The following is a 98,175-nucleotide window of genomic DNA, read 5'->3' on the forward strand; positions in this document are numbered from 1 at the left end:
GGAGCCCTGACGAGCACGCTGCGGTGACGGGCGAGGCACGAGCCGGTCACCGCGAGTGCGAGGAAGGGCGACCATCAGACACGAGCCCTGACGAGCACGCTGCGGTGACGGGCGAGGCACGAGCCGGTCACTGCGAGTGCGAGGAAGGGCGACCATCAGACACGAGCCCTGACGAGCACGCTGCGGTGACGGGCGAGGCACGAGCCGGTCACCGCGAGTGCGAGGAAGGGCGACCATCAGACACGAGCCCTGACCGCCGAGAGCGGTCGATTATGCCGAGAGCGGTCGTTCAAACATCCGCTCTTGACTGGATCGACCGCTCTCGGCGAGGGGTGGTCAGCGGCGCAGTGTCGGCATCCCGAGCGTGACCGGTCCGCCGCTCGGTGCGGCACCGTGCTCGTGCGGGTCGGCGTGCCCTTCCCGGACGTCCCAGGCGTCGCCGGCACGGGTGCGGCGCAACCGGTAGGCCCCGCCGGTCAGGGCCGAGTCGGCCACCAGGTGGTGCGGCGCGCCGTGGGTGACCTCGACGGTCACCATGTCCCCGGGCCGAGGCCGCTCGGCTTCCGGGAGGTCCGGCGGGAGCGCGACGTGGACGAGGCGATTGTCGGCGGCCCGGCCGGAGATGCGCTGCGTGGCGCCGTCCTTGCGCCCCTCCCCCTCGGCGACCAACACGTCGACGGTGCGGCCGACCTGGGCCTCGTTCTCCTCGGTCGAGATGCGCTGCTGCAACTCGACGAGGCGCTGGTAACGCTCGGCGACGACGTCGGCGGGCACCTGGGGCAGGTCCGCCGCGGGAGTCCCGGGACGGGGCGAGTACTGGAACGTGAAGGCGGAGGAGAACCGGGAGGCCTCGACCACCTCGAGGGTCTGGACGAAGTCCTCCTCCGTCTCGCCGGGAAAGCCCACGATGATGTCGGTGGTCAGGGCGGCGTCCGGGATGGCGGAGCGGACCTTGTCGATGATGCCGAGGAACTTCCTGCGGCGGTAGGACCTCCGCATCGCCCGCAGCACCGCGTCGGAGCCGGACTGCAGGGGCATGTGCAAGCTCGGCATGACGTTCTCGGTCTCGGCCATGGCAGCGATGACGTCATCGGTGAACGCGGCCGGGTGTGGTGAGGTGAACCGGACGCGCTCCAACCCGTCGATCTCGCCGCACGCGCGCAGCAGCTTCGCGAAGGCGCCGCGGTCACCGAAGGAGACGCCGTAACTGTTGACGTTCTGCCCGAGCAGCGTGACCTCGACGACGCCCTGGGCGACGACGGCCTCGATCTCGGCCAGCACGTCACCCGGGCGGCGGTCCCGTTCCTTGCCGCGCAGATGCGGCACGATGCAGAACGTGCACGTGTTGTTGCAGCCGACCGAGATCGACACCCACGCGGCGTAGGAGGACTCGCGGCGGGTCGGTAGCGTCGAGGGGAAGACCTTGAGCGACTCCTCGATCTCGACCTCAGCGGACTGGTTGTGCCGGGCACGGTCGAGCAGCGCGGGCAGGACGTCGAGGTTGTGGGTGCCGAGGACCACGTCGACCCAGGGCGCCTTCTCGACGATGCCCCGGCGCATCTGCTGGGCGAGGCAGCCTCCGACGGCGATCTGCATGCCGGGCCGTTCGCGCTTGACGGCGGCGAGTTGGCCGAGGTTGCCGAACAGGCGAGTCGCGGCGTTCTCGCGCACGGAACAGGTGTTGATGATGACGACGTCGGCACCGCCGTCGCCGGCGTCTGTCGCCCGGGCAGCGGCCTCGGGGACCGCCTCGACCGGACGATAACCCCGCTCGTCGAGCAGTCCTGCCAGGCGTTCCGAGTCGTGCACGTTCATCTGGCAGCCCAGCGTGCGCACGAGATACGTGCGTGGAACTGCGTCGGTGCCCGAGGGCTTCGCGGGGGCCGGTGCGGTGGTGGACATCGCGACGATTCTACGTTTTCACCGCTGGCCGAGACGGCTGCCGCCCGGAGGTTTGTGTCCACTCTGTTACCGCCGGTGACGGCTCGGGAAACACTGGCACGTTAGGTTGACCCCCATGAGCGAACCGGAGAACGTCGGACCGGCGCAGGCGCCGATCGGTGAGACGGCGACGCCCACCGGTGAACCACTCGTGGTGCTCGAGCGCGTCAACAAGTACTTCGGCTCCCTGCACGTGCTGCAGGACATCGACCTGTCGGTGGCCCGCGGCGAGGTCGTCGTGGTCATCGGACCGTCCGGGTCGGGAAAGTCGACGCTGTGCCGCGCCATCAACCGGCTCGAACCGATCGACTCGGGGCGGATCACCGTCGACGGCGCCGAACTGCCGGAGGAGGGTAAGGAACTCGCCAGGCTGCGTGCCGAGGTGGGCATGGTCTTCCAGCAGTTCAACCTCTTCGCCCACAAGTCGATCCTCGAGAACGTGACGCTGGGCCCGATCAAGGTCAACGGCGTGCGCACCGCAGAGGCGAAGGACCAGGCCATGGCGCTGCTCGAGCGGGTCGGCGTCGCCAATCAGGCCGAGAAGTACCCGGCCCAGCTCTCCGGCGGCCAGCAGCAGCGCGTGGCGATCGCCCGTGCCCTGGCGATGCAGCCCAAGGTCATGCTGTTCGACGAGCCGACCTCGGCGCTCGACCCGGAGATGATCACCGAGGTGCTGGACGTGATGACCTCGCTCGCACGCGAGGGCATGACGATGATCGTCGTCACCCACGAGATGGGCTTCGCCCGGCGTGCGGCGAATCGCGTCGTGTTCATGGACGACGGTCAGATCGTCGAGGAGAGCACGCCCGAGGAGTTCTTCACCAAACCGAGGTCGTCGCGGGCCCAGGACTTCCTGTCCAAGTTGTTGACGCACTGAGACAGTCGGGAACGATCGCCCCGCACGGGGCCACTTCGAAGGAGATGACATGCGAGGTATACGCAGAGCAGGGGCGGCCCTGACGATTGCGGGCGCGCTCGCGCTGGCCGGGTGCTCGGCCGGCGAGCCCGGTGAGTCCGACGGTGGTGACGGTGCTGCCGAGGAGAACGGCGACGGTGGTGACGGCGGGGGCGACGGCCTGACCGTCGGCATCAAGTTCGACCAGCCGGGTCTGGGCCTGCAGGAGGGCTCGGACTACACCGGCATGGACGTCGATGTCGCGGAGTACGTGGCCGAACAGCTCGGGGTCGACCCGGGGAACATCGAGTTCGTCGAAGCCGTCTCCGCCCAGCGCGAGACCATGCTCATGAACGAGCAGGTCGACATGATCGTGGCGACCTACTCGATCACCGATGAGCGCGACGCGCAGGTCGACTTCGCAGGCCCGTATTTCGTCGCCGGGCAGGATCTCCTGGTGAACGCGGACGACAACGAGATCACCGGGCCGGACGCGCTGGACGGCAAGGTGCTCTGCTCGGTCGAGGGCTCGACCTCTGCCGAGCGCATCCGGGACGAGTACTCCGAGGGCGTCGAGCTCTACCCCGCGTCGGGCTACTCCGAGTGTGTCGAGCTGCTCAGCTCGGGCACCGTCGATGCGGTGACCACGGACGACGCCATCCTCGCCGGGTACGCCGCCCAGGACTCCTACGAGGGGCAGTTCAAGGTGGTCGGCAACCCGTTCTCGGAGGAGAACTACGGTGTCGGACTGCCGCCCGGCTCGGACATGTGCCAGGACGTCACCGACGCCCTGACCCAGATGATCGACGACGGCACGTGGGATGACATGGTCGCGGAACACTTCGGGGACGACTACACCCCGAACCCGGACCTCAACCCGCCGTCGCCCGAGTCCTGCGGCTGAGCCACATACTCGGTCACGCCCGGGGACGCCATGCCGGCGTTCCCGGGCGCCGCCGGCCCGGCCGATGTCTCACCATCGGCCCGGCGCACCCGAAGGAGACGTGAGTGGGCCTCTTCTCGGACATTGCCGAGCTCTTCGGACAGTTCGACGTGCTCGGCGCGTTCTGGATGAACATCAAACTGACGTTCTGGGCCGCGGTCATCGCGCTGGTCGTCGGGACGATCCTCGCGGTCATGCGAGTCTCCCCCGCGCCGAGCCTGCAGTGGGCGGGAGCGGCCTACGTCAACATCGTGCGGAACACGCCGCTGACCCTGATCATCTACGCGTGCTCCCTCGGGCTGTGGGGACAGCTGCAGGTGGTGCTCGTCCGGAACGAGGCCGGTCGGGTCTCCATCGAGCAGAACACGTTTTGGCTCGCTGTGCTGGGTCTCGCCGCCTACACCGCCGCGTTCGTGTGCGAGTCCCTCCGGTCGGGTGTGAACACGGTGCCCGTCGGACAGGCCGAGGCGGCTCGTGCGATCGGTCTCGGCTTCGGCCAATCGATGCGGATGGTCATCCTCCCGCAGGCCTTCCGGGGAGCGATCGCACCGCTCGGCAACACACTGATCGCCCTGACGAAGAACAGCACGGTCGCCCAGGCCGCGGGCGTGGTCCAGGCGGCGTCAGTCATGCGGCAAATGATCGAGTTCCGGCCGGACATCATCGTCGCGATCTTCTTCATCATCGCTCTCGGCTTCGTCGTCATCGTCCTGCCGATCGGCCTGATCACCACCACGCTCTCCCGTCGACTGGGGGTCGCCCGATGAGCTCCGTCCTCTTCGACGCACCCGGGCCGCGCGCGCGCCGCCGGATCCGCATCCTCAACGTCGTCGGTGCGCTCGTCGTCCTCGGGGTCCTCGCCTGGGTCGTGGTCGGCCTCGCGCGCCAGGAGCAGTTCACCGCGGACAAGTGGCTGCCGTTCGTCCGGCCGGGCGAGGAGAACATCTGGACCGACTATCTGCTCCTCGGGCTGTGGAACACTCTCCGCGCGGCGGCGGTCTCCATCATCACCTCGCTCGTGTTCGGGCTCGCGTTCGGGCTGGGGCGACTGTCCAATCTCGCCCCGGTGCGGTGGATCTGCGGGATCGTGGTCGAGTTCTTCCGCTCGGTGCCCGTGCTGATCATGATGATCTTCTTCTGGTTGCTCTTCGCGACCAGCGTGCCGTTCGTGCCGTCGGGCGAGTCACCGTTCCTGGCTGTGGTGTGCGGGTTGACCCTGTACAACGGCTCCGTCATCGCCGAGCTCGTCCGTTCAGGCGTGCACAACCTGCCCAAGGGGCAACGTGAGGCGGCGTTGGCGATCGGGCTGACGCACGGACGGAGCCGGCGCATCATCGAACTCCCGCAGGCGCTGATCTCCATGATGCCGTCGTTGGTCAGTCAGCTCGTCGTCATCCTCAAGGACACGGCACTCGGCGCGATCATCACCTACAGCGAGCTGCTGCGGTCGGCGCAGATCTCGGCGACGTTCTTCCAGAATTTCATCCCGGCACTGCTCGTCGTCGCGGTCGTCTACATCATCGTGAACTTCCTGCTCACCACGCTCGCCGGGCGGCTGGCGCGACGGCTCGACCGGCGCACCGCCGGTGGCGCTCGTACCGCCGGGACGATCCCGGGCGCCGCTCCCGACCTGCACAGTGCCTCGGTGCCGGACGCAGGCCCGGGCCGGTAGGCCACCGACCTGACGAGGCGCCCCCGACCCTCGGACACGCCACGCTCAGACGTCGTCGGGCAGCTCCGCCCCGGCCGACATCTCCTCGCCCTCCTCGGCCAGCACCTCGTCGACGACACGCATGGCCACGCCGGCGCCGAATCCCTTGCGTGCGAGCATGCCCGCCATCCGTCGCCGGCGGACCTGAGCGTCGAGGGTCCGGGTGGACCTGGCCTTCTTCTCCACGAGCCGGCGTGCTGCCTGGTACTCGTCGTCGCCGTCGACCTGCTCCAGCGCCACCTCGGCGACTTCCGGAGAGATGCCCTTGCGGCGCAACTCCTCGGCGAGCGCCCGGCGAGCCAGACCACGCTCCGAGTGGCGGGTCCGGACGAGCATCTCGGCGTAGGCGACATCATCGATCAGCCCGACCTCGGTGAACCGGTCGAGGACCCGGGTGGCGACGTCGTCCGGCACGTCTCGGCGTGCCAGGGCCTCCTCGAGCTGGGCGCGGCTTCGCGGGGCCGCGTTCAACTGATTGAGCGCGATGGTTCGGGCCACGTCCTCGGGGTCGGGCTCGGCGTCCTGCGCCGCGACTGCGTCCCCGGGTGGCTCCGAGCCCGGCCGACGGCGCTGCCGCCGCCGGCCGGACGCGGGTTGCCAGGTCATGTCAGAAGTCGACCGGGACCTCGGCCGGGCGCCCGTTCTGTGCGGCGGCGCCGTCCTCGGCCTCGTCCTCCTCCGCGTTCTGCCCGATGCCGAGGCGGGTGAGGATCTTCTGCTCGATCTCGATGGCAAGTTCCGGGTTGTCCTTGAGGAACTGGCGGGCCTTCTCCTTGCCCTGACCGAGCTGATCCCCCTCGTAGGTGAACCAGGCCCCGGACTTGCGCACGATGCCGTTCTCCACACCGAGGTCGATGAGACCGCCCTCACGCGAGATGCCCTGGCCGTAGAGGATGTCGAACTCGGCCTGCTTGAAGGGCGGAGCCATCTTGTTCTTGACGACCTTGACGCGGGTGCGGTTCCCGACCGAGTCGGACCCCTCCTTGAGGGTCTCGATCCGGCGGACGTCCAGGCGGACCGAGGCGTAGAACTTCAGCGCCTTACCACCGGAGGTGGTCTCCGGAGAACCGAAGAACACGCCGACCTTCTCGCGGAGCTGGTTGATGAAGATGGCGGTGGTCCCGGCGGAGGAGAGCGCGCCGGTGATCTTCCGCAGCGCCTGGGACATCAGCCGGGCCTGGAGACCGACGTGGGAATCACCCATCTCCCCCTCGATCTCCGCCTTGGGGACGAGAGCGGCAACCGAGTCGATGACGACGATGTCGAGCGCACCGGAGCGGATCAGCATGTCCATGATCTCCAGTGCCTGCTCACCGGTGTCCGGCTGGGACACCAGCAGGGCGTCGATGTCCACCCCGAGCTTCTTGGCGTACTCCGGGTCCAAGGCGTGCTCGGCGTCGATGAAGGCGGCGATACCGCCGTTGCGCTGCGCGTTGGCCACCGCGTGCAGCGCCACGGTCGTCTTACCGGAGGACTCCGGCCCGTAGACCTCGACCACACGCCCACGCGGCAGACCACCGACACCGAGGGCCACGTCGAGGGCGACCGCGCCGGTCGGGATCACCTGGACCTTGGGGCGAGCGGAGTCGTCGCCCAGACGCATGATCGAGCCCTTGCCGAACTGACGATCGATCTGGCTCAGGGCGGCCTCGAGGGCCTTGCTGCGGTCGGCAACAGGAACGGACATGTCGATTCACCTCTCGACTGGGGCCTCGGGACCCCTCGGGGACGGACAGGGCTGGTCTCTCGGCAGGGCCCGCCCTCTCCGGACGGCTACCTGCAGGTGACGCTATGCCCGACCACTGACATCCGCCCGGATCGGCCGCGTCCCTGTGGACGCGGTGTCACCGACGTCGTCACCTGTGGACGACCCTACGACGAACGCGTGTTCGATCCCGAACGCGACACGCCGGATCAGCGCTTCCGGTTCCTCGGGTCGACGCGATGGTGCCACCGGGCGGTCTCGTCCAAATCCAGCTCGTTGCACACCGCGTTCCAGACCGTGCGCGGCGGCACGCCCGCCTCGAGCGCCTCGCGGGCCGTCCGGTTCCCGGCTCCCGGAAGAACGAGATCCGCCGCGAGCGACCTGCCGTAGGCCTCGCCGAGAACCTCGTCGACGACGTGCCAGAACTCCGAATGCTTCACCCGGCCAGCCTGCCACGCGCGCACGACCACGCGGGCCGTGCCGTCTCCCGCCCCGCACCTGTCGGAGGCCGGCGGCACAATGGCCGGGTGGTGCCGTTCCCTGGTGAGTTCTCAGCCGCGACCCGGGCGTGGTTCACCGACGCCTTCGCCGAACCCACGGCGGCCCAGACGGGGGCGTGGCACGCCGTCGCCTCCGGGGAGCACGCCCTGGTCGTCGCACCCACCGGATCGGGCAAAACGCTCGCGGCGTTCCTGTGGGCGGTGGACCAGATGCTCACCGGTGAGGTCCCCGAGCCGGAGCGCCGGTGCCGCGTGGTGTACGTCTCCCCGCTCAAGGCGTTGGCGGCCGACGTCGAGCGGAACCTGCGTTCCCCGCTCGTCGGTATCGGACAGGCGGCCCAGCGCCTCGGCACCGCCGTCAACGACGTCCGCGTGGGCGTGCGCACCGGCGACACCCCGGCCGGCGAGCGCCGCCGGATGGCGACCCATCCGCCGGACATCCTCATCACGACGCCGGAGTCCCTGTATCTCGTGCTCACGTCCGGGGCGCGCGAGAGCCTGCAGGGCGTGAGCACCGTCATCGTCGACGAGGTCCACGCCGTGGCGGGTACCAAGCGCGGCGCCCACCTCGCCGTCAGTCTGGAACGGCTCGACGCCCTGCTGCCCGAGCCCGCCCAGCGCATCGGTCTGTCCGCCACGGTGCGTCCCCCCTCGGCGGTGGCCACCTTCCTCGCCGGGCACCGTCGACATGACGACGGCGGACGGCACGTGCGGATCGTGCAGCCGCCCTCGGCCAAGCAGCTGCAGGTCGACGTCGTGGTCCCGGTCGAGGACCTGACGGACCCGACCGCCACACCGCTGCGCTCGGCCGGCCGCCGGGGGGCCGACCCGGCCGAGGAGGGGCCGGACCTGTCGGGGGACGCCGCCGGGGCGGTGCCGGACGACGGCCCTCGGCAGCCCTCGGTCTGGCCGCACCTGACCGAACGACTCGTCGACCTCATCGAACAGCACCGCTCGACGATCGTGTTCACCAACGGCCGTCGCACCGCCGAGCGTCTCACCGCCCGGGTCAACGAGGAGTGGCAAGCCCGGCGGGACGAGATCGCCGGGGCCGACCTCGCCGCGCGCACGGGGGCCGCCTGGGCGGCGGAGGTCCCGGCCCAGTCGGGCACCGCGCTGGGCGTCGCCGAGGACGAGGCGGTGGCCCGCGCGCACCACGGTTCGATGAGCCGCGAGGAGCGTGTGCGGACCGAGTCGGCGTTGAAGGCCGGCACCTTGCGCGCCGTGATCGCCACCTCCTCGCTGGAGCTGGGCATCGACATGGGCGCCGTGGATCTCGTGGTCCAGGTCGGCGCACCGCCGTCGGTGGCCGCCGCCCTGCAACGCATCGGGCGAGCCGGACATCAGGTGGGGGCCGTCTCCCACGGAGTGGTGCTGCCGACCCACCGTGGGGACTTGCTGCCGTCGGCGGTCGCCGCGGCCAGGGCACGGGACGGGCTCATCGAGGAGATCCACGCGCCGTCGAATCCTCTCGACGTCCTGGCGCAGCAGATCGTGGCCATGCTTGCCGTCGAGGACCTCCACGTCGACGACGTCGCGGCGCTGGTCCGCCGCGCCGCGCCGTACGTCACGCTCGGCGAACGGTCCCTGACCGCCGTGCTCGACATGCTCGCCGGACGCTACCCGAGCGAGGACTTCGCCGAGCTGCGACCCCGCATCATCTGGGACCGCACGACCGGGATGCTCTCCGCGCGGCCCGGCGCGCTCCGGCTGGCCACCACCTCGGGCGGCACCATCCCCGACCGGGGCCTGTACGGCGTGTTCCTCGCCGGCGGACCGACGACGGCGGACTCCTCCCCCGACGGTGAGCAGGCGCTGCAGGCGGCCCGCACCGGTGCCGTCACCGCCGCCGCACGCTCGCGTGGCGGACGGCGCGTCGGCGAGCTGGACGAGGAGATGGTCTACGAGTCCCGCGTCGGCGACACCTTCACCCTTGGCACCTCCACCTGGCGCATCGAGGAGATCACGCCGGACCGGGTGCTGGTCAGCCCGGCACCGGGCCAACCCGGGCGACTCCCCTTCTGGAAGGGCGAGAACCCGGGCCGCCCGGTGGAGCTGGGCCGCGCGCTCGGAGCGCGGACCCGCGAACTTCTCGCCCGCATCGATCAAGCCGACGAGGCGAGTCAGGACGCCGCCGACAGCGCCACGGATCTGCTGCACGCCAGCGGCCTGGACGACTGGGCTGCCGCGAACCTCATCGGGTACCTGCAGGCCCAACGCGAAGCCACCGGCCGCCTGCCCGACGACCGCACGATCGTGCTCGAGCGTTTCCGCGACGAACTCGGCGACTGGCGGGTGGTCATCCACTCCCCGTTCGGGGCGCCGGTGCACGCACCGTGGGCGATGGTGCTCGGCGCCCGGCTACGCGAGGCCACCGGCATGGACGTGCAGGCCGCACCGAGCGACGACGGCATCGTCCTGCGATTGCCCGACACGGGCGAGGACGCGAGTCCGCTGGATCCCGCCTCGATCGTGCTCGATCCTGCCGAGGTCAACGACCTCGTCGTGGCCGCGTTGTCGGGGTCGGCGCACTTCGCGGCACGGTTCCGTGAGGCTGCCGCGCGCTCGCTCCTACTGCCACGGCGGCGCCCGGACCGCCGTCAGCCGCTCTGGCAGCAGCGTCATCGGAGCGCGCAGCTGCTCTCGGTCGCCTCGGCTCATCCGGATTTCCCGGTGGTGCTGGAGGCGGTGCGGGAGTGTCTCCAGGACGACTTCGACGTACCGGCGCTCGTCGACCTCATGACGGCTGTCGCGCGACGCGAGGTGCGCCTCGTCGAGGTGACGACGTCGGCGCCGTCACCGTACGCGCGCTCCTTGCTGATGGGCTACGTCGCCCATTTCCTCTACGACGACGACGCCCCGCTCGCCGAACGCCGCGCAGCCGCCCTGGCCCTGGATCCCGCGTTGCTGGCCGAGCTCGTCGGCTCCGACCTGGGTGACCTGGCCGACCTGCTCGATCCGGAGGCGGTGGCCGAGGTGGCCGCAGCCGTCGGCCTGCGCACCGAGGTCACGCGCGCCAAGGACGCCGAAGGGGTCGTGGATCTGGTGCGCCGCCTGGGCCCGGTCACGGCCACCGACGTCGCCGAGCGTGTCACCGAGCCGGCACGCGTGGACGGCTGGCTCGAGGAGCTCGCGGCCGCTCGGCGCCTGCTGTCCGTACGAGTCGCCGGCGAGACACAGTGGGCGGTCTACGAGGACGCGGCACGGCTGCGGGACGCCCTCGGGACCGCCCTGCCGCCGGGTCTGCCGGAGGCCGTGCTCGAGCCGGTCGCGGACCCGCTGGGTGACCTGCTCCGTCGCCACGCTCGCACCCACGGACCGTTCACCGCGCCGCAGGTGGCGGAGCGGTTCGGGGTCGCGGTGGGGGCCGTGCACGCGGGACTGGCCGAGCTCGTCCGCACCGGCATTCTCGTCGAGGGGCGCCTGGACCCGTCCGGTTCCGCCGACGTCGTCGACTACTGCGACGCCGAGGTGATGCGCCGGATCCGGCGCCGGTCCCTGTCCCGGCTGCGCAGCGAGGTCGAGCCGGTGCCTGCGCGCACGCTGGGTGTCTTCGCGCCACGGTGGCAGCACGTGGCCGCGGCCGGCAGCCGGCCCGAGCTGCACGGGACCGACGGCCTGCTCACGGTGGTCGACCAGCTCGCCGGAGCCCTGGTGCCCGCCTCGGCACTGGAGTCGCTGGTGCTGCCGGCGCGGGTCCGCGACTACCACCCCGGGATGCTGGACGAGCTGACCGCGTCCGGCGAGGTGATCTGGGCCGGCGGCGGTGCGCTGCCGGGGGTGGACGGGCTCGTCACGCTCCTCCCGGTGGACGCCGTCGAGGACCTCGCTCCCCGGGCGCAGGAGGCTGACGCCACGCCGCTGCACGACCACCTGCTCTCGGTTCTCGCCTCCGGCGGTGGACGGTTCTTCCGTGATCTCGTGCCGTCGGAGGCGGTCGGCGGCGACGGCCGGGGCCACGGCGAGCGCCCCGAGGAGGTGCTCGAGGCGCTGTGGGATCTCGTGTGGGCGGGACGGGTCACGAACGACACGCTGGCGCCGGTCCGGGCTCGACTGGGCGGCGGCAGGCCGGCGCACGCGACGAAGGCGCCGGCGGCACGGCCACGCGCAGTGCGGTCGGGGTTGCGGCGCGGCTCGCTGAGCCGGGCGGGCCTCGCCGCTGCCGGCGCTCGCCCGGTCTCGACCGTCAACCTGCCGGCGGCCGCCGGGCGGTGGTCGCTACTCCCCGGGCCGCCGGTCGAGCCGAATCAGACCGCCCGGACCGAGCGTGTGGCCGCGAGGACGGCGGCACTGCTGGAACGGCACGGGGTGCTGGTACGCGGGGCGGCAGGTCTCGAGGACGTCGGTTTCGGCGACGCCTATCAGGTGCTGCGGCGGCTGGAGGAATCCGGCCAGGTCCGGCGCGGGTACCTCGTCGAGGGACTCGGCGCCGCTCAGTTCGCCCTGCCCGACGTGGTGGACCGACTGCGTTCGGACGCCGCCGCATCGGCAGCGCGCCGTGAGAACGCCGCCGAGCCGCGTGTCCATGTCCTCGCGGCGACCGATCCGGCGAATCCGTACGGTGCGGCGCTCGCCTGGCCACCGGCCGGGCCTGATCGGGGCGGCGGCGACGGGCACCGGCCGGGACGCAAAGCCGGCGCCGTCGTCGTGCTGACCGACGGTGAACTCGCGCTGTACATCGAACGTGGCGGCCGGAGCTTGCTGTCGTTCACCAACGACGCCGCCATCCTGACGGCCGCCACCCGCGCGCTCGCCGAGATCGCGACCTCCGGGACGCTCGGGTCGCTGACGCTCCGCCGCATCGACGGCGTACCGGCGCTGCAGCATGACGGCCCGCTGGCCGGTGCCCTGCGGGACGCCGGGTTCGGGCCCACGCCGCAGGGGCTGCGGTTGCGCGGCGCGTCGCTCGCCGGCCGGTGATGCGCACCGCACGCGAGCGACGGAGCGTTCGGCCGGGTGGTCGACGGCCATGACGAGACGGCGGTCGATCGATACGGACTCTTGGCGTCTGCAACCAGATGTGGTTCGTTGGACACGCAGGCCCACATCCGACAGGAACACCGAGAAGGAGGACAGAGATGGGACATCGGAGGATGAGCTTCGGTCTGTGGGCGATCGCGCTGGCCGCGGGACTGACCGCCGCGGTGCCGGGAACGGCCTCGGCCGACGAACCGGCCGAGACGGCCGCTCAGCCCACGGCGCAGGGGTGCGGGAAGGTCATCACGCAACCCGGCGCGGGCGAAACCCGGTACTGGTGGCACAACTGCAGAGACGGGTACGGAGGCGACTACGTCGAGGTCGACATCATCTGGCTGCCGGACAAGTACTACTGCGTCCCACCCGGCCAGACGTGGAACATGGGCAGCTCCTGGGCGATGGGGCCACAACTCGGCAACGTCCGCGACGTCTCATTGGTGAAGACGGACTGCCCGTACTGAGCCCCGCGGGCCGAGTCTCGGCAGCCCGGTCGCCACCCCCCGGGCGCGGCGACCTCACCTGCCCGCGGTGCCGTCTACCCTGCCCGGGTGAGAACCGTTGCGGTGAAGAACCTCGTCCTCGGCACACCGGGCGCGCCACCGGCCGTGATCGTTCCCGTGTTCGCCGGCGAGCTCGCCGAGATCCTCGCGCAGGCGGCCGCGCTGCCGGCCGGCGTCGACGTCGTCGAGTGGCGGGTCGACCACCTGAACGGGCACGAGGACCACGAGAGGGTGCGCGCGGCCGCCCGCGAGATCGCCGAGGCGCTTCCCGGTCTCCCGCTGCTCGCCACCGTGCGTACCCGTCCCGAGGGTGGGCGCGCGACGATGAGCGACCGCGACTACGTCGACCTCATCGCGACCCTCGCGGCGACCGAGGGCGTGGACATGGTCGATGTCGAGCACGCCCGGTCCCGAGCCGTGCAGGCGGTCACTGCGGCACACGCCGGGGGCGCAGCGGTGGTCGTCTCGATGCACGAGCTCGGCGACACACCGTCCGCGGCGATGATGCGCGCGCGGCTACGGGCGATGGCCGAGGCCGGGGGCGACATCGTCAAACTCGCGGTGACCCCGCACGAGGAGTCCGACGTGCTGGCCCTGCTGGAGGCGACGAGCCGGTGGCGGCGCGAGGCGGAGGTTCCTGCGATCACGATGGCGATGGGGCGCCTGGGCGTGGTGACGCGGCTGGTCGGCCATCTCTTCGGCTCGGCCGCCACGTTCGCCGCGGTGGGCCGCGAGTCGGCGCCGGGTCAGCCCGACCTCGCCGACCTGCGCGGCGTGCTCGACGCCGTCGCTCGGGTGACCGAGGGCTGACGTGCCCGAGGGTGACATCGTCGTGCGGGTCGCTCGCCGCCTCGACGCCGCGCTCGCCGGTCAACGGCTCACCCGCGCCGAGCTGCGGTGGCCGGATCTCGGCGGCACGGACCTCACCGGTGCCGTCGTGGTCGGGCACGGCACCTACGGAAAGCATCTGCTCACCCGGCTCGAGGACGGCCGCACCCTGCACACGCACCTGCGGATGGAAGGCCGCTGGCGGTTGATCCGCACCGCGGACATCTCGAGCGGCCGGAACCGCGCCGACCGTTCGCCCTACGTCCGTGCGATCCTCGGCACCGACCGGTGGACAGCGCTCGGGTTCGACCTGGGGATGATGGACCTGCTGGCGACCGAGGCCGAATCCCGGATTCTCGGCCACCTCGGCCCGGACGTCCTGGCGGCCTCCCTCGACGCCGACGCGGCGGCGGCACGGATCCTCGCCCAGGAGACCCGGCCGATCGCCGAAGCGCTGCTGGACCAGACGGTGCTCGCCGGTCTCGGCACGATCTACACGGCCGAGACGCTGTGGGCTCACCGGATCTGGCCGTGGGCGCCGTCGTCATCCGTGGGGGAGCTCGCGCCAGAACTCGTCCTGACCGCGCGCCGGCTCATGCAACGCTCGGCCGACGCTCGCACCCCGACCGCAACCGGGGACGAACGTCGCACGTCGAACGTCCATGACCGAGAGCGCCGGCCGTGCCCGCGGTGCGGAACGCCGGTGCGCCGCGCCATGGCCGGACCCGCGCCGCGGGAGCGTCAGATCTTCTTCTGCCCGGCGTGCCAGTCACCCGGCTGAGGCTCGGGCAGCCGGACCCGGCAGTCCGATCGGACCGGGCACGAGACCTCACGACGACGAGCGCCGCGAGCCGGCTGGCTCGCGGCGCTCGTGTTCGGCCGGTACGTGCGCGGTCAGCCGACCGGCGTGAGCAGGTCGGGCTCGCGGCGCAGCAGCTCGTCCGGAACGGTGTCGGGCACGTGCACGCCCTCGATGACCGCAACCCGGTCCGAGACGGCGCGCAGCACGAAGCTGAGGGGGATGTTGAGGGCCTCGCAGATGGAGGCGAGGAGCTCGGACGAGGCTTCCTTCTGGCCGCGCTCGACCTCGCTCAGGTAGCCCAGCGAGACCCGTGCCGCAGACGAGACCTCACGCAGGGTCCGGCCCTGACGCTGGCGAGCCTCGCGGAGCACGTCTCCGATCTCACGGCGGAGCGAAATCATCGTGCTGCCCTCCTCCCCGGCCCGGTTGGGCGCTGTCGTCCTACCGTACCCCGGACGCGGGGTCTGCCGCGGCGTGGATCGCACGGTCGGACGTCCTTGAGGGCGGCGCAGAGTGATCTCTTCGCCGCTGTCGATGTACCTGGTCGTGATCATCACTGTGGTCAACGCGATGGCGCGGCGGGATGTTCCCGTCGCACCGCGAGTTGGCTCACGTCAGGAGGACGTCGCCGACAAGGGCGAGCGCGACGGCGACCACGGCGGCTCGGATGTGCGGTCGCGTCCCGGCCAACCGCAGGGGCCGCACTGCGGTGCGGTCGGGCCCGAGCGCAGCGACATAGGCCGTCCCGGCCGGCCGCCCGTCCGCGGGTCCCGGCCCGGCGACGCCGGTGGTGGCGAGGGCGTAGTCGCTGCCGAGGAGCCGGCCCGCTCCCGCGGCCATCTGCCGTGCCACCTCCGGATGGACCGGCCCGCAGCGCGCGAGCAGGTCGGCGTCGACGTCGAGCAGTCCCGACTTCAGGTCGGTGGCGTAGGCGACGAGGCCGCCGCGCAGGACGGCCGAGGCACCGGGCACCGCCACCAGCGCCGCCGTGAGGGAACCGCCGGTGAGCGACTCGGCGACGGCGAGGCTGCCACCGCGGGCGCTCAGGTCCGCGACGACGCGGGTGGCCGCCGGATTCACGACTCCTCGTCGCCCGCCGCCGGCCGGGAGGTGGAGTCGTGACGGGCGCGGGCCGAGATCTGGACCGCCTTGACGACGTAGTCGACGCCGGTGATGACGGTCACGGCGACCGCGGCGAGCATGATGCCGAACGCGACGATCGCAATCGCGTCGGCCACGGCTCCGGGGACGAGATCCGCCCATGGCACGAGCAGCATGAGCAGGAACGTGATCTGGAGCACGGTCTTGGTCTTGCCGCCACTGCTCGCGGCCATGATCGCGCCTCGGCGTTTCATCACCTCGCGCAGTGCGGTGATCCCGAGCTCACGGACGATGATGACCACGGTCGCCCACCACGGCAGCAACCCGTCGATCGAGAGAAGCAGGAGCGCCGAGATGACCAGGGCCTTGTCGGCGATCGGGTCCGCGAGCTTGCCGAAGTCGGTGACCAGCCCGCGCCGCCGGGCGATGGTGCCGTCGAGCTTGTCGGTCAGCGCCGCCACCGCGAACACGCCGGTGGCCACGAGCCGCGTGGTGGTGGTCCCCTGCAGGAACAGCAGGACGAAGACCGGCACGAGCACGATGCGGACCATCGTCAGGATGTTGGCGATGTTCCACAGCGGGACCGGCCGGTCGCCGGCACCGGCGGGTTGGGTCATCACGCCCCCACCCTAGAGCCCGCCCGCGACAGCTGCGGCCAGGTCGGTGTGAGGGTCGGCACGCCGTAGTCTGACGGGCATGGCATCCGGTACCCGCCATGCGCGCGGCTCGCGGCGGGGGCCTCGGATCCCCGCCGCCGTCATCCTCCTCACCGTGGCGGCGCTGGTCGCTGCCGTCGTCGGGCTGAACCTGGGGCGTGAGCCGCTCGCCCGCAGCGCCGAGGGACCGACCGCGGCGGAGCCGACCACACGGCCGGGCTCGGAGCCGACCACTGAAGCCCCCTCATCCCCGCCGCAGGGGTCCGAGGACGAGGACGTGGAGCTGACCATCCTGTCGGCGGGCGACGTCCTGCCGCACGAGTCGGTCAACCGCGCCGCCGAGACGGCTCAGGGCTGGGACTTCGTCCCGCTGATGTCGTCCACGCGCGCGTGGACCGCCGGTGCCGACCTCGCGCTGTGCAGCCTCGAGGTACCAATCCGCCCACCCGGTGAACAGGTCAGCGCCTACCCGGTCTTCGGGGCACCGGAGGAGCTCATCGGTTCGTTGCAGGAACTCGGTTGGGACGGGTGCACCACCGCAACGAACCACTCGATGGACCGCGGGGCGGCCGGCGTGACGCACACACTGGACCTGCTCGACGAGGCCGGCATGGGCCATGTCGGGACGGCGCGGACGCCGGCCGAGGCGGAGCAGCCCCAGCTGTACCGGTTGGAGCGCGAGAGCCGGGAGGTCACCGTCGCCCACCTCGCCGCGACCACGTCGGACAACGGCTTGCCCGCACCGGCGAACCAGCCGTGGATGGTCACCTCCGCCGACACCGGCGCCCTGATCGAGCAGGCCCGGCGCGCAAGGGACGACGGTGCCGATCTCGTCGTCGTCTCGATGCACTGGGGCACCGAGTACGTCGACTCCCCGATCGAGGAACAGACCAGGATCGCGTCGGCCCTGGCCGAAAGCGGCCAGGTGGACCTGATCTTCGGCAATCACTCGCACACGCCCCAGCCCCTCGAGCGACTCCCCGGGGGGCCGGACGGCGAGGGCATGTGGGTGGCCTGGTCGATGGGCAACTTCATCTCCAACCAGGACGCGCTGTGCTGCCGCATGGAGACGGGCACCGGGATCATGGCGACGGCCACGGTGACCGTCCCGTCGGACGGCGAGCCGCGGGTAACCGGCCTGGAGTGGGCGCCGGTCACCGTGGACCGGGAAGGCGGTCAGCGCATCCACCCGCTGCTCGACCTCATGAACGGCGAGCGTCCGGACGGATTGACGCTGGACGAAGCCACGCTGCAGCGTCGGTGGGACGGCGTGGTGGCTGTCATGGGCGAGGACCGGCTGCGGCGTCAGCCGCCCGAGAGCACCGGTCCGGGGCCCGAGGTGCTGCCGCGGGAGCGGTGACCCCTCAGCGCCCGGTCAGTGCCCAGGCGTCCTCACCGTCGTCGTCCTCGTCGTCGTACACGGTTCCCGCCGGCGGCAGGTGTCCGTCCACACCGTCGGCGTACGGGTCCTCGCCGCCGCCGGCGGAGGCGTACCCGTCCGGCTCGTCCGCGACCTCCTGGTCGTACGGCATGTCCGCGCCGTCCGCAGGCGGCGGGTCGTCACCGCGGATCCGGGCCAGCGTGGCCGCCAGGTCGTCCGGCTGGACGAGCACGTCGCGCGCCTTCGACCCCTCGGACGGGCCGACCACCTCGCGCGACTCCAGCAGGTCCATGAGTCGTCCCGCCTTGGCGAAGCCCACTCGGAGCTTGCGCTGCAGCATCGAGGTGGAGCCGAACTGGGTGGTGACGACTAGCTCGGCCGCCTGCAGCAGCAGGTCGAGGTCATCGCCGATGTCCTCGTCGATCTGCTTCTTCTGCTGCGGCTGGATGACGTCCTCGCGGTAGACCGGCTGCAGCTGCTCCTTGACGTGGCTGACGACCGCGTGGATCTCCGACTCGGTGACCCACGCGCCCTGCACACGCATCGGCTTGGCCGATCCCATGGGCAGGAAGAGCGCGTCACCCTGTCCGATGAGCTTCTCCGCGCCGGGCTGGTCGAGCACGACCCGGGAGTCGGCGAGCGAGGACGTGGCGAAGGCCAGCCGCGAGGGCACATTCGCCTTGATCAGACCGGTGACGACGTCGACCGAGGGGCGCTGCGTGGCCAGGACCAGGTGGATGCCGGCTGCCCGGGCGAGCTGAGTGATGCGCTGAATGGACGCCTCGACGTCACGCGGGGCGACCATCATCAGGTCGGCGAGCTCGTCGACGATCACCAGCAGGTACGGATACGGCGCGATCTTCCGCTCGCTTCCCGCCGGCGGGCGCACCTTGCCGGCCCGGACGGCGGCGTTGAAGTCGTCGATGTGCTTGAAGCCGAAGGTGGACAGATCGTCGTAGCGCGCGTCCATCTCCCGCACCACCCACTCGAGCGCCTCGGCGGCCTTCTTGGGGTTGGTGATGATCGGGGTGATGAGGTGCGGGATGCCCTCATAGATGGACAGCTCGACGCGTTTGGGGTCGACCAGCACCATGCGCACCTCCTCGGGGGTGGCGCGCATCATGATCGAGGTGATCAGCGAGTTGACGAAGCTCGACTTACCGGCACCGGTGGCGCCCGCGACCAGGAGGTGGGGCATCTTCGCCATGTTGGCGATGACGTAGCCACCTTCGACGTCCTTGCCCACTCCCATGACGAGCGGGTGCTCGGTGCGTCGCGCCGCGCCCGAACGCAGCACGTCACCGAGGACGACCGTCTCGCGGTCCGAGTTCGGGATCTCGACGCCGATGGCCGACTTGCCCGGGATCGGCGAGAGGATGCGCACGTCGGCGCTGGCGACGGCGTAGGCGATGTTCTTGCTCAGCGCGGTGATGCGCTCGACCTTCACGCCGGGGCCGAGCTCGAGCTCGTACCGCGTCACCGTCGGCCCACGGGAGAACCCGGTGACCGTGGCGTTGACGGAGAAGTCGGTGAGCACCTGCGTGAGGGATTCGACCACGCGGTCGTTGGCGGCCGAGCGCGCCTTGTGCGGGGCGCCGTGGACGAGGACCTCGTCCGAGGGAAGGGTGTACACGACATCCGGCGCCAGCTCCAGCTGCTCCGCCCGCGCCGGCAGCGGCTGAGTGGGCGGGGGCGTCAGCTCGGACTTGTCCTGCTGCGCCTGGTCACCGGCCGAGTCGGCGGTCGAGGCCGTCGCGCCCGTACCAGCAGAGCCGGCGGAGGCACCCTTGCGGCCCTTCCGCTTGCTGCCCGGCGTCGCCGCCTCGTCGGCCGGGACGAGCTCGGCGGCCCTGGCGAACGCCTCGTCGCCGGTGTACTCGCCCGGCACGACCGGTTCGCCACCGTCCGCTCGCGCCTTGTCCGCCTTCTTTCGACGGCGTGGCGACGGCGGCCGGTGGCTGCCGTCGGCCGCCACGACCTCGGTGGCCGCGGTGTCGGCGGCGCCGGCCTCCCCGCCCGACCGTCCGAGCAGCCAGTCGACGCCCGCACGCAGGCGCCCGGGGACCGCCGCGACCGGGGTCGCTGTGACGACGAGGAGGCCGAACAGGCCGATCAGCACAAGGATGGGGACGGCCCCCCATTCGCTGAGCAGGATCGTCAGCGGCGCTCCGAAGACCCAGCCCAGAAGGCCCCCGGCGCGCTCGAGCGCGGCGAAGTCCGCGCCCGGATCGGGCAGGCCGGAGGCGATGTGGACGAGGCCGCACACCGCGGCGATGATCGCGGTGCCGCCGACCGCGACGCGGACGTCGGCCTGCGCCCGTTCGGGATGGCGCATCACCCGCACGGCCATGACCAGCAGGACGAAGGGCAGCAGCACACCGAGCACACCGACCACACCGGCCGCCACGTGGTGGATGACGGTCCCTGCGGCTCCGGAGAGGCCGAACCACTCGCGCAGGGCGATGACGATCGCCAGGCCGAGCAGGAAGAAGCCGATACCGTCACGTCGCAGCGCCGGTGCCGCGGACTCGGTGTCCTTGGCGCTGTTGCCGAGGCGTGCGATGCCACCCACCAGGTGCGCTCCTGTCATCCAGATGCTCGAGACCATGCGCACCGGCAGCGAGGACCGCTTCGGGCGCGACGATGCCGTCGACCGCCCGCCGCCACGCGTGCGAGGAGTGCTGCGCGCGCCCTTCTTGCGCGTGCCGCCGCTCCGGGAGCTGCGTGTCGTCGAGGCCGACCGTCCGGGGGAAGTCGTACGGGTAGCCATGACACTCCCAACGTAGCGGCGGCACGCCGATTCGGCACGCACCGGCGCGCCGGGCCGCGACGGTCAGGACGTCAGGAGCCCGATACCGAGCGTGAGAAGGCCCGCGATGAGGAAGGCGGCGCCGATCCCCAGCAGCACGACGAGCCGGTTCGGTCCGGTCCGGTCGCGCCCGAGCGCGGAGAGGAAGAAGCCCGCGGGCATGACGATGGCGGCCACCAGGACGCCCGTGCGGGCCAGCCACTGCCAGGCGCCGGTGAGCGTGGTGGCTTCGGTCAGCAGCAGGCAGACCAGCCCGAGGACGATGAAGACGCCGGCGTGGGCGTGGCCGGCACGGAAGAAGGCCGCCTGGAACGGCGTGGCCGGTACGACGCCGCGCACCACCTTCGTGAGGAAGTAGCCGCCGGTCGTCACGGTCGTGGCGGCAAGGATCGCGAGGCCGGCGGTCACCCGGGCGGCGTCGGAGAGTTCGAGCATGGAGACCTCCTCGAGCACATTTTCTAACACCGTTAGCTAACAGCGTGAGAGAACATGGCGCAAGCGGTTTACGATGCGAGCGTGCCCCGACCTCGAACGCATGACGACGCCGTGCGGATACGACTGCTCGAGGCCGCGTCGACCGCAGTGGCCGACGGTGGTGCCGCCGCGCTCTCGCTGCGTGGTGTCGCCGCCGCCGCCGACACCACGACGGCCGCGGTCTACACGCTCTTCGGCAGTCGCGAGGCCCTCCTGGAGGCGACCGTCACCGAGGGATTCCGGCGGTTCGGCGCGCATCTCGACGCCGTCCCGCGCACGGCCGACCCGGGTGCTGACCTCCTCGCGCTCGGCGTCGCCTACCGGGACAACGCACTCGAGAACCCGCACTTCTACCGCGTCATGTTCAGCCCGGACACCACCGGCGCGGGCTCGGCCGAGACCGAACTACGTCCTGCCGGAGTGCACAACCCGACCTTCGCCGTCCTGCGCGACGCCGTCGCCCGGGCCACCGGATGGCCCGAGCCGGAGGCCGAGGCGGGCGCAGTCCAGCTGTGGGCATTCGCCCACGGCCTGGTGAGCCTGGAGCTGGCCGGACTGTTGCCCGGCGAACCGTCCGAACGGCGAGCCCACTACGTCTCCGCGTTGCGCACCGCCCGGCTGTCGGAGGTGCCGCACCGGACGGAATAGCACCCCTGCGTCGTCATCAGGCCTCCACCCCACGGTCGGCCCTCCTCAACTCCGCCTCGGCAGGAGACTCGTCCCTCGCTCCTCCCTCGGCTGCGTCGTCGTCAGGCCTCTACGACGGTCGGGATGATCATCGGGCTGCGGCGCAACCGCTTCGCCGCCCAGCGCCCGACCACCCGCCGCATGGCCTGCTGCATCTGGTGGGTGTCGGCGTTGCCCCGTCCGACCACCTCGTTGAGGGCCGAGGTGACGTCCGGGAGGATCGCGTCGAAGACCTTGTCGTCCTCGGCCATCCCCCGCGCCTGGATGTGCGGCCCGGTGATGACCCGCCCGGACGAGGCGTCGACGACGGCAAAGATCGCGATGAAGCCCTCCTCACCGAGGATGCGTCGATCCTTGAGCTCGGCATCGGTGATCTCACCGACCGAGGAGCCGTCCACATAGACGTATCCGCACGGCACCGCCCCCGCGATCCGCGCCCGGCCGTCGACGAGATCCACCGCGACGCCGTCCTCGGCGAGGACGACGCGCTCGGCCGGGACGCCGGTCTGCACGGCCAGTGCCCCGTTCGCCACGAGATGGCGGATCTCGCCGTGCACCGGCATGACGTTGCCCGGACGCAGGATGTTGTAGACGTACAACAGCTCCCCGGCCGAGGCATGACCGGAGACGTGCACCCGGGCATTGCCCTGGTGGACGACCTTGGCGCCCAGCCGCATGAGGCCGTTGATGACGCGGAAGACCGAGTTCTCGTTCCCCGGGATGAGCGAGGAGGCGAAGATCACCGTGTCGCCGGGCCCGACCGAGACCCGGTGGTCCCGGTTCGCGATCCGGCTCAGCGCGGCCATCGGCTCACCCTGTGAGCCGGTGGCCATGAGCACGGTCTCCGACGGCGGGTGGTCAGCGATCGACTTGACGTCGATCAGGGTGCCCGGCGGGACGTTGAGATAACCGAGGTCCGCGGCGATACCCATGTTCCGGATCATCGACCGGCCCACCAGCGCCACCTTGCGCTCATGCAGTGCTGCGGCGTCGAGGACCTGCTGGACACGGTGCACGTGCGAGGCGAAGGACGCCACCACGATCTGCCCCTCGGCCTGGGCGAAGACGTTGTCCAGCACCGGGCCGATGTCGCGCTCGTGCGCCGTGAAGCCTGGCACCTCGGCGTTGGTGGAGTCCACGAGGGCCAGGTCCACGCCCTCCTCACCGAGGCGCGCGAAGGCCCGCAGGTCGGTGATCCGACCGTCGAGCGGCAGCTGGTCCATCTTGAAATCGCCGGTGTGCAGCACGGTGCCGGCCGGGGTCCGGATCACCACGGCGAGTCCGTCCGGGATGGAGTGGTTCACGGCGACGAACTCGAGGCCGAAGGGCCCGAGCTGCTCGGACTGACCTTCGCGTACGGCGAGCGTCACCGGTGTGATCCGGTGTTCCTTGAGCTTCGCCTCGATGAAGGCCAGGGTCAGCTGGCTGCCCAGGATGGGGATGTCCGGACGGCGGCGCAGCAGGTAGGGCACGCCGCCGATGTGGTCCTCGTGCCCATGGGTGAGCACGACGGCCTCGATGTCGTCGAGACGCTCCTCGAGGTAGTCGAAGTCCGGAAGGATGAGATCGACACCGGGTTGGTGGTCCTCCGGGAACAGCACGCCGCAGTCGACGATGAGCAGGCGGCCCGCATACTCGAAGACCGTCATGTTGCGGCCCACCTCGCCGAGTCCGCCGAGCGGGACGACGCGGAGTCCACCCTCCGGCACGGGAGGGGGCGGGGTCAGTTCAGGATGCGGGTGACTCACGCGACCATCTTGCCAGGCCGACGTCGCACCGAAACTCTTTCGAAAGCTCGCGCTACCGGCCACGGCACTTTTCCGCCGCCATCGTGTCAGACTCACGCTTGACAGACCGATCAGCGCAGACCGGGAGCTTCATCATGAGCAGAAAGTTTCGGACAGTGGCTGCCGTCACCGGGGCGGCCGCCGTCGCCCTCGCCGGCTGCAGCGGCAGCGGGGACGCCGAAGGTGCCGACGGCGGTGGCGGCGGCGGAGGTGGTGACGTCCAGCTCACCTGGTGGCACAACTCGAACAACGAGCCGGGCCGGGGTTACTACGAGCAGGTCGCTGCCGACTTCGAGGCCGAAAACCCGGGCGTCACGATCTCGATCGAGGCCCTGGAGCACGAGGACATGCTCACCCGCCTGGACGCCGCCTTCCAGACCGGTGACCAGCCGGACATCTTCATGGAGCGCGGCGGCGGAGAGCTCGCCGACCACGTCGAGGCGGGTCTGGTCATGGACATCACCGACGCGGCGTCGGAGACCATCGAGACCCTTGGGCCCTCGATCGCGGCCGGCCAGGTCGAGGACCAGGTGTACGCGCTGCCGTTCTCACTCGGCGTCGTCGGCTTTTGGTACAACACCTCACTCTTCGAGGAGGCGGGCATCTCCGACCCACCGGAGACCATGGACGACCTCTACGCGGCGGTCGACAGCCTCAAGGACGCGGGGATCGAGCCGATCTCCGTCGGGGCGGGCGATCTGTGGCCGGCAGCGCACTACTGGTACTACTTCGTCATCCGCGAGTGCTCGCAGGAGACACTGGACCAGGCGGCCACCGAGATGGACCTCTCCGACGAGTGCTTCACCCGAGCCGGTGAGGACCTCGAGGAGCTCATCGCCGCCGAGCCGTTCAACGAGGGATTCCTCGCCACCCCGTCCCAGTCCGGCCCGACCAGTGCCTCCGGTCTGCTCGCGACCGGCCAGGTGGCCATGGAGCTCGCCGGCCACTGGGAGCCGGGCGTCATGCAGGGGCTGACCGACGACGGCGAGGGCCTGGGCGAGGACACCGGTTGGTTCCCCTTCCCGGCGGTCGACGGAGCCGAAGGAGATCAGGAGGCGCAGATGGGTGGCGGTGACGCGTGGGCGTGCTCGGCGGACGCGCCGCCGGAGTGCGTCGACTTCATCGAGTACCTGCTCTCGGACGAGGTCCAGCAGGGCTTCGCGGAGAACGACATGGGGTTGCCGACCAACCCCGCGGCGAACGACTCGGTCTCCGATCCCGCGCTCGCCGAGCTGCTGCAGGTCCGCGACAGTGCTCCGTACGTCCAGCTCTACCTGGACACCCAGTTCGGGGAGAACGTCGGCGGAGCGATGAACGACGAGATCGGCCGCCTGTTCGCCGGGCAGTCGGACCCGCAGGCCATCGTCGACGCCACCCAGGCGGCTGCCGACCGGGAGAACTAGTGGCGGCAGCAACCACCGTCCGCGGCGGGGCGCGCACCGGTGCGCCCCGCCGCGTGCCACGTCCCGTGCGCCCGCAGTGGCGCACGCGCGCGGAGATCGCCTTCTTCATCACGCCGGCGCTGGTGCTGTTCGCGCTGTTCGTCGTCGTTCCGGTGATCCAGGCGGCGCGGTACTCGGTCTTCGCCTGGAACGGGCTCGGCCCGCTGGAGAACTTCGTCGGGTTCGAGAACTACACCCGTGCCCTGGGCGATCCCGTCTTCATCAGCGCGATCAGCCACAACCTCACGATCGTGGTGCTCTCGATCCTCATCCAGTTGCCGCTGGGGCTGTTGATCGCCCTCCTGCTCAACCGGGACCTGTGGGGCCGCACGGCGATGCGGGTGATCATCTTCATCCCCTACGTGCTGGCCGAGGTGGTCGCCGGCGTCGTGTGGGCGATGCTGCTGCAGCCGCGCGGACCGGTCAACGCGATCCTCGAGGCCGTCGGGCTGGGTGAGGCCACGCAGCTCTGGCTGGCCGATCCGGGCATCGTCATGGTCACCGTGATGGTGGTCCTGACCTGGAAGTACCTGGGCCTGGCGATCATCCTGTTCCTCGCCGGCCTGCAGGGTGTCCCGGAAGACCTCTATGAGGCGGCTCAGCTCGACGGCGCGTCCTGGTGGCAGGTTCAGCGCAAGATCACCGTCCCGCTGCTCGGTCCCACCATCCGCACCTGGGGCTTCCTGTCGATGATCGGCTCGCTCCAGCTCTTCGACATGGTGTGGATCCTCACCGGCGGCGGCCCGGCCGACTCCTCGATCACCATGGCGATCTACATGATCCAGCAGGGCACCGAACGCAGCCTGTACGGGTACGCCTCGGCCGTGGCGGTGATCCTGTTCGGCATCTCCTTCGTGCTCGCGGTGCTCTACCAGGTCTTCGTGCTGCGCCGCGACACCCGCGACGTCGTTCCCGACAAGCCGAGGAGGCGGCGATGAACCGGCGCCGTACCACCTTCCGCGGAGGCAGCCCGCTGGTCTACGCCGTCGCAGTGCTCGTGCTCGCGGTGACCGTGGGCCCGGTCCTCTACGCCGTCATGGGAGGCTTCCGGTCCAACGAGCAGCTCGCCTCCGACCCGGTCGGCCTGCCGGACCCGTGGGTCCTGTCCAACTACGCGGACGTCCTGGCGTCCGCAGCGTTCTGGAACTACACGTTCAACTCGGTGATGGTCGCCGTCATCACCACGGCCGTCGTCGTCGTGTTCGGCGTGATGGCCGCGTACCCGTTGGCGCGCTACCGGTTCCGCGGGCGCGAGCAGCTCTACCTCGTGTTCGTCCTCGGCCTGCTCTTTCCGCTCACGGTGGCGATCATCCCGCTGTTCCTCATGGTGCGTGACCTGGGACTGACGAACACCTGGTGGGGAGTGGCTCTGCCACAAGCCGCCTTCGCGTTACCGATGACCATCGTCATCCTGCGGCCGTTCCTGCAGGCGCTGCCGGTCGAGCTCGAGGAGGCCGCCCAGCTCGACGGCGCCTCCCGGATCGGGTTCTTCTGGCGGGTGTTGATCCCGCTGTCCGGGCCGGGCATGGTCACCGTCGGCGTGCTGGCGTTCGTGACGTCCTGGAACGCGTACCTGCTTCCGCTGCTGATGCTGCAGGGCGGGATGCGCACGCTGCCGCTCGGCGTCGCCGACTTCTCCACGCAGTACTCGGCGGACACGGCCGGCGTGCTCGCGTTCACCTCACTGGCGATGATCCCCGCGTTGGTGTTCTTCCTGGCGATGGAGAAACGGATCGTCAGCGGGTTGCAGGGGGCCGTCAAAGGCTGAAGGCCGCCACGACCTGCTCGGCGACGGAGGGGCAGCCTACCGCCCGGCGCCGAGCAGTCCGTGCTCGCGGAGCACGGACTCCAGCTGGGCAACGTCCGCCTCCGGTGCCTGGACCAACGGCAGGCGCACCGCCGGTGAGGGGATGACGCCCTGCAGGTGCAGGGCGGCCTTGGCCATGACGGCACCCTGTCCGCCGCCCATGATCGCCCCGACGACGGGCCGCATCCGGGCAGCGACGGTCCGGGCGCCCGGGAGGTCGCCGGCGTCGACCTCCCGGACCATCTCGGCGTAGGCACCGGCGGCGACATGCCCGACGACGGAGACGACGCCGGACGCACCGTGGGCGAGCCAGTCGAAGTTGAGCGCATCGTCGCCGGAGTAGTACTCCAGGCCGGTACGAGCCATCCGCTCGAACCCGGCGGGCACGTTGCCGGTGGCGTCCTTGACCGCGAGGATCCGGGGATGTTCGGCGAGGCGGTCGAGCGTCTCGTCCGCGAACGCGACGCCGGTGCGGCCGGGGATGTCGTACAGCATCACCGGCAGGTCGACGGCGTCGGCCACCGTGACGACGTGCTGGTAGACCCCCTCCTGCGACGGGCGGTTGTAGTAGGGAGAGACGACGAGCAGACCGCGCGCACCGGAGCGTTCGGCGCCCTGGGCGATGCGCACGGCGTGCGCGGTGTCGTTCGAGCCGGCGCCGCCGATGATCATCGCCCGGTCCCCCACAGCGTCGACGACGGCACGCATGACGGCGTCCTTCTCGGGCTGGTGGGTGGTCGGCGACTCACCGGTGGTGCCGTGGACGACGAGCGCGTCGCAGCCGTCGTCGACCAGCTTGACGGCGACGGCGACGGCGGCGTCGATGTCGACGGTGTCGTCGTCGCGGAACGGGGTCACCATCGCCGTGGCGACGGAACCGAAGGTGCGCGACGGCAGGCGCGGGCTCGAGGACATATCCGCACGGTAGTCCCGGATGTGCCTCGAGGGCACTCCCGACAGCCCGGCGAGACGTCTCGGGCCCGTAGCCTGGTGGGGATGAGCCCTTCCCATGCCGGTCAGGCGGCGGCAGATGTGTCGGTACGCCCCGCATTGCCGGAGGACGCCACGACCCTGGGAGCGGTGCACGCCCGCACCCTGCGGGCGACGTTGGCCGCCGGCGTCGGTCGTGATCTCGGGCCACAGGTCGCGGCCATGATCGACCCGGCCGCGCTGGCGGACCAGTGGTCGCGTGCCATCACCGCTCCCCCCTCGCCGCGGCACCGGGTCCTGACCGCCGTCGACGGGGCGCGGATCGTCGGGTTCGCCGCGTTCGCTCCGGCAGAGGTGCCGGTGGAGGTTCGCGGTCCGGACCGTACGGACGACGCCGCCGACGCCGCCGACAGCTCCGGCGAAACCGATACCGACACCGCCGACCAGGCCGGCCCCACCGCGCTCGCCACGGCCGAGCCGGGTGAGGTGGCCGAGCTGCTCGCGCTGGAGGTCCCGGCGGCCGAAGGGCGCCGCGGCCACGGGTCGCGGCTGCTCGCCGCGTGCGCCGACCTGCTGCGCGAGCAGGGCGCCGCCCGGCTCCAGACCTGGGTGGTGCGCGAGGACGAGGTCCGGACCCGCTTCCTCGCCCAGGCGGGCTTCGCCCCTGCCGGCGTCCGGCGCACCCTCGACGTGGCGGGTGAGGACGTCACCGAGGTGTGCTGGTACGCCGAGCTCTGAGCCTCACTCCTCCTCGCCGTCGGCCTCGTGCTGCGCAGTCCCGCGCCTGGCCGGCTCCTGCCCCTGACCGGTTCCGGTCGCCCGCGGCCGGACCGCGCCGCCGTCGCCGCCCGGGCCGCCCGACTGCGGGGACGGCCGGGACATCGGGACCGTGCCCGTCTTGGTCAGCAGTGCCGCCTGCTCGGGTGTGCCGCCGGCTTCCTCCACGCGGCGCTGCGCCTCCTCCGGCGGGAGCGCCCGCTTCCACCGGCGGGTGCGGACCGGCGGGCGTTCGCCCGCGTCCTCCTTGAGCGCCCGGAGCACGCTGTACATCATGAAGTAGCCGAGGGCGAAGAACGGCAGTCCGACGACGATGATCACCTGTTGCAGGGCGGTCAGGCCGCCCTCGCCGGTCGCTCCGAGCAGGGTGGCGGCGACGACGCCCACGCACAGGCCCCAGAACACCCGCTGGCGGGTGGGCGCCCGTTCTTCGTGCCCGTTGCTGATCATGTCCATGACCAGGGCGCTGGAGTCGACCGAGGTGGTGAAGAAGATGATGACGACGCCGATCGCCACGACGGAGATCGCCGTCGTCCACGGGAAGTTCTCGAGGAAGACGAACAGGGCGCCGGGGACGTCCTCCTGCTCGACCACGGGACCGACGAGGGTGCCGGGCGCGCCACGCTCGATGTCGAATGCCGCCCAGCCGAAGATGCCGAACCACAGGACGGAGAAGGACACCGGGATCGCGAGCACGCCGATGACAAACTGCCGGATCGAGCGGCCGCGGGAGATGCGGGCGATGAAGATGCCGACGAACGGGGACCACGAGATCGTCCAGGCCCAGTAGAAGACCGTGAACCGGTTCTGCCAGCCGCTGTCGTTGATCGTGTCGTTCCAGAACGCCAGGTCCGGCAGCATCTGCAGGTAGTGCCCGACGGACTCGATGGTGCCCTTGAGCAGGAAGAGCGTCGGACCGGTGACGAGCACGAAGCACAGCAGGGCGACGGCGACGATGATGTTGAAGTTCGACAGCCGTTTGATGCCGCGGTCCAACCCCACGGCCACCGAGACGAGCGCGACGGCGGTGACGACGGCGATGAGCAGGACCTGGACGGTGCGGTTCTCGGGGATGCCCCCGAGCCGGGCCAGGCCGCCGTTGATCTGTAGGGTGCCCAGACCGACCGAGACGGCCACGCCGAACATGGTGCCGACGACGGCGACCGTGTCGATGGTGGCGCCGAGGGGCCCGTGGATCCGGTCGCCGAGGATCGGGTGGAAGACGGAGCTGACCCGGGGCGGCAGGTTCCGCTTGTACATGAAGTACGCGAAGGCCAGGGCCGGCAGCGAGAAGATCGTCCAGGTGTGCAGGCCGAAGTGGTAGAACGTGAAGCCCATCGCCTCGCGGATCGCGGCGGCCGAGCCGGGCTCGACGTCCTGCATCGGCGGCTGCGCGAAGTGGCTGATCGGTTCCGCGACCCCCCAGAACATGAGGATCGTACCGATGCCGGCGGCGAAGAGCATGGCGAACCAGGCGGCGTTCGAGTGCTCGGGTTCCTCCTCCTCCGGCCCCAGCCGGACCCGGCCGAACCGACTGACCGCCAGGCCGACGAGGAAGACGAGGAACGTCGTGACCCCGAGCACGTAGAACCAGCCGAGGTTGGTCATCAGCCAGCTCGACGCGGCCTCGAAGACGCGGTCGACGATCGAGGTGAAGGCCACCGTGGTGACGACGAAGACGACGATGACGGCGGCCGCCCCGAAGAAGATGGGCGGGCTGGTGCGCAGGCCAAGTCGATCGTGCACCCGATTGATGAGGTCCACGTGATCCCCCGGTTCGGCGTCAGGACTTGCCGGAGCTTAACCGTGGGCCTCGACGTCCGCAGCACGGCGCGCGGCGTTCGGCCGCGGAAGGCACCTACAGGTCGAGCATCTGGTCGAGGCCGACCGTCAGGCCTGGTCGGCGCGCCACTTCCCGGACCGCGAGCAGCACGCCCGGCATGAAGCTGACCCGGTCGAAGGAGTCGGTGCGGATGGTGAGTTGCTCGCCGGGGTTGCCGAGCAGGATCTCCTCGTGGGCGACCAACCCGCGCAGCCGCACGGCGTGCACGTGGACGCCGTCGACCACCGCGCCGCGGGCACCGTCGATCTGGGTCTCGGTGGCGTCCGGGACGTCTCCCCGTCCGGCGTCCCGGCGTGCCCCGGCGATGTGACGCGCCGTGGCGAGCGCCGTTCCGGACGGGGCGTCGACCTTGTTCGGGTGGTGCAGCTCGACCACCTCGGCCGACTCGAAGTAGCGGGCCGCCTGGGCGGCGAACCGCATGGCCAGCACGGCGGAGAGGGCGAAGTTCGGCGCGATGACGACGCCGAGGCCGTCGCTACGCTCGGCGTTGAGCCGCTCGACGTGGTCGCGCACGCGGCCGAGGGACTCCTCGGTCCAACCCGTGGTGCCGACGACGGCGTGCAGCCCGGCGTCCAGGAGGGCATGCACGTTGTCCTCAACCGCCGCCGGGACCGTGAAGTCCACGCCGACGCTCGCCCCCACCGCCGCCAACCCGGCGACGTCGTCCTCCGCGTCGACCCGCGCGACGAGCTCCAGGTCGTCGGCGGCCTCGACCGCCTCACACACCGTCGATCCCATTCGGCCCGCGGCACCGACCACCGCCACTCCGATCGCACTCACGACCGGCACTGTACCGAGGGCGGATAGCCTCGTCGTCATCGAGTCCGTGGTCCGGGCGCGGGCCCGGGAGAGGAATGACATGACCGAGGCCGGCAACGACGGACCGACCGAGTCGCTCGTCGAGACCGCGCACGGACCGGCGCGGGTGTATCTGACGGCGCCCGCGACAGGCTCGGGCCTCCTCGTCCTCGGGCACGGCGCGGGCGGCGGCGTGACCGCAAAGGATCTACAGGCAACCGCCCAGGTCGCGACCGGCCTCGATCTGGCCGTCGCGCTCGTCGAGCAGCCCTACCGGGTGGCCGGGCGCCGCTCCCCCGCGCCGGCCAAGCAGCTCGACGCGGCATGGACGGCCGTGCTGACGCATCTGCGGTCCGGACGGCCGGACGGCCCGCTGATCGCCGGAGGCCGGTCGTCGGGCGCGCGGGTGGCGTGCCGCACGGCCACCGACGTCGATGCCGCGGCGGTGCTGTGCCTGGCGTTCCCGCTCCGGCCGCCGGGGCGGACGAAGGCCGGGGAGCCCAAGCCGTCACGGATCGGCGAGCTCGACGGCGCAGGGGTGCCGACTCTGGTGGTCCAAGGCGAGTCGGACCCGTTCGGCATGCCGCCGCACGCACCTGGCCGGCACGTGGTCCGACTCCGTGGCAACCACTCCCTGAGCTCGGACATGCCTGGCCTGCGCGCGGCGGTCGAGGAATGGTTGCGTGGCGTGGTCGCCGGATGAGGAGGTCTCAGCCCAGCAGGCGCGCGGCGACGTCGTCCTCGAACGGCCCGACGACGACGAGCGAGCGGGGGGCGGCCGCCAGCTCGGCGGCCAGCTCGCGGACCTGCTCCGCCGTGACCTCGGAGATCCGCGCGATCAGCTCGTCGAGTCCGACGAACTCGCCGTGCACGATCTCCGCGCGTCCGAGCCGGGACATCCGGGAGCCGTTGTCCTCCAGGCCGAGCACCATGTTGCCGCGGAGCTGGCCGATCCCGCGCTCGAGCTCGTCCTGGGTAATGCCACGGTCGGCCAGGCGCTGCCACTCCTGGCCGAGCAGCTCGGTGACGGCCTCGACATTGCCCGGTGCGCACCCGGCGTACAGCCCGAAGGTGCCCGCCTCGGCGTAGGAGGAGGCGAACGCATAGGTCGCGTAGGCCAGCCCCCGCTTCTCCCGGACCTCCTGGAACAGGCGGGAACTCATCCCGCCGCCGAGGATGGTGGTCAGCACGGACAGGGTGAAGCGCCGCTCGTCGCCGGCGGTGATGCTCGGTCCGCCGAGCAGGACGTTGGCCTGCTCGGTGCGCCGCGTGATCGTCATGGCCCGGCCGGTCGAGGGCAGCAACGCCGCGTCGGCGCCACCCGCCCCGTTGCCCCGCCGGGCTGCCGGAACGGCGGCCTCGTCGAGCTGCCAGCCCCCGCGGCGGACGGCGTCGAGGACCCGGCCGCACAGCGCGTCGTGGTCGACGCTGCCCGCGGCGGTGACGACCAGCTCCGCGGGCACGTAGGTCCGGCCGTAGTGGTCCAGGACGGCGCTGCGCGGGACGGCTCGGATCGTCTCAGGTGTGCCACCGATGGGGCGGCCGAGCGGGTGCTCGCCGAGGACGGCGAGGGCGAAGCGCTCGTGCGCGACGTCCATCGGGTCGTCGTCGTTCATGGCGAGCTCTTCGAGGATCACCCCGCGCTCGGTCTCGAGCTCGGCGGCGTCGAGCCGGGCGGAGGTCACCATGTCGAGAATGACCTCGGCGGCCATGGGAACGTCGACGTCGAGCACTCGCGCGTAGTACGCCGTGTGCTCCTTGCCGGTGGCGGCGTTCGCCTCACCCCCGACGGCGTCGAACGCCTCGGCGATGTCGAGCGCCGAGCGGGAGGGGGTGCCCTTGAACAGCAGGTGCTCGAGGAAGTGCGTCGAGCCGTGGTGCCCGTCGGACTCGTCGCGCGAGCCGACCGCGACCCACGCCCCGACCGCCGTCGAGCGCTGGCCGGGCATCTCCTCGGTGAGCACCCGGATCCCGCCGGGCAGGACGGAGCGCCGGATGACGCTGCCGTCCTGCTCGGCGGTCAGCTGGGTGCCGGGGGCCCCGGAAGGGCCGAGGACGAGCGGCTGAGGCATCCTCAGGCGTCGGTCTCCGCGGCGTCGCCGCCGTCGGAGGCGTCCCCGCCGCGGCGCGTGCGCGTGCGCTGGCGACGGCGGCGGCCACCCTCGCGGCGGGCCTCGCCGTCGGAGCCGTCCTCCGGCGAGTGGCCGGCCGGAGCGGACTCGCCGTCCGCCGAGGCCCCGGACTCCTCGTCCTCGACGACTGCGTGCAGCGAGAGCTTGCCGCGCTGGTCGATCTCGGCGAGCTCGACCTGGACCTTGTCGCCGACGTTCAGCACGTCCTCGACCGAGTCGACGCGCTTGCCACCGACGAGGCGGCGGATCTGCGAGATGTGCAGCAGGCCGTCCTTGCCCGGAGTGAGGGAGACGAAGGCACCGAAGGAGGTCGTCTTGACGACCGTGCCGACGAACCGTTCCCCGACCTCCGGCATCTGCGGGTTCGCGATGGCGTTGATCGCCTGGCGGGCCGCCTCGGCCGACGGGCCGTCGGTGGCGCCGATGTAGACGGTGCCGTCGTCCTCGATGGTGATGTCGGCGCCGGTGTCCTCCTGGATCTGGTTGATCATCTTGCCCTTGGGGCCGATGACCTCACCGATCTTGTCCACCGGCACGTGCACGGTCAGCACGCGGGGCGCCGTCGGAGCCATCTCGTCCGGGGCGTCGATGGCCTCGTTCATCACGTCGAGGATGTACAGGCGCGCATCGCGGGCCTGGGTGAGCGCCGCGGCGAGCACCGAGGCGGGGATCCCGTCGAGCTTGGTGTCGAGCTGGATGGCGGTGACGAACTCGCGGGTGCCCGCAACCTTGAAGTCCATGTCGCCGAAGGCGTCCTCGGCGCCGAGGATGTCGGTCAGCGCCGCGTAGCGGGTCTCGCCCTCGACCTCGTCCGACATCAGACCCATCGCGATACCTGCCACCGGCGCGCGCAGCGGCACACCGGCGTTGAGCATGGCGAGGGTGGAGGCGCACACCGATCCCATCGAGGTCGATCCGTTGGACCCGAGGGCCTCGGAAACCTGCCGGATGGCGTACGGGAACTCCTCGCGCGTGGGCAGCACCGGAACGAGCGCGCGCTCGGCGAGCGCACCGTGCCCGATCTCGCGGCGCTTGGGCGATCCCACGCGGCCGGTCTCACCGGTGGAGTACGGCGGGAAGTTGTAGTTGTGCATGTACCGCTTGCGGGTGACCGGGCTGAGCGTGTCGAGCTGCTGCTCCATGCGCAGCATGTTCAGCGTGGTCACGCCCAGGATCTGGGTCTCGCCGCGCTCGAACAGCGCCGAACCGTGCACCCGCGGGAGCACCTCGACCTCGGCCGAGAGGGTGCGGATGTCCTTCAGCCCGCGGCCGTCGATCCGCACGCCGTCGGTCAGCACGCGGCGGCGGATGGCGTCCTTGGTGACTGAGCGGTAGGCAGCGGCGAGCTCCTTCTCACGCTCACCGAACCGGTCACCGAGCGCCTCGAGCATGCGGTTCTTGATCTCGTCGAGCTTGCTCTCGCGCTCCTGCTTGCCGACGATCTGGATGGCGTCGGCGAGTTCGCCACGCACCTGCTCCTCGACGGCGGCGTAGGCGTCGTCGGCGTAGTCCGGGAACAGGGGGAACTCCGCCGTCGGCTTGGCGGTCGCGGCGGCCAGCTCGGACTGTGCCTCGCACAGGGCCCGGATGAAGGGCTTGGCGGCCTCGAGTCCCTCGGCCACGACCTCCTCGGTCGGCGCCCCCGCGCCCTGCTCCTTGATGAGCGTCCAGGCGTTGTCGGTGGCCTCGGCCTCGACCATCATGATCGCCACGTCGTCACCGACGATGCGACCGGCCACGACCATCGAGAAGACGGCGTTCTCCAGTTCGCTGTAGCGCGGGAACGCGACCCAGTGGCCGTCGATCAGCGCCAGGCGGGTACCGCCGATCGGGCCGGAGAAGGGCAGCCCGGAGATCTGCGTGGAGATCGAGGCGGCGTTGATCGCGACGACGTCGTAGGCGTCGTCGGGGTGCACGGCGAGGATGGTCTCGACGAGCTGGACCTCATTGCGCAGGCCCTTGACGAACGACGGCCGCAGCGGCCGGTCGATGAGTCGGCAGGCGAGGATGGCCTCGGTCGAGGGTCGGCCCTCGCGGCGGAAGAACGAGCCGGGGATCTTGCCGGCGGCGTACTGGCGCTCCTCGACGTCGACGGTGAGCGGGAAGAAGTCGAACTGCTCTTTGGGGTGCTTACCCACCGAGGTGGCGGACAGCACCATCGTCTCGTCGTCGAGATAGGCGACGGCGGAGCCGGCGGCCTGACGGGCCAGACGGCCCGTCTCGAAACGGACGGTGCGGGTGCCGAACTTGCCGTTGTCGATGACGGCTTCGGCGGACGTGATCTCGGGACCCTCCACGGGTACTCCTTACTTCTCGACCCGCCCGGCGGTCGACGGCCTTCGATCGAGGCCCACGGACAGCACTGCGTTCCGGAGGCCACTACCGAGGACCGGACGTACCTGACGAGCGGGGTGGTGGTTCGGTTGTTGAGTTGTCGAGTTGGTCGTTCACGGGTGGCGCCGGAGGGCGCCCCCGCATGCACGACCGGCCCGGACGGAAGAGTCCGGGCCGGTCGATGGCATCAGCGGCGCAGGCCGAGCCGGGCGATGAGGCTGCGGTAACGCTCGATGTCCTCCTCGGCGAGGTGCGAGAGGAGACGCTTACGCTTACCGATGAGCAGCATCAGGCCGCGGCGCGAGTGGTGGTCGTGCGCGTGCGTCTTGAAGTGCTCGGTGAGGTCCGAGATTCGGCGCGTGAGCAGCGCCACCTGGACCTCCGGCGAACCGGTGTCACCCTCGTGGGTGGCGTACTCGCTGATGATGGACTGCTTGACGTCGGCATCGAGGGCCATACGGGTTCTCCTGAGGTCGTTGCACGGAGCGCCGGGGCCTGTTCTCCCGGGCATGCGTCAGCCGTGGCCGGCTTCAACGGCAGCATTCAGACTATCAGCCGCGTCCGGCAGCGGGGATCCCCGGCAGGTCCACGGCGGAGCGGTGTTCGCCACATCACTGCGGCGGTCCTCGGTCAGGGCTGGACCGGCACGGCCGGCCGGGCCGGCGCGGGCACGTCGAGGACCTGTGCCACGGTGGCGACGTCCTGGGCCATCTGGTCGAGCAGGGCCGGCACCCCGTCGAAGGTCACCTGCCCCCGCAGCCGCCGGAGGAGTTCGACCACGACCTCCTCGTCGTACAGGTCGAGGTCCGTGCGGCCGAGCACGTATGCCTCGACGGTGCGCTCGAGCCCCTGGAACGTCGGATTGGTGCCGACGGAGACGGCGGCGGGAAGCCGCTTGGAGGTGCCGTCGTCAGGCAGGTGGTCGGGGCGGATCAGCCAGCCGGCGTAGATGCCGTCGGCCGGGACGACGCCGAGGTCGTCGGCGCGCAGGTTCGCCGTCGGGTATCCGAGCGCCCGCCCGCGATGGGCACCGTGGACGACGACGCCGCGCACCCGGTGCGGGCGGCCGAGCACGCGAGCAGCTCCGGCCACGTCACCGGCCGACAGGAGCTCGCGGACCCAGGTCGAGGACCAGCGCCGGCCCGTCTCGGGGTCGGCGATGTCCTCGATGATCTCGACCGCGAAGCCAAGATGGCGTCCGAGCTCGGCCATCGTGTCCTTGTCGCCGGCGTTGTCCTTGCCGAAGCGCACGTCCTCCCCCACGATCACCGTGCGGGCGTGCAGCAGGTCGACGAGGTGCTCACGGACGAACTGCTCGGGCCCGGCCTGGGCGAAGTCGAGCGAGTACGGCAGGACGAGGACCGCGTCCAGCCCGCTGGCCTCGAGCCGCTCGAGCCGGTCGGTCAGCGAGGCGATGAGCGTGAAGTCGCTCTCGGGCCGGTGCACCGTGGCCGGATGTGGGTCGAAGGTGATAGCGACCGACGTCAGAGAGGCGGTCTCGGCCTCGTTGACCGTGGCGGCGAGGACGACCTGGTGCCCGCGGTGGACGCCGTCGAACACGCCGAGGGTCGCAGCGGTCGGGCCGAGGTCGGCCGGGACCTCAGCGGCACCCCACCACACCTGCACTGAAGCCTCCTGGGGAACTGCCGGGCACGGGTTCTTCGAGCCTAACGCCGATGACGGGTGGGAAAGTCCCGCCGTGGTCACTGTCACGGCATCGTCCGGTCGCGCCTCGTCGGGCTCGCCGCGGTCAGCCCGTCAGCCCGTCAGCCGACGAGAATGCCGGCGAGGGCCGCGGACATGAGGTTGCCGAGGGTACCTCCGGCCACGGCGCGGATGCCGAGCTTGGCGATGACGCCACGCTGCTCGGGCGCGAGCCGCCCGAGTCCGCCGAGCAGGATGGCCAACGAGCCGAGGTTGGCGAAGCCCGTCAGAGCGAAGGTGACGATCGCCTGGGTCTTGGCGGTGAACTCCTCCGCGCGCGGCGCGAAGTCGGAGAAGGCCACGAACTCGTTGAGGATGACCTTCTGGCCGAGGAAGCTGCCGGCCTCGACCGCTTCGCTGACCGGGACACCGACGGCGGCCATGACCGGGGCGAAGACGTACCCGATGAGCTGCTCGACGGACAGGTCCCCGTGCCCGAAGAGCCCGCCGACGGCACCGAGGATGAGGTTGGCCAGGGCGATGAGGGACACGAAAGCCAGCAGCATGGCTCCGACGTTCAGGGCCAGGTCCAGACCGTCCGAGGCACCACGAGAGGCCGCGTCGATGACATTGACCGGGCGCTTGTCGGCCTCCTTCTCCGCCGTGGCCGGCCGTGGCTGGGTGCCCGGACGCTCCCCGCCGGCACGGTCGACCAGCTCGTCCCGGGCGAGACTGCTGTTCCCGCGCCTGGCGCCGCGCCGGAACGAGGCCGCGAGCCGAGCGGCGAAGCCGTCCCGTTCCGCTGCGTCGCCGTCGTCGGTCCGCTCCTCACCGGCTGCGGCACCGGTGCTGCCGCGCGGCGCGGTACTGGGGGCACCGGCCTCGTCCGCACCGTCGGCGGTGGTCCCGAGATCGGTGAGGGCTCCGGCAGGAACGATGATCTTCGCGATCATGAGGCCGGCCGGCGCGGCCATGAAGCTGGCGGCGATGAGGTAGTCCAGGTTGGCGCCCATGAGGGAGTACCCCGCCAGCACCGAGCCGGCCACCGTGGTCAGTCCGCCGCACATGACAGCGAAGATCTCCGACGGCGTCATGGTCTTCAGGTAGGGCCGGATCACCAGCGGCGCCTCGGTCTGACCCACGAAGATGTTCGCCGCGGCGTTCATCGACTCCGGGCTCGTGGTGCCCAGCGCCTTGGCCAGTCCCCCGCCGATCCAGCGGGTGACGGCCTGCAGGATGCCGAGGTAGTAGAGCACGGCGGTCAACGAGGCGAAGAAGACGATGACCGGCAGAACCTGGAACGCGAAGACCGAGCCGTCCTCGGGCAGCACGCCCCCGAAGAGGAAGTCGATGCCGGCCGCCGACGCGTCGATGACCGCCTGGACGCCGCGCGAGACGGCGGTCAGGATCCGCTGACCGAGTGGCACGTAGAGCACCAGCACACCGAAGACGACCTGGATGGCGAGGGCGAGCAGCACGGTGCGCGGCCGGATGCGGCGCCGGTCCATGGACAGCAGCCAGGCGATGAGCAGGATGAGCGCCATTCCGCCCATCCCCCACAGGACGTCGAGCACGACCCCTCCCCTCGGTCGGCGCGCGGCGGCGCGCCTCGGGCAGGGTGGCACAGGGCGCCGGGGACGGGCGAGCCGGGCCGGCGGCGAGTCCGCGGGCGACGCCCCTCAGGCGGGGTCGAGGACGAGCGCAGGTCGCGCCTTGTCACGCTCGTCCCGTAGCAGCGCGACGACGTGACCGTCGGGTGCGAGCGCGGCGACGACGGCGTCGTGGCCGCTGAGTGCGAGGGGTCTGCCGACGCGCAGCGCGCGGGTCTCGTCCGCGTCGAGCTCGCGGGTCGCGAAGGCGGCGCGCGCGACCTGCGTGAGGGACGTCACGGGAAGGCCGCCGGGCGCGTTCGAGGCGGTGTCCGCCTCGACGGCCGCGGCCAGGTCCTCGAGCGTGCGTGCCTCATCGAGCCCGAACGGTCCGACGCGGGTGCGCCGCAGGGCGGTCAGGTGGCCGCCGGTGCCCAGCGCCTCCCCCAGATCCCGGGCCAGGGCGCGCACGTAGGTGCCGGAGGAGCAGGAGACGAGCACCTCGAGATCGAGGACCGTGGTGTCCTCGACCTGGCGGACCACCGGCGAGTCCGTCAGCTCGAACCGGTGGACGGTGATCGGGCGGGCGTCGAGCTCGATGTCCTGACCGGCGCGGACGCGCGCATAAGACCGCCGGCCGTCGATCTTGACGGCCGAGACGGCGGACGGGACCTGCTCGATGGGACCCCGCAGGGCGGCCATGGCGTCCTCGAGCCGCGCGGTGTCCGGGGCGCAGTCCGTGCTGAGCAGACCGGCGATGCCGGGCGCGGCGGTGACCTCGCCCTCGGCGTCGTCGGTGACGGTGCGCTGGCCGAGTCGCACCGTGGCCGTGTACTCCTTGTCGGCGCCGACGAGATAGGTCAGCAGCCGGGTGGCGCGGCCGACGCCGAGGACGAGCACGCCGGTGGCCATCGGGTCGAGAGTGCCGGCGTGGCCGACCTTCTTCGTGGCCGCGAGGCGGCGTGTACGGGCGACGACGTCGTGGCTGGTCCAGCCCTGCGGCTTGTCCACGATCACCAGCCCGTCGGCGGCCGTGATCGCGCCGCGTGGGACGGTCGTCACCGCTCGCCGTCGGTGGCGTCCTCGGCGTCGAGCTCATCGAGCTCGTCCGCCGGCCGCTTGTAGGGGTCCGCGTCTCCGGCGTAACTGGCGCCGGACGCGCGAGCGGCGAGTTCCGAGTCGCGCTCCTTGGCGGTCCGCAGAGCGTCCTCGAGGCTGGCGGCCGTCTCCGGCAGCGCGTCGGGGACGAACTCGAGCGTCGGGGTCAGGCGCACGCCGGTCTGCCGGCCCACCTCGGACCGGATCAGTCCCTTGGCGGACTCGAGCGCGGCGCCCGAGGCCGCCCGCTCCTCGTCGCTGCCGTAGACGGTGTAGAAGACCGTGGCGTGCTGCAGGTCGCCGGTCACCCGCACGTCGGTGACGGTGACGAACCCGAGCCTGGGGTCCTTGATCCGGGTGTCGAGCATGCGCGCGACGACCTGCTGGATTCGCTCGGCCAACCGCCGAGCCCGCGGTGCATCAGCCATGTCCTTCTCCTTGCTTCATGCTCACCGTAGTCGCGGGCGGCGGCGAGGCGCCGCCAGGCGTCCGCTCCGCGACTCCGGGCCCTGGGGGCCCTGCGTCGCTCCGTGCCAGACCCACCAGCCTGTCGCGACACTCTCGCCCCCGCCCGCTTGGGCTCGGTTGTGATGCGATCGACGGGTCCCAGGGAGGCCCCGTCGGAGTGTCGCGGGGCTGGTTGGGCCTGGCCGTCCGAGCGAGGAACGAGCGAGGACTGGACGTCCCGCGACGTCCGACGGGGCCTCCCAGAAGGTGACAACTCAGTCGCGGGGCTTCTCCCGCATCTCGAAGGTCTCGATCATGTCGCCCTCCGCGATGTCGATGCCCTTGCCGAGGCCGATACCGCACTCGAAGCCCTCGCGGACCTCGGTGACGTCGTCCTTCTCGCGGCGCAGCGACTCGATGGTGAGCTTCTCCTCGACCACGACGCCGTCGCGCACCAGGCGGGCCTGGGCATTGCGGCGGATGGTCCCGGACCGCACGATCGAACCGGCGATGTTGCCGACCTTGGAGGAGCGGAAGATCTGGCGGATCTCCGCCGAACCCAGCTGGACCTCCTCGTACTCCGGCTTGAGCATGCCCTTGAGCGCGCTCTCCACGTCGTCGATCGCGTCGTAGATGACCGAGTAGTACTTGAGCTCGACACCCTCGCGGTCGGCCATCTCGGCGACCCGCTCGGCGGGACGCACGTTGAAGCCGATGATGATCGCGTTGTCGACGGTGGCGAGGTTGACGTCGTTCTGCGTGATCGCACCGACTCCGCGGTGGATGATCCGCAGCGCGACCTCGTCGCCCACGTCGACCTTGAGCAGCGCGTCCTCGAGCGCCTCGACGGCACCGGAGACATCGCCCTTGAGGATGAGGTTGAGGTTCTCGACCTTGCCCTCTTCCAGAGCCTGGGTGAAGTCCTCGAGGCTGACCCGCTTGCGCCGCTTGGCCAGCGTGGCGGCACGCTCGGCGGCCTCCCGCTTGTCGGCGATCTGCCGGGCGGTGCGGTCGTCGGGCGCGACGAGGAAGTTGTCACCGGCTCGCGGCACCGACTGCAGGCCGAGCACCTGGACCGGACGGGCCGGCCCGGCCTCCTGCACCGTCTCGCCGTGCTCGTCGAACATGGCGCGCACGCGGCCGTGAGCGGTGCCGGCGACGATCGCGTCGCCGACGCGCAGCGTGCCGGACTGGACCAGCACCGTCGCGACGGCGCCGCGCCCCTTGTCGAGGTTCGCCTCGATCGCAACGCCGCGGGCGTCCTTGTCGGGGTTCGCCTTGAGGTCCAGGGCCGCGTCCGCGGTGAGCAGGACGGCCTCGAGGAGGTCGTCGATGCCCATGCGCTGGAGCGCGGAGACGTCGACGAACATAGTCTCGCCGCCGTACTCCTCGGCCACGAGGTTGTACTCGGTCAGCTGCTGGCGCACCTTCGCCGGGTTCGCCCCGTCGACGTCCACCTTGTTGACCGCCACGACAATCGGCACATTGGCCGCCTGGGCGTGGTTGATCGCCTCCACCGTCTGCGGCATGACGCCGTCGTCCGCGGCCACCACGAGGATCGCGATGTCCGTGACGTCGGCACCACGGGCACGCATGGCGGTGAACGCCTCGTGGCCTGGGGTGTCGATGAAGGTGACGGCGCGCTCGTCGCCCTCGTGCTCGGTGGTGACCTGGTAGGCGCCGATGTGCTGGGTGATGCCGCCGTGCTCGCCTGCGACCACGTCCGTGGAGCGGATCGCGTCGAGCAGCTTGGTCTTACCGTGGTCGACGTGACCCATGACGGTCACCACCGGCGACCGTGCCTCGAGGTCCTCGTCGGACTCGCCCGCCTCCTCGGCGGCAAGGTCGATGTCGAAGCTCTCCAGCAGCTCGCGGTCCTCGTCCTCGGGCGAGACGATCTTGACGACGTAGCCGAGTTCGGCCCCGAGCGCCTGGAAGGTCTCCTCGTCCAGGGACTGGGTCGCCGTCGCCATCTCACCGAGGTGGAACAGCACGGTGACCAGCGAGGCCGGGTTGGCGTCGATCCGCTCGGCGAAGTCCGCCAACGAGGCGCCGGCACGGATGCGCACCTCGGTGCTGCCGTCGCCACGCGGGACCTGGACGCCGCCGATCGACGGCGCGGACTGCTGCTCGAACTCCTGCCGCTTCGCCCGCTTCGACTTCCGGCCACGGGTCGGACGGCCGCCGGGCCGCCCGAAGGCGCCCTGGGTGCCACCGCGTCCCCCGCGGCCGCCACGCGGCGGACCGCCGCCGGGACGGCCTCCGCCGAAGCCACCGCCGCCACCGGGACCGCCACCGCCGGGCCGGCCGCGCCGGTCACCGCGGGAGGGCGCGGCACCTGGGCGGCCGACGGCGCTCTGGCCGGGCATCATGTTCGGGCTGGGACGCTGACCCCCCGGCTTGGGTCCGGGCCGCGGGCCGGCGGACTGGCCGCCGCGCTGGCCGCCGCCGGGACGGGTACCCGCCCCACCGGAGCCACCAGGCCGCGGCATGCCCTGCGACGTGGCGTAGGGGTTGTTCCCCGGACGCGGAGCGCCCGGCTTGCCACCGGAGCGCCCGCCGGAGCCACCGGGCCGCGGCATGCCCTGCGACGTGGCGTAGGGGTTGTTGCCCGGACGCGGAGCGCCGGGCTTCGGGGCCTTGGGACCCGGCTTGGGTCCGGGCTTCGGGGCCGGCTTCGCCGAGGCGGCGGGGGCCTCGGCGCCGTCCTGACCCGCAGCGTCGGCTGCCGGCTGCTCGGGGGCAGCCGGCTGCGCCGCGGCCCCGTCCTGGTCCGGCGACTCGGGCTGACGCTCGGCCGGCGCAGGGTCAGCCGGCGCCGCCTCGGCCGGGGCGGCGGTCGCCTCAGCCTGCTGCTCGCCGGCGGGGGCCTCAGGTGCCGGTGCGGACGGCTTCGGGCCCGGCTTGCGCGGGGCAGGCTTCTTCGGCGCTTCCTTCTTCTGGTCGTTCTTCTGGCCGTCCTCGGCCGGCTGCGCGGGGAACTTCTCCCGCAGCCGCCGGATGACGGGGGCTTCAATGGTCGACGACGCCGACTTCACGAACTCGCCCTGCTCCCGCAGGGTGGCAAGCACTGTCTTGCTGTCGACGCCGAGCTCCTTCGCGAGCTCGTGGACGCGGACCTTTGCCACAACTCTCCTGTCTCGGCCCATCCCGAGACAGGACAGGCCGTGCTAGTGCTGGCAGCTCATCGCTGGGTACTCATCGGGTGCCCATCGGCTTCCAACCCGCTTTCTTCGTCGATGACAATCCGGCGGACGGGCGTCCGTCAGATGTGCTGAGTGAACCATTCCTCGACGTCCTCGGTCCCGATCGGGCCCCGAGCCCGCAGGGCCCGGCCGATCGTGCGACGACGCAAGGCGAGGTTCAGGCAGTCCCGGCTCGGGTGGAGCCAGGCACCCCGCCCCGGAGCGCACCGGCCGGGATCGACCACCGCACGAGTGGCGGTGGCGTCCAGCACCAGGCGGACCAAGGCGGCCCTCGGAGCACGTGTCCGGCACCCTGCGCAGGTCCTCACCGGCCCGGTGGGCGTGGTTGTGTCGCTGCGTGAGATCATGGATTCCGGGCGCGTGCCCAGCGACCACTCTACCCCTGCGCGCCGGCGGTGTGTTCCCCCGGCTCGGTGCGCACCCCTGTGACGTCGGACGCGCTGGCCGTGTGCGGCGCGTCGTCGGGTCCCTCGGTGTCGGCGTGGATGTCGATGCGCCACCCGGTCAGCCGCGCGGCGAGGCGTGCGTTCTGCCCCTCCTTGCCGATGGCCAGGGACAGCTGGAAGTCCGGGACGACGACGCGCGCGGCCTTGCCTTCCAGGTCGAGGATCTCGACGCTGGAGACCTTCGCCGGGGACAGCGCGTTCGCCACGAACGTCGCGGGGTCGTCGGAGTGATCGACGATGTCGATCTTCTCCCCGGCCAACTCGGCCATCACGGCGCGGACCCGCTGTCCCATCGGGCCGATGCAGGAGCCTTTCGCGTTCAGGCCGGGCACGGACGCGCGGACGGCCATCTTGGTGCGGTGGCCGGCCTCACGCGCCAGCGCGACGATCTCGACGGTACCATCCGCGACCTCGGGCACCTCGAGCTCGAACAGCTTCTTGACGAGGTTCGGGTGGGTCCGGGACAGGGTGACCGAGGGCCCCTTCGGCCCACGGCTGACCTCGACCACATAGGCACGCAGCCGGTCGCCGTGCGCGTACCGCTCGGTGGGCACCTGTTCGTGCGGCGGCAGCACGGCCTCCAGGTCACCGATGTCGACGAGCACCACCCGCGGGTCGCGACCCTGCTGGACGATGCCGGAGATGATCTCGCCGGTCTTGTCCCGGTAGTTGCCCATGACCTGCTCGTCCTCGGCGTCCCGCAGGCGCTGGACGATGACCGAGCGGGCGGTGGCCGTCGCGATCCGTCCGAACCCGGACGGGGTGTCGTCGAACTCGCCGACCTCGTTGCCCTCCTCGTCCACCTCGGCGGCGTAGACCGTGACGCGGCCGGTGCGGCGGTCGAGCTCGACGCGAGCCTTCTCCACCGCGCCGGGCGTGCGCTGGTAGGCGAGGAGCAAAGCGTCCTCAATGGCGTGGACGAGGACGTCCAGGCTGATGCCCCGCTCGCTCTCGATGAGGCGGAGGGCCGTCATGTCAATGTCCATGGCTCCTCAGGCCCCCTCGGGTCGGTTCAGCTCGGGCTCCACGTTCGCCTTCGCGAGCCGGTCGTAGCCCACTTCCTCGGTGGCGCCGCCGACGTCCAGGACCACCCCGGTCTCGCCGGCCTCGCGCAGCCGGCCGGTCAGCCCGCGCCCGTCCACGGTCGTGACCTTGAGCAGGTGCCCGACGGCACGACGGAAGTGACGCGGCTCACGCAGCGGCCGGTCCGCACCCGGTGTCGACACCTCGAGGGTGTAGGCCCCTTCGACGAGGTCGACGTCGTCGAGAACCGCCGAGATCGCGCGGGAGACGTCGCCGAGACGGTCGGAGTCGACTCCGCCGGGACCGTCCGGCAGGTCGACGACCACGCGCACCACCTTACGGCGGCCGGCCGTGGCCACGGTGACGTCCTCGAGCAGCAGCCCGGCGTCGTCGACGACCGGGCCGACGGCGCCACGCAGGCGGTCGGTGAGGTCGGTGGGACGGGCGCTGCTCATGGGTGTGTCACTCCTTCTCGGTGGTCAGGGGCTGACTCTACCGACCCCGGCGGCGGCTTCGCGCACGTCGTGCGGCCGTGCCGGGTGCCCGGCGTGGCAGGATCGTCGTCGATGTCCGCCGACACCCAGCGCCACCCCGACCGGCACCGCTCCAGCCGCGCCCTGCTGGGGATCGCGACCACCGTGCTGGCGCTGAGCGGTTGCGGTCTCCGCCTCGACACACCACCGCCGCAGGCGCCCACGCCCGACGAGGCGGAGAGCCTGCGCCAGGACGCCGCCGCAGCGACCGCGCGACTGCTGGGGACGACGGAGCGGACCGACGGGGCCGGACCGGCCTCCGAGGTGCTCACCCGGATCACGCGCGACGCCGAGGCGCAGCTCGCGGCACTCGGCGGCGTCTGGCAGGCGTGGCCCGACGGCGCTCCCGAGGGGGTCACACCGCCGGAACCGGCGGCGACCGCCCCGGCCGAGGATCCGGATGTCACGGATGTCCTCGACCTCCTCACCGCGAGCGCCGCGGACGCACGCGAGGCGGCTACGACGGCACCGACGGCGGATCTCGCCGCGCTGCTGGGATCGGTCGCCATCGCGCGTGGCGAGGCCGCGCAGGACCTCGCCGAGGTGGCGGACGCCGAACCGCCGGAGTCGGAGGCGGCGCCCCTGACGCTGCGGGTGCTGCGCCAGCGTGGGGTGGATGGACCGACGGTCCAGGTGCTCGACCAGGCGCGATTCGCCTACGAGACGGTGGCGGCACGGACCACCGGGAGCTCGCGTGAGGACGCCGAGGACCGCGCCCGCGAGCTGCAGAGCCTCGTCGACGGCGCGATTCGGCTCGGCGCGCCCGACTCCCGGCTGGAGGCGTACCAGTTGCCCGGGCCGGACGAGGAGGCTGGGCTGAGCGCGAACCAGGCCGCCGCCGTCCGGGCGGAGACCCTCCTCGCCGAGCACTGGCTGTTCAGCCTGGGCCGGGCGGAGAGCGACGTCCGGTCCGGCTTGCTCGCAGCGGCCGCCGACTCGGTGGACCGCATCGAGCTGTGGGGCGCCGCACTGCCGGCGCTGCCGGGCCTGCCGCCGGAGTCGTGACCGGCTAGGCCGTCTCGAGTCCGTCGTCGACCAGCTCGCGGATGCGGGCCACGGCCAGGTCGGGCGCAATCTCCTCGCGCTCGCCGGTGCGGCGATTGCGGACCTCGACGACGCCGTCGGCCAGCCCGCGGCCGACCACGAGGCCGAGCGGGACACCGATGAGCTCGGCGTCGGCGAACTTGACCCCGGCGCTGACCTTGGCGCGATCGTCGTAGAGCACCTCGACCCCGGCGGCCTCCAGCTCGCGCGCGACCCGCTCCGCGGTGGCGAAGATCTCCTCCCCTTTGCCGGCCGCCATGACGTGCACATGAGCGGGGGCGACGTTCATCGGCCAGATAAGACCCTTGTCGTCGTGGTTGCCCTCCGCGATCGCAGCCACGGCGCGGGTGATGCCGATGCCGTACGACCCCATGGTGACCACGACCGACTTGCCGTTCTCGTCCAGGACGCGCAGGTCGAGGGCCTCGGCGTACTTGCGGCCGAGCGCGAAGACGTGGCCCATCTCGATGCCGCGGGCGGTCTGCAGGACGCCGTCGCCGTTGGGGCACGGGTCGCCGGGCCAGACCTCGGCCACCTCGAGCGTGCCGTCACCGGTGAAGTCGCGGCCGGCGACGAGGTCGAGCACATGCTTGCCGGTCTCATCCGCACCGGTGACCCACCGGGTGCCCTCGACCACGCGCGGGTCGAGGAGGTAACGGATACCGGCGGGCTTGTCCTCTCCCAGGCTACCCGGACCGATGTAGCCCTTGGCGAGCGCGGTGTGGGCGGCGAAGTCCTCGTCGGCGAAGGGGGTGAACGTCGCCGGGTAGAACGCCGCTTCCATGCGCTTGGGATCCACCTCGCGGTCGCCGGGGACGGCGACGGCGACGGGTTCGGTGGTGCCGTCGGGGTAGGTGAGCCGGAACAGCACGTTCTTCAGCGTGTCCCCGGCGTGCCACTGCCGGTCCTCGCGTGGGAAGTGCTCGTTGAGGTGGTCGACGAGGGACTCGATGGTCGGGGTGGCGGGCGTGTCCTCGACGTGCGCGGCGGGGGCGTCGTCGTAGGGCACCGGGTCCGGGACAGCCGCGCGGGCGGCCTCGACGTTTGCGGCGTACCCGCACGCGGCGCACTCGACGTAGGTGTCCTCGCCGATCTCGGACTTGGCGAGGAACTCCTCCGACTTGGACCCACCCATGGCGCCGGAGTGTGCGGAGACGATGACGTACTCGAATCCGAGTCGGTCGAAGATGCGCTGGTACGCCGCGCGCTGGCGGGCGTAGCTCGCGTCGAGTCCGGCGTCGTCGACGTCGAAGGAGTAGGCGTCCTTCATGATGAACTCGCGGCCCCGCAGCAGCCCGGCGCGGGGGCGTGCCTCGTCGCGGTACTTGGTCTGGATCTGGTACAGCGCCAGCGGCAGGTCCTTGTAGCTGCTGTACAGGTCCTTGACGAGGAGGGCGAACATCTCCTCGTGCGTCGGGGCGAGGAGGTAGTCGGCCTCCTTGCGGTCCTTGAGCCGGAACAGGGAGTCCCCGTACTCGGTCCAGCGACCGGTCGCCTCGTACGGTTCCTTGGGCAGCAGTGCCGGGAAGTGGACCTCCTGCCCGCCGATGGCGTCCATCTCCTCGCGGACGATCGCCTCGACCTTGCCGAGCACGCGCAGGCCGAGCGGCAGCCAGCTGTAGATCCCCGGCGCGGCACGCCGGATGTAGCTGCCCCGGACCAGGAGCCGGTGGCTGGCGACCTCGGCGTCGGCCGGGTCCTCGCGCAGGGTACGGGCGAACAGGGTGGACATCGTCATGAGCACGCGGGCAACTCTAGGACACGTCCCCGAGCCGTCACGGGCGCGGCTCGGCCACCCGCGCGGGTCCGGCAAGGTCGCCGGCTACGCCCGTACAGCCCTGACCGTGGCAGCATGAACTCGTGCCGGAGATGCCCGAGGTGGAAGGACTCGCTCAGTTCCTACGGGAGCGAGCGGTCGGGCGCGCCGTGGCCGCTGTCGAGGTCGGGGCGATCAACGCGCTCAAGACCTATCGACCCGCGCCCACCGAGCTGAGCGGCCGTACCGTCACCGCCGTCGACCGGCACGGCAAATGGCTGGACCTGACCACGCAGGCCGACGACGACGGTCTCCACCTCGTCTTCCATCTCGCCAAGGCGGGGTGGCTGCGCTGGTACGACACCGTCCCGAAGGCGATGCTGCGGCCGGGGAAGAGCCCGATCGCCCTACGAGTCCGTCTCGACGACGGGGCCGGCTTCGACCTCACGGAGGCAGGGACACGCAAGCGACTCGCGGTGCACGTGGTCGCCGCGCCGTCCGAGGTGCCGGCGGTCGCCACACTGGGCGTCGACCCGCACGAGCTGACACCGGACGGTCTGGCCGAGCTCCTCGCGGCGAAGAACCAGCAGATCAAAGGGCTGCTGCGGGACCAGTCCGTCATCGCCGGCATCGGGAACGCCTACTCCGACGAGATCCTGCACGCCGCCCGGATGAGTCCCTTCGCGCTGACCCGCTCCTTCGACGCCGACGCCACGGCCCGGCTGCACCGCGCCATCTGCGAGGTTCTCGACTCCGCCGTCGACCAGGCGTCGGGCAAGCCGGCCGCCGAGCTGAAAGACTCCAAGCGGCGGAGCATGAAGGTGCACGGCCGCACCGGCGAGACGTGCCCGGTCTGCGGGGACACCGTACGGGAGGTCTCGTTCGCGGACTCGTCCCTGCAGTACTGCCCGACCTGTCAGACCGAGGGCAAGATCCTCGCCGACCGCCGCATGTCCAAGCTGCTGCGCTGAGAGCCATCCCGCGCCCACCCGCCGAGTCAGAACAGAACGGTGGCGTAGGTACCCACGCGGCGGAAGCCCACCTTGCGGTAGGTCGCGAGTGCCGCCGCGTTGTACCCGTTGACGTACAACGAGACGGTCGGTGCCAGCCGGGCTCGCACGTCCTCGACGACCGCCGCCATCCCCGTCGCGCCCAGCCCCCGGCCCCGGTGCTCCGGATGAACCCAGACGCCCTGGATCTGCGCCACCCCGATCGCCAGGGCACCGACGTCGGCCTTGAAGATCACCTCCGGACCGTCGCCGGTGTCCTCGATCCGGACGTAGGTGCGCCCGGAACCGACGAGCTCGGACACCCGGGCGGCATAGGCGCCGCCGACGAGGGTCGGGTCGTAGCCGACCTCTTCGGTGAACATCGCCACGGAGGCGGGGACGACGGTCTCGACCTCGTCCGGGACCGCGAGGCGGACCGCGGGATCCGGTGCCACGGCCGGGCCGTGGTCGATGACCATCGAGGGCTGGTCCGCACGCACGTCACGCGGCGTGGACCAGACCGGTGCGAGCCGGCGCCACAGCGGCATGACCTCCTCGGCGGGTCCCACGATCGACGAGCACCGCCGCCCCCGGCGTCGCACATGCTCGGCGAGATCGTCGAGGTGGTGTTCGCGTACCTGGACGGGCACGAGGTTGGCGCCGGCCCAGCACAGCGCCTCGAGGTGGTCACGCTCAGCGCCGAGCACCCCGAGCATCGCGGTGCCGGCCGGCCCGCGTTCCCCGAGCCGTTCCGCCTGGACGGCCGCGACGACCGAGCCGACCGGGTCACGGGCGCAGACGGCGAGTGCGGCGTCGCGGTCACGGCCGTCGAGCGTACGGATCGTCGCCGCCGACCGGCGCCACAGCGGCACGGGACTCTCTCAGGAGACGGTGACGACCGGAGAGGTGCCGGTGGAGGGGGCCGCGTCGCCGTCGTCGATCCCCATTTCCTCGGCGATGCGGTTCGCCTCGGCGATGAGAGTCTCGACGATCTGGTCCTCGGGGACGGTCTTGATGACCTCGCCCTTGACGAAGATCTGGCCCTTGCCGTTGCCGGACGCGACGCCGAGGTCCGCCTCCCGGGCCTCGCCCGGGCCGTTGACGACGCACCCCATGACCGCCACCCGGAGCGGGACGGTCATCCCCTCAAGACCGGCGGTCACGGAGTCGGCGAGCTCGTAGACATCGACCTGGGCACGGCCGCAGGAGGGGCAGGAGACGATCTCCAGCTTGCGGGGGCGCAGGTTGAGCGACTCCAGGATCTGGGTACCGACCTTGACCTCCTCGGCCGGCGGCGCGGAGAGGGAGACGCGGATCGTGTCACCGATGCCCTTGCTCAGCAGGGCTCCGAAAGCGGTGGCGGACTTGATGGTGCCCTGGAACGCGGGCCCGGCCTCGGTCACGCCGAGGTGGAGTGGCCAGTCACCACGCTCGGAGAGCATCTCGTAAGCCTGGACCATGACCACCGGGTCGTGGTGCTTGACCGAGATCTTGAAGTCGTGGAAGTCGTGCTCCTCGAACAGCGACGCCTCCCACACCGCGGACTCGACCAGGGCCTCCGCGGTGGCCTTGCCGTGCTTCTCCAGCAGGCGCTTGTCGAGGGACCCGGCGTTGACGCCGATGCGCAACGAGACGCCGGCGTCGGAGGCGGCCTTGGCGATCTCGCCGACCTTGTCGTCGAACTTGCGGATGTTGCCCGGGTTGACGCGGACCCCGCCGCAGCCGGCCTCGATCGCGGCGAAGACGTACTTCGGCTGGAAGTGGATATCCGCGATGACCGGGATCTGCGACTTCTGCGCGATGATCGGCAGCGCTTCGGCGTCCTTGTCGGTGGGGCAGGCGACCCGGACGATGTCGCATCCGGACGCCGTCAGTTCCGCGATCTGCTGCAGCGTGGCGTTGATGTCGTGCGTCTTGGTGGTGGTCATCGACTGCACGCTGACCGGCGCGTCACCTCCCACCTCGACGTCACCGACGCGGATCTTGCGCGTCGGTCGACGCGGCGCCAGGACCGGTGGCGCCTCCCGTGTGGTCGGCATACCGAGCGAGATAGGGCTGGTCACGCCCCCAGTCTAGGACGACGCCGCCCGCGGGCGTGGTCGGGGCGAGGAACCCCACAGGGCGGGCCGGGAACGGGCGGACCCGGGCAGGACGGGACGGGTCGAGTCGCTAGCCGGAGAGCGAGACTGGGCGGACGATGTCCGCGTAGGCGAGCAGGACGGTCATGCCGAGCATGAACGCGATGACCACGTAGGTCGCGGGCAGCAGCTTGGCGGTGTCGACCGGACCGGGGTCGGTTGCATGCCGCCACATGGCGAGTCGGCGACGCAGCCCCTCCCACAGCGCGCCGGCGATGTGCCCACCGTCGAGCGGCAGCAGCGGGACGAGGTTGAACACGAACAACGCCATGTTCACCGAGACGATCAGCCCCATCATGTCGGCGCTGCGTTCGGCCAGGCCGTAGCCCTGTCCCTCGATGGAGGCGATCTCGCCCGCGAACCGACCCACACCGATGAGGCCGACGACGCCAGGGTCCCGCTCGGCCGTCCCGAAGGCGGCCTCGGCGACGTCGACGAGACGTTCGGGCAAGGTCACCACGATGTGCACGGTGCGGCTGAACAGGTCCCAGACGAGGCCGGGGACGGCGGTGACCGGCTGGCGGACCAGTTCGAACGTGGGGCCGATGCCGACGTACGGCCGCGTCTCGGTGACGATCTCGCCATCGTCCGAACGCACCGGCGTGCCCTCGTCGTCGACGACGGGACGCTCGTGCGGGGTCGGGGCGACCGTAAGCGTCTCGTGCTCGCCGTCGCGGATCACCTCGACCTGGGTGGGGCCGGTGCCGCCGGAGGCGATCGTCGCCGAGATCTCCTCCCACGAGTCGACGTCGGTGCCACCCCACGTGACGATCTCGTCGCCCGGCTGCAGCCCGGCCTGAGCACCGGGGGCGACCGGGTCGGTCTCGGTGCATTCGGTGGCCTGGGGATCCTCCGGGACGCACTGCTGGACCGATCCGAGCGTCGTCGTGTACTGGCCGATCCCGAGCCCGACGGCGACGACGCCCATCAGCACCGCCGCGATGAGGAGGTTCATCAGCGGCCCGCCGAGCATGACGACCATCTTCTTCGGCACGCTGAGCCGGTAGAAGGCGCGGTGCTCCTCACCCGGCCCGAGTTCCTCCAGCGCCGCGGCGCGCGCCTCCTCGACCATGCCGGGCCGCCCGTCCCGCCGCGTCCGCACGCGGGCTCCCGCGCGTGCCGGCGGGAACATGCCGACCAGCCGGACGAAGCCACCCAGCGGGAGAGCCTTGACGCCGTACTCCGTGCCGTTGACGGTCTTCGACCACAGGGTGGGCCCGAAGCCGACCATGTACTGCGGAACCTTGACCCCGAACTTCTTCGCGGGGACGAGGTGCCCGATCTCGTGCAACGCGATCGAGACGATGAGGCCGGCGGCGACGATGAGGACGCCCACGGCGAATTCCATGCGTCCTCCCGCTCTCGTGTCGGTCCGGGCTCCTCGTCCCATCTTGCCCGCCTCGGTGAGCAACGCGCTGACCGGGCCTGGAGTTCCGTGGTCCCGACGCGCGGAAGACGTCGGCCGGTCGGTACGGCGCGGGGTCAGCCGGCGCGGGCGATGACCTCGTCGGCGCGCTCGCGCGCCCAGGACTCGACGGCGAGCAACGTCGGAAGATCGGGCACCGCCACGCCATCGTGCCCGGCGAGGACCTCGTCGACGGTCGCGAGGATCCCGGGGAACGGGATCCTGCCGGCGTGGAAGGCGTGCACCGCCTGCTCGTTCGCCGCGTTGTAGACCGCCATGTGGGTGGCGGAGGCGGCACAGGCCTCCTGGGCGAGCCGGACGGCGGGAAAGGCGTCGTGGTCGAGCGGGGCGAAGTCCCAGGTCGAGGCCCGTGTCCAGTCGAGCGGCTCGTCGACGTCGGGCAGGCGCTGCGGCCAGGACAGGCCCAGAGCGATCGGCACCCGCATACGCGGCGGCCCGGCCTGGGCCACGGTGGAGCCGTCGTGGAACTCCACGAGCGAGTGGATGAACTGCTGCGGATGGACCACCGTCTCGATGTCGGCCAGCGGCACGTCGAAGAGCAGATGGGCCTCGACCACCTCGAGGGCCTTGTTGACCAGGGTCGCCGAGTTGGTGGTGATGACCTTGCCCATCGCGAAGTTGGGGTGGCGCAGCGCCTCCTCGGGCGTGACGCGGGCCAGATCGGCGGAGCTGCGCCCCCGGAACGGTCCTCCGGATGCCGTGAGGATGAGCCGCCGCACCTCGCTGCGCCCGGTCACCACCGCGGACGTCATGCCCTTCTCGTGCCGGCCGGAGGTTAGCGCCTGGGCGATGGCGCTGTGCTCGGAGTCGACGGGGACGACCTGGCCGGGCCGCTGCTGCGCCTGTTGGACCAGGGCCCCACCGACGACCAGGGACTCCTTGTTCGCCAGCGCCAGCCTCGCCCCGGATCGCAGCGCCGCCAGGGTGGGCGCCAGGCCGACCGATCCGGTGATGCCGTTGAGGACGACACCGTCCGGTCCCAGCATCCCGGCCACCTGAGCCTGTGCATCCGGGCCGGTGAGGATCTGCGCGTCCCAGCCGCGGGCCGTCAGGGCTCTGCGCACGGCAGGTTCCGCTGCCGGGTCGGCGACAGCCACGACGTCGGCGCGGTGGGTGGCTGCCTGCGCGGCGAGTAGGTCGGCGTGACCACCGCCGGCGGCGAGAGCGCGGACCCGGTACCGCCCGGGATGCGCGCTGATGACGTCGAGCGCCTGGGTGCCGATGGAACCGGTCGAACCGAGGATGACCAGCTCGGCCGGTTCGGTCGTTGCCGGCGCGTCCTCGTCGGAGCCGGTCACTCGACGGCGACGAGGACCTCGACGGCGCGGGCGAGGTACGCGTCGACGGTGCCCTCGTGGTAGGCGCGGCGGGCCGGGACGGACGGGAACGTCGTCGCCCGCAGTTCGGCCGACGTCATCTCGCCACCTTCGTCGAAGTAGGCGATGAGCCGGTCCATGAGCTCGTCGACGGCTTCGCGGTCGTACCCGCGGCCCTTCTCGGGCGCGCGGAACCGCTTGCCGGCCGGGCGGAGCAGACGGGGGTACAGCGTGGTGGCGAGATCCGCGGTGCGGTCCATCCAGGCGGCTTCGCCGTGCTCGGCGATGAACGCGGACCGGGTGCGCTGGACGAACGCGGCTTCCAGGCGGTCGAGCGCGGCGTCGACCGCGGCGGTGGAGTATCCGTCTCGGACCAGGTCGAACGCCGCGGCGCGCACGTCGTGCTCATCGATGCGTTCCGAGCCGTCCGCGCGCGGTTCGCTCTCCTCGTAGGCGGCACGGGCGCGGGTGAAGAAGTCCTCGACCTGCTCGCGGTCGTACCCCGTGCGCCAGCGGCCCGCCGTGGGGAACATCCCCGTCATCCCAGCTCCTTCCCGTCCGTCGAAGTATCGCGCACCACGGCCCGACAGTGGCTCATCCTCTCACCGGCGCGGCCCACCGCGGCTCGGCACGCCGTCCGGACCATGCTCACAGGACCAGGCGGAAGACCGCATAGCACACCGGGGCGCAGATGAGGATCGAGTCGAGGCGGTCCATCAGGCCCCCGTGGCCCGGCAAGAGTGAGCCCATGTCCTTCAGGCCGAGGTCACGCTTGAGCAGGGACTCGGCCAGGTCGCCCGTGGTGGCTGCGGCGACGGCGGCGACCCCGAGCGCCACGCCGCCCCACCAGGGAGCGCCGAGGATCAGCACGAGGACGGTGGTGGCCACGCCGCAGGTGAGCAGCAGCGAGCCCACCGCCCCCTCCCACGACTTCTTGGGGCTGATCGTCGGCGCCATCGGTGTGCGGCCGAAGAATACGCCGGCCACGTAGCCGCCGACGTCGTTGGCGACTGCGACGAGCAGGACCGTCAGAACCAGCCAGGAGCCGCGATCGGCGGCGAGCAGCAGGATGGCGAAGCCGGCGAGGAACGGCACGTAGGCGGCGGCGAAGATGCCCGCTGCGGCGTCCCGGACCGCCTCCATACCGCCGCCGTCGAGGATCCGCCAGACGAACACACCGCCGCAGGTGAGGGCGAAGGCCATGAGCATGGCCTCCTCGCCGGCCATCCAGGCCGAGACCTCGATGCCGACGGCGCCGACCCACAGCGGCAGCACCGGGATGCGGATGTGTCGTTGGGACACTGCCCCGGCGAGCTCCCACAGGGCCATGCAGACGGCGGCGACGGCGAGGACGACGAAGGCCTCGCGCCGGATGAACAGACTCAGGCCGACGACGGCGAGCAGGCCGAGCCCGACGGCGATGGCCGAGGGGAGGTTACGCCCGGCGCGGCCGCTCGTGGCAGGTTCGCGCACCACCGGCCGCGGCGGGGCCGGCTCGACCAGCGCGGTCGTGGCCCGTCGGCGGGCCTCCCCCAGCCGGCGGATGGCACCGGTGATGGGGTCGGTGGGGTTGTCCATCGAGAGCTCCGTCGGTTGGCGCCGGCGCGGGCCTGCGGCGCTGCTCAGACCTCGAGCAGCTCTTTCTCCTTGCCCTCGAGCACCTGGTCGACGACCTCGACGTGCCGTTTGGTCACCGACTCGAGTTCCTTCTCGGCACGCTCGACCTCGTCCTCACCGGCCTCGCCGTCCTTCTTGATGCGGTCGAGCTCTTCCTTGGCCTTGCGCCGGATGGCGCGGATGGCGATCCGCGCGTCCTCGCCCTTGGAGCGGGCGAGCTTGACGTAGTCCCGTCGGCGCTCCTCGGTCAGCTGGGGCAGCACCACGCGGATGACGTTGCCGTCGTCGGTGGGGTTGACCCCCAGGTCGGACTCGCGCAGCGCCTTGATGATCCCGTCACTGGCGGCACGGTCGTACGGGCTGATGAGGACGGTACGGGCCTCGGGGATGGCGATGGAGCCGAGCTGCTGCAGCGGGGTGGGTGCACCGTAGTAGTCGACGAGGATGGCCGAGAACATGCCCGCGTTGGCGCGTCCCGACCGGATGTGGCTGAGCTCCTCGCGGGCGACCTCGACCGCCTTGTCCATCTTCTCCTCGGCCTCGAGCAGGGCGTCGTCGATCACGGCGTCACTCCTTGGTGTTGTGGATCGGTTGGGGGTCGGCGGACACGAGCGTTCCGATCTTCTCACCCCGAAGGGCTCGGGTGACGTTGCCGTCCGGGCCCATGCCGAAGACGCGCATGGTCAGGTGGTTGTCCATGCAGAGGCTGAACGCGGCGGCATCGACCACGCGCAAGCCGTCGCGCAGGGCCTCGGCGTAGGTGACGTGGTCGAGCTTCGTGGCGGTGGGGTCCTGCCGCGGGTCGGCCGTGTAGACGCCGTCCACCCCGTTCTTGCCGACGAGCACCTCCTGGCAGTGGGTCTCCAACGCACGCTGCGCGGCCACCGTGTCGGTGGAGAAGAAGGGCATGCCGGCACCGGCACCGAAGACGACGACGCGCCCCTTCTCCATGTGCCGGATGGCCCGCAGCGGGATGTACGGCTCGGCGACCTGCCCCATCGTGATGGCGGTCTGGACGCGGGTGCGCACGTCGGCCTGCTCGAGGAAGTCCTGCAGCGCGAGGGCGTTCATGACGGTGCCGAGCATGCCCATGTAATCGGCGCGGGACCGGTCGATCCCGCGGCGGGAGAGCTCGGCGCCCCGGAAGAAGTTCCCGCCGCCCACGACCACCGCGACCTGGATCCCGTCCGCCACGGCCACAGCGATCTGGCGGGCGACGTCGCCGACGACGTCCGGGTTGAGGCCGACCTCTCCGCCGCCGAACACCTCGCCGGAGAGCTTGAGGAGGACCCGGCGGGGAACGGGTCCGTGGTCGGTGGCACGGTCGGTCATCTCAACCTCCTGGACGTGGCGCTGCTGGCCTGGTGCGAGGGTGGCCCCGACCCTTGCCGGGCCGGGGCCACCATAAGTCGCGTCAGGAGCCGACGCGGAACCGGACGAAGTCCGTGATCGTGCCGCCGGCCTCCTCGACGACCGAGCCGACGGAGCGCTTCGGCTCCTTGGCGTAGCCCTGGTCCAGGAGGACGTTCTCCTTGAAGTAGCCGTTCAGGCGCCCCTCGATGATCTTGGGGAGCGCCTGCTCCGGCTTGCCCTCGTTGCGGGCGGTCTCCTCGGCGATGCGCCGCTCGTCCGCGACGATGTCCGCCGGGACGTCCTCCCGGGTGCGGTAGGTCGGGGCGTATGCCGCGATGTGCATGGCGACGTCCCGGGCCACCGCGGCGCCGGCGGAGTCCGAGGCCACCAGCACGCCGACCGACGGGGGCAGGTCCTTCGCCGTCCGGTGCAGGTACAGCGACACCTTCTCGCCGCTGACGCGGGCGAGGCGGCGAACCTGGATCTTCTCGCCGAGGGCGGCGGCGATGTCCTCGAGCCTGCGCTGAACGGTCTCGCCGTCGACCTCGGTCGCCAGCAGCGCGTCGACGTCGGTGGCCCCGGAGGAGACCGCGGCGGCGAGCACGCTGTTCGCGAAGTCGACGAACGTCTGGTTCTTCGCCACGAAGTCCGTCTCGGAGTTCACCTCGACGATGACACCGGTCTCGCCGTCGCCCTCGCTGACCACCTCGGCGGCCACGAGGCCCTCGGCCACGGTACGGCCCTCGCGCTTGGCCACACCCTTCAGGCCCTTGACCCGGATGATCTCCAGGGCCTTCTCCTGGTCGCCGTCGGCCTCGTCGAGAGCCTTCTTGACGTCGAGCATGCCCGCGCCGGTCTTCTCACGCAGGCTCTTGATGTCGGCGGCGGTGTAGTTCGCCATGAACGATCCTCTCCAGATGTTCGTCGGGTGGTCAGGACTGCTGCTCGGCGTCCGCGGCGTCCTGGGCGGCCGGGGCGTTGTCGGCGACCTGGGTGGCGTCCGGGCCGGCGGTGGCGTCGGCGGTGGTGGCCGCGGCGCCCGGGGTCTCCTCGGCAGCCTCGGCGGCGTCGGCGACCTCGGAGGCGTCGTGCGTGGCGCCGGCGGTCTGCTCGGCGGCCGCGGTGGCCTCCGCGGTGGCGTCGGAGGCCTCGGCCTCGGCCGGTGCGTTCGTGGTCTGCTGCTGCTCGCCCTGGGACTCGAGGAGCTCACGCTCCCACTCGGGCAGCGGCTCCTCCTCGGTACCGGCACCGGCGTTGCCGCCGTGGCGGGTCACCAAGCCCTCCGCGACGCCGTCGGCGACGACGCGGGTGAGCAGGGAGACGGCGCGGATCGCGTCGTCGTTGCCGGGGATGCGGTAGTCCACCTCGTCCGGGTCGCAGTTGGTGTCGAGGATCGCCACGATCGGGATGTTGAGCTTGCGGGCCTCGGCGACGGCGAGGTGCTCCTTCTTGGTGTCGACGATCCACACCGCGGACGGCACCTTGTTCATGTCGCGGATACCGCCGAGCGTGCGCTCCAGCTTGTCCTTCTCGCGGCGCTGCATGAGCAGTTCCTTCTTCGTGTAGCCGGAGGCGGCCACATCGTCGAAGTCCACCTGCTCGAGCTCCTTGAGGCGCTGCAGGCGCTTGTGCACGGTGCCGAAGTTGGTGAGCATCCCGCCGAGCCAGCGCTGGTTGACGTAGGGCATGCCCACGCGCTGAGCCTGCTCGGCGATGACCTCCTGGGCCTGCTTCTTGGTGCCGACGAAGAGGATCGTCCCGCCGTGCGCGACGGTCTCCTTGACGAACTCGTAGGCGCGGTCGATGTCGGTCAGCGACTGCTGGAGGTCGATGATGTAGATGCCGTTGCGCTCGGTGAAGATGAAGCGCTTCATCTTCGGGTTCCAACGGCGGGTCTGGTGCCCGAAGTGCACGCCGCTCTCGAGGAGCTGGCGCATGGTGACGACGGCCATGGCACGTCCTTTCCGCGCGGTGGTCCGCGCGCAGCTGGGCCCGGCCCGCCGGACTGGCGCCCGCGTTCCGTGCCCGTGGTTTTCCGGTTGTCTGCTCTGTCGAGCCCTGGTGCCTGCGACGAGCCTGCACCCGTGGCCGTCCACCGGCCGCGGGACCGCTGCTTCTCGTCTCACCGACCGAGGTCCGTCCGTGCGGACGAACTGATGCGGTGATGTGCGGGCACGCGATGTCAGCCGAGTGACTCGGCTGCGGGACCATGCTAGCCGATCCGGGCGCTGCGGGCGCGGGTCGATGCGCCCCAGCGGTGCGGCAGTCGTCACGTTCGGCGGTTGGATGGTGGCCCGGCACGCACCGCGCCGACGACGCCGTGTCCCCACCACGGCCCCGCGACGCCGCCACGTCCACAGCGCGGCCGCACGTCCCGGCGCCGGACGCCGCACCTGGGCCAGCCTGCCGGCATGACTCGCATCGTCCTGCTACCGGCCCGGCTCGCCGTCCTCCTGCTCATGCTGCTGTCTGCGGCGGCCGCGCCGGCGGCGGCCGCACCGGCTCGGGGCGTGGTGGGCTCGACCGGCCCCCCTGTGCCGGCCGCGGACCGGGCCGGCGGGGTGATCACCGCCCCTCCGGCCGGGTGGTCCCGGCCCGGCCGGGCGGACGGGGCCGCGGCCCGGTCGGATCGGGACGCCGGCGGTACCGACGGCGCCCGGTACGAGTGGCCCACCGGCGGCCGGGTACCCGTGCAGCGGGCATTCGACCCACCGGAGGCGGTCTGGGGTGAAGGACACCGCGGCGTCGACCTCGCGCTCCCGGCGGGCTCGCGGGTGCTCGCCTCGGCGGACGGGGTGGTCGCGTTCGCGGGCGTGGTGGTCGACCGCCCGGTGGTCTCGATCGATCACGTCGACGGGATCCGCACTACCTACGAACCGGTACGTCCCACGGTCGCGGCCGGTGACGTGGTCTCGTCCGGAGACGTCATCGGCTATCTGCGGCCTGGGCACTGCCGGCCTCCGGACGGGTGTCTGCACTTCGGCGCACGTACCGGGCCGGACAACTATCTCGATCCGCTCACCCTGCTCGGGGCCGAGGTGGTGATCCGGTTGTTCCCGACATGACGGCCGTCGCCCGGTCGACCGGAGATCCCGGTGCGAGGTGTCCGTACGGCCACCTCCTGTCAGCCGGTGGTGACAGACTCGGCGCATGACGAGCTCCGACCCGGATCCCGAGGTGGTGCACTTCGCCACCCCGGCCGAGTTCCGTGAGTGGCTGGAGCGCCACCATGCCACGGCCACCGAGCTGTGGGTCGAACTCCGCAACAGGGCACACCCGGAGCGCGGCATGACCTGGGCGCAGGCCGTACCCGAAGCTCTGTGCTTCGGCTGGATCGACTCCGTCTCGTACAAGCACGGCCCGCTCTCGCGGCGCCAGCGCTGGACGCCGCGCCGGGCGGGCAGCACCTGGAGCCGGGTCAACATCGAGATCGCCGAACGTCTCATCGCCGAGGGGCGGATGCGGCCCGCGGGTCTCGCTGCGTATCAGCGCCGGAAAGATGAGAGGTCGGGTGTCTACAGCTACGAGCAGGATCCGCTCGACTTCCCGCCGGAGTACGCCGCATCGCTGGCGGCCTCACCGGCCGCGACAGCCTTCTGGCAGATCGCGACGGCGTCCTACAAGAAGATCTGCGTCCGCTGGGTGCTGTCCGCGAAGCAGGAGGCCACCCGCCAGAGGCGGATGTCTCAGCTCGTCGAGGACTCGGCGAACGGCCAGATCGTCAAGTCCCAGCGGTACGGCACCGAGCCGGCGTGGGTGACACGAGCCGCGGAGGCCGCAGCTCAGGCCCGTGGGTGAGCCTGGGTGTAGGCCGCTCGCAGCCGCTCGGGTGTGACGTGGGTGTAGCGCTGCGTGGTCGAGAGCGAGGCGTGCCCCAGCACCTCCTGCACGGTGCGCAGGTCCGAGCCGCCGGCCAGGAGGTGGGTCGCGGCCGAGTGGCGCAGGCCGTGCGGTGCGAGGTCGGCGACTCCGGCCTGCGCCGCGAGCCGGTGCACCTGGCCTCGCAAGGTCCGAGGGTCCAGGCGGCCGCCGCGGACTCCGAGGAACAGCGCGCGGCCGGTGCGCGGTCCCACGAGCCGTGGCCGGCCACGGTCGAGCCAGGCGGTCAGCGCCCGCCCCGCGGGCACACCGAAAGGCACCACCCGCTGCTTGTCCCCCTTGCCGGTCACCCGCACGGTCCGTTCGGCCAGGTCGACGTCACCGATGTCGATGCCGACGAGCTCGCTCACCCGCACGCCCGAGGCGTACAGCAGCTCCAGTGCGGCCCAGTCGCGCAGACCGGCCGGTTCGTCCTCGTCGGCACGCTCACGGGCGGCGTCGAGCAGTCGGCCGGCGTCCGGCACGTCGAGCACCACGGGCAGGTGCCGGTCCGGCCGGGGACTACGCAGCCGGGCACCGACGTCGGCCGGCAGATGACCGGCACGTGCCGCCCAGGCTGAGAACGTGCGCACCGCGGCGACCCGCCGGGCCAGGGACGAGCGGGCCATGCCGCGCCGTTGCTGGGCGAGCAGCCATCCGCGTAGCACGGTGATGTCCACCTCATGCAGCCTCACGCCGACCTCGCGGCAGTGCTCGAGCAGCGAGGCGACGTCGCCCAGATAGGCGCGCACGGTGTGTCCGCTGAGATTGCGTTGCAGGTCGAGGTGGCGCGCGAAGGCGTCGAGGACCTCGTCCTCGCGCTCCCGCTCCTCGCCGGTGCTCACGACCCTCACCGTACGCCGGTGGGGTGTCGGTGCCCGTACCGGTCGCGTAGCACGCGTGCCGGGTCCGGACTGGGGATGGCCACCGAGTCACCGCCGTTGTTGAGCGCGTTCCGTCCGAGGTCACCGTCGTAGGCGTCCTGGGGTTCATCCGGCCGGCTGGCGTGACGCGGCTCACTCTGCTTGCCGCGACGGCCGGTCGGCCGGGGCCCGCCGCCAGCCTGCCGAGGACCGTTCGACCCGTCCGGCGAGTTCGAGGGTCCCGAGCGCGGAGCGCACCTCGGCGAGTGCCAGGCCGGCCGCCCGGGCGAGGTTCGGTGCTGCCGCGGCCGCTCGCGCGGGCAGCGCGTCGAGGACCCGCGCCGCCAGCGGATCGAGATCGTCGAGCAGGCCCGGCGCGCTCGGCCGCTGCGGCGCGAGGTGCTCCCCCACCGCTCCCGCCAGGTCGAGGACCTCGTCCGTGTCGGTGACGCACACGGCCCCGTACTCACGGAGGAGCCGGTGACAGCCCGCGGACGCCATCGACGAGACCGGTCCGGGCACGGCGCCGAGCGGCCGGGACAGGGCCGCGGCGTGCCCCGCGGTGCTCAGGGCGCCGGACCGCCACGCGGCCTCGACCACGACCGTCGCGCCGGCAAGTGCCGCGATGAGCCGGTTGCGCGCGAGGAACCTGTTGCGGGTAGGGACCGAGCCGGGCGGCACCTCGGACACCAGTGCTCCGGCTTCGGCGGCCTCCTCGAGCAGCCCCGCGTTCCCCGCCGGGTACAGGCGGTCGACGCCACCGGCCAGTAGCGCCGTCGTCACCCCGCCGACCGCCAGTGCGCCGCGGTGGGCGGCCGCGTCGATCCCATAGGCGCCGCCGGAGACAACGCTGCGGCGGGACTCCGCCACGCCGGCGCCGAGCTCGGCGGCCACCGTGTTCCCGTAGGCGGTCGAGGCCCGTGCCCCAACGATCGCCACGCTCGGGGCTGCGAGTGCTGCGACGTCACCGCGGACCCACAGGCACGGGGGCGCCTGCTCGCCGAGGTCGGCCAGCGGCGCGGGCCAGGCGTCGTCCCCGGGCACGACCAGGTGGCCGTCGAGCCGGTCGAGGACGTCGAGCTCCCGGCGGATGTCGAGGGTCTCCAGCCGCGGCGCCCATCGGCCCACGGCCTGCTGCCAGTGCCGGTCTGCGGCGTCCGCCGTCCCGGATGCGACGGCGGACAGCCACTCCAGCGCGGGGCCGGCTCCGAGCCGCGCAAGAAGCGCGCCGGCCGCCGGGTCCGGCGCCTCGACGAGACGGCTCCAGGCCGCTGCGGCCAGACGGTCGTCCGAGGCGTCGAAGGGCAGCTTACGCATCGGTGCTCCCCCGCGTCCGAAGGGCGAGCGCCGTCCCGACATCGGTGACGGTGGGCCGCTCCTGCCCGGCCAGATCCGCGAGTGTCCACGCCACGCGGAGCACCCGGTCGACGCCTCGCATGCTCAGCGCTCCGCGGTCCAGGGCCCGCTCGAGGCTCACCCGGACATCCGTGGGCAAGCCGCCGTCGTCACTGCGCAACCAGGAACCCGGGACCTCGGCGTTGGTGCGCCAGCCGGTCCCGGCGAGACGGTGGTGCTGGCGCTCGCGCGCGGCAGCCACCCGCTCGGCGACGGCGGCCGAGGACTCGGCGTCCTCCGCGAGCGCCAGGGAAGCACGCGTCACGGGCGGGACGTCGACCTGGATGTCGATCCGGTCCAGCAACGGACCGCTCAGCCGGCCGAGATAGCGACGTCGTTCCAACGGGGTGCAGCGGCACGCCCGCCCTTTGCCGATCGCCTTGCCGCAGGGGCAGGGGTTGGCTGCGAGCACAAGCTGGAACCGCGCGGGGTAACGAGCACTCCCGCTCGCCCGCTGCAGCACCAGCTCCCCGTGCTCAAGGGGTTGGCGCAGGGTCTGCAGCACCCGGGGCTGGAACTCCGGCGCCTCGTCGAGCAGCAGCACGCCGCGGTGGGCACGGCTGACCGCGCCGGGCCGGGGAAATCCGGTCCCTCCGCCGACGACGGCGGCAGCGGTCGCGGTGTGGTGCGGGTCCTCGAAAGGCGGGCGGCGCAGCAGGCCGGCCGCGGCGTCGAGCGTGCCGGCAACGCTGTGGACGGCCGAGACCTCGACGGCGTCCGGCTCGGGCAGGTCGGGCAGCAGACCGGGCAGCCGGGCCGCCAGCATGGACTTGCCGGTGCCGGGTGCCCCGAGCAGGAAGAGGTGGTGCCCGCCGGCGGCGGCGACCTCGAGGGCGAAGCGCGCCTCGTCCTGTCCCCGCACGTCCTTGAGGTCCGGACATACGCCGGGTTCCGGGGGCGGCGGGCTGGGCGGCGGCTCCGGGGCGGCGCCGTCCGGACGCCGTGCCTCGCCGCCGTAGTCCACGATGAGGTCCGCGAGGTGCTCGACCGGCCGGACCTGCGCACCGGGCACAAGACGCGCCTCGGCCGCGTTCTCGGCGGGCACGACGACCTCCGTCCTCCCGGCACCCACCGCGGCCGAGACGGCCGGGAGGATCCCGCGCACCGGGTGCAGCCGGCCGTCGAGACCGAGTTCACCGAGGTGGACCGTCCGCGCGGCACGCTCCTGCGCCGGCAGGCCGGCCGCGACGAGCACCGCGACTGCGAGCGCGAGGTCGAGGCCCGTCCCGGTCTTGGGCAGCGACGCGGGCGAGAGGTTGACCGTCATCCGGTCGTTCGGCCACGCGACCGAGGAGCTGGTCACGGCGGCCCGGACGCGCTCGCGTGCCTCGTTGACCGCGGTGTCCGGCAGACCCACGAGTGCGAACGCCGGCAGGCCCGAGGACTTGTGCGCCTCGACCTCCACGAGATGGCCGACGAGGCCGAGCAGACTCACCGTCCACGTCCGTCCCAGTCCCATCAGCCCACCGCCCGGACGTACTCGACACGGGCGGCGCCGGACCGTGGCACGAGCACGGCGGCGACATCGATCCGCACGGCAGCGGCACGACGGTCGTGAGCGGCGAGCCAGGCGAAGGCCAGGCGGCGTAGCCGGCCGAGCTTGGTCCGCGTGATCGCCTCGGCCGGGTGGCCGTAGGCCGTGGATCGGCGGGTCTTGACCTCGACGAAGACCACCGTGTCCGTCGCCGGCTCGCGGGCGACGACATCCAGTTCGCCGTGCGGGCACCGCCAGTTGCGGTCGAGAACCTCCCAGCCGCGGGCGGCGAGGTCGCGCGCCACCACCCGTTCGCCGTACTTGCCGACGGCGTCTTTCGCCTGCACGGGCAACCACCTCCGCGCTCACCTTGGCGCGGGCGAGCCCCGGCGGGTCACAGGGCCGGCGTCACCTGTGGACGCCCCGGCAGTTCAGCCGCTGGCTGTGGAACTCACGGCACCTCGATCTCGCGTTTGGCGAGTTCCTCGATGTTGACGTCCTTGAAGGTGACGACGCGCACGGACTTGACGAAGCGCGCGGACCGGTAGACATCCCACACCCAGGCGTCGGTGAGGGTGAGTTCGAAGAACACCTCCCCGCCGTCGTGGCGGGCCTGCACGTCCACGTGGTTGGCGAGGTAGAAGCGGCGCTCCGTCTCGACCACGTACGCGAAGAGCCCGACCACGTCGCGGTACTCGCGATACAGGTCGAGCTCCAGCTCGGTCTCGTAGTTCTCCAGATCCTCCGCGCTCACGGGGCCATCATGCCCCGACGGACCGGTGACGTGCCCACCCGGCGGTCGGCGCGACGTCCCGCGCCCCATCCTGCTCAGCATCCTCGGTGGCATCCGGGGACTGGCCGTCCGCGTACTCCTCCGCCGCGAAGGCCTTGTCCGCGAAGGCCATGTCGTCGGTGACCGGATCGCCCTGTCCGGGCAGTCGCCACGAACGACGATGCAGTTCACAGGGGCCGTGCTCACGCAATGCGGCGAGGTGCTCGGGTGCGGAGTACCCCTTGTTCCCCTCCCAGCGGTACTGCGGGTGGTTCGGCGCGTGCGCGACCATCATCGCGTCACGCTCGACCTTGGCGAGCACACTGGCCGCGGCCACGACCGCGCACCGGGCATCGGCCTTGATCTGGGTCCGCACCGGCGGGACCGGCACGATCTCGTCGGTACCGGGCACCGGAACCTCCGGCGGCTCGGGGGTGAACAGATCCGTCTGCACCGGCGGGGCCAGCCAGTCGTGGTTGCCGTCGAGCAGGACCAGTCCCGGACGTAGCCCCTGGGCGGCGAGGCCGGCGAGCGCCCGCCGGCCCGCGAGCCGCAGTGCGGCCATGATGCCGAACTCGTCGATCTCCGCCGGACTCGCGTGACCAACTCCCCCGGCGACGCACCAGGCGCGGACGGGGGCGACGAGTGCCTCCCGGGCCTGGGCGGTCAGCAGCTTGGAATCCGCGAGACCGCGGGGCATTCGCCGTGAGGTGGTGGCGTCGACGACGGCGACGCCGACACTGACCGGCCCGGCCAGGGCCCCGCGGCCGACCTCGTCCATGCCGGCGACGCACGACCCCTCGGCCAGCTCGGCGAGCATGGCGGTCTCCACCGTGCGGGACGGTTTGGGCCGTTTGCGCCGTCGGGTCATCTGGGGCGTCACTCGGGCTCCGGCACGTCGGCGAACGTCTCCTCAGGGTTGTTCAGCAGTGTGATCCGGTCGGCCGGCCAGAGCAAGACGAACGCGCGGCCGACGATGTTCTCCATCGGGATGGTCCCGCCGCCGGGCTCGCCCATGTGTGCTCGGGAGTCCGCCGAGTTGCCGCGGTTGTCGCCCATGACCCAGACCCGGTCCTCCGGGACGGTGACCTCGAAGGACGTCTCGCTCGGCTCGGCGCCCGGGTAGAGGTACGGCTCGTCGACAGGCTCGCCGTTGACGAGCAGGCGCCCCTGGTCGTCGCAGCACTCGACGTGGTCGCCCGGTAGCCCGATGACCCGCTTGATGAGGTGGTGGCCGGCGTCCTGCGGCAGCAGCCCGATCCAGGTGAGGACGTCGGCCGCCGTCTGCTGCCACGGCGAGCGGTTGTCCTCCGGGACCTCGCCGAGCCAGTCGCCGGGGTCGACGAACACGACGATGTCTCCCCGCTCGAGATCGAACGGTCCGGGGGCGAGCTTGCTCACCATGACACGGTCGCCGAGCTCGAGCGTGTTCTCCATCGACCCGGACGGGATGTAGAACGCCTGCGCGAGGAAGGTCTTGATGACCACCGAGAGCACCAGGGCGGAGACCATCACGGTCACCATCTCGCGGAACCAGCCACCCCGCCGCTTCGGTGCCTCGGGCCTCGCGGACTGCTGCTCAGGCGGGTAGCTGGGAGGCATCGGCTCCTGGGGCCCAGGGCCGGCCTCCACGCCCTCCGCCGGCTGCTCGCGGCGGCGGCCGCTGTCGGTGGTCACGAGATCCTGCTCCCCTCGGGCACGCGTTCTGCCAGGCGGGCCCGCACGTGCGGGGTGCGACAGACCTGACCGAACCCTAACAAGCGGGCCAGGTCATCCGCCCGACCTGCCGGATCGTGAACCCGCCCGAGGCCGGGCACTCGACTCAGCGGGCGCTCTGGTCGCGCTTCTCGCGGATGCGGGCCTTCTTGCCGCGCAGGTCACGCAGGTAGTAGAGCTTTGCGCGGCGCACGTCGCCGCGGCTGACGACCTCGATGGAGTCGATCACCGGCGAGTGCAGCGGGAAGGTGCGCTCGACGCCCACGCCGAAGCTGACCTTGCGGATCTTGAAGCTCTCGCGCACACCGGAGCCGGAGCGAGCGATCACCACACCCTGGAAGGCCTGGACGCGGGAGCGGTTGCCTTCGACGACCTTGACGTTGACCTTCAGGGTGTCGCCGGCGCGGAACTCCGGGATGTCGTCCCGCAGCGAGGCGGCGTCGACGGTGTCCAGGGTCTGCATGGTGGTCTCTTCCCGCCCGTGCCACAGGTCACGCGCGATCCTCAGGGCAGCCCGATCGGCTGCCGGCTGGTTCGATGACGGCGTCTGCGGTCCGTGGCCCCCTGTGGCAGGTCCGACGGCATGAAGGCGACGCGCGCCGCCTCAGTCTGCCACAGCGGCAGGTGGCGGGCTAGCTCCGGCCGTGCGGCGGCGGTGTGGTCTGCCGCACGTCGTCGCGGTGCGAGGTGAGGTCGAGGACCATGACGACGTCGTCCATGAGCTGGTCGCCGACGCGAAAGGTGCGCGGCCCGGCGGTGGCGAATCCCTGCTTGCGATAGCTCGCCTGCGCGCGCCAGTTGTCCGCGTTGGTCCCCAACCACAGCGTCCGGAGCGGCTGTCCGTCGATCTGCACGGCGGCGGCCTGCGCCGCAGCGGCGCCGAGGAGCGCGCCGGCCACGCCGGTGCCCTGGTACTCCGGGTAGACGTAGCACTTGCTGAGCTCGGCGGCCGGGCGGTCAGGCACGAGCGCGGCGACGTCGTCGGCGTACGGAGGCTCGTCCGGGGTCCGGGGGAGCACCACGAGGGTGTACCCGACGAGGCCGGAGGGTGCCTGCGCCACCTGGACGCGGTAGTGGTCGGTATCGGTGAGGTACACGGTGGTCCGCGCAGGGCTGAGGTGTTCGGCGATGAAGGCGGTGATGTCGTCCGCACCGAGCTCGGGCGGGCACGCCAGCGGGAAGGTCGCCGCGGCCAGATCCGACAGCGCCTGGGCTTCGTCCGGCCGGCCGGGCCGGATCCGCACCGGGACGGGGGCCGACGCGCCCGCGGGTACGAACCAGCCGTGCCGGGCGAGGATCGCGCGGTCAGCGCGGTCCAGCTCCTGCGGGTCGAGGGCGGAGATCATGTCGGGACGGCGCCGGACCGTTCGCTCGAGTGCCTGGTCACGCCGCCAGCGGGCGACGTTGCCGTGATGCCCGGACAGGAGCACTTCGGGGGCGCGGCGACCGGACCATTCGGCCGGTTTGGTGTAGACGGGGTACTCGAGCAGGGCGCCGCCCTCGCCGCGGCCGTGCGATTCCTCGGTGAGCGACTCGGGATTGCCGAGGACCCCCGGCAGGAGGCGCGCGACGGCCTCGACGACGACGAGGGCGGCCACCTCTCCCCCGTTGAGGACATAGTCACCGAGGGAGATCTCGCGGACCTCGACGGTCTCGACGTCCTCGGTGTAGTGCTCGGCGACGCGGGCGTCGATGCCCTCGTAGCGCCCGCACGCGAGGACGAGCCGGTCGGCCCGGGCGAGGTCCTCGACCAGGCGCTGGGTCAGCCGTTCCCCGGACGGCGTGGGCACCAGAAGCACGGTGCGGCCCGTGGACTCACCGGTCAGGACGTCCGGTCCGAGGACGTCGTCGAGGGCGCGGCCCCACACGTCGGGACGCATCACCATGCCGGCTCCGCCACCGAACGGAGTGTCGTCGACGGTGCGGTGACGGTCGCTCGTCCATGCGCGTAGGTCGTGCATTCGCAGGTCGAGCAGTCCGTCGCGGCGGGCCTTGCCCACCAGGGACAGGTCGAGGGCGTCGAGGTACTCAGGAAAGATCGAGACGACGTCGATGCGCACCTCAGCCGTTCCTTTCCCCGGTCCGGGCGGTAGGACCGCCGTCGTCGGGCCCGTCCTCGCCGTCAGCGACGTCGGCCGGGTCCCCGGGGAACAGACCGTGCGGCGGGTCGAGGGTGACGGTGCCGGCCTCGAGGTCGACCGTGGGGACGAGCGCGGTGACGAACGGGACGCGTACCTCTGCCGTCGCCTCCGGCCCGGTCGGCTCGCCCTCGTCCGGTGCCGCCACGACGAGGACGTCGTGCGCCGGCAGGTGCTCGACCTCGATCACCTCACCCAGGTCCCGGCCGTCGGTGTGGACGGCGCGCAGACCGACGAGTTCGTGCGGGTACCACGCGTCGTCGGCGCCCGGTTCGTCGGCGGCCTCCTCCTCGTCCGTCTCGACCACGAGACGGATCCCGCGCAACGCCTCGGCAGCGGTGCGGTCGCGAGCCTCGGCGAAGAGCACGTAGGTGACGCCCTGGTGGGTGCGGGTCCGGGCCACGGTGAGGGGTCCGGCGTCGGCGGGGTCCGTCTCCAGGCTCCTGCCGACGGCGAGCCGGCGGGCCGGTTCGTCCGTACGGACATCGAGACGGACCTCGCCACGCAGCCCGTGCGGGGCGCCGACGACGGCGACGGTCAGCAGCACGTCAGTTGCGGTCGGTGTCCACGACGTCGACCCGGACCGGCCCCGAGGTGGACAGGGCGCCGATGACGGTGCGTAGCGCCCGGGCGGTGCGTCCGGACCGTCCGATCACCCGGCCCAGGTCGTCGGGATGCACGCGCACCTCGAGCAGCTCGCCCCGCCGCAACGAGCGGGTGTTCACCCGGACCTCGTCGGGGTTGTCGACAATGCCTCGGACGAGGTGCTCGAGCGCGTCGGCCAGCACCTCAGGATTCCTCGGTGGGCTTCGTCTCCTCCGCGGGCTCCGGCGCCTCGTCGGAGCCGGCGGCGCCTTCGTCGGCCTGCTCGGCGGCGGGCTCCTCGGTCTGGGCGGAGGCCTCAGCGGCCTTCGCCTTGCGGAGCTCGGCCTCCTCCTCGGCCGCCTTGACCGCCGCGGACCGGACCTCCTCTGCGGCCGCGGTGTCCTTGGTGCGCAGGCGCGAGGTGGCGCCGTCGATGCCCTTGAACTTCTGCCAGTCGCCGGTGACCTTCAGCAGTGCCGCGACCTGCTCGGTGGGCTGGGCGCCGACGGAGAGCCAGTACTGGGCACGGTCGGAGTCGATGTCGATGAACGACGGCTCATCGGTCGGGTGGTACTTGCCGATCTCCTCGATCGCCTTGCCGTCGCGCTTCTTGCGCGAGTCCATGACGACGACGCGGTAGTAGGGCGCGTGGACCTTGCCCATGCGCTTGAGGCGGATCTTGACTGCCACGAGGTGGTACTCCTGAGTTCGTTCGGGGCGGACCTCGCCGGCGCCCGGGTGGGGACATCGGGGCCGCGGAGGTCACGGGACACAGCCTCGCCCGGTGAGAGGGACCGGACGCGCTGAGTACAGCCGGTCATTCTGCCAGAACACCGGGCTGGGCCCAACACGGCGCCGGGCGGGCGGGACGTGCGCTTCGACACGTCCCGCCCGCCCGGCCTCCGGTGACCGGCCGCGTGGCCACGTCGAGCCGCTCCCGTCAGCGCCAGCGGAACAGCTTCGCCGCGAGCGGGTAGAGGACGGCGATGTAGACCACCATGACGACCAGCTGGCGCGCGGGTACCTCGCCGGCGAACCACGCCGCCTCGATGCCCTGGCTGGCCGCGCCGAGCGGGGTGTAGCTGCCGATGGTCTGCACGGCGTCGGGCATGATCGGGCCCGGCGTCCACAGGCCCGCGAAGAAGAGCATCGGGAAGTAGGTGAGCATGCCGATCGCGTTGGCCGTCGAGGCCTTGGCGGCCACCGCCGCGATGAGCAGGCCGACACCGAAGACAGCGGCGGCCCCCAGCACCACGGAGAGTACGACCATGAGCGGCTCGTCCGGAGCGACCCAGTCGAACGCTGCGGCGAAGACCGCCAGTGCCAGTGCGGCGGCCACGACGAAGGCGACGACGCCGATGATCACCTGGACGACGAGCACACCCTGCGGCCGCATCGGCGTCGTGGACAGGCGCTTGAGCACGCCCTGCTCACGATAGGTGGCCATCGCGGCCGGCAATGTGGTCAGCGCGGGAGCTGCCATCGCCGTCGCGAGGACGGGCGGGATCATCACCACGATGGTCCGCAGCCCCTCGAGCGGCCCGGGGTCGGTGATCGTCTCGTCGAGACCGGGGATGAGGTAGCCCATGCCGAGGATGAGCACGGTGGGGAAGGCGAGGGCGAAGAACACGTTCCCGGGCTCGCGCAGGAACAGTCGGACCTCGGAGCGCAGGAGGGCACCGAACCCGGGGCCGAGGACGCTGCGCCTGCTCCTGGGCGGAACCGACGTCGTGGGGGCGGTTGTCGTAGTCATGCGGGGACCTCCTGGCTCTCGGCTGGGGCGCCGGTCACCTCGACGAAGACGTCTTCGAGGGACCGCGTGAGGGTACGGATCTCGCCGGGGACGACGTCGCGGTGCGCGAGCGCGATGACGACGTCGGGCAGCACCCGGTGACCACCGGTCACCTCGTACTCGTCCCCGATCGGGGTGATGGCCTCGACCTGCGGCAGGTCGCGGACGGCGGCGACGGCGTCGGCGGGAGTGTGCTCGGGAAGCCGCATCCGGAAGGTGCGCCGGTCGTCGCGGGCCGCGATGAGCTCGGTGGGCGTGCCCTCGGCCACCACGCGGCCGTCGTCGATGATGGCGAGGCGGTCGGCGAGCCGTTCCGCCTCGTCCATGAAGTGGGTGACGAGCAGGATCGTCACCCCGGAATCGCGGACGCGCTCGATCAGCGCCCAGGTGTCCCGGCGCGCCTGCGGGTCCAGCCCGGTGGTGAGCTCGTCCAGGACGGCGATCTCGGGGTTGCCGACGAGGGCCAGGGCGATGGACAGGCGCTGCTGCTGACCGCCCGAGAGGTCCTTGAACGCGGTCTCGGCCTTGTCCGTCAGCCCGAGCATCGCCAGAAGCTCGGCCGGATCTGCGGGGTCCCGGTAGAACGAGGCGTACAGCTCCAGCGCCTCGCGGGCCCGGATCTTGGCAGGCAGCCGGGACTCCTGGAGCTGGATCCCCAGCCGGTCGCGGATCGCCTCGGGGTGGGACTGCGGATCGGCTCCGAGGACACGGACGGTGCCGCCGTCGGCCTGGCGCAGGCCGGCGAGCGTCTCGACGGTGGTGGTCTTGCCGGCGCCGTTGGGGCCGAGGATGCCGAAGATCTCGCCGCGTGAGACGGTCAGGCTCACGTCGGCCACGGCAACCTTCTCCCCGTAGGTCTTGCGCAGGTGGGAGATCTCGATGACCGGGTCGGCCGGTCGGGTGGGGCGGGTCATGGTCAGCTCCTGGAGGTGGCGATGGGGACGGATCGGGTCAGCCGGGCGAAGGCGAGGGTGCCGACCAGCGGCACGACGAGGGCGAGCAGCGAGTAACCGGCCGTGGGTAGGTCCAGGAAGGACCCGAGCAGGCCGGCGAGCGCGTCCTGGCTGAGCAGGGCCGGGAGCACGGTGAGCGGCAGCAGCGCGGTGCCGCGCCAGCCGCCGAAGCGGTAGTAGGTGATGCCGACGAGGAGGCCGGCCACGGCGCCGCTGAAGGTGCGGACCGCGTATGTGAGGGCGGCCACGGCGAACCCGCCGGTCCACGGTGCCGGTGCGGTGATCGGCCCGTCGTCGCCGGTCTCGACGACGTGGGCGTGCTCCCAGCCGACCGCCGCGTACACGGCCGACTCGGCCAGTAGCCCGGCCGCGAGGATGATCCCGTAGGCGAGACCGACCGCGGCGGCCGTCAGCAGGGCGGCACGCAGGAACGAGCGGCGCGTCATGCCGGTGGCGACGTGGACGGTGAGCATGGCCGCCACGACGGTGACCATCATGGCGAACGGGAACCAGAGGGCCCCGTGCACGGCGAACTGCAGGTAGGAGATCTGCACGCCGACCGGTGTGCGGCTCAGGATGAGCACCGCCGCCAGCCACAGAAAGACGATGACGCCCCAGAACCAGACACCGAGGTAGAGCTGCATGCCCAGCATCCAGCGGGCGGCGCGCCACCACTGGGGCAGGCTCGGGTCAGGCCGTCCGGCCAGCCGCATGGAGCCGGCGGTCAATCCGGTGAGGTCTGCGCCGGTGGTGTGCTCTCTCATCGGGTCCTCCCGGTGTGGTCCTCGGCGCCGGCGCCGGCGGGGCGGCGCGTGTCGGTCAGGTGCACGAACAGGTCCTGGAGTTCGACCGGTCCGATCTCGAGGCCGGCGTCACGCAGCCCTTCGACGGTGCTGCGCGGCAGGGCGCCGCCCTCGCCCATCACGGTGACCTGCTTGGTGCCGCCGAGTGAACGCTCGGCGAGGACGGTGAGGGCCCCGGCCGAGGAGAGGGCGGCGTCGACCTCCTCGGCGCGGCCGGTGACCGCGGCGCCGCGGGCGCGCAGGTCGTCGGCGTCGCTGGTCAGCAGGACGGTGCCGCGGTGCAGGACGACGACGTGCTCGAGCAGCTTGTCCAGCTCGCTGATGAGGTGGGTGGAGAGCACGATGGTGCGTGGGTGGGCGATGTAGTCCTCCAGCAGGACGTCGTAGAAGGCGTAGCGCGAGGGGGCGTCCATGCCGAGGTGGACCTCGTCGAGCATGGTCAGCGGGGCACGGGAGGCGAGTCCGGCGATCACGCCGAAGGCGGAACGCTGGCCGCGGGAGAGCTTGTTGACGGCGGTCTTGGTCGGCAGCTCGAACAGGTCGAGGAGACGGCCCGCCAGCTCCTCGTCCCATGCGGGCCGCGCCGAGGCGAGATACCGCAGGTTCACGGCCAGCGGCTCATCGGCGAGGACATCGCCCGATTCGCGTACGAGGCAGATCTGCTCCATGAGGGCTTCGTCATCGAAGGGGTCCTTGCCACCGACGAGGACGCGACCTCGGGTGGGCCGCCGCAGAGCCGCCAGCAGCGAGAGCAAGGTGGTCTTGCCCGAGCCGTTGCGGCCCAGCAGTCCGGTGATGGCCCCGGGCGGGATGGTGAGACTGACGCCGTCGAGCGCCCGCGTGCGGCCGTAGTGGACGGCGACGTCCTGGACGTCGACGGCCAGCGGCGGCGCCGGGTCGGTGGTGGTCACTGTGCAGACCTCTTCCTCACGTGGTCGATGAGTTCGTCCTGGCCGATACCGAGCGTGCGTGCCTCGTCCAGTACGGCGTCCAGCCGGTCGGTGAAGAACGCGGCGCGGCGGCGCTCGCGCAGCAGGTCGCGGGCCCCTTCGCTGACGTACATCCCTAGTCCTCGCTGCTTGTAGAGCACGCCCTCGTCCACCAGCAGGCCGAACGCCTTGGCGGCCGTGGCGGGGTTGATCCGGTAGGTAGTGGCGTACTGGGTGGTCGACATGACGTGGTCCCCGGGCTGCAACGTGCCGTCGAGAACCTGCCGGCGCAGGTGCTCGGCGATCTGCAGGTAGATCGGCTCGGGACCGTCGAACACGGCGACCTCCCTAGTCCCTTGGTTCATTACTCGACTAATGAACCATAGAACCAGTCGGCACACAAGCCCCGGACGGGCCGGATTCCAGACGGATCGGGTTCGTGATCGCAGGCCGGCTCAGGCCGGGGCGGGTCGGCCCGGTCGCCGTCGGCGGGCCGGCCCCGGTCGCCGGGGCGACGTCAGATGAGCCGGCCGCGCAGGATGACGGCGCTGGGACGCTCGAGCACGGTGATGTCCCGGCGCGGGTCGGCCTCGTAGACGACGACGTCGGCACTCGCGCCGTCGGCGATGCCGTCGGCCCGGAGATAGGCCCGCCCTTCCCACGAGGCGGCGGCCACCACGGCAGCGGTGGGGACGCCGGCCCGTGCCACCTCGGCCAGCTCCGCCGGCAGCGAGCCGTGCTCGATGTAGCCGCCGGCGTCAGAGCCCATGAGGAGCGGCACGCCGGCCTCGTACAGGTGCGCCACGTGCTCGTGGCGGCGGGCGTGCATGCGCCGCATGTGTGCCGCGTACACGGGGTACTTCGGCTCGGCCTGTGCGGCGAACTGCTCGAACTTGGCCACCTGCAGCAGGGTCGGCGTGACGGCGACACCGCGACGGGCGGCCTCGACGATCTGGTCGCCGTCCATCCCTGTCCCGTGCTCCAGGGCGTCGATCCCCGCCTCGAGCAAGGGGCCGACCGCCTCGTGAGAGAACGTGTGCGCGGTGACCCGGGCGCCGTTCTCGTGCGCCGCAGCCACCGCCTCACGCAGGACCTCCTCCGGCCACAGCGGCGCCAGGTCGGCCTCGGCCCCGGCGGACCGGTCGATCCAGTCCGCGACGAGCTTGACCCAACCATCGCCCGCGCGGGCTTCCTCGGCGACGGCCTCGGGCAGGTCGCCGACGTCGTCGAGCTCGCGGGCGAAGTGGCGCAGGTACCGCTTGGGCCGCGCGAGGTGGCGCGCGCACCGGACGAGCCGGGGCATGTCGGCGCGGTCCTTCACCCAGCGGTTGTCCATCGGCGAGCCGGCGTCGCGGACCAGCAGCGTCCCGGCGTCGCGGTCGGCCGCGCCCTGCTCGAGGGCCTCACGTTCGGTCACGGCACCGTCGGGGCCGAGGCCGATGTGGCAGTGGACGTCGACGAGTCCCGGCAGCACCCACCCGTCGATGCGGCGGGCCGCATCCGCTCCCGCCGGCGGAGTCGTCGAGAGCCTGCCGTCGAGGACCCAGACCTCGTCGAGAACCTCTGAGCCGTCGGCGATGACCGGACCGGTCAGATGCAGCACCTGACTCACCGGATCACCGGAGGAACTTGGCGAGGTCCTCCAGGTCCGGCTCCTGCTGGCCGACCGACTGACCCTGCTGGCCGAGGCCGAAGGAGGAGCCCTGCGGGGCCTGCTGCGCCTGCGCGGCGAGCTGGGCGGCCTCCCGCTCCTGCTGGGCGCGCTTGGCGGGGTTGCCCGACTTGCCCTTCTTGCCCTTCTTCTTCGGCGGCGGGGCCATCTTGCCCTTGGACTTCTTGCCGCCGCCGGGCAGGGCACCCATCCCGGGAACGCCTCCCATGCCGGGCATCCCCTTGCCGCCCGACCGGGCCATCTGCCGCATCATCGTCTTGGCCTGGTCGAACCGCTCCATGAGCGAGTTGATCTCGGACACGGTCGTGCCGGACCCGCGGGCGATGCGTTGGCGGCGCGAGCCGTTGAGGATCTTCGGGTCGTTGCGTTCGGCCGGCGTCATCGACTGGACGATCGCCTCGATGCGATTGATCTCCCGCTCGTCGAAGTTCTCGAGCTGGTCGCGCATCTGGCCCATGCCCGGCAACATGCCGAGCATCTTCTTCATCGAGCCCATCTTCTTCAGCTGGGCGAGCTGGGCGAGGAAGTCCTGGAGCGTGAAGTCGCCGTCGCCGGCGAGCTTGCTCGCCATCTCCTCGGCCTGCTCGGCGTCGAAGGTCCGCTCGGCCTGCTCGATGAGCGTGAGCATGTCGCCCATGTCGAGGATGCGCGAGGCCATCCGGTCCGGGTGGAAGCGCTCGAAGTCGGTGAGCTTCTCCCCCACCGACGCGAACAGCACCGGCTTGCCGGTCACCCCGCGCACGGACAGGGCGGCGCCGCCGCGGGCGTCGCCGTCGAGCTTGGACAGGACCACGCCGGTGAAGCCGACGCCGTCGGCGAAGGCCTGGGCAGTGGAGACGGCGTCCTGGCCGATCATCGCATCGAGGACGAACAGGATCTCGTCCGGGTCGGTCGCGTCGCGTACGTCGACGGCCTGCTGCATCATCTCGGCGTCCACACCGAGGCGTCCCGCCGTGTCGATGATCACGACCGAGTGCATCTTCTCGCGGGCCTGCTGCACGCCCGAGCGCGCCACAGCCACCGGGTCACCGACGCCGTTGCCCGGCTCCGGGGCCCACACCGGGACACCGGCCCGCTCGCCGACCACCTGGAGCTGGGTGACCGCGTTCGGCCGCTGCAGGTCGGAGGCCACGAGCATCGGCGTGTGCCCCTGGTCCTTGAGCCAGGTGCCGAGCTTGCCCGCCAGGGTGGTCTTACCGGCACCTTGCAGACCGGCCAGCATGATGACGGTCGGCGGGTGCTTGGCGAAGGTGAGATCGCGCGACTGACCGCCGAGGATCTCGACCAGCTCGGCGTTGACGATCTTGACGACCTGCTGCGCGGGGTTGAGCGCCTGGGAGACCTCGGCACCCTTCGCGCGTTCGCGCACGTTGGCGGTGAACTCGCGCACCACCGGCAGCGCGACGTCCGCCTCGAGCAGCGCACGCCGGATCTCCGAGACCGTGGAGTCGATGTCGGCCTCGGAGAGGCGGCCCTTGCCGCGCAGCTGCTTGAAGGAGGCGGTGAGCCGGTCGGACAGGTTGGCGAACACGACGTGGGACCTCTGGACGGTGGTGGGACTGACTCCTCAGGGTAACGCGGGCCCGGCCAGCGCCGTCGCCACCCTGCGGGTGAGGGCGTCGACGAGCCCGGCGCGCCAGGCGGTCCACACCTGCGGCCCGGTGGCCCGCGAGTCCGCCTCGGTCAATCGGCGCAGCATGCGCAGGAGCGTGACGTCGCCGTCGACGGCGGCCGCCACCTCCTCGACGACCTCCGGGTCGGCCGGGTCCCGGCTGATGGCGAACACCGGCAGCAGCAGGTGCTCGCGGACGAGGAGGACGACGACGTCCCGGCCGACCGGGTCCAGGCCCAGCCGCTCGAGCAGCGGGCCGGCGATCTCGGCGCCGGCCTCGGCGTGCTCCCCGCGGCCGGGGAGCTTGCCGATGTCGTGCAGGAACGCCCCGAGTAGGAGCCGGCGGTCGGACGCCTCACCCGGGTCAACCGGACCGGTGGCGGGGATGCCGGCCACCGTCTCGATCAGGTGCCGGTCGACGGTGAAGCGGTGCAGCGGATTGCGCTGCGGCCGGTTGCGCACACCCGCCCACTCGGGCAGCCAGGTGGTCACGACGCCGGCCAGGTCGAGCGCCTCCCAGACCGGGACCTGGGCAGGCCCGGAGGCGAGGATCTCGCAGAGCAGATCGAGTGCGGTCGGGGGCCACGGTTCCGGCAGCGGCGCTGATCGGGCGAGCGAGTCGAGCATGCCGGGTGAGAGCGGGAGCCCGGTGCGGCACGCCGCGGCCGCCGCCCGTAGCGTCAGCAGGGCGTCCTCGGCCGGGTCGAGGTCGCCGGCGAGGACGATCTCGCCCTCGTGCTCGAGCAGACCCGGGGCCACCTCGGGCAGGCGCGGTGGGCGGGTGCGGCCGCGGACGATGCGGGGGCGTGGAGGGCTCTTCCGGCGCGAGTTCCTCACCTGGCTGGCCCGTCGCACGGTGGTGTCCAGCGCATGGGCGACGACGCGTGACGCGCCGGCGACCGAGGCGAGCAGGTCGTCGGCCGCGTCGGTCACGGCCATTCCCCTCGGGGTGGTGTCGACCACCTCGCCGCCGCTGATGAATCCCAGGCGGACGGCGACGTCGTCCTGGTCCGCCAGCCGGAGGGTGTTGGTGGCCCGTCGGGTGGTCACCGCGAGCGCGTCGCGCACGTCGAGCAGGTGGGCGTAGGCGTGGTCGAACTCGCCGCCGCGGTGCGGCCGGTCTGTCAGCCACGACGCGGTCAGCGCCTCGACGACGACGGCGTCCCGCAGTCCGCCACGGGCCTCCTTGAGGTCGGGCTCGATGAGGTACGGCACCTCGCCGAACCGGTCGGCGCGTTCGCGCAGCGAGTCGAGGAGATCCTGCAGGCGCCGCCGGGATCCGGAGCGCCAGTCCGCCAGGACGGCGGACGAGGCGGCCTCGCCGATCTCGGGGTCTCCGGCGACGGTGCGCAGGTGCAGCAGCCCGACGGCGGCAGGCAGGTCGCGGGAGGCGACGTGCCGGCACTCCTGAAGCGTGCGCACCGCGTGGTCGAGCCGTAGGCGGGCGTCCCACACCGGGTACCACAGCGCCTCGGCGAGCGCGGCCAGTCGGTCGTCCGCAAGCCCGTCATGGATGACGAGCAGGTCGAGGTCGGCCATGGGGCCGCCGTCGCGCCGTCCCAGGCTGCCGACGGCGGCCAGGGCGACCCCGGAGCCGAGATCGTCCCCGGTGGTCGCGGCGGCGTGGTCCCACAGCTCGCGCAGTGCCGCGTCGGTCAGCTCAGCGAGCCGGCGACGGTAGGCGGCGCCGGACTCCCCCGGTCGGGGCGGCGGTTCCACGAGCCGGGCCCGGTGCAGCTCCGCCAGCAGGGGCAGGTGCACCGGGCCCGGGCTCGGTCGTGTCGTGGACGTCACAGGGCGTCGGAGCCGCGCTCCCCGGTGCGCACCCGGACGATGTCCTCGACGGGGACCGTCCAGACCTTCCCGTCGCCGATTCGCCCGGAGTGGGCGGCGCCGACGACGGCGTCCACCACGGCATCCGCGTCCTGGTCACCGACGACGATCTCGACCCGCACCTTCGGCACGAGCTCGATCGTGTACTCGGCACCGCGGTAGACCTCGGTGTGGCCGTGCTGACGGCCGTAGCCGTTGGCCTCCGAGACGGTCATGCCGTGCACGCCGGCGGACTCGAGAGCCTTCTTGACGTCGTCGAGCCGGTGCGGCTGGACGATCGCGGTCACGAGCTTCATGCCCTTACCTCCTCGGTGAACCGGCCGGCGCCGATGCCTTCGTATGCGGACTCGCCGTGGACGGTCTGGTCGATTCCGCTGACCTCGACATCCTCGCTCACCCGCCAGCCCATCGCAGCCTTGAGGATCATCGCGACGACTGCCGTGATCACGGCCGAGAACGCCACCGCGATGACGGCGATGATGACCTGCACGGCGAGCTGACCTGCGCCGCCGCCGTAGAACAGCCCGGATCCGGTGGCGAGGAAGCCGAGCGAGACGGTGCCCCACAGGCCGGCGACGAGGTGGACGCCGACGACGTCGAGGGAGTCGTCGTAGCCCCACTTGTACTTCAGGCTGACGGCCAGCGCGCTGAGCACACCCGCGACGGCACCGACGACGATCGAGCCGACGGGGCTGACGTCACCGGCGGCCGGGGTGATGGCCACCAGACCGGCCACGACACCCGACGCCGCACCGAGCGAGGTGGCGGCGCCGTCGCGGATCTTCTCCGTGACCAGCCAGCCCAGCATGGCGGCCGCGGTGGCCGTCGTGGTGTTGACCCACGCCAGGCCGGCTGCCTCGTCCGCGCCGTAGGCGGATCCCGCGTTGAAGCCGAACCAGCCGAACCACAGCAGAGCGGCACCGAGCATCGTCAACGGCAGGCTGTGCGGCTTCATGGGCACCGTGCCGAAGCCCCGGCGCCTGCCGACGATGAGCGCGAGCACCAGCGCGGCGGCACCGGCGTTGATGTGCACGACCGTGCCGCCGGCGAAGTCGATGGGCGCGGCGATGGAGGCGAACGGGCCCTCGTCGCTCAAAAGTCCCCCGCCCCAGACCATGTGCGACATCGGGAAGTAGGACAGGGTCGCCCAGATACCGGCGAACACCATCCAGGTGCCGAACTTCACGCGGTCGGCGATCGCGCCGGAGATGAGGGCGACGGTGATGATCGCGAACGTAGCCTGGAAGCCGACGTCGACGATCGTGGGCATGTAGGTGGTGTCGGTGAGCCCGGCCTCGGCCTCGAAGCTGCCGCCGAGGCCGAACTGGTCGAACGGGTTGCCGACGATCCCGCCGAGGGATTCGCCGTAGGACATCGACCAGCCCCAGAGCACGTAGATGACGGCGACGACGCCGATCGCGCCGAACGACATCATCATCATGTTCAACACCGACTTGGACCGGGACATGCCGCCGTAGAAGAGCGCCAGCCCGGGGGTCATGAGGAGCACGAGGGATGCTGAGACCAGCATCCACGCGGTCACTCCGGTATCCAGCTCCATGGTTCCTCCCTTGCCAGCGCGCGCGGCTGGCCGGGAACCACAGTCCTGCGTCGTCGTTTCGATCCCTGGACGGTCGTGTTTCAGTCGTGTGACAAGTCCTCACGGGTCGTCACGATTGTGTTGCCACGCGGACGGCATCTCGCTTCGCGAGACGTCCGATACTGCCGTGGCCGGCCGCGGGGCGGACCGGGGTGTGGCGGGATGGGGTGATCTCAGGAGAGCAGGGCGTCGACGAACTCCTCAGGGACGAACGGGGCGAGGTCGTCCGCCCCCTCGCCCAGACCCACGAACTTCACCGGGACGCCGAGCTCCCGCTGAACCGTGACGACGATCCCGCCCTTGGCGGTCCCGTCGAGCTTGGTCAGCACGATGCCGCTGATGTCGACGACGTCGGCGAAGACCTGCGCCTGCCGCATCCCGTTCTGACCGGTGGTGGCGTCGAGGACGAGCAGGACCTCGCCGACCGGGGCCTGGCGAGACATGACGCGCTTGATCTTGCCGAGCTCGTCCATGAGGTCCTGCTTGTTCTGCAACCGCCCGGCGGTGTCGACGATGACGGAGTCGGCACCGGCCTCCCGGCCCTGCTTCACGGCGTCGAAGGCGACGGCCGCCGGGTCGGCGCCCTCCCGGTCGGACCGGACGACGTCGACACCGACCCGGGAACCCCAGGTCTCGAGCTGGTCGGCGGCGGCGGCGCGGAAGGTGTCGGCGGCACCGAGGACGACCGATTTGCCCTCGGCGACGAGGACGCGGGCCAGCTTGGCGACCGTCGTCGTCTTGCCGTTGCCGTTGACGCCGACGACGAGCACGGTCGCCGGGTGCGGCTCGCCGTCGTCGCCCACCACGGGCGTGGCGGCCAGGCGGCGGTCCATGTCCGGACCGACCAGTGCGAGCAGCTCCTCGCGCAGCACGCCGCGCACGACCTCGGGGTCGGTGGTACCGAGGACCTTGGTGCGCGTACGGAGGGTGTCCATGAGCTCGGTGGTCGGGCCGATGCCCACGTCCGCGAGCAAGAGGGTCTCCTCGATCTCCTCCCAGTCGCTCTCGGTGAGGTCCCCCCGGGAGAGGATCGACAGGAGCGCCTGGCCGACGGTGCCCGAGCGCGCGAGCCTGGCCCGCAGGCGCTGCAGGCGGCCGGCGACGGGTTCGGGCCGCTCAAGCGTCGGGGTCGGCGCCGGGACCTCGGTAGCCGGCTCGTCGGTCGCCGCCGTCGGCGGTGCCGCGGTGGCCTCGGCGTCCGGGTCGAGGGTCTCGGCGGTCTCCGGCGGAACCGTCGGGGCTCCGCCGCCACGACGGCGGAGCAGCCCGATGCCGCCGAGGACGACCCCGAGGACAACGACGGCCAGGACGACGAGGAGGATGAGGGTCTGATCGGTCACGGACCCAAGTCTGACCTACGCACCCGGTGGGACGAAAAGCGAGCCGGCGTCGCGACCCGCCGGCGACAGGGCGTCAGCGTTTGGTGATGTGCCGGGCGCGGTCGCGCACCTCGTCCCAACGGGCGACGAACTCCTCCGGCCGGGCGTAGGCGGGCCGGTCGTCCGGTGTGCCGAGGGAGAAGAGCTCGTCTACGCGGGCCTCCTGCGAGACCGGCGCGGCGACCTTGTCCCGGCCGAGCTCGTCCGACCGCCACGCGTGGTAGGACTCGCGGAGCCAGGCGAGATAGCCCTGCTCGGGCTTCTGAGGTCCGAGCAGTACGGCGAGCACTCCGAGCGCGATGAGCACCACGAGGATGGTGAGGAGGATGCCCGCGATCGTCATACGTCCAGTATCACCTCAGCCGCGTGAACACGCGGCTTCTGCGGCGTGTCGGCGTGGCGTCGACGCCGTGACGTCGGTCACGGCGGTCGGGCGGACCCGCGTCGCCTACACCGCTTCCCTCTCGCGCTCCAGTCGCTGCGAGATCACCGCGGTCACGCCGTCACCGCGCATGGTGACGCCGTAGAGGGCGTCGGCGACCTCCATGGTGCGCTTCTGGTGGGTGATGACGATGAGCTGCGAGGAGTCGCGCAGCTCGGCGAAGATGTCGATGAGCCGGCCGAGGTTGACGTCGTCGAGAGCGGCCTCGACCTCGTCGAGGACGTAGAACGGGCTGGGGCGGGCCTTGAAGATCGCCACGAGCAAGGCGACCGCGGTCAACGACCGCTCGCCCCCGGAGAGCAGCGAGAGGCGTTTGACCTTCTTGCCGGCCGGCCGGGCCTCGATCTCGATGCCGGTGGTGAGCATGTCCTCCGGCTCGGTGAGCACCAACTTGCCCTCACCCCCGGGGAAGAGCCGGGAGAAAACGCCGGCGAACTCCCGGGCGGTGTCCGCGAAGGCGTCCGCGAAGACCCGCTCGACCCGCTCGTCGATCTCCCGGACGATCTCGAGCAGGTCCTTGCGCGACTTCTCCAGGTCGGCGAGCTGATCGGTGAGGAACTTGTGCCGTTCCGCCAGGGCGGCGTGCTCCTCCAGGGCGAGCGGGTTGACCTTGCCGAGCCGGGCGAGGTCCTTCTCGGCACGCTTGAGGCGCTGCTGCTGCTCCTCCCGCACGTAGGGCCGCGGCTCCGGCTGGTCCTCGCCCTCCGGCGCCGTCTGGGGTACGAGCTGGTCCGGGCCGTACTCGTCCACCAGGACGCCCGGTTCGATCCCCAGTTCGTCGACGGCCCTCTCCTCCAGCTGGGTGACCCGCAGGCGTTGCTCGGCGCGTGCCAGCTCGTCCTTGTGCGCGGCGTCGGTGAGCTTGGAGACCTCCGCCCCGATCTCGTCCAGGCGGGTGCGCACCTCGGTCAGGGCCTGCTCGCGTTCGGCGCGTTCGCTCTCGGCCCGTTCGCGTGCGTCGGCGGCCGCGGCGACGGACACCTCGAGTGCTGCCGCGGCCCGCGCGGCGCCGTCGCGCACGTCGGTGGCCACCTGTGCCTGTGCGGCACGGCGGGCGGCGGCATCGGCGGCCCGGCGGCGGGCGTCGCGCTCCTCCTGGGCGGCCGCGGCCAGTGACGCGGCGCGGCCGGCCAGGGCGGAGGCGCGCTCTTCAAGGGTGCGCAGGGAGAGACGGGACTCGGTCTCGCGGGAGCGTGCCTCCCTGGCCACGGTGGCCGCGCTGTCGCGGGTCTCGGTCGCTCCGGTGAGGTCGTCCTCGGTCTCGGCGGGCTCGCGCTGGGCGATCTCGAGCCGTTCGGCGAGGGCCTCGAGCTCGGCGGTGTGCTCGGCGATCTCCGCCTCGGCCCGTTCGATCGCCGGTCGGATGCGCTCGGCCTCGGACTCGGCCCCGCGCAGGGCGGCACCGTGCCGGCTGAGTTCCTCCGCGACGGCGGCGTAGCGCGCGTCCGAGGCGTGCAGCGCCTCGAGAGTCTCCTTCGCGCGGGCACTCGCCGCCTCCACGCGTTCACGCGCGGGACCGAGAGCGAACCTCGCCTGCTCGGCCCGGGCCGTGGCGGCGTCGATCTCGCTGAGCGCCTCCTCGTGGGCGGCGTGCAGCTCGAGGACGCTCGGAGCCCCGGTGGCACCGCCGTGGGCGGTGACAGCGGAGAGCAGATCCCCCTCGCGGGTGACCGCGGTCAGGGACGCGTCGGCGGCGACGGCGGCGCGCGCCTCGGCCAGACCGTCCACGACCACGACGTCGGACAGCAGCCTGGTCAGGGCCGCACCGAGGCGGTCGGCCGCCTCGACGACGTCGAGCGCCCACCGCCCGGCGGGCGGCTCGGATCCGGCCGGCGCGGCGATCTCGCCGCCGGCCACCAGCACACGCACCTGGCCGGTGTCCTCGTCCCGGGCGCTGCGCACGGCGTCGACGGCGACGTCGACGGATTCGACGAGGGCGGCGTCCGCGACGGCACCGAGGGCGGCGGCGACGGCGTTCTCCCAGCCGGAGGAGACCGTGAGGTGGTCGGCGACGGGTCCGAGGACACCGGCTGCCCCGGACTCCAGCAACGTGCCGGTCCCGTCTTTGCGCCGCAGCGACATCTCCAGGGTGTCCCGCCGCGCGCTCCAGGTCGCGCGGTCGCTGTCGGCGACGCGTTCGGTCTCGACGAGCTCGGCCACGACGCGCTCGGCCTCCTCGAGCTCCCGGGCGGCCTCCTCGTGGGCCTCGTCGAGGCCTTCCTCGCCCTCCTCGACGCCGGCGACCTGCTGCTCGAGCTTGGTGAACTCGGTGCGGGCGGCCCGGGCACGCTCCTCGGCGGCGGCGAGGTTCTCGCGCAGGCGCCCGAGCTCGGCCTCGGCCGCCTCGAGGCGTGAGCGCCGGGCCCCGACCTGGCCGGTGAGGCGAGCAAGACCCTCGCGCCGGTCGGCCACGCCCCGGTGCACCGCGGCCAGCGCGCGCTCCGCCTCCTGTTCCGCCTCCTCGGCCTCGCGGCGGGCCGTGACGGCGTCCTCGAGTGCGGTCCGGGCGGCGTCGATCTCCTCGCCGAGGGCCTGTTCCTGCTCCCGTACGGCGGCGGCCTGGGCCTCGAGCTCCTCGGGTTCGGAGCCGCCGTTCGCAGGTTCCTCGGGCGTAGCGGAGCCGAGCAGGCGGACGCGTTCGGCGGCGACGTTCTCCAGGGAGCGCATGCGTTCGCGCAGTCCGGAGAGTTTGTACCAGGTGTCGGTGGTGCGGCTGAGCCGGGGCGCCGCAGCGGCGGCCTCCTGCTCGAGCCTGGTCAGCTCGGCCCGTGCCCGCTCCTGCTCGGTCTCGGCCGCCTCCCGGCGCTCTCGCAGCGCGGACTCGTCGGCCTCCTCCTGGGCGAGCTGGGCGGTGAGCTGGACGAGATCGTCTGCGAGCAGGCGGGCGCGGGCGTCACGCAGGTCGGCCTGCACCACCTGGGCGCGCCGGGCGACGTCGGCCTGCCGCGCGAGAGGGCCGAGCTGACGGCGGATCTCGGTGGCGAGGTCGGTGACCCGGGCGACGTTGGCGGACATCGCCTCGAGCTTGCGCAGCGCCTTCTCCTTGCGCCGGCGGTGCTTGAGCACGCCGGCGGCCTCCTCGATGAAGCCGCGACGGTCCTCCGGGGTGGCCTGCAGCACCGAGTCGAGCCGTCCCTGCCCGACGATGACGTGCATCTCCCGGCCCATGCCGGTGTCCGAGAGCAGCTCCTGGATGTCCAGCAACCGGCACGAGTTGCCGTTGATGGCGTACTCCGAGCCGCCGGAGCGGAACAGGGTTCGCGAGATGGTGACCTCGGAGTACTCGATCGGCAAGACCCCGTCGGTGTTGTCGATCGTCAGGGACACCTCGGCCCGGCCCAGCGGCGCGCGGGTGGAGGTGCCGGCGAAGATGACGTCGGCCATGTTGCCGCCGCGCAGCGACTTCGCGCCCTGCTCGCCCATGACCCAGGACAGGGCGTCGACGACGTTGGACTTGCCTGAGCCGTTCGGCCCGACCACACAGGTGATGCCCGGCTCGAGGTGCAGCGTCGTCGCGGACGCGAAGGACTTGAACCCCCGCATCGTGAGCGTCTTCAGGTGCACCCGGTCAGCCTAAGACGTTCTCGGCGCCGCTCCGCGGATCTCACCCCTTGCCGGCCAGGCGGCGCGGTCAGCGTTGCGGGAACCAGATCCCGATCTCGCGCGCCGCCGACTCCGGGCTGTCGGAGCCGTGCACGAGGTTCTGCTGGACGGTGGTGCCCCAGTCTCGGCCGAGGTCGCCACGGATGGTTCCGGGCGCGGCGGAGGTCGGGTTGGTGGCTCCGGCGAGGGACCGGAAGCCCTCGATGACGCCGTTCCCCTCGACGATGGCGGCGACGAGCGGACCCGAGGTCATGAACTCCAGCAGCGGCTCGAAGAACGGCTTGCCCTCGTGCTCGGCGTAGTGCTCGGTGAGCAGGTCGGCGCCGACCGTGCGCTGCTCCAGGGCGGTGATCGTGTAGCCCTTGGCCTCGATCCGGCGCAGGATCTCGCCGGTGAGCTGGCGGGCGACGCCGTCGGGCTTGATGAGGACGAGGGTGCGCTCAGGCTCAGTGGTGGTCACGTGCGCCTAGGTTACCGGCGCGCGCCGGTGCCGCTGTCCGTCCCGCGGTTGCGCTCGGCGTAGTGGCGCAGCTCGGCGCGGTAGCGCTCCTGGCGTTCGGCGTCGATCCGGGCACCGACGCGGAGCGAGACCACCCACAGCAGGGCGAAAAGGCCGCCGACCACGAACATGGCGGGCACCGCGATGCCGGACGCGATGACGAGCACCTGCACGACGGACCCGACGACGTAGCCGCCACGGCGGCCGAGCAGGCCGGTCGCGACCACACACACCAGCATGAGCGCCCCGCCCACGCCCCACACCAGGGCCGGGTCGGCAGCACGCAGCCCGTGGGCGACGAGGGTGGCGAACAGGACGACGAGGGCCTCGGAGATCAGCACCGAGGCGGTGAACATCCGCCGCGCCGAGCCCGGTTGGCGCGGCGGTGGGTCCGCGCGCTCGTCGGCCGTACGGCCCGGGGTCTCCGCCTGCACCGGACCAGGTTAACGGGACGCGAGCCTGCTGGGCGGCCCGCTCTCAGTTCGGCACCCGCTCTCAGTTCGTCGCGACGCCCTCCCCGAAGCCGTCGGCCACGCTGTCGGCGACGGCGTCCATGGCCTCGGCGGCCTGCGGTCCCGAGGCCGTGACGTGGATGGTCTCGCCCTTGCCCAGGCCGAGCGCCATGAGCGCGAGCACGCTGGCGCCGTCGACGCCGTTGACGGTGACGGTGGCGTCGAACCCGGTGACCAGCCGTGCGAGGGTGGCGGCGGGCCGCCCGTGCAACCCGACCTCGTTGACGAGGACGAAATCCTGGGCGAGCGCGTCCGCGTCCTGGGCGACCTCGTCCGCGCCCGTCGCGGGCTCGGGCGACGCCGTGGTGCGACCGGCACCGAACGTAGCGCCCGCCTCGGTCACGGCATGCGCGACGGCCGCCCGGTCGGCGCCGCCCTGGGCGCTGACGGCCGCGGCCACGGCCCCCTCGACGAGCGGGCCGTCGGCGAGCGTCACGGCGTCGGCGACCGCCCCCTCGAGCATCTCGAGGACACTCTCGGCGGTCATGGTCGCCGAGCCGAGATCGGTGACGACCACGACGCTGTCGATCCCGTCCACCGCGAGCAGATCGGTCACGGCGGCGTCGACGAGCTCGAAGCTCGTCCCGATCCCGCCGTCGTCGGTCCCGCCGGCGGGCCGGAGTGGCACCTCCGGCGCCATCTGCCCGGCCACCTCGACGACCCCCTCGGCCAGCTTGGCGGAGTGGGAGACGACGACCAGGCCAGTGCGGACGGCGGCCATCACTGCGCCTCGGCAGCCTCGGCGGCCGCCTGCAGCAGCAGTGCGGTGGACTGAGCGCCCGGATCGCGGTGCCCGGCGGAGCGCTGCCCGAGGTAGCTCGCCCGGCCCTTGGTCGCCACCATGGGTTCGGTCTCCGCTGCGCCGGTGGCCGCAGCCTCGGCAGCGGCACGCAAGGCGGCCACGGGACCGTCGGCGGCGGCCTCCCGGGCGGCGCGCGCGGCCGGAACCCAGGCGTCGACCATCGTCTTCTCGCCCGGCTCGGCCTTGCCGCGAGCCTGGATGCCCTCGACCGCGGCGTCCAGCAGCGCCACCACCCCGTCGCCGTCCACGGCGTCACCGGCCGCCTTGGACGCACGCAGGAACGCGGTCCCGTACAACGGACCCGCCGCTCCGCCCACGGTGGACATCAGCGTCGTGGCGGCGGTCTTGAGCACCTCCCCCGGCGACCCGGGCGCCTGGGTGGCGAGTTTGGCGGTCACGGCCGTGAATCCGCGGTCCATGTTCTCGCCGTGATCGCCGTCGCCGATCGCCCGGTCGAGGTCGATCAACGCGATGCGTTCGGCCGAGACGGCGGCGCGGGCCCGCTCCATCCAGTCCAGTGCCCAGGCGTGACCGAGGGTGTCCGTTGCCATGCGTCCTTCTCCTTGTGGTTCCCGAGGTTCCCGGGGCCGTCAGAGCCCGCGGCGGAGCGCGACCGTGCCTACTGGAGCGTCCCACAGTTCGGTGAGCGTCTCGTCCAGTCGCAGCACGGTGATCGAGGCGCCCTGCATCTCCAGCGAGGTGATGTAGTTGCCCACCAGCGACCGGGACACCTCGACGCCGCGGGCGGCGAGCACGTCGTGAGCGTGACCGTAGACGATGTACAGCTCGGACAGCGGGGTGCCACCCATGCCGTTGACGAACAACAGCACCTTCTCCCCCGAGGAGAGCGAGAGGTCCTCGAGCACCGGGTTCAGCAGACGGTCGGTGATCTCGTCGGCGGGTGCGGCCGGAATCCGTTCCCGACCGGGCTCCCCGTGGATCCCGATGCCGATCTCGATCTCGTTCTCGCCCAGGTCGAACGTGGGCTGCCCGGCGTGCGGCACGGTGCAGGAGCTCAACGCCGCACCCATCGACCGGACGTTCTCGATGACCTGCTCGGCGATGGTGGCCACGGATTCGAGGTCCTCGCCCCGTTCGGCCGCCGCACCCGCGATCTTCTCCACCAGCACGGTGCCGCCCACGCCCCGGCGGCCCGCGGTGTAGAGCGAGTCCTCGACGGCCACGTCGTCGGCGACGACGACGGAACGCACGGTGATGTCCTCGGCCTCGGCCAGCTCGGCCGCGGTCTCGAAGTTGAGCACGTCGCCGGTGTAGTTCTTGACGATGTGCAGCACACCGGCCCCGCCGTCGGCGGCTTTGGTCGCCTCGAGGACCGGTTCCGGGGTTGGGGAGGTGAACATGGCGCCGGGCACGGCCGCGTCGAGCATGCCCTGACCCACGTAGCCGGCATGCAGGGGTTCGTGGCCGCTGCCGCCGCCGGAGACGAGTCCGACCTTGCCGGCCACGGCTCCGCCGGCACGGCAGACGAACAGCGGGTCCTCGTTGACACGAACCGTCTCGGGGTGGGCGAGGCCGAAGCCCCGGACCGACTCGGTGACGACGTCGCCTGGATCGTTGATGAGCTTCTTCACCGACGTGCTCCTTCGGTAGTCGGGCCGGCCGGGTCCGGCCGTCGCCTCAAGTCTGCTACGACTTGCGCCCCAACAGGGTGCGAACGTCGGCGGCGAGCAAGACGGAACCGACGACGAGTACCCCGGTGGTCGACGATACGGCGGCCGCGTCGTCGGTTCCGGCCTCGGCGAGGGTGACGGCGCGGTCGATCGCGTCGTCGAGCCGCTCGGCGAGATGCACCTGGTCCGGGTCGAAGACGTCCCGCGCCACCTCGGCCAGGTCCTCCACCGGCATGGACCGCTCGTTGTGGGCCCGGGTGACGACGACCTCGTCGAGCATCGGCTCCAGCTCGGCGAGGATCCCCTCGGCGTCCTTGTCCGCCATGACGCCGACGACGCCGACGAGGCGGGAGAAGTCGAACGCCTCCTCCACCGCCTCGCGCAGCGCCACGATCCCGGCGGGATTGTGCGCCGCGTCGAGGAGGATCGCGGGACTGCGACGCACCAGCTCGAGCCGTGCCGGCGAGTCGACCCCGGCGAACCCCTGCTCGACGACGTCGCCGTCGATGGCCCGACCGCCGAAGAACGCCTCGACGGCGGCGAGCGCCAACAACGCGTTGCCGGCCTGGTAGGCACCGTGCAGCGGCAGGAAGACCTCGGTGTACAGGGCCGCAGGCGTGCGCAGGCTGAGCATCTGCCCGCCCACGGCGATCTGCCGGTCGACGACACTCATGTCCTCGCCGACCCGCACCAGGCGGGCACCGTGCTGCGCGGCCGCCGAGAGGATGACGCCCTCGACCTCCTCGTGCTGGGTGTCGGCAATGACGGTGGAGCCGTCGGTGATGATGCCGACCTTCTCCGAGGCGATGTCGGTCAGCTCGTAGCCGAGCCAGCGTTCGTGGTCGCGCTCGACGCGGGTGATGATCTCGACGCCGGCGTCGGCGACGTTGGTCGCGTCCCAGCGGCCCCCCATACCGACCTCGACGACGGCGACGTCCACGGGGGCGTCGGCGAAGGCGGCGTAGGCCATGACGGTGTAGACCTCGAAGAAGCTCAGCGGCGGCCCGCCGGCGGCCTGGCTGCGCTCGTCCACCATGGCGATGTACGGGGCGACGTCCTCCCAGGTCTCGACGAACTTCTCGGGGGAGATCGGCTCGCCGTCGATGGCGATGCGCTCCCGCACGGTGTGCAGGTGCGGGGAGGTGAAGCGCCCGGTCCGCAGGTTCGACTCACGCAGCAGCCGTTCGATCATGCGGGCCGTGGAGGTCTTCCCGTTGGTGCCGGTGAGGTGGATGACCTGGTAGGAGCGGTGCGGGTCGCCGAGGAGCTCGAGGACGTCGCGCACCCGGTCGAGGCTGGGCTGGACGTCGTGCTCGGGTGCGCGCTGCAGCACCTCCGAGTAGATGCGACGGACCTGCTGCTCGATGGCGGTCTCCTCGCCGCCCCGGTCCGCGGGCCCGCCGGTCACCGGGCACCGACCTTGGTCACCGAGACCTCGGCCGCCCCGTTGCCGCCGGGGGCGACGGCGAGGTCGACGGCGAGCGTCTCGCGGGCGATGAGGTCGCGGTGGGCCTCCACGGCGGCCACCTTGTCCGCGGGGACTGTCAGGTCGAGACGGATGCGGTCGGCCACGTACAACCCGACCTCCTTCCGGGTGTCCTGGACCTGGCGGACCAGGTCGCGTGCGTACCCCTCGGCGGCGAGTTCGTCGTCGACGGCGAGGTCGAGAACCACGAACCCGCCGCCGGCGAGCAGCGCGGCCCGCGAGTCACCGCCGACGACCGTCGGGTCGACCTCCGTGGCGAGCTCGTACTCGCCGGGTTCGAGGGCGATGCCGTCGACGGTGACACCGCCGTCGGTCTCTTCCCACCGGCCTTCGCGGGCGGCGCGGATGACGCGCTGGACGTGCTTGCCGAGCCGCGGGCCGGCGGCGCGGGCGTTGACCGTCAGCTTGGTGACGATGCCGTAGTCAGCGGCGGCGCCGTCGTCCAAGCCACGCAGGTCGACCTGCTTGACGTTGACCTCGTCGGAGACCAGCCCGGTGAACGGCGCGACAGCGTCCGGCTCGGGCAGCACCACGGTCAGCGACCGCAGCGGCTGGCGGACGCGCACCTTCGCCGCCTTGCGCAGGCCGTGGGTGACCGAGACGACGTCGCGAGCGGTGTCCATCGCCGAGACCAGTTCCGGGTCGGCGACCGTGTCCGGCAGCTCGGGCCAGTCGGTCAGGTGCACGCTGCGGCCCCCGGTCAGGCCACGCCAGACCTCCTCGGTGACGAGCGGGGCGAGCGGGGCCATGACCCGGCAGAGGATCTCCAGGACGGTGCCGAGCGTGTCGAACGCGCCGCGGTCCTCGTCCCAGAACCGGTCGCGTGAGGTACGCACGTACCAGTTGGTGAGCAGGTCGAGGTAACTGCGGATCGACTCGCAGGCGCCGGCGATGTCGTAACACTCGAGCTGGCCCGCGACGGTGTCCGCGAGCTGCTTGGTGTGCGCGAGGAGATACCGGTCCATGACGTGCAGGTCACGCAGCCGCTGCGCGTCGGCGAGGTCCAGCGGGGTGTGCCGGTAGCCACGGCCGTCGTCCACGGTGCCCGCGTAGAGCTGGAAGAAGTACCAGGTGTTCCACAGCGGCAGCAGGATCTGGCGCACGGCGTCGCGGATGCCCTGCTCGGTGACGACGAGGTTGCCGCCGCGCAGGATGGGACTGGCCATGAGGAACCAGCGCATGGCATCGGCACCGTCACGGTCGAAGACCTCGCGCACGTCCGGGTAGTTGCGCAGCGACTTGGACATCTTCTGCCCGTCGGAGCCGAGCACGATGCCGTGCGAGACGCAGGCCGAGAACGCGGGCCGGTCGAACAGCGCGGTGGCGAGGATGTGCAGGGTGTAGAACCACCCGCGCGTCTGCCCGATGTACTCGACGATGAAGTCCGCCGGGAAATGGCCCTCGAACCACTCGGCGTTCTCGAACGGGACGTGGTTCTGCGCGTAGGACATCGAGCCCGAGTCGAACCACACATCCAGCACGTCCTCCACGCGCCGCATGGTCGAGCGCTCCCCCTCCGGGCGCGGATCGTCCGGGTTGGGGCGGGTGAGCCGGTCGATGAACGGCCGGTGCAGGTCCACCTCACCGTCGGCGCCGCGCGGAAGCTCGCCGAAGTCCCGCTCGAGCTCGTCCAGGGACCCGTAGACGTCGATCCGGGGGTACTCGGGGTCGTCCGAGCGCCACACCGGGACCGGACTGCCCCAGAAGCGGTTCCGCGTGATGGACCAGTCGCGCGCGCCTTCCAGCCACTTGCCGAACTGACCGTCCCTGATGTGCTCCGGGACCCAGGTGATCTGCTGGTTGAGCTCGACCATCCGGTCCTTGAAGGCCGTGACCTGGACGAACCACGAGCTCACGCCGCGGTAGATCAACGGCTGCCGGCACCGCCAGCAGTGCGGGTAGGAGTGGTCGTAGGTCTCGCGCCGTAGGAGCACCGTGCCGGGGCTCACCGAACCGCGAGCGGAGCGAGCCTGGTTCGGTGAAGCATCATCGGGGAGCGGAGCGACCTCCACGCCTTCCCGTGTGGCGTTCTTCAGGTGGTCGATGATGTGCGGGTTGGCGTCGAAGACCTGCATCCCGGCGTAGTCGTCGACGGGCTGGGTGAAGCAGCCGTCCGGGCCGACCGGCATGACGGACTCGATGCCCTCGCGGTCGGTGGTGGCCTTGTCGTCCTCACCGAAGGCGCCGGCGCTGTGCACCAGCCCGGTACCGTCCGTCGTCGTCACATAATCGTCCGCGACCACGCGGTGCGCGCCGGGGTGGCCGGCGTAGTAGCTGAACGGCGGCGTGTACGACAAGCCGACGAGATCGGCGCCGGTGTACCGGGCGACGATCCGCTCGCGCAGCGCCTCGGCGTCGCCGCCGGCGAGCTCACGCGCGTAGGCGTCCAGGCGCGCCTCGGCCAGGACGTACCGCTCGGTACGGTTGGGCTCACCGGGGTGCGGGGCCTCGACGACGACGTAGTCGATGTCCTCACCGACGATGACGAGGAGGTTGGACGGCAGCGTCCACGGCGTCGTGGTCCAGATGAGGGCGAGTGCGCCACCGAGCGGGTCGTCCTCGTCGGTGGCCGCGAGGCGGAAGCCGACGGTGACGGCCGGGTCCTGACGCATCTGATAGACGTCGTCGTCCATCCGCAACTCGTGGTTGGACAGCGGCGTCTGGTCGTTCCAGCAGTACGGCAGGACGCGGAAGTCCTCGTAGATGAGGCCCTTGTCGTAGAGGGATTTGAAGGCCCAGAGCACCGACTCCATGAACTCGGGGTTCATGGTCTTGTAGTCGTGGTCGAAGTCGACCCAGCGGGCCTGGCGGGTGACGTAGTCACGCCACTCGTCGGTGTACTTCAGGACCGAGGCACGGCAGGCCGCGTTGAAGGTCTCGATGCCAAGCTCGAGGATCTCGTCCTTGGTCTTGATGCCGAGCTGGCTCATCGCCTCGAGCTCGGCCGGCAGGCCGTGGGTGTCCCACCCGAAACGGCGCTCGACCCGCTTGCCGCGCATGGTCTGGAACCGGGGGACCACGTCCTTGACGTAGCCGGTGAGCAGGTGGCCGTAGTGCGGGAGCCCGTTGGCGAACGGGGGGCCGTCGTAGAAGACGAACTCGTGCTCGCCGTCAGCTCCCGCCGGCCGGTTCTCGACGGAAGCCGCGAACGTCCCGTCCTGGTCCCAGTACGCGAGGACGTCCTGCTCGATCTCGGGCAGGCGCGGGGACGCCGGCACCTCGGTGCCGGGCCGGTGCAGGGGGTAACGCGCGGAGGTGGCGTGCGGCTCGCCGGTCAAGGGCTCTCCTCGGTCGTGACGGGTCCATCACGCGAGGGAGACGACGCCGCCCGGCCCGCCCCGATCCGGGCGAGTGAGTGGCGCAACCTCGGTACCACCTCGCTTGCCGCATCCGCCGGGTCGATCGGGGATACAGCCGCTCGTTACGGGCTGTGACGGGCCCTTCCCGTCCGGTTCTACTGAGGGCCGGGCGCTGGACGGCCGGTCCCGTTCTTCCGGAGGCTCACCGGTGATGGCCGGGTCGACGCCTGTACGCGCCATTCTAACGCGTCTAACGCGGCCGGCGGGCTCTGCGCTCAGCGACCGCCCCCGCCGCCTCCGCCACCTCCACCGCCGGCACCGCCGCCCCCGCCGAAGCCGGAACCGCCGCTGGAGCCGGTGGTCGGCGAGACCGCCGAGCTGAACGAGGACATCGAGCTTCCGATCGAGCTGATGTTCGGCATCGCCCCCGGCGTCGAGCCGACGTACCACGTGGTGTCGACGTGCGCCCGGCCCTGGGCCTGCAGCTGTTCGAAGATCTCGGCCCAGCGTTCCGCCACGCCGAAGACGATCGCGTAGGGCAGGTATCGCGAGAAGACGTCGATACCCTCCTCGAACCGGATCTGCTCCGCCTCGGCCGTGGTCAGATACAACCTGAAACCACGGATCTGGTCGTACAGAGCGCGTCCGGCAGCGGTCCGTCGGTAGGAGGTCCGGTACGTGACGGCCCGCAGGAACAGCCAGACCACCAACGCTCCGAGGATCGACAGCAGGATCGTCTGCGCCGAGGGCGGCAGGAGGTTCCCGGCGGTGCCGCCGAACGTGGCGAAGGCGACGAGGGTCGCCAGGATCACCTGGACGAGCAACGTCCAGCCCCTGCGGGTCATCCCCGCCTTGGTCCGGTCCGTGGGCTCGATGGGGCGGACGAACAGCCGTCGCCGGTCGACGGCCCGCGCGACCTCCTTGCGGACCTCGCCCGTACTCTTGGCAAAGCTCTGCTCCTTCTTGAGCGCGCTCAACCGCACCGTGGGTCCGTCGCGGAACAGCGCGCCGAGAAGGTACCGCTCGTCCGGGGTCATCTCCCCGCGTCGCTCGAACGCGTTCGACGCAAGGGCCAGCTCCCAGTCCTTGGGCCTGCCCCGCCGGTCGGCGTCGGCCTCGCGGATCCGGAGGAAGCCCCGGACCGCGAGGTCGACCATCGTGGCGGCGACAGCACTGTTCGGGACCGAGAGACTGTCGATCGCAGCGGCCTCTGCCGGGCGGACCCCGTCGGGAGGGATGAACCGGACGGTCTCGACAGGCTCGCGCTCGAGCTGGGCCACCGGATGGGAGTCCTCCTCGTGTGCCGGCGGGAACGTGCCCGGCGTCAGCCCGACGAAGTGGAAGTCCCGCCCCTCGCGGATCCGGCGCCGGAGACCGAGGACGTACAGGGCGAGAAGCGCGAGGGCCGGGACGGGCCAGAACCGGGTGAGGACGTCGGCCACCGGGTCGGTGACGGTGGCGATCCGTTGCTGGGTCAGGGTCTCGCCGGCCACGTCGCCCTGGGCGGGCACAAGGATCGGCTCGATGTCGTCGAAGGTCCCGGCGGGGAAGGCGACGGCGATGGTCTGCTGTTCGCCCGGGTCCAGGTCCTCGTGGGTGAAGAAGGTCGCCCGGTTCCCCTCACTCGTGCTCTGCGCGCACTCCTGGTCCGAGCCCGAGGCACCCTCCCAGCACTCCTGGTCGGTGATGTCGACCGGTCCGCGCACCCTCGTGGTCACCGTCTCGATGGTGTTCTCCCACTGGTCGCCGGTGACGTTCCAGAACAACTCGTCCTGGTCCGGCACGCCGTCCTCGCCGCGGATCGCGTTGAGCGCGCCGTCCACGGTGTAGCTCAGCTCGTAGGTCTGGACCCCGCTGCGGGTCTCGCTCGAGCCGTCCGGTGCGCCGATGTCCAGGTCGAGGTAGGCGTCGTCGCCGGCGACCCACACGTCCGCCGGGGCACCAGAGGGGCTGGTGACGTCGACGTCGTCGTACTCGTAGACCCGCATGAGATCGGGGTCGTCCGGCCAGGCGAACCGCTGGGCGAGGGACCGTCGCAGACCGAGACCTTCGCGGCTGCCGAAGTCCCATTCGTACGTCTCCGTGACGTGCAGCGTGCCGTCGGCGTCGATCTGGATGTCGATCGTCAGGTCCCGGATGACGTCGTCCTCGGTGTCCGCGGCCGCCGGGGCCGCCGTCAGGACCGCACCGAGCGCCGCAGTGACGGTGGTGAGCACGGCTGCGATGGCACGAGTTCCCCCCATAGGGTTCACCGTATCCAAGGACGGCGCGGGACCTGACCGCCGCGGCCGAAGACCGCAAACCGCGACTTGTGGATGAGCGGAGGCTCATTTCCTCCTCATGCGGGACTCATGAATTGGCACCATGCTGGATCCATGCGCACGCCGAGACGCCGCACGACGGTCCCGTCCCTGGCCGCCGCCGTAGCCCTGATCCTCGCCGCATGCGGCGGGGAGTCGGGTGGCGGGGACCCGCCGGAGGAGGCCACGTCCGAGCAGGCCACCACCGAGGAACCGGCGGACGAGAGCCCGACGGACGACGGCGAGGACCAGGGCACGGACGCAGGCACCGGCGGAGCCGACGAGTCCTCGCCCACCGGCGACAGCGCAGGGGGTGGGGGCGAGAGCACCGACGTCGCTCTGGACGCGATCGCCACCGCCGAGGACGAGGCCGGTGGCCAGGCCTACGCGATCGACGACCCGGACGAGGACGGCACGTGGGAGGTTGACGTCGCCGTCGACGGTCGCAGTGTCGAGGTGCAGGTCAGCCCTGGCGGTGACGAGGTGCGCCGGACGGAGCAGGACGACCTCGACGGCGAGGACCGGCGGGCCCTCCAGGAAGCCGAGATCACTCTTGCGGAGGCGATCGAGCGCGCCGTCGCCGAGGCGGGTGGCGTGCTCGGTGACGCCGAGCTCGACGAGGACGACGGGCGGGCCTTCTGGTCCGTCAGCCTCGATCTGCCGGACCGGGGCGACGTCGAGTACCGGGTGGACACCGCCTCGGGCGAGGTCTCGCAGGACCGCGACGAGGACGACTGAGCGAGCACGCCCGTTACCTTCTTGGTGATCCCGCGTGGGCGGGGTTGTGGTCGCTGGGTCCGGCATGACTGTCTGCCCCTGTCGTTGATGATCCGGGGGGTGTT

At 71.7% G+C, this 98,175-nt stretch carries 88 protein-coding genes; 20 read left to right on the top strand and 68 right to left on the bottom strand.

What is annotated here, in order from left to right; genetic code table 11:
* Positions 1-336: 336 nt before the first annotated feature.
* A complete protein-coding gene (miaB, locus tag ACFSE6_RS15910; RefSeq protein ID WP_388009402.1) occupies positions 337-1,902 on the bottom strand; it encodes a tRNA (N6-isopentenyl adenosine(37)-C2)-methylthiotransferase MiaB in 1,566 nt (521 codons plus the stop codon).
* A gap of 115 nt (positions 1,903-2,017) precedes the next feature.
* On the opposite strand from miaB, the gene ACFSE6_RS15915 reads away from it, so the two are divergent.
* From ACFSE6_RS15915 to ACFSE6_RS15930, 4 genes are all read left to right on the top strand, one after another.
* On the top strand, positions 2,018-2,818 hold the full coding sequence (locus ACFSE6_RS15915) for an amino acid ABC transporter ATP-binding protein (protein WP_388009405.1): 801 nt from the start codon (positions 2,018-2,020) through the stop codon (positions 2,816-2,818).
* 49 nt (positions 2,819-2,867) lie between these two features.
* A complete protein-coding gene (locus ACFSE6_RS15920; protein ID WP_388009408.1) occupies positions 2,868-3,740 on the top strand; it encodes a glutamate ABC transporter substrate-binding protein in 873 nt (290 codons plus the stop codon).
* Between the two features lie 104 nt (positions 3,741-3,844).
* Positions 3,845-4,546: an amino acid ABC transporter permease gene (locus tag ACFSE6_RS15925; protein WP_388009411.1), complete on the top strand. Its 702-nt coding sequence runs from the start codon at positions 3,845-3,847 to the stop codon at positions 4,544-4,546.
* Positions 4,543-5,451: an amino acid ABC transporter permease gene (locus ACFSE6_RS15930; RefSeq protein WP_388009414.1), complete on the top strand. Its 909-nt coding sequence runs from the start codon at positions 4,543-4,545 to the stop codon at positions 5,449-5,451. Before ACFSE6_RS15925 ends, ACFSE6_RS15930 begins: the two co-directional genes overlap by 4 nt.
* 45 nt (positions 5,452-5,496) lie before the next feature.
* Here the strand turns inward: ACFSE6_RS15930 and ACFSE6_RS15935 are convergent, their stop codons facing one another.
* The 3 genes from ACFSE6_RS15935 to ACFSE6_RS15945 form a co-directional block, all read right to left on the bottom strand.
* Positions 5,497-6,096, bottom strand: a complete 600-nt coding sequence (locus ACFSE6_RS15935) for a regulatory protein RecX (protein ID WP_388009417.1) — start codon at positions 6,094-6,096, stop codon at positions 5,497-5,499.
* 1 nt (position 6,097) lies between these two features.
* Positions 6,098-7,177, bottom strand: a complete 1,080-nt coding sequence (gene recA, locus ACFSE6_RS15940) for a recombinase RecA (RefSeq protein ID WP_388009420.1) — start codon at positions 7,175-7,177, stop codon at positions 6,098-6,100.
* A 227-nt stretch (positions 7,178-7,404) separates the two neighbouring features.
* Positions 7,405-7,635, bottom strand: coding sequence for a DUF3046 domain-containing protein (locus ACFSE6_RS15945; protein WP_388009423.1), 231 nt, complete (start codon positions 7,633-7,635; stop codon positions 7,405-7,407).
* On the opposite strand from ACFSE6_RS15945, the gene ACFSE6_RS15950 reads away from it, so the two are divergent.
* From ACFSE6_RS15950 to ACFSE6_RS15965, 4 genes are all read left to right on the top strand, one after another.
* The gene (locus tag ACFSE6_RS15950; protein ID WP_388009426.1) at positions 7,627-12,615 is read left to right on the top strand and encodes an ATP-dependent helicase; all 4,989 of its coding nucleotides are present in this window, start codon (positions 7,627-7,629) and stop codon (positions 12,613-12,615) included. The two genes, ACFSE6_RS15945 and ACFSE6_RS15950, sit on opposite strands and share 9 nt — an antisense overlap.
* Positions 12,616-12,773: 158 nt before the next feature.
* The gene (locus tag ACFSE6_RS15955; RefSeq protein ID WP_388009429.1) at positions 12,774-13,133 is read left to right on the top strand and encodes a hypothetical protein; all 360 of its coding nucleotides are present in this window, start codon (positions 12,774-12,776) and stop codon (positions 13,131-13,133) included.
* 87 nt (positions 13,134-13,220) lie between these two features.
* On the top strand, positions 13,221-13,982 hold the full coding sequence (gene aroD / locus ACFSE6_RS15960; RefSeq protein WP_388009432.1) for a type I 3-dehydroquinate dehydratase: 762 nt from the start codon (positions 13,221-13,223) through the stop codon (positions 13,980-13,982).
* Between the two features lies 1 nt (position 13,983).
* Complete coding sequence (locus tag ACFSE6_RS15965; protein ID WP_388009435.1) at positions 13,984-14,781, top strand: DNA-formamidopyrimidine glycosylase family protein; 798 nt, start codon at positions 13,984-13,986, stop codon at positions 14,779-14,781.
* Between the two features lie 113 nt (positions 14,782-14,894).
* Here ACFSE6_RS15965 and ACFSE6_RS15970 read toward each other — a convergent pair whose 3' ends face one another.
* The 3 genes from ACFSE6_RS15970 to pgsA all read right to left on the bottom strand — a co-directional run bounded on the left by ACFSE6_RS15970 (position 14,895) and on the right by pgsA (position 16,520).
* Positions 14,895-15,203, bottom strand: a complete 309-nt coding sequence (locus tag ACFSE6_RS15970; RefSeq protein ID WP_388009438.1) for a helix-turn-helix domain-containing protein — start codon at positions 15,201-15,203, stop codon at positions 14,895-14,897.
* 208 nt (positions 15,204-15,411) lie between these two features.
* Entirely contained in the window at positions 15,412-15,882 is a 471-nt protein-coding gene (locus ACFSE6_RS15975) for a CinA family protein (protein WP_388009441.1), read from the bottom strand.
* On the bottom strand, positions 15,879-16,520 hold the full coding sequence (gene pgsA / locus ACFSE6_RS15980; RefSeq protein WP_388009660.1) for a CDP-diacylglycerol--glycerol-3-phosphate 3-phosphatidyltransferase: 642 nt from the start codon (positions 16,518-16,520) through the stop codon (positions 15,879-15,881). The genes ACFSE6_RS15975 and pgsA overlap by 4 nt, the downstream gene beginning before the upstream one ends.
* A 79-nt stretch (positions 16,521-16,599) precedes the next feature.
* Between pgsA and ACFSE6_RS15985 the strand changes: the two genes are divergently transcribed.
* The gene (locus ACFSE6_RS15985; RefSeq protein ID WP_388009444.1) at positions 16,600-17,919 is read left to right on the top strand and encodes a CapA family protein; all 1,320 of its coding nucleotides are present in this window, start codon (positions 16,600-16,602) and stop codon (positions 17,917-17,919) included.
* A 4-nt stretch (positions 17,920-17,923) separates the two neighbouring features.
* Here the strand turns inward: ACFSE6_RS15985 and ACFSE6_RS15990 are convergent, their stop codons facing one another.
* Positions 17,924-20,710 carry an FtsK/SpoIIIE family DNA translocase gene (locus ACFSE6_RS15990; protein ID WP_388009447.1) on the bottom strand — a complete coding sequence of 929 codons (2,787 nt, stop codon included), beginning with the start codon at positions 20,708-20,710 and terminating at the stop codon, positions 17,924-17,926.
* Between the two features lie 63 nt (positions 20,711-20,773).
* Positions 20,774-21,184: a hypothetical protein gene (locus ACFSE6_RS15995; RefSeq protein ID WP_388009450.1), complete on the bottom strand. Its 411-nt coding sequence runs from the start codon at positions 21,182-21,184 to the stop codon at positions 20,774-20,776.
* An 81-nt stretch (positions 21,185-21,265) separates the two neighbouring features.
* On the opposite strand from ACFSE6_RS15995, the gene ACFSE6_RS16000 reads away from it, so the two are divergent.
* Positions 21,266-21,871 carry a TetR/AcrR family transcriptional regulator gene (locus ACFSE6_RS16000; RefSeq protein ID WP_388009453.1) on the top strand — a complete coding sequence of 202 codons (606 nt, stop codon included), beginning with the start codon at positions 21,266-21,268 and terminating at the stop codon, positions 21,869-21,871.
* A 101-nt stretch (positions 21,872-21,972) separates the two neighbouring features.
* Here the strand turns inward: ACFSE6_RS16000 and ACFSE6_RS16005 are convergent, their stop codons facing one another.
* The gene (locus ACFSE6_RS16005; RefSeq protein ID WP_388009456.1) at positions 21,973-23,658 is read right to left on the bottom strand and encodes a ribonuclease J; all 1,686 of its coding nucleotides are present in this window, start codon (positions 23,656-23,658) and stop codon (positions 21,973-21,975) included.
* A 134-nt stretch (positions 23,659-23,792) separates the two neighbouring features.
* Here ACFSE6_RS16005 and ACFSE6_RS16010 point away from each other — a divergent pair, with 134 nt between their 5' ends.
* From ACFSE6_RS16010 to ACFSE6_RS16020, 3 genes are read left to right on the top strand one after another with little or no spacing between them, the layout of a single operon-like run.
* Positions 23,793-25,100 carry an extracellular solute-binding protein gene (locus ACFSE6_RS16010; protein ID WP_388009459.1) on the top strand — a complete coding sequence of 436 codons (1,308 nt, stop codon included), beginning with the start codon at positions 23,793-23,795 and terminating at the stop codon, positions 25,098-25,100.
* Complete coding sequence (locus ACFSE6_RS16015) at positions 25,100-26,077, top strand: carbohydrate ABC transporter permease (protein WP_388009462.1); 978 nt, start codon at positions 25,100-25,102, stop codon at positions 26,075-26,077. The genes ACFSE6_RS16010 and ACFSE6_RS16015 overlap by 1 nt, the downstream gene beginning before the upstream one ends.
* A complete protein-coding gene (locus tag ACFSE6_RS16020) occupies positions 26,074-26,907 on the top strand; it encodes a carbohydrate ABC transporter permease (protein ID WP_388009465.1) in 834 nt (277 codons plus the stop codon). The genes ACFSE6_RS16015 and ACFSE6_RS16020 overlap by 4 nt, the downstream gene beginning before the upstream one ends.
* Before the next feature lie 36 nt (positions 26,908-26,943).
* Here the strand turns inward: ACFSE6_RS16020 and dapA are convergent, their stop codons facing one another.
* Entirely contained in the window at positions 26,944-27,861 is a 918-nt protein-coding gene (gene dapA, locus ACFSE6_RS16025; protein ID WP_388009468.1) for a 4-hydroxy-tetrahydrodipicolinate synthase, read from the bottom strand.
* 81 nt (positions 27,862-27,942) lie between these two features.
* Here dapA and ACFSE6_RS16030 point away from each other — a divergent pair, with 81 nt between their 5' ends.
* Positions 27,943-28,614: a GNAT family N-acetyltransferase gene (locus ACFSE6_RS16030; RefSeq protein ID WP_388009471.1), complete on the top strand. Its 672-nt coding sequence runs from the start codon at positions 27,943-27,945 to the stop codon at positions 28,612-28,614.
* A gap of 3 nt (positions 28,615-28,617) precedes the next feature.
* On the opposite strand, the gene ACFSE6_RS16035 is transcribed toward ACFSE6_RS16030, so the two are convergent.
* Both ACFSE6_RS16035 and dapB read right to left on the bottom strand, forming a co-directional pair.
* Positions 28,618-30,399 (bottom strand): BCCT family transporter, encoded by a 1,782-nt coding sequence (locus tag ACFSE6_RS16035; RefSeq protein WP_388009474.1) that lies wholly within the window; start codon positions 30,397-30,399, stop codon positions 28,618-28,620.
* A gap of 112 nt (positions 30,400-30,511) precedes the next feature.
* Positions 30,512-31,315, bottom strand: a complete 804-nt coding sequence (gene dapB / locus ACFSE6_RS16040) for a 4-hydroxy-tetrahydrodipicolinate reductase (RefSeq protein ID WP_388009477.1) — start codon at positions 31,313-31,315, stop codon at positions 30,512-30,514.
* Positions 31,316-31,355: 40 nt separating this feature from the next.
* On the opposite strand from dapB, the gene ACFSE6_RS16045 reads away from it, so the two are divergent.
* Positions 31,356-31,997: an alpha/beta hydrolase family protein gene (locus ACFSE6_RS16045; RefSeq protein WP_388009480.1), complete on the top strand. Its 642-nt coding sequence runs from the start codon at positions 31,356-31,358 to the stop codon at positions 31,995-31,997.
* Between the two features lie 7 nt (positions 31,998-32,004).
* On the opposite strand, the gene ACFSE6_RS16050 is transcribed toward ACFSE6_RS16045, so the two are convergent.
* The 11 genes from ACFSE6_RS16050 to ACFSE6_RS16100 form a co-directional block, all read right to left on the bottom strand.
* A complete protein-coding gene (locus ACFSE6_RS16050) occupies positions 32,005-33,366 on the bottom strand; it encodes a M16 family metallopeptidase (RefSeq protein ID WP_388009483.1) in 1,362 nt (453 codons plus the stop codon).
* A 2-nt stretch (positions 33,367-33,368) separates the two neighbouring features.
* Positions 33,369-35,723: a polyribonucleotide nucleotidyltransferase gene (locus tag ACFSE6_RS16055; protein ID WP_388009486.1), complete on the bottom strand. Its 2,355-nt coding sequence runs from the start codon at positions 35,721-35,723 to the stop codon at positions 33,369-33,371.
* Positions 35,724-35,947: 224 nt separating this feature from the next.
* Positions 35,948-36,217 carry a 30S ribosomal protein S15 gene (gene rpsO / locus ACFSE6_RS16060; protein WP_388009489.1) on the bottom strand — a complete coding sequence of 90 codons (270 nt, stop codon included), beginning with the start codon at positions 36,215-36,217 and terminating at the stop codon, positions 35,948-35,950.
* A gap of 173 nt (positions 36,218-36,390) precedes the next feature.
* A complete protein-coding gene (locus ACFSE6_RS16065; protein WP_388009492.1) occupies positions 36,391-37,386 on the bottom strand; it encodes a bifunctional riboflavin kinase/FAD synthetase in 996 nt (331 codons plus the stop codon).
* 140 nt (positions 37,387-37,526) lie between these two features.
* Positions 37,527-38,957, bottom strand: a complete 1,431-nt coding sequence (locus ACFSE6_RS16070) for a NupC/NupG family nucleoside CNT transporter (protein WP_465254178.1) — start codon at positions 38,955-38,957, stop codon at positions 37,527-37,529.
* A gap of 126 nt (positions 38,958-39,083) precedes the next feature.
* Positions 39,084-40,055, bottom strand: coding sequence for a tRNA pseudouridine(55) synthase TruB (gene truB / locus ACFSE6_RS16075; protein WP_388009498.1), 972 nt, complete (start codon positions 40,053-40,055; stop codon positions 39,084-39,086).
* Positions 40,052-40,519 carry a 30S ribosome-binding factor RbfA gene (gene rbfA / locus ACFSE6_RS16080; RefSeq protein WP_388009501.1) on the bottom strand — a complete coding sequence of 156 codons (468 nt, stop codon included), beginning with the start codon at positions 40,517-40,519 and terminating at the stop codon, positions 40,052-40,054. Before rbfA ends, truB begins: the two co-directional genes overlap by 4 nt.
* Before the next feature lie 294 nt (positions 40,520-40,813).
* On the bottom strand, positions 40,814-43,666 hold the full coding sequence (gene infB / locus ACFSE6_RS16085; protein ID WP_388009504.1) for a translation initiation factor IF-2: 2,853 nt from the start codon (positions 43,664-43,666) through the stop codon (positions 40,814-40,816).
* A gap of 137 nt (positions 43,667-43,803) precedes the next feature.
* Entirely contained in the window at positions 43,804-44,091 is a 288-nt protein-coding gene (locus tag ACFSE6_RS16090; protein ID WP_388009507.1) for a YlxR family protein, read from the bottom strand.
* Positions 44,092-44,120: 29 nt separating this feature from the next.
* Entirely contained in the window at positions 44,121-45,176 is a 1,056-nt protein-coding gene (gene nusA, locus ACFSE6_RS16095; protein WP_388009510.1) for a transcription termination factor NusA, read from the bottom strand.
* Positions 45,177-45,182: 6 nt separating this feature from the next.
* Positions 45,183-45,668 (bottom strand): ribosome maturation factor RimP, encoded by a 486-nt coding sequence (locus ACFSE6_RS16100; RefSeq protein WP_388009513.1) that lies wholly within the window; start codon positions 45,666-45,668, stop codon positions 45,183-45,185.
* 111 nt (positions 45,669-45,779) lie between these two features.
* Between ACFSE6_RS16100 and ACFSE6_RS16105 the strand changes: the two genes are divergently transcribed.
* Entirely contained in the window at positions 45,780-46,751 is a 972-nt protein-coding gene (locus tag ACFSE6_RS16105) for a DUF4439 domain-containing protein (RefSeq protein WP_388009516.1), read from the top strand.
* 4 nt (positions 46,752-46,755) lie between these two features.
* Here ACFSE6_RS16105 and ACFSE6_RS16110 read toward each other — a convergent pair whose 3' ends face one another.
* Complete coding sequence (locus tag ACFSE6_RS16110; RefSeq protein ID WP_465254171.1) at positions 46,756-48,534, bottom strand: proline--tRNA ligase; 1,779 nt, start codon at positions 48,532-48,534, stop codon at positions 46,756-46,758.
* A 116-nt stretch (positions 48,535-48,650) separates the two neighbouring features.
* Between ACFSE6_RS16110 and ACFSE6_RS16115 the strand changes: the two genes are divergently transcribed.
* Positions 48,651-49,517: an Fpg/Nei family DNA glycosylase gene (locus ACFSE6_RS16115; RefSeq protein WP_388009519.1), complete on the top strand. Its 867-nt coding sequence runs from the start codon at positions 48,651-48,653 to the stop codon at positions 49,515-49,517.
* A gap of 26 nt (positions 49,518-49,543) precedes the next feature.
* On the opposite strand, the gene ACFSE6_RS16120 is transcribed toward ACFSE6_RS16115, so the two are convergent.
* From ACFSE6_RS16120 to rpsB, 10 genes are all read right to left on the bottom strand, one after another.
* A complete protein-coding gene (locus ACFSE6_RS16120) occupies positions 49,544-50,407 on the bottom strand; it encodes a GNAT family N-acetyltransferase (protein WP_388009522.1) in 864 nt (287 codons plus the stop codon).
* Positions 50,408-50,416: 9 nt separating this feature from the next.
* Positions 50,417-51,574, bottom strand: a complete 1,158-nt coding sequence (ispG, locus tag ACFSE6_RS16125; RefSeq protein WP_388009666.1) for a flavodoxin-dependent (E)-4-hydroxy-3-methylbut-2-enyl-diphosphate synthase — start codon at positions 51,572-51,574, stop codon at positions 50,417-50,419.
* 130 nt (positions 51,575-51,704) lie between these two features.
* Positions 51,705-53,021: a M50 family metallopeptidase gene (locus tag ACFSE6_RS16130; RefSeq protein WP_388009525.1), complete on the bottom strand. Its 1,317-nt coding sequence runs from the start codon at positions 53,019-53,021 to the stop codon at positions 51,705-51,707.
* A gap of 134 nt (positions 53,022-53,155) precedes the next feature.
* On the bottom strand, positions 53,156-54,397 hold the full coding sequence (gene dxr, locus ACFSE6_RS16135) for a 1-deoxy-D-xylulose-5-phosphate reductoisomerase (RefSeq protein ID WP_388009528.1): 1,242 nt from the start codon (positions 54,395-54,397) through the stop codon (positions 53,156-53,158).
* The gene (locus ACFSE6_RS16140; protein ID WP_388009531.1) at positions 54,394-54,957 is read right to left on the bottom strand and encodes a DivIVA domain-containing protein; all 564 of its coding nucleotides are present in this window, start codon (positions 54,955-54,957) and stop codon (positions 54,394-54,396) included. The genes dxr and ACFSE6_RS16140 overlap by 4 nt, the downstream gene beginning before the upstream one ends.
* 106 nt (positions 54,958-55,063) lie before the next feature.
* A complete protein-coding gene (locus ACFSE6_RS16145) occupies positions 55,064-55,993 on the bottom strand; it encodes a phosphatidate cytidylyltransferase (protein WP_388009534.1) in 930 nt (309 codons plus the stop codon).
* A gap of 44 nt (positions 55,994-56,037) precedes the next feature.
* Positions 56,038-56,595: a ribosome recycling factor gene (gene frr, locus ACFSE6_RS16150; RefSeq protein WP_388009537.1), complete on the bottom strand. Its 558-nt coding sequence runs from the start codon at positions 56,593-56,595 to the stop codon at positions 56,038-56,040.
* Positions 56,596-56,599: 4 nt separating this feature from the next.
* Complete coding sequence (gene pyrH / locus ACFSE6_RS16155) at positions 56,600-57,364, bottom strand: UMP kinase (protein ID WP_388009539.1); 765 nt, start codon at positions 57,362-57,364, stop codon at positions 56,600-56,602.
* An 82-nt stretch (positions 57,365-57,446) separates the two neighbouring features.
* Positions 57,447-58,286, bottom strand: coding sequence for a translation elongation factor Ts (gene tsf, locus ACFSE6_RS16160; RefSeq protein WP_388009542.1), 840 nt, complete (start codon positions 58,284-58,286; stop codon positions 57,447-57,449).
* Between the two features lie 31 nt (positions 58,287-58,317).
* Positions 58,318-59,337 (bottom strand): 30S ribosomal protein S2, encoded by a 1,020-nt coding sequence (rpsB, locus tag ACFSE6_RS16165; RefSeq protein WP_388009545.1) that lies wholly within the window; start codon positions 59,335-59,337, stop codon positions 58,318-58,320.
* Between the two features lie 459 nt (positions 59,338-59,796).
* On the opposite strand from rpsB, the gene ACFSE6_RS16170 reads away from it, so the two are divergent.
* Positions 59,797-60,450 (top strand): M23 family metallopeptidase, encoded by a 654-nt coding sequence (locus ACFSE6_RS16170; RefSeq protein ID WP_388009548.1) that lies wholly within the window; start codon positions 59,797-59,799, stop codon positions 60,448-60,450.
* A gap of 85 nt (positions 60,451-60,535) precedes the next feature.
* Entirely contained in the window at positions 60,536-61,183 is a 648-nt protein-coding gene (locus ACFSE6_RS16175; RefSeq protein WP_388009551.1) for a YdeI/OmpD-associated family protein, read from the top strand.
* Here ACFSE6_RS16175 and ACFSE6_RS16180 read toward each other — a convergent pair.
* The 33 genes from ACFSE6_RS16180 to ACFSE6_RS16345 all read right to left on the bottom strand — a co-directional run bounded on the left by ACFSE6_RS16180 (position 61,168) and on the right by ACFSE6_RS16345 (position 97,276).
* On the bottom strand, positions 61,168-62,097 hold the full coding sequence (locus tag ACFSE6_RS16180) for a tyrosine recombinase XerC (protein WP_465254172.1): 930 nt from the start codon (positions 62,095-62,097) through the stop codon (positions 61,168-61,170). The genes ACFSE6_RS16175 and ACFSE6_RS16180 overlap by 16 nt on opposite strands.
* 162 nt (positions 62,098-62,259) lie before the next feature.
* Positions 62,260-63,423 (bottom strand): DNA-processing protein DprA, encoded by a 1,164-nt coding sequence (dprA, locus tag ACFSE6_RS16185; protein ID WP_388009557.1) that lies wholly within the window; start codon positions 63,421-63,423, stop codon positions 62,260-62,262.
* The gene (locus ACFSE6_RS16190) at positions 63,416-64,960 is read right to left on the bottom strand and encodes a YifB family Mg chelatase-like AAA ATPase (RefSeq protein ID WP_388009560.1); all 1,545 of its coding nucleotides are present in this window, start codon (positions 64,958-64,960) and stop codon (positions 63,416-63,418) included. Before ACFSE6_RS16190 ends, dprA begins: the two co-directional genes overlap by 8 nt.
* Positions 64,960-65,322 (bottom strand): YraN family protein, encoded by a 363-nt coding sequence (locus ACFSE6_RS16195; RefSeq protein ID WP_388009563.1) that lies wholly within the window; start codon positions 65,320-65,322, stop codon positions 64,960-64,962. The genes ACFSE6_RS16190 and ACFSE6_RS16195 overlap by 1 nt, the downstream gene beginning before the upstream one ends.
* A gap of 104 nt (positions 65,323-65,426) precedes the next feature.
* Positions 65,427-65,729 carry a DUF2469 domain-containing protein gene (locus ACFSE6_RS16200; RefSeq protein WP_388009566.1) on the bottom strand — a complete coding sequence of 101 codons (303 nt, stop codon included), beginning with the start codon at positions 65,727-65,729 and terminating at the stop codon, positions 65,427-65,429.
* Positions 65,730-65,736: 7 nt separating this feature from the next.
* On the bottom strand, positions 65,737-66,630 hold the full coding sequence (locus tag ACFSE6_RS16205) for a ribonuclease HII (protein WP_388009569.1): 894 nt from the start codon (positions 66,628-66,630) through the stop codon (positions 65,737-65,739).
* On the bottom strand, positions 66,627-67,424 hold the full coding sequence (gene lepB / locus ACFSE6_RS16210; protein WP_388009572.1) for a signal peptidase I: 798 nt from the start codon (positions 67,422-67,424) through the stop codon (positions 66,627-66,629). Before lepB ends, ACFSE6_RS16205 begins: the two co-directional genes overlap by 4 nt.
* A gap of 145 nt (positions 67,425-67,569) precedes the next feature.
* Entirely contained in the window at positions 67,570-67,926 is a 357-nt protein-coding gene (rplS, locus tag ACFSE6_RS16215) for a 50S ribosomal protein L19 (protein ID WP_388009575.1), read from the bottom strand.
* 169 nt (positions 67,927-68,095) lie between these two features.
* Positions 68,096-69,523: a tRNA (guanosine(37)-N1)-methyltransferase TrmD gene (trmD, locus tag ACFSE6_RS18990; RefSeq protein ID WP_465254173.1), complete on the bottom strand. Its 1,428-nt coding sequence runs from the start codon at positions 69,521-69,523 to the stop codon at positions 68,096-68,098.
* Between the two features lies 1 nt (position 69,524).
* Positions 69,525-70,148 carry a ribosome maturation factor RimM gene (rimM, locus tag ACFSE6_RS16230; RefSeq protein WP_388009581.1) on the bottom strand — a complete coding sequence of 208 codons (624 nt, stop codon included), beginning with the start codon at positions 70,146-70,148 and terminating at the stop codon, positions 69,525-69,527.
* A 1-nt stretch (position 70,149) separates the two neighbouring features.
* On the bottom strand, positions 70,150-70,389 hold the full coding sequence (locus tag ACFSE6_RS16235; RefSeq protein WP_388009584.1) for an RNA-binding protein: 240 nt from the start codon (positions 70,387-70,389) through the stop codon (positions 70,150-70,152).
* A gap of 1 nt (position 70,390) precedes the next feature.
* Positions 70,391-70,876 (bottom strand): 30S ribosomal protein S16, encoded by a 486-nt coding sequence (gene rpsP, locus ACFSE6_RS16240; RefSeq protein WP_388009587.1) that lies wholly within the window; start codon positions 70,874-70,876, stop codon positions 70,391-70,393.
* Positions 70,877-71,126: 250 nt separating this feature from the next.
* On the bottom strand, positions 71,127-71,939 hold the full coding sequence (locus tag ACFSE6_RS16245; protein ID WP_388009590.1) for an ABC transporter permease: 813 nt from the start codon (positions 71,937-71,939) through the stop codon (positions 71,127-71,129).
* Positions 71,936-72,892, bottom strand: coding sequence for an ABC transporter ATP-binding protein (locus ACFSE6_RS16250; RefSeq protein ID WP_388009593.1), 957 nt, complete (start codon positions 72,890-72,892; stop codon positions 71,936-71,938). Before ACFSE6_RS16250 ends, ACFSE6_RS16245 begins: the two co-directional genes overlap by 4 nt.
* Positions 72,893-72,894: 2 nt before the next feature.
* Complete coding sequence (locus ACFSE6_RS16255) at positions 72,895-73,695, bottom strand: hypothetical protein (RefSeq protein ID WP_388009596.1); 801 nt, start codon at positions 73,693-73,695, stop codon at positions 72,895-72,897.
* Entirely contained in the window at positions 73,692-74,645 is a 954-nt protein-coding gene (locus ACFSE6_RS16260) for an ATP-binding cassette domain-containing protein (protein ID WP_388009599.1), read from the bottom strand. Before ACFSE6_RS16260 ends, ACFSE6_RS16255 begins: the two co-directional genes overlap by 4 nt.
* Positions 74,642-75,001, bottom strand: a complete 360-nt coding sequence (locus tag ACFSE6_RS16265; RefSeq protein WP_388009602.1) for a GntR family transcriptional regulator — start codon at positions 74,999-75,001, stop codon at positions 74,642-74,644. Before ACFSE6_RS16265 ends, ACFSE6_RS16260 begins: the two co-directional genes overlap by 4 nt.
* Positions 75,002-75,180: 179 nt before the next feature.
* Entirely contained in the window at positions 75,181-76,275 is a 1,095-nt protein-coding gene (locus ACFSE6_RS16270) for an amidohydrolase family protein (RefSeq protein ID WP_388009605.1), read from the bottom strand.
* A gap of 4 nt (positions 76,276-76,279) precedes the next feature.
* Complete coding sequence (gene ffh / locus ACFSE6_RS16275; protein WP_388009608.1) at positions 76,280-77,866, bottom strand: signal recognition particle protein; 1,587 nt, start codon at positions 77,864-77,866, stop codon at positions 76,280-76,282.
* Positions 77,867-77,902: 36 nt separating this feature from the next.
* Positions 77,903-79,708, bottom strand: a complete 1,806-nt coding sequence (locus ACFSE6_RS16280) for a [protein-PII] uridylyltransferase family protein (protein ID WP_388009611.1) — start codon at positions 79,706-79,708, stop codon at positions 77,903-77,905.
* 29 nt (positions 79,709-79,737) lie between these two features.
* Positions 79,738-80,076 (bottom strand): P-II family nitrogen regulator, encoded by a 339-nt coding sequence (locus ACFSE6_RS16285; RefSeq protein ID WP_388009614.1) that lies wholly within the window; start codon positions 80,074-80,076, stop codon positions 79,738-79,740.
* Complete coding sequence (locus ACFSE6_RS16290; RefSeq protein WP_388009617.1) at positions 80,073-81,341, bottom strand: ammonium transporter; 1,269 nt, start codon at positions 81,339-81,341, stop codon at positions 80,073-80,075. The genes ACFSE6_RS16285 and ACFSE6_RS16290 overlap by 4 nt, the downstream gene beginning before the upstream one ends.
* Positions 81,342-81,553: 212 nt before the next feature.
* On the bottom strand, positions 81,554-82,720 hold the full coding sequence (gene ftsY, locus ACFSE6_RS16295; protein WP_388009620.1) for a signal recognition particle-docking protein FtsY: 1,167 nt from the start codon (positions 82,718-82,720) through the stop codon (positions 81,554-81,556).
* Between the two features lie 73 nt (positions 82,721-82,793).
* Positions 82,794-83,102 carry a hypothetical protein gene (locus tag ACFSE6_RS16300; protein WP_388009623.1) on the bottom strand — a complete coding sequence of 103 codons (309 nt, stop codon included), beginning with the start codon at positions 83,100-83,102 and terminating at the stop codon, positions 82,794-82,796.
* A gap of 105 nt (positions 83,103-83,207) precedes the next feature.
* Positions 83,208-86,765, bottom strand: coding sequence for a chromosome segregation protein SMC (gene smc, locus ACFSE6_RS16305; protein ID WP_388009626.1), 3,558 nt, complete (start codon positions 86,763-86,765; stop codon positions 83,208-83,210).
* Between the two features lie 67 nt (positions 86,766-86,832).
* A complete protein-coding gene (gene ndk / locus ACFSE6_RS16310; RefSeq protein WP_388009629.1) occupies positions 86,833-87,264 on the bottom strand; it encodes a nucleoside-diphosphate kinase in 432 nt (143 codons plus the stop codon).
* Between the two features lie 11 nt (positions 87,265-87,275).
* Complete coding sequence (locus tag ACFSE6_RS16315; RefSeq protein ID WP_388009632.1) at positions 87,276-87,737, bottom strand: DUF4233 domain-containing protein; 462 nt, start codon at positions 87,735-87,737, stop codon at positions 87,276-87,278.
* A 61-nt stretch (positions 87,738-87,798) separates the two neighbouring features.
* The gene (gene dhaM, locus ACFSE6_RS16320) at positions 87,799-88,536 is read right to left on the bottom strand and encodes a dihydroxyacetone kinase phosphoryl donor subunit DhaM (protein WP_388009635.1); all 738 of its coding nucleotides are present in this window, start codon (positions 88,534-88,536) and stop codon (positions 87,799-87,801) included.
* Positions 88,536-89,168, bottom strand: a complete 633-nt coding sequence (gene dhaL, locus ACFSE6_RS16325; protein WP_388009638.1) for a dihydroxyacetone kinase subunit DhaL — start codon at positions 89,166-89,168, stop codon at positions 88,536-88,538. Before dhaL ends, dhaM begins: the two co-directional genes overlap by 1 nt.
* A 39-nt stretch (positions 89,169-89,207) precedes the next feature.
* Entirely contained in the window at positions 89,208-90,209 is a 1,002-nt protein-coding gene (gene dhaK, locus ACFSE6_RS16330; RefSeq protein WP_388009641.1) for a dihydroxyacetone kinase subunit DhaK, read from the bottom strand.
* Positions 90,210-90,264: 55 nt separating this feature from the next.
* Positions 90,265-91,656, bottom strand: a complete 1,392-nt coding sequence (locus ACFSE6_RS16335) for a bifunctional folylpolyglutamate synthase/dihydrofolate synthase (protein WP_388009644.1) — start codon at positions 91,654-91,656, stop codon at positions 90,265-90,267.
* The gene (gene ileS, locus ACFSE6_RS16340; protein ID WP_388009646.1) at positions 91,653-95,012 is read right to left on the bottom strand and encodes an isoleucine--tRNA ligase; all 3,360 of its coding nucleotides are present in this window, start codon (positions 95,010-95,012) and stop codon (positions 91,653-91,655) included. Before ileS ends, ACFSE6_RS16335 begins: the two co-directional genes overlap by 4 nt.
* A 296-nt stretch (positions 95,013-95,308) precedes the next feature.
* Positions 95,309-97,276 carry a DUF2207 domain-containing protein gene (locus ACFSE6_RS16345; RefSeq protein WP_388009648.1) on the bottom strand — a complete coding sequence of 656 codons (1,968 nt, stop codon included), beginning with the start codon at positions 97,274-97,276 and terminating at the stop codon, positions 95,309-95,311.
* Positions 97,277-97,408: 132 nt separating this feature from the next.
* On the opposite strand from ACFSE6_RS16345, the gene ACFSE6_RS16350 reads away from it, so the two are divergent.
* Complete coding sequence (locus ACFSE6_RS16350) at positions 97,409-98,071, top strand: PepSY domain-containing protein (protein WP_388009651.1); 663 nt, start codon at positions 97,409-97,411, stop codon at positions 98,069-98,071.
* The last annotated feature ends 104 nt before the right edge of the window (positions 98,072-98,175 follow it).

The organism is Georgenia deserti (assembly GCF_042680605.1).
GTDB classification, from domain to species: Bacteria; Actinomycetota; Actinomycetes; order Actinomycetales; family Actinomycetaceae; genus Allobogoriella; species Allobogoriella deserti.

What these genes read in the sequence shown, in the direction of transcription:
- ACFSE6_RS16050 (WP_388009483.1), bottom strand. Translation starts at nt 33,366, where the DNA reads ATGCCTCAGCCGCTCGTCCTCGGCCCTTCCGGGGCCCCCGGCACCCAG.
- miaB (WP_388009402.1), bottom strand. Translation starts at nt 1,902, where the DNA reads ATGTCCACCACCGCACCGGCCCCCGCGAAGCCCTCGGGCACCGACGCA.
- ACFSE6_RS16010 (WP_388009459.1), top strand. Translation starts at nt 23,793, where the DNA reads ATGAGCAGAAAGTTTCGGACAGTGGCTGCCGTCACCGGGGCGGCCGCC.
- rpsB (WP_388009545.1), bottom strand. Translation starts at nt 59,337, where the DNA reads ATGGCCGTCGTCACCATGCGCCAGCTCCTCGAGAGCGGCGTGCACTTC.
- ACFSE6_RS15950 (WP_388009426.1), top strand. Translation starts at nt 7,627, where the DNA reads ATGCTTCACCCGGCCAGCCTGCCACGCGCGCACGACCACGCGGGCCGT.
- ACFSE6_RS16350 (WP_388009651.1), top strand. Translation starts at nt 97,409, where the DNA reads ATGCGCACGCCGAGACGCCGCACGACGGTCCCGTCCCTGGCCGCCGCC.
- ACFSE6_RS16030 (WP_388009471.1), top strand. Translation starts at nt 27,943, where the DNA reads ATGAGCCCTTCCCATGCCGGTCAGGCGGCGGCAGATGTGTCGGTACGC.
- ACFSE6_RS16130 (WP_388009525.1), bottom strand. Translation starts at nt 53,021, where the DNA reads ATGGAATTCGCCGTGGGCGTCCTCATCGTCGCCGCCGGCCTCATCGTC.
- ACFSE6_RS15985 (WP_388009444.1), top strand. Translation starts at nt 16,600, where the DNA reads ATGGCATCCGGTACCCGCCATGCGCGCGGCTCGCGGCGGGGGCCTCGG.
- ACFSE6_RS16300 (WP_388009623.1), bottom strand. Translation starts at nt 83,102, where the DNA reads ATGACGATCGCGGGCATCCTCCTCACCATCCTCGTGGTGCTCATCGCG.
- pyrH (WP_388009539.1), bottom strand. Translation starts at nt 57,364, where the DNA reads ATGACCGACCGTGCCACCGACCACGGACCCGTTCCCCGCCGGGTCCTC.
- dhaM (WP_388009635.1), bottom strand. Translation starts at nt 88,536, where the DNA reads ATGGCCGCCGTCCGCACTGGCCTGGTCGTCGTCTCCCACTCCGCCAAG.
- ACFSE6_RS15930 (WP_388009414.1), top strand. Translation starts at nt 4,543, where the DNA reads ATGAGCTCCGTCCTCTTCGACGCACCCGGGCCGCGCGCGCGCCGCCGG.
- ACFSE6_RS16290 (WP_388009617.1), bottom strand. Translation starts at nt 81,341, where the DNA reads ATGGAGCTGGATACCGGAGTGACCGCGTGGATGCTGGTCTCAGCATCC.
- ACFSE6_RS15990 (WP_388009447.1), bottom strand. Translation starts at nt 20,710, where the DNA reads ATGGCTACCCGTACGACTTCCCCCGGACGGTCGGCCTCGACGACACGC.
- dprA (WP_388009557.1), bottom strand. Translation starts at nt 63,423, where the DNA reads ATGCGTAAGCTGCCCTTCGACGCCTCGGACGACCGTCTGGCCGCAGCG.
- pgsA (WP_388009660.1), bottom strand. Translation starts at nt 16,520, where the DNA reads ATGACCCAACCCGCCGGTGCCGGCGACCGGCCGGTCCCGCTGTGGAAC.
- ACFSE6_RS15935 (WP_388009417.1), bottom strand. Translation starts at nt 6,096, where the DNA reads ATGACCTGGCAACCCGCGTCCGGCCGGCGGCGGCAGCGCCGTCGGCCG.
- rpsO (WP_388009489.1), bottom strand. Translation starts at nt 36,217, where the DNA reads ATGGCCCTCGATGCCGACGTCAAGCAGTCCATCATCAGCGAGTACGCC.
- ACFSE6_RS15995 (WP_388009450.1), bottom strand. Translation starts at nt 21,184, where the DNA reads ATGCTCGAACTCTCCGACGCCGCCCGGGTGACCGCCGGCCTCGCGATC.
- rplS (WP_388009575.1), bottom strand. Translation starts at nt 67,926, where the DNA reads ATGCAGACCCTGGACACCGTCGACGCCGCCTCGCTGCGGGACGACATC.
- ACFSE6_RS15955 (WP_388009429.1), top strand. Translation starts at nt 12,774, where the DNA reads ATGGGACATCGGAGGATGAGCTTCGGTCTGTGGGCGATCGCGCTGGCC.
- dapA (WP_388009468.1), bottom strand. Translation starts at nt 27,861, where the DNA reads ATGTCCTCGAGCCCGCGCCTGCCGTCGCGCACCTTCGGTTCCGTCGCC.
- ispG (WP_388009666.1), bottom strand. Translation starts at nt 51,574, where the DNA reads ATGCCGACCACACGGGAGGCGCCACCGGTCCTGGCGCCGCGTCGACCG.
- ACFSE6_RS16175 (WP_388009551.1), top strand. Translation starts at nt 60,536, where the DNA reads ATGACGAGCTCCGACCCGGATCCCGAGGTGGTGCACTTCGCCACCCCG.
- ACFSE6_RS16100 (WP_388009513.1), bottom strand. Translation starts at nt 45,668, where the DNA reads ATGAGCAGCGCCCGTCCCACCGACCTCACCGACCGCCTGCGTGGCGCC.
- ACFSE6_RS16145 (WP_388009534.1), bottom strand. Translation starts at nt 55,993, where the DNA reads ATGGACAACCCCACCGACCCCATCACCGGTGCCATCCGCCGGCTGGGG.
- ACFSE6_RS16245 (WP_388009590.1), bottom strand. Translation starts at nt 71,939, where the DNA reads ATGACTACGACAACCGCCCCCACGACGTCGGTTCCGCCCAGGAGCAGG.
- ACFSE6_RS16345 (WP_388009648.1), bottom strand. Translation starts at nt 97,276, where the DNA reads ATGGGGGGAACTCGTGCCATCGCAGCCGTGCTCACCACCGTCACTGCG.
- ACFSE6_RS15920 (WP_388009408.1), top strand. Translation starts at nt 2,868, where the DNA reads ATGCGAGGTATACGCAGAGCAGGGGCGGCCCTGACGATTGCGGGCGCG.
- ACFSE6_RS16045 (WP_388009480.1), top strand. Translation starts at nt 31,356, where the DNA reads ATGACCGAGGCCGGCAACGACGGACCGACCGAGTCGCTCGTCGAGACC.
- ACFSE6_RS16140 (WP_388009531.1), bottom strand. Translation starts at nt 54,957, where the DNA reads ATGACGGGGATGTTCCCCACGGCGGGCCGCTGGCGCACGGGGTACGAC.
- dapB (WP_388009477.1), bottom strand. Translation starts at nt 31,315, where the DNA reads ATGACGACGAGGCTATCCGCCCTCGGTACAGTGCCGGTCGTGAGTGCG.
- recA (WP_388009420.1), bottom strand. Translation starts at nt 7,177, where the DNA reads ATGTCCGTTCCTGTTGCCGACCGCAGCAAGGCCCTCGAGGCCGCCCTG.
- tsf (WP_388009542.1), bottom strand. Translation starts at nt 58,286, where the DNA reads ATGGCGAACTACACCGCCGCCGACATCAAGAGCCTGCGTGAGAAGACC.
- nusA (WP_388009510.1), bottom strand. Translation starts at nt 45,176, where the DNA reads ATGGACATTGACATGACGGCCCTCCGCCTCATCGAGAGCGAGCGGGGC.
- ACFSE6_RS16255 (WP_388009596.1), bottom strand. Translation starts at nt 73,695, where the DNA reads ATGAGAGAGCACACCACCGGCGCAGACCTCACCGGATTGACCGCCGGC.
- ACFSE6_RS16190 (WP_388009560.1), bottom strand. Translation starts at nt 64,960, where the DNA reads ATGGGACTGGGACGGACGTGGACGGTGAGTCTGCTCGGCCTCGTCGGC.
- ACFSE6_RS16170 (WP_388009548.1), top strand. Translation starts at nt 59,797, where the DNA reads ATGACTCGCATCGTCCTGCTACCGGCCCGGCTCGCCGTCCTCCTGCTC.
- ACFSE6_RS16285 (WP_388009614.1), bottom strand. Translation starts at nt 80,076, where the DNA reads ATGAAGCTCGTGACCGCGATCGTCCAGCCGCACCGGCTCGACGACGTC.
- dhaL (WP_388009638.1), bottom strand. Translation starts at nt 89,168, where the DNA reads ATGGCAACGGACACCCTCGGTCACGCCTGGGCACTGGACTGGATGGAG.
- ACFSE6_RS16090 (WP_388009507.1), bottom strand. Translation starts at nt 44,091, where the DNA reads ATGATCTCACGCAGCGACACAACCACGCCCACCGGGCCGGTGAGGACC.
- rbfA (WP_388009501.1), bottom strand. Translation starts at nt 40,519, where the DNA reads ATGGCTGATGCACCGCGGGCTCGGCGGTTGGCCGAGCGAATCCAGCAG.
- ACFSE6_RS16070 (WP_465254178.1), bottom strand. Translation starts at nt 38,957, where the DNA reads ATGGGCGGAATGGCGCTCATCCTGCTCATCGCCTGGCTGCTGTCCATG.
- ACFSE6_RS15970 (WP_388009438.1), bottom strand. Translation starts at nt 15,203, where the DNA reads ATGATTTCGCTCCGCCGTGAGATCGGAGACGTGCTCCGCGAGGCTCGC.
- ACFSE6_RS16105 (WP_388009516.1), top strand. Translation starts at nt 45,780, where the DNA reads ATGTCCGCCGACACCCAGCGCCACCCCGACCGGCACCGCTCCAGCCGC.
- ACFSE6_RS16020 (WP_388009465.1), top strand. Translation starts at nt 26,074, where the DNA reads ATGAACCGGCGCCGTACCACCTTCCGCGGAGGCAGCCCGCTGGTCTAC.
- ACFSE6_RS15915 (WP_388009405.1), top strand. Translation starts at nt 2,018, where the DNA reads ATGAGCGAACCGGAGAACGTCGGACCGGCGCAGGCGCCGATCGGTGAG.
- ACFSE6_RS16250 (WP_388009593.1), bottom strand. Translation starts at nt 72,892, where the DNA reads ATGACCCGCCCCACCCGACCGGCCGACCCGGTCATCGAGATCTCCCAC.